Source organism: Pedobacter sp. N36a, assembly GCF_014472395.1.
In the GTDB taxonomy this organism is placed as follows: domain Bacteria; phylum Bacteroidota; class Bacteroidia; order Sphingobacteriales; family Sphingobacteriaceae; genus Pedobacter.
Map to the genome: position 1 here is coordinate 1 of NZ_JACSZW010000014.1, position 96,693 is coordinate 96,693.

Genomic DNA, 96,693 nt, shown 5'->3' on the forward strand with positions numbered 1-96,693 from the left:
ATCTGGGGCTATATTTTTCTCTTCAAGGTAGATGTTTAGCATCTTACCTTCTTTTTCTACCTGCGTTAATTCAAAATAATCCAGAATACCTTCCGGTAATAATAAACTGATCAGGGTTTGCTCGGCTTGACTCAAAATGAAAATTTTCGTTTGGTTTACGAATGCAAAAGAAAGAATTTATTTCCTTCCCCCCAAGAATTCCGCTTGATCCTAAATCACATATAAAATTGAGTGAGGCTACTTTTGTTTAACCTTTGTGCGAACAACACCGTAATACGATACCTTAAAAATTTCGGCAAGATCATGCGCATTTGTTTAAACCTGAAATGGATCGACAATGACGCGATTTTTGGCTATAAACTTAAATCAAAACCTGTTGAACGCCCATTTCTATCTGAAGATGAAATCCAACGCATTGCCCAAAAACAATTTAGTACCGTAAGGCTTTTACAGGTTAGAGATGTATTCTACTAAGATAGAAATATCGCTAACCTACTTGAGAAAATGCTAAGAGCCCAATTTAAGACAGAATAGGGATATATAACATTAGTAACAACTAATATCGCATCATACAAACTCTTCTAAAACACAATCCGGGATAGTTTTCTAGGTTTTTATTTTGCGTTATTATACGATATTACTTGTTTTTCGATACACAAAACACAATTAGCTAAAATTCAGAATCTAAAGAGAAAAACCCACAAGCTAGAAACCGGATTTTTTAAGCATTTTTGACCTATTTTTATCAGACTTTGTGTTGATAAAAATAGGTCAAAACTCTAAAGATAGATCTAACTGTTATCGTGTTTTCAGACTACTTTGATAATTTTCAATCAAGCGCAATATCACGGCTGCAGGAATAACAAGTGTGGTTGTTCTACTGGAACGTGCGATATTAATCCCACAAAAACGATTGTTAATATCAAAAACGGGACCGCCACATTCGTCAGGTTTGATTTTAGCGTCATGACTAAATACCTGGCTAAATCCGTCACGTCTTATGCTTTTACCTCCCGGGAATTGTTCTGCAGGATGATTTGACAAAGGAGCCTTAAATACGTCCAAAGTTAAGTTTTTTGAATAAAAACTATCCAAACGCTTTATTCTAAAGGTAAGATGGTCATATGGCCAAAACTTCACAAGCTCAGCTCCGTAATCTTCGGGCTTATTTATCGCTATACCATTGATACTTAAAATCCGATCACCCACCTCTATACCACTTACCCCTGCTGGAGAATTGGGTTGCACCGCGGTAATAACAATATTGCTCTCTTTGAATGTTGCCATTGCACCCAAATATCCAATGCTAAATCTTTTTGGAGATTTAAAATACAGACTGCCAACAATACTGATCTGATCATGGTGATCTGATTGTGGAGAAATCAGGAATTTACCCAGTTTCTGAAATGATAAACTATCCCTGTTAAACTGTTTTAATTGTACCCCACCCTTAATTATGGGCAGAGCCTGCAACAAAACAAGGTCATTTTCTGAATCACGGGAAATAACTTTAAGGACAAGAGATTTGTTTTCGGCTAATATAACTGGATGATCGCCGATCAATGAACTTTTACTGATCACAAGACTGCTATTGATATCGCTACCTGTAGACCTTGCAAACACGGATAATAAAGTTCCATTGACTTGTTGTTCTTTACCATTTAGCACACTACTGATACGTAAACAACTCTCCTTTAACTGAGTAGGCAGAGGCACAAAGCTAAGCTGTTTATCTTTAAGGCCAGGGCTATTCTTGATAGGTGATCGATGTGGATCATTGCCAATAGCATCCTCAATTGAAGGAAAGGAGCCATAGGTTTTAGGGATATTTAAGGCGGTCCAGTACTTCCGGTAAAGATCGACTGGGATTTCATAATTTTCATCTTCCACGATTCCAATTGCACTATGCAAAGCGATAACCCGTCCTAAATAATCAAACAATGGACCTCCGGAGTCTCCAGGTTCCATAATGCACGTCGACTGTACAAAGCCAAACTCATTTTTCTTATCCGTAATCCGGCCAAACCTAATGGTTGGCGATGGTTGATTTAATGTTTCCGGATAAGCTATACTTAAACAAAGTTCGTCCACCTTTAATGAAGATGACCAGCCCATTTCGGCCTGAGGCCAAATACCCTCTCCAATCATTTTCATGACAGCAACATCAGGGAAGTTTTTATTTTCGGCAAACTCAATTTCACCAAGCCCTTTTGCAATATGCGACTTCCCATTGGGGAAAGTGACTAAATAAGTATTACCCGGCTGATTCACATGTGCGGCTGTTAAGATATGACCTTCGGAGCTAACAACAACTCCACTAAACTGCGCACTTGTCTGAACCTTTTTTAAAGTATCAAAACCCCATATTCTTACACTGGCACCATAGGCTTTTTCTATAGCTTTGAGTAATGTTTGTTCTAATTTTTTGGGATGAAAACTTTGACCATAAGAATGGGAAGATAGCAGAAACAACAGCAAGAATACTGTTGTTTTAAATGTATTTTTAATAATGGTCATTTGCGATTTTTAAAAGATACCCTTTAATCATATGTTGTGCATTACTAACCCGGCAATATGATAAAGCTATTGTCCGGGCAGTATGCAGTGGCAGAAATTGTATCTATTTCATTAATTCAGCTAGTTTTTTATTGAGCACTTCACCCATTAAGTGACTGCCAATGATCTTACCGTCCGGCGCGATCAAGAAATTAGCCGGTACACCTGATATACCGTAGACCTTTCGTGCGTCGCTTTCCCAACCTTTGAGATCGGAAACCTGAGGCCAGGTTAAGCCATCTTTTTTAATAGCCTCAATCCATTTGCCCTTATCATGATCCACAGAAACACCAAGAATCTCAAATCCCTTATCTTTATATACGGCATATTGTTTCAACAAATTAGGGCTCTCAGCACGGCATGGAGAACACCAACTGGCCCAAAACTCAACCAATACATACTTCCCCTTAAAGTCTGATAGGGACACCGATTTACCATTTACATCCTTTTGTGTAAAATCGGGTGCTTTTGAGCCCAGAGCAGTTACTGTAGAGGAATTTAGAATTTTATACAGACCCTGGCCAGTATAAGATAACCTAAGCGGCTCACTTAGTTTATTAAATAAAGGCAATGCGATGTCTGACTTCACACCATATCCACTTACAGATTCGGATAAAGCTTGCAGCGCAAAGTAAGAACTTGGATTGTTTTTTGCAAACACCAACATCTTTTGTCCACGGGAAACCCTTAACGCCTTCACCTGTTTATCAAGAATTTTAAAATAAGCAGTATCTTTCTGCTGCTCAGGTGTAGCCATTTTCAGCTGCACATTGGCATTATGATGCACAGTCATAACTGTCGGTCCAACTTCCTTTTCGAATGCTTTCATTTCGTTATATACTTTTGATCCCGTCCACTTTGCATTGTATAATGAGTCCGGAGAACTGATGTGTATGTTTTCCTTGCCAAAGCTCATATAAATCACATCTCCGATACCGCTAGCATAAATTTCTTTATCTCTGATCCCTTCGCGTGAAAGTGTCATCCTGGAAGAAGCGATTCCCGATATACTTCCAGTAAATTTAAAAGTTCCATTTACAAAGGTTGCAGAGTCCGATTTCCCCTCTCCTTCTGAGCTATAGTCAATATAGATCTTTGCAGGTGCATTAAGGTTGCCAATTTTTCCGGTAATGGTAAAATTAGGTGTTTGTGCTACTGCAACAAAAGGTGCTAAGGCAGCAATTATCAATAGTTTTATTTTCATTGTGATCTATGTGTTTATAGTCTTTATCTTATTACTAAATCAACCGGTTCACCGGGAATGCCACTAATAGTTTTAGTGATGTTACCATTTTTACCCACGGTTACATCAAGCGTGTATACAAATCCATTTACGCCTGTTGTAAGGGTATTTCCATCTTCACTTATCTTTAACATTGTAATTTTCTTACCGCCAAAGCTGGCTTCAAGTTCCGTCAGACTTTCGTTTACAGGATTATACCTCCATATTTTATCATTCGATGAAAAATAGAATACATTCAGGTTGTTACGAACCCATTTTGAATCTGCATTTACCGATGATGCCCCCTTAAACAGACGCTTATGTTCAGGAATAATTTCCTTATCAGTTCCGGTAAGTTTGTAGCTGAATTTTAATTCGTAGGTATTCCCGTCGGCCTCCTTAAAATAAGCGTAAGAAGTACCCGACTCGCCTGCTTTCATAAAAATCAGATTTTGCAGGCCAATGGATTTAGGGTTAAATATACTGGTCTCTTTAACCAGATAGGTTGTATCAAGGTAGCTCCCATCTCCACCAAAAATGACAAATGCTTTTGCTTTGTTATCAAAACCGAAATAAAATGAGCTGCCATGCGTAAAAAAGCTGGACAATTGATAATCGCCATTCTGTTCATTCGCAAACTTCCCATAATCAGGTGCAAATGGTGCAGTACTCGAGACACCAATGTATAATTTATTGTTGATGATCCCATTTGATATAGTACCCATCACTGGCTCTATATATCCGGGAGAAACTACGGGAGGAGGTAAAAAAAACTGCGATTTGAAATTATCTTTTTGTAGTAAAGTATTCGCATCAACTACTGTACTTCCCTTTATGGCATCATTGCATAACACCCAGTATTCTTCCTTGCTTAGCAGCTGAAAAGGCAGCGGCTTTGAATAGTACAACTGAACCGGATTACCCGATAAAGACTGGTTATTAATGTTTTGATAAATATTTGGCAAAACGGTATTGTCTGGCTTCACGAATGACAATTTTGCGACGCCGCCGTCACTGCTCAATACGACCGTGCCTGTAGAAAATTGTGTTGTGCCTGTTACCTTAAACTTGAACTTATAAATAAGGCCATTTCTTTTATCGGTAACAACCAATGTACTGGGTCTTTCGCCCGGACCAAGTCCATAAAGCATTTTTAATGGATAACCAGTATAAACGATATCCTTAAGTTCCTCTAGTACAAATATTCGCCATTCAAAACTGAGATCTTTTAGCGGGTCCGCTCCGTCTAGACTGACTTTCGGTTGTATAACCAGTGTATCGCCGGTAAGAGCCGGAAAGTTAACGTCCTTAACCCCTTCTACAAGAGGCGCTGAAGGAGGTGAATAGGAATAGTTCCCCAGATCCTTTTTACAGGATGTATTAAATATGGCTGTGATCGCCAGTATATATATATATTTCGAATTCATGATCTTTTTTTTAATACGTGAACTACATGATGATCTGATTCCCAGCCTCATTGATAAAGAAATAGCCGTTTACCTGAGGGAAGAACTTTACATAAAATTTGATCTCCGGTGATGCAATATTGTAAAAATCATAGTCTTCAGTTCCATCCTTGCGCTTGGTAAGGACATATCCCAACTGTGGATTTCTACTTATCCAGGTAAAGGGATCCTTAACAAATAACCTTACATTTTCCAGATAGTACAATGTTCTGGGTATCTCCAGGTATGCATTTGGCAATGTTGGATTTACCAGATTTTTCCCACCCGAAATCAGGAACAACTGATGGGTTACTCTACTGTATTGTCCCAGCTGCCCTTGCCAGAACATCCACCATGAAGGCATTTCCAATCTATTGGAATAAACTATTTTTTTCGTCCGTAGCTTAACCGGCAAATCCTGTTTAAAATCAGCATTTCCGACAAGCATAAATGTTAAAGCAACAGACTTACTTGTTAAATTCTGGTCAATATTTTTGATGATCACCGGAACATTTATTTTCCCGGAATCTGCAGGCATCACATAAAAAGGCTTAAGTGGCTCGTAGTGCTTATCCCTTTCTGCAGTCGTTGAAGTATCAATAACAGTCAAATTAAACTGTCTGTCCTGCTTCTGACGTTTACCTGAAACCACAACCGGCACCCAAATAGTATCTTTTGCCAATCCCGGACTGGTAGAAAAGGAATAGGTAACAGCTGCTGTGTCAAAAACGCCTTTATTATCGTAATAATTTAAGTAAATATTATCTACTGATTCATAAGTTGATATATCGTTTTTTTTACAGGCAAGTAGCAATATGCCAAGCATAAAAACGTAAAATATGTTCATTTTCATAATCTCTGTATTTAGTTTCTGTAAGCTTGTTCGTCAACTGGAATTGGGGACACAAAAATGCTGTTGGAGGCGGGATAGATCAGTCCGTTGGTGTTAATGACGTCCCTATTTAGTCTTTTATGCATAAAGAAAATCTGGCTTTCTCCGTAAAGTTCCTTTCTTGCCTCTCCAACAAGCTTATTCATAAATTCAGTTCTTGTGATGTTTTTTGGCAACGGCGTACCAATTCCACGGTGTTTGCGTACCGTGTCCACTAAAGCAGTTGCGTTGTTCGGGTCGCTGTCAAAACTTGCTTCAGCAGCAATGTAATACACTTCAGATAGTCGTAAGCCAGGCGTTACCGTTGGGTGAAGGTTTTTTAAGGGACTAGAATTTGTCGTATACTTCTGTAAAAAAGCTTTACCACCATCATTGGATGATGGCACATCGCGGAACCATTGCGCCCTCCGCCAGTCATCCGCACCAACTGTTCCTTTTTCATAGATTAAGTCCTTCTGCGTAATTGAAGGTACATACATCGCATCATTCTTTGAAAATAGGGCTGCGAAATGATCTACCTGATTATTGTCTTGTGAAACAAACCACGCCGTAATCAGCTCCGGATAAAAAATTTTATCTCTCTGTTCTGGATTTGTATTGTTAAAATCTGCACTCTCGGTCCAGGGGAATTTTTTAGCATCTATGACCTCCCTGGCATTTTGCAAACTATTTGGCAGGTCATTCTTATACAGATAAACTCTTGCTAATTGACCACAGACCGTATAGTAGTTCATGCGGTGCCTTCTGTTCTGAAGAAACAGAGAAGAACTATTTATCTCAGTTGCTTTTTTGGCTTCTGGTGTGCCATCTGGATAAATCTTCCCCGGATAACCAACCACGTATCCTGAACTTAAAATAGGATCGGAAGTTCGTAGCAGTATTTTAGCTGCAGAAAGGTCGGCAATCGCTTTATCCAATACCTCACTTACAGTAGAGAAAGGGGTGCTTTTTATAGAAACGGCTGTTACATATGGGATTACAGGAACATTAGGATTGTTTTTATATGATGGCGCATAAATCCTTAACAAGTCAAAGTGCAGGTAAGCACGTAGTGTAAGCGTTTCTCCTTTGATCAACTCAAAGTTTTTATCCTGAAAAATGGATTTCTTCTGGTCGATCACTTCAAGTATCGCGTTACAATTACTGATAGCCTTGTAGCAAGCCGTCCAGATCTGATCATATTTGCCGATCAACGTCTGATCCGTGTATTTAAATGAGGCAATTTTCTGCAGGTTAAGATCTGTAAGCGTATAATTTTGCGCCATAATATCCAGATTAGACACAGTGAGATTACCTCCATATAAATCGCGGGTGGCACAATAGGTATAAACCCCATTCAATGCTTCTTTGAAACCTTCTTCGGTTGTAAATAATTGTTCCTTTGTTACATCAGACTCTGGCTGTACATCAAGAAATTTCTTGCATGAAGTACAAACCAGCAAGCTGATAATAAATATATAAGCTAATTTTAATGATTTCATGTGGCTGTTATTTAGAAGGTGGCCTGTAAAGAAAATGTAATGCTTCTGGCGAAAGGTGAATCTATACCCCGCTCTATTTCTACGGTCGATGCCCGGAATATATCATTCATGGTAATCGCTGTTCTTAAGGTCTGGAACCCAGCTTTACGTACGAAATCCTTTTTAAAATCATACGACATGTAAACCGACTGCAGGTCTATTAAGTTCTCTTTTTGAATAAACCTTGAACTTGCCCTCGTTAATGAAAGATCCTGTATGTTTTTGTATAAAGCAGGATCTCCCGGGTTAAGCCATCTTTGCGACAATGCTCTCCTATCAACATTAAACCGGGGATCAGCATTTTCGATTCTGTCTACCAGTGTCTGGTTATAGATTTGTCCGCCCATGCGGTAGTAAAAGCTAAAACTGACCATGAAATTCTTATAGCTGATATTACTACCAACACTACCCGCAACCTTAGGTGTGCTATCACCCACTGGCTGAGTGTCTTTAATGTCATAGTCGTAGGTTAAAGTCCCATCTCTTTTTACAAAAATCTCTTTACCATTTTCCGGATCAATTCCTAAAGATTTCACTGCATATATGGTATTGAGCGATTGACCTTCATTATAGCGCAGCAAAGGCATTGATTTTAAACCATTTGCAGCATTCTCATTGTAAGCAGGATCACTCTGAAGATCGTCGATCTTATTATTCAGAACTTTTAAGGAATTGGATAGTTTGACCAATGTATTGGTATTGTGGGCCAGGTTACCTGTTATGTTGACATTCCAACCCGAAGTATTAATCGCATTAGCGGTCAGATAGATCTCGTATCCTTTATTCGCCATATCGCCCAGGTTTTCTTTATAAGTAGTAAAACCTGTTGACGGGGCAAGGCTGATATCCGTAATTAGACCTTTGGTAAGTTTGTAGTAATAGCGTGGGGAAAGGACTATGCGATCTTTAAACAGTCCGAGATCAAGTCCGGCATCATAGGTATTGGTTTTCTGCCATTGCAAATTACTGTTACCATAGCCTAGCTGAGCTGCTCCGATACCGGTAGAATACCAGTTCTGCGAATAGTACCCATACATAGATCTTGACATATAAGGCTCAAACCCTACAGAGCCAAGTGTACCGGTACTTGCTTTTAGCCTCAATTGACTAATTACCGCTGATCCCTTAAGGAAATCTTCATTGTGTATATTCCATCCCGTCCCTACAGCCCAGAAAGGAGCAAAACGTTTATTCGATCCGAATGCAGAAGATCCTTCCATCCTAAAAGAACCATCGAACAGATATTTGTTCTTATAGGAATAGTTACCAGAAAAGAATGCTCCCGCTGTCCTGCTGATCAGCACATTGCCCCCAGGGCTAGAATTTTCTTTATAGATCCGGGCAAAACCGATATTGGTAAACCGATCATTAGAGAATCCCTGCGCTTCGACAGATTTAAAATCAGACTTGGCAGAAAGGACATTGGCCCCAAGTACAAGATTGAAAAAATTGTCTCCAACCTGCTTGTTATAATTGATGGTTAAATTTCCGTCAATAGCAGTTCTGTTTGTCGTTGCATATAGGTAAGTTCCTCTGTTATTTAACTTATCTGTAGCATACTCATAAAATTCGTTGCTTGAAGGTGAACGAAATATATCAGCTTTTGAATTGGTTTGATTTAAACTGATCAATCCTTTGATGCGCAGACTGGATGATAATTTATAATCAGCAGAAAAGGCATTTAATATTTCCAGGTAGGATTCCTTATTGAAATTGTTTAAACCGGCCTCAAACAAGGGATTAAATACATATACATTTTTATACTGATTGTCCTGGTTTCTGAATGTATTTACACGCCAGTTCGCCAGTTCCTGAATAATCCTGCCAGTACTGTCCGCTTTAGGAAAATAGGGGTTCATTAGGGCATAGGTAGAAAAACTGCCATAAGGAGAATTCACAGCATTTGTCTGGTTGATAGAAAGATCATTTCTCAATATCAGTTTGGGAGAAGGATTATAGGTGAAATTCATACCCCCACTATACCGATCTCTTGTGGCCCCTTTCATTACACTTGGCTGAGTCTGATACCTGACGTCAATTCCATAACGGAAATTCTGGTCCCCTCCCTGGGCATTAAGAGAGTGTTTCTGTGCATAGCTATTGCGAAGTGGCTGTGATAACCAATAGGTATCCACACCACTTGCGACATTTCTTAACCTAGAAAAGAGTTGCGCATCTAATACATCTTGTGGGGTATCACCACTTGATCCGCCTGTTTGGTACATCCCGGCAAGCTGCTCATAAGCTATTTTGTCTTTCGCATTGAGCACCTGATAGTCGGAAAGGTCCGGTCCGGAAAAAGTAAGTTCATAGTTATATCCCAGTTGCAGTTTACCCGCTACAGGAGCCTTCGTGCTAATAACCATAACGCCGTTGGCCGCTCTCGATCCGTAAACAGCCGTTGCGGCGGCATCCTTAAGCAAGGTAATGGAGGCAATGCGGTTAATATCAAGGTCAATTACTTTTTGGAGGGAAACTTCAAATCCATCCAATATAAAGGCCGGCAGGTTAAAAGAACTGGTCAAATTGTTCCGGTCCAATACATCGTCTCTATTAGCGGGAATGCCAGGTAATGCGGTAGCACCACGGACATTGATTCTTGGCAGGGCATTAGGATCTGATCCTGCAAGGTTATTATCTAACAATCTGAAGGATGGATCAAATGTCTGAATGGCTTTTAGTACATTTTGCGGATTGGTTCTTTTCAGGTCTTCGCCCTGAATAACGATGGCATTTCCGGTATAACTCTCCTTTTTTATCGTTTGGTAACCGGTAACAATTACATCGCTCATCAGGTTTACCTGATCTTCCATACTCACCGTTATAAACTTAGCTTCGCCTACTTTTACTTCCTTTACCTTAAACCCTATGTAAGTGAAGATGAGTATATCTCCCGGTTGTGCATCGATTTTAAACTCCCCTTTATTATTGGTCTGGACCCTAATATTTTTATTTCCTTTGATGGCAATATTTACACCTGGAATTCCAATATGGTTTTGAGGGTCAATCACTTTCCCTGTTATGTCGATCCAATTGCTGGCAGTTTCGATACTATTGTCAACAAGCTCATTTCGAACTACAATGGTCTTATCGACTATGTTAAAGGTTAAATTCTGATCAGTAAGACATGCTTTAAGCGCCTCTTCCAGAGGGACATTTTTCAATTCTACATTTAGCATTTGCCTGTTTAGGTTAACCTTCCCACTATAGAAAAACAGGTATCCGGTTTGTTTTTTAATATCCCTAAAAACGGTTTCAAGTGTGGTGTTTTTCCTGGAAACAGTAACACTTTGTGAATAGCTAGCAGCAGATATATGCATCGTGCCGATCAGTAATAAAATAGCAGTTAATTTCATCACTAATAGTAATTTGTACTTTACCCGCCGCATAAAAAATACGGGGTTGTAAAGAAAAGTTAATTTCATACTTTTGGAATAGAATTAAGTTAATAAATAGCAGTCTGGTCTCAACATTTGGCTGCTGACTTTTTTTGACCGGAAGTAGTGAGATACTTCCGGTTTTTTAGTCAAATCTTTTGTGGTTCTCGATTTATTGTAGCTTTCTTATCATCTATGGTTGGTTTAGGTGGTTAAAGGTTAGGTTCATTATTTTATTGATTTTGGAACTATTGCTGAGGAGGATCGTTGGTTATACGACACTTTAATGGTTTTCCCTACAACATCAAAATTTACATTATTGAGTTCCAGTATTTTAAATACTTCTGAAAGTTTACTGCTTCTGGAGATCTCTCCAAAATATTTTTCCTCACTTATCGGGCCTACATATATTACATTGACATCATACCATCTGGCAACCTGTCGCATTACAGATTTAAGATCATCACCTTCAAAAGAGAAAATACCATTGATCCAGGCGGTTTCTTTATTTATACTGACACGATGTTTAGCAATAGAATTTTCATCAGCCCTATCCAGCACCGCCTGCTCTCCTGGTTCTATTAATGCGGATTTTTTAGATGTAGAAACTTTTACAGCACCTTCCAGCAAAGTTGTTTTTATGGTTTGTTCATCTACATAAGCATTGACATTGAAATGGGTTCCCAACACCTCGACAGTCTGCACACCAGAAATTACCCTGAATCGCTTATTTTTATGTTTAGACACTTCAAAATACGCTTCACCGTTTAATTCAACCATACGATCTCCTGCTTTAAAAGAGGTAGGGAAGGTCACAGAGGAAGCCGAGTTCAGCATCACTTTAGTACCATCTGAAAGTATGATAGTATATTGCCCGCCTTTTGGCGTAGAAATTGTATTTTGTGTATTTTCGGTTAGTTCATCCTCTCCACTGTTAACAACGGTATAAATCAGTTCACCATCGTTGGATTTACTGACACTAATACCCGATTGCTTAGAAATTTCACCTTTGGCGGCATCATTTAACACAATTTTCTTTCCATTGGCCAGCGTAAGAATAGCTTTGTTACCTCCAGAGCTAACAGCACGATCCATTTGAGCTATAAGATCACTTTTCTGTTGATATGAAAAGAAATAAATGGAAACAGAAACAAACAACAGTGCTGCTGCTGCCGCTCCGTATTTGATCCAGCTATAGCTTAGCTTCTTAAGCTTTGGCCCGGCAATACGCTGGTCTATCTTTGCCTTGATGTCATCTTTTAGTTCAGAAAACAATGGTTCATTTTCATCATTAATAAGGTCTTCATTGACATCAAACATATTATAATAAGTTTCCAGGAACTTCGTTTCCTCCAAACTCGTCTTTTGTTGCCTGTATTTTGTAAGAATTTCTCTAAAATAATCTTTGTAAGCGCTTTTCATTCTCCGTGTTATACCTATATGAGTCACAAAACCCAAAATAGCCCACGCAGAATTAAGATTTTTTATTTTTTCTGCTTGAAACAGTAAAAAAACATTTTTTTATCGTATCTGATAATATAGAATAACTGCATAAAACAGCATTAGTGAGGCTCTAAGGCTATTTAATGCCTTACCTAATTGATTTCTTACCGTTTTTGGTGAAATCTGTAATCTATCAGCAATTTCCTGACTATTTAAATCTTCTTCAAAACGCATTTTAAAGATAATACGTTGTTGTGTAGGAAGTCCCTCAATTAGCTGATGAAAGGCTTGAAGAAACTCCTTATGCATTATTTTTGCATCGGCTTCACCGAGCGTACCTTCCAGTTCAGCTACGGTATCAGGAAGAGCTGCATATCTGCCTTCTTTCTCAAGATGTTTAAACACACCATTTCTAGCAGCCACATTTAAATAAGCTGGAAGATTTTCAATTGGCTTTGTTGTGCCCCTGGTCCAAAGTTGAACAAATACATCCTGAGCAATATCCTGAGACCGATCCATATCATTCAATCTTTTATAGGCAGTGTTAAAAACAAGCTTCCAGTATCTATTATACAAAATATCAAAAGCATGCTTGTTCCCCTCACTCAGTTGGAGCAAGAGCTCATTGTCCCCGACATTATTTAAACTTTCAGCGTACATCTTCCCCTTTAACAACCAAATCTATAAATATTTACAGCATTATCTATACTGCTCTACCATAAACACCAAATCTTATGTAAATTGAGGTAACTCATATTATTGTGTTTCATAATCTTACCCCTCTGACCTCCCCCCACAAAACTGCAACGATTTAAACTAGAGAAAAAGGGCAATTATTTATAACTTGAAACAAATAATTGCGATGAAAAGATCAAAATTTACCGAGGCACAAATAGCCTTTGCGCTGAAGCAGTCAGAGACGGGTACCCGTGTAGAAGAGATTTGCAGAAAAATGGGGATATCTCAGGCTACTTTCTTCAACTGGAAAAAGAAATATGGTGGTTTGGGTGTCAGTGAACTTAGTCGGCTGAGACAGTTGGAGGAGGAAAACAACCAACTGAAGATACGAGATATCGCACTTACTCGTGTTCGATATGGATTTTGGCGCATCTTTATTTTGCTTAAAAGACAGGGATTTACAGATAATCATAAGCGTGTTTACAGGATCTATAAGGAAGAAGGGTTAAACCTTAGGAGCAAGCGTCCCCGCAGAAGCCGTAGTGCTGCTCAAAGACTGGAAAGGCTTGATACTCCAGCGATAAAAAGTTTAGAGATGAATGTCTGTCCACAAATTGGTTCCTTGATATGGAAGATGCTAAGAACAAAATCGAAGACTGGAGATGGGAGTATAATCATTTCCGGCCCACAGCACCTTGGATGATTTATCTCCCCAAGAATTTATTAAATTGCATGAAAATACGCCTAAAACTTAACTTTAGAATGCTCGGTTTACAGGGAGGAGGTCAGATGAAGAATGACAGATATTCTTTGACAGTGTAATTATCAATAAGATATTTAGCATTAGTGTGGAAATAACTCAACTTTTTTCTAAGCTCTTCATCATATCGTTCAATTTTTTTATTATTAAAAAATAATCCCCCTGATGAAAACGGAGTAAGATTAGAGATGATATTTAAAAGTGTAGTTTTTCCACTACCGTTAATACCTGTAAGCTTGTAGGTTTTATTGAACTCAATAGTTAAATTGATGTTTTTAAATATCGTAAGCTTTGAATATTTCTTTGTAATATTTTTTAGTTCTATCATAGGAAGATCATTTAATCCAATTTTTTACAACCAGGATTCTAAGAAAAAAAAGTGAGAAATTAAAAGCGGCTAAACCGATATAAAGAATTGGCTTATAGACAATCCTGCTTATTTGGTCAAAATCATATAAATTAATGACTATGATAGTTACAAAGAGTATCGTTTGAAAGGCAATCCCAAAAGAAACAAATCCAAGATACGTCTTCAATAATGTAAGAATATTAACAAACGTAAGGAATAAGAGTAGATTCAGGAGTATGTTGAAGAATACAATACTTGGGTCCGATTTATCCATAAATATGACTCGTCCAATCATTGCAGAATAAGTAAGAATCATTATGGTTATTATCAGGGGGTTCTTTATTAATTCAACAAAATCAAATAATGATATTTTCAATTTTGAAAACTTGAAATGTATCATATTGTTTATGTCAGCAAGATGTCTCATAGACCCATATTTCAACTCACAACCATAGACCAATATGCAATACACAAGCAACAAAATATTGGAGGAAAACAATCTGGTTTCCAAAGTAAACCCTTCAACAAAAATTAATACGATAATATTTGACGCACACATTAATAATATGGCAATATTTAATAATATCCTTAACATGTATTTATGATTAAATTTGCGATAATCATTTGATTATTTCAAATGAATTTAATGACCTAAGCAACCCATTGCTGTTGCTCCCCATCCGGCATGCAATAAACCAAAGCCTACCCGAAACCTAACTCCACCTATTGCAAGTCCTAAGGCGAGCGTACCCGCTACTGCCAAACCAATTCCAACGCTACATGAAGCCGCTACTTTTTTACCCGCTTCAAAACAGTCCATTTGATTGAAATCCAAACTTTCCATAGCAATATATTTAAGTAAAAAATACCTAAATATACATTAAATCACCAAAGTAACTATTTATTAGAAAATATAATCATTTAAGGATACTACGAAATATAAAATATCACACCATTTAATAATTAAAACTCAATTTATCGTTGCTTTTTCCTATTAAAGTTGGCGCCAAATTCTAACATACTCTTCTCAGGCTTTTAAGTTCGGCAAATTGACCAGACCCTTTTTCTCCATATTTGAATTAATATTATGTTAATTGTTCAAAAAGGTTCAATGACTTAAAAACCGAATAAACGTGTTAAATGATTCCAACACTCGCCCACCGACCCGGCAGACAAATAGAAATTTGAAAATCTTGGAAAGAATTTTATTAGCGTAAAACCAAAACCCGATTTTACTGTTGAGTAGGTACAAACATTTTAACTAAGAGACTATGACTATTCAACTGAACACCGACAAAAACCTAACAATACATCAGGAATACGAAGAAAAAATTAAAAATCAAATCAATGAAGGCTTGGGGATATTCGATGATTTAATCTCCCGCCTAGAGGTACATTTATCAGACGAAAATGGAAGTAAAGAAGGCCTAGATGACAAACGTTGTTTATTGGAGGCAAGAATTTCAGGCAGAGAACCTTTTGCTGTTTCCAGCTTAGGAAACACTTATGATTTAGCTCTTCATGGCGCGATTACCAAGTTAAAAAGCAAGCTGGAGACAATAGCCGGCAAACTTAAAGCACACTAACCCGTTAGTCCCGACCTTCCGGTTGCGAGAAACAGGAAAATCCTCACATAACTGTGAGGATTTTCCTGTTTTAACTGCTAAATCATCAGAAATCCAGGCTAAAAACCACTGTTATCCAATGCAAATTTAGGCTGAGCATCCTTCCACTTTCCTTTGGTAAAATCAGGGAAATTTTGCGGCATATTGCCCTCTTTCAGAGATTGCTCAGAAAGCGGCGTAATGACACTCATGGTCAAGGAATCATAAATATCTATGGGAGTTTGTTTTTTCTGTTTCACCGACTCCACAAAAGCATTAAACACAAACCAGTCCATTCCACCATGACCGGCACCCTCAGCCAAATGTTCGTACTTTTTCCATAGCGGATGATCGTATTTATCCAGCCATGTTTTGGCTTTATCCCACTCGTCATAAGTTCCGGACTTCCCTTCTACATAAATGGAATCCGCAACATCCATCCACAAACCTTCAGTTCCCTGCACCCTGAATCCCAAAGAGTAAGGTCTTGGCAGATGCGTATCATGAGTTAAGGTTACCGTTTCTCCGTTTGCACAGTTTAACATAGTAGTAATCACATCTCCATTTTTGAAATTCACAGAAAGGTTCTTATTTCCTGGAGATACTTTCTCAATATAACGGTGCAAGCCCTTGGATTTTGAAGCAAAAGAAACCAGATTCGTAAACTGATTTCCACAATTGATATTGATGTAATTCATAATCGGACCAGCACCGTGGGTAGGATAAATATCTCCGTTCCGATCGGCATTCCATTGTGTCCGCCATTGTGCCTCACCAACGGTATTGGGACCAAATTCCCCGCCTTTACCATTAAAATTTACGCCATCATTAAACAATACAGGCCTTAGGTCATGCTGATACCCGCCCTCCAGGTGAACCAGTTCCCCGAAAACATTGTTCCGGACCATATTTAATACCGCAAGCACATCTCTGCGGTAAGACACGTTTTCGAGCGTCATGTAAGGGATGTTTGTTTCCTCATATACCTTTAGGATCTCCCAATGGTCTGCTACAGTAATACCGGCAATCACCTCACAACCTACGTATTTCCCAGCCCTCATGGCATCGATCGCCTGGTCCTTGTGGAACTCCCAAGGGGTAGCAATGATGACTGCATCGATGTCTTTACGGTCCAGTAGTTTTTTGTAAGCATCAATCCCTCCAGTATATTCGGCAGGAAGTTTCTTCCCTGCTTTGACAAACTGCGCGCGGCAATATTTCAAGGAGCTTTCCTGAGTATCGCAGATGGCCGTAATCTCCACATCGGAACGAAGGAGTCCTTCACTGATGTGATTCCGCCCCCTTAGTCCAACGCCGATATAACCTAAGCGAATCTTGTCTTTTGTATTCGCAAATAATGCCTCAGGCATTAAGGTAAGTCCTGCCAATCCTACTAATCCATTGGCACAAAAATGTCTTCTGTTCATCTTTTTAATCTTTAATTAACTGGTGTTTTCTGGCCTCTTTAAAAATACTGTCTTCCATAGATTCGGAATGTTCAAACAGCTCTTTCAGTAGTTTAAGCTGTGCTCTGGTACGCTGAAGGTTGTGATGTGTGGATTCTATTTTGTAATAGCGGTCTCCATTGATATAATCCGTCAGAAACCGGACTGCCTGCATGTAAGGCAGTAAAAGCACCCCCTTCATCAGAGAGCTCAGCTCCCACTCATTAATGAATAACCTGGCCTGCTCCAGGTACCCTTTCGTATAGGCATTAAACAATGGAATATTCAGTTTGATGTTGGACAATTCCTTATCATCCTCCGTCGTGCTATTGATGATCGTACGGATGGCGTCACCAAAGTCGTAGGCAACATAGCCTGGCATTACCGTGTCCAGATCGATCACGCATTGCGCCCTGTCCTCTAAATTTAACAGCACATTATTGAATTTGGTATCGTAATGGATGACGCGTCTGGGCAAAGTAAGCAGCTGTTCATCCTGTTGAAAATACGACATAGATCCTGAACTGGCATCTATGGTTCTCAGCTCCTCAGACACGAGCGCAACGCGGCCAAGCGGATCTTCAGCCCTTGCCTGCTCCAGCTGTTCCAGCCTTTTACCAATATGATGAAAATCAGGGATCACCTCATACATCAGGTCGGGCGAAAGGTCGCAAAGCATGTACTGGAACTTCCCGAAGGCTTTTCCACCTTCATAAGCCTGTTGTTCCGTTTCTACCACATCGTAGGTCTTGGTATCCTTTAGAAAATGGCACATTCGCCAATATTCCCCATTGCTGTCCTGATAAAAATATGGGCCTTCTTTTGTGGCAACGAGCGTCATCACCTCTTTTTCAGGGTTGCCCTCTCCAGAAATCAGCAATTCCTTTTTAAGATGCGCAATCACCCTGCACATGTTTTCTATCAGTTTGGGGACATTTTTAAATACTTGATGGTTGATCTTCTGAAGCAGGTAATCATACTCTTCAGTCGCAAGATTCTTCAGACGATAGGTATCATTAATATGTCCTGTGCCATAAGACTTCAGCGTAGAGATATCCACATGACATCTGAATTTAGAAGTAATTTCGAATAGATTTTCTATTGTGTTCAAAATGAAAAGGTTTTTGGTTTATCGTTTAATTTTAATAGGCAGATTCATCAGCTTTAACTAATCCTTCAGGGGAATAATTCGTTCAAACACGGGCAGCCGATCCAGGGCTACCTCAATTGTCAGGATTAATGGGCCCTTCAGCTTTTTACCTTGATCGTCCTTCCAGCTGCCTTTTGGCAGGTAAACGGTCTTTTCACCAGCACTTGCGAGCATCGGAGCCACCAAATATTTACTGCCCAGCATAAATTGTCCTTTTACCTCAGCAAAACCCTGATCAGGGAATTCGTACTCCATACTGCGGGCAATGGGTTCACCGGTTATAGCTGCCTTTTTTGCCGCTTCCATCAGGTATGGTGTATACTTTGCGCGGATATCAACCGCTTTTTTAACTGCCGCCAGGTTTGATTTGGAAAGCACACGCCAGGGTGCTGCAGAAAATTGCATCATTGGCATTAATGCCGAGCACTGTGCAGATCGCACTACGAGCTGTTCATCCAGTTTATCTTTACCAATAAACGAACCATACTCTCCGCCGCCGATCATATCCGGACAGGTAAACTGGTAACCTAATAAACCAGCCGTCATCAGGTGTGGTATGAGTTTTTGCAAGTCTTCCCAATTGTGTTTTTTATCGCGCAGGCGTTGTACCAGGGGCTCGCCCCCCATCTTCCACATCGCACGGTACTCATTCAGCGGATAGGATAAGCCGATTTCGCCCCAAAGTCTGCTGTGCTCATTCGGGCTTACGTTTTTAAAAGCCAAAGCATTCGGCGGATAAAATTCTGCATCCCCAGCATCAAACTTAAAGCCATCCAGGTGATAGGTACGGACCATATGTTCCAGTCGGCTGAGGAACCATACCTTAGCTTCAGGATTGGTAAAATCAAGGACCGAACTGTACCCATTCCACCAGGGAATGATAGCGGCTTTCTCTGCTTTAGCCCAGGTCATACTGGAGGCTCCTTCATTATCTAACAGCAGCAGTTTTTTGGCCATTAACTCCCTGAAAACTTCCGTATCCGGCGACACAAATGGGCTCACCCAAAGCATCACTTTGAAACCCAAATGGTGCAGCGTATCCACCATCGCCCCTGCGTCTGTAAACCGGTCTGCTCTGAAGTCGAACCGGCCATAGTAGTCTGCCCAATTGTCATCGATCATCAATACACCCGGCGGGAAACCGTTGTCAATGATCGCCCTGGCATAATTTAAGATATCCTGTTGGTTTTGGTTATAAACCAGCTCAATCCAGGTATTGTATTGAGGTCTGCTAAACAATAAGGTATCCGGCAGTTTGCTTTTGGAGGGAAAGAAACGCTTTGAGGCATTCCTAAACGCTTCTTTCAGATTTTTACCTGCGGAATCAATGGTGACCGTACTTTTCGCATGACTGATCAGCAACCTGTTTTTCTCGAAGCTGAACTTAAAGGGCTCCTCACTCCAAATGAACCTCCCTTTGGTAGATACCAGAAGTGGCACAGCCTGATTTCCGCGAGTATCGCCATTCATATCCAGGCTGTAGCCCGCCTTAAAGGGCATCAGATGGGCTTCATTTACCGCGCCGCCAAACCATTGCTCGCCGGACTTAATCGTCAGACTGGTTTGCGCGTAAAGTGGCAGCGTCAAAACGCAAAATATGGAGCTGAATAACAAATATATTTTATAGCCCTTGATCATTTAGTTGATTTTTACCGTATGGTTTAATTTATTGTAGCCTGTAGCCTCTTCCCAGACATTGGCATTTGCCAAACGGATGCTGAACTCTGGCCTATTCGCAATGCTGGCATAAGCATCTGGCAGCTGAAGCAGCATTTCATAATCACCTGCTGGGAAATCAGCAGGAATCGGAATACCTTCAGTAACCGTTACGGCTCCCGAATACCATTTCCTGACATCTGCGGAGAGCTCGAAGGATTTAACTTCGCCGCTTTTGGTATTGCGCAGTACCAGTTTCAGCGGACGTTTATTATATGGGGATGCATAGCCCACATTTTTAAGGTTCAGCGTCATGTTCATCACCGTACCTTTCACCGCATTATCAGGCAGTGCAGCAGTTTGTAATACAAAACGATAGCCCAGATTACGTTTGATATTGTCCATACAACCCCCATCCTGCCAATCGTTATTAACCGCATTGTTGTAATGGGCATTGATAAAACTGTAATGCAGCGATGCCAATTCTGCCTGTATTTTGCCGGCAGGTTCGCAATCATTAGCAGGGCTATAGTCGTCAGAACAGGTTTCGCCGCCAACAACTACAAATTTACTGTCGGCTTTAAAGTAATCCTTCAAAGTGTTAATGACCGCGCCGTCGGATGTGCGTGGTGATGAACTGTTGCCATAATCTTCGTAAGTGCCAAAATCATTAACGCTTGCCATAAAACAATCATTATGGAAACCCAAACGTGCGATATCACTTTGATTGAAAGCGTTGCTCTCTGTTAGCGCTGCTGAGCTGATCAGGGAGTTAATGCCATAAACATAACGTTGCTTAATCTGTGGGTAGCGCAGCTGAATCATCCTGTCGGCGGGCACAGCATCCAGCAAAGCTTTGATCACTTCGATCCGGTCTTTCCAATTGTTGTCTAGCAATTTGTTGCCCTGTCCCCCATTGCTGGAGGCATCGCCAAAGAAATCGCTGTAATATTGCTCCCCCCAGGTTCCGATAAAACCAAGCTGCACACAGGCAATCACATCCGAATTTTCGCGAAGAACCGGTTTTAGCTGTGTGATATGATTCAGAATAATGGCTTTGGGTGCATCACCATATACCGGACAGATGAAACCCTCCGGACAATTCCCCGGCTTAGCGGTTGCGGTATAAACAAAGCGAGGAATCAGCTTCACACCAGCTGTTCGCGCCGCTTCAAAATCCTTTTTAATATTCGAAATAAATGAGGATGATATGGCGGTACTGACCACATCGTCTAAGATATAATACCTGAAAACCAGCGTACTGGACACCTTGTAATTTGCACTTTGGATGGATTGAGGAGACCGATAGCCCTTCATTTCTTCTGCCGACAGCACCTCATAGTTACTGGATTTCACTTCAGAGTATCGGTAAAAGCCACGCTCCGGATTCGGAAAATCTTCCGAACTTTCCGTATAACTTACATTTACCTTCTCAATTTTAACCAGGCTATCTTCCTGATTTTTACAGGAGACAAATAGCACTATTACCGCCAGACAAATGCTAAGGGCGTACCATATATATTTTTTGATCATGATCGTATGTTTAATAGGGTTTCTATAGTTTAAAAAAGATTTTCCGCTGATACAGCCAGTAACACAGGAACCACTCGACAACCAGCACCGCTAGGGCCGAAACCACTGCAGCTATTTTTAGGGGGACATTTAAGAACAGGTGTAACAGGTCGCCTGAGAAAATCGCCACCTTGCCATTTAGCCACTGTACGCCTACCGTCTCAAAGAACAGGTAAATAAATATGGCGTTCATTCCCACTACGGTAAAGATCCAGGCATATTTCACATTGTTTTTGACATCTACCAACCAATACACTGCAGCCAAAATCAATAGCACCCAGCCTCCCGAGACCAATACGAATGAACTGGTGCTGATGCGTTTGATGATGGGAGTAATCCCCGATAAATCCAAAATGAAACCAAGCAGCAACGCAATGATTCCCATGAGTACCAGGGTCTTTATTTTGTAGCCGACAGCATTGCTGGAGATCAGCAGTTTACCTGCCAGGACCCCCCAAATGGTATGCGCCGCAGTTGGGATGCAATTGATCGTTACCCAGCCATCACTGTTAATTTTACCCATCAGCAAAGTATCTGCATAAGCACCAAAGTTCTTCCCTTCCACAAAAGGCTGGTCGAAACCAGGCATCAGCAGACCGCGGTACAAAACTTCGTTAAGCAGCAACAGGCCAATGGAAAAGAGCAGCTGCCAGGTATAAGACCTGTTGATGATCAGGTAAGCAACGATCATGGTGAACGACAATTGCGTCAGCACATTCCAAAGCTCCCAAACGGGCTTATCTGCATAAATGCAATGCAAGGCTACCCCGCAGATAAAAAGCTTTAAGCTGCGAATCAGGATATGCGACAGGTTATTGCCCCAGCTTTGTCCTTTTTCCAATTTACGGCTGTAAGAGATGTACATCGCGGCTCCTGCCATAAACATAAACGCCGGTTGAACCAAATCCCAAAATCGCAGTCCATGCCATGGGTGATGAAAAAACTGGGTGATCAAACCACCCATGGGTTGTGCGGGATCAATGTGCATGATCGCTTCATAAACCCTGCAGCTCTCTGCGCAAAGCAGGATCATAATCATCCCGCGCATCACATCTAAAGACACTAAACGTCCCTTAGCCGACTGATCAGCAGTTAAAATCTTTTCCATAAATCGTTTTGGTATAAAATTATTCGTTCATATCCAGGAAGAAACTTGAAGTTCCTTCATCCGGTGCATTGCCTAAGTTTACTGACCAGTCATTTTTAATGACCTGGATACCGATCCGCATCCCTGTACCCGTTAAACCTTTCAGCTTAGCACGTGCAATACGCGCCTCAAATTTGACAAGTCCAGCTTCCTCTTTCACGGTGCCAACCGTATAAGCCTCAGCAATTGACTGTGGTTTAAATCCGGAAAAGTCACTCTGGTTAGTCCCGGTATGGTAAAAAATATCAACCCCGGCAGTCAGCAGCTGACCTTCCATCAAAACGTCATAACCACCATCGGTAAAGGTACCGGTAAGCCAGCCCGTAGCCGGATTATTATCCGAATCAATAAAGAAATCAAAAATAACCGCATCCGCTTTTTTGCCGCTCATCTCGCCATACAAATACACATAGTTCCCATCGTAATCTAGTTTTACCAGATTAAAAATTCCCTTTTTTGAGCCTAAAGGGATCACATTTTTAGTGACCGAGGTCCAGTCGTCAAAGGAGTTGTCGTTAATTTTTACAGGAGATACTTTGGCAATTTGCAGCACTGTTGATGCTTCCACGGCCTTGCCATTTACCGAAGCCATTAATGTTGGAACATATTTTCCCTTACCTGGATAAGTATGACTTGGGTTGGCCTCTGTTGAAGTTTTGCCATCGCCAAAATCCCATTGATAATTGCTCACTCCTTCGGTTTTTATGCTGAAAGTTGCACTGGCCCCATCCACAGTTACTTCATATAATAAATCAGTTTTTATCTCGGTTTTATCCTTCTTACAGGAGCTGAATAAGGAACCTGCGATCATCACCGACAGCAGGAACACATAAGCTATTAAATTTTTCATATCCATCTATATATTACAAGGTGATCGTTAGATTATTGATTTTGTGTAGCCAGCGGATTGCTCAATACCTCGTCTACCGGCAAGTAGTAAATGATGCGCGGACTGGTATAAGGTACACTCAGGTTAGGGTAACCTGTCGGTGTTCTCGAAAGATCCACATCCGTCTCTTTTAAACCTGTCAGGTGATATCCCCAATACGCTTTATTCAGGGTTCTTTTATTGCGGAACACATCATAACTGCGATGTCCCTCAAATGCCATCTCTATGCGTTTCTCTGCTAAAACCACATCTAAAGCGGTTGAACCTACTGGTACTACTTTATTGTAAAGCGAGGCTTCCAAACCACGGTTCTTGCGGATCATGTCCACATCATCCAGCGCGGCTGCATTCGCGCCTGCTTTGGCATTCGCTTCCGCACGGATCAGGTACATTTCTGCGATCCTGAACATAATCGGTGAGCTTAAGTTGGGCAGGTTGTCCTGGAAAGAGAACTTGCTGATGTAATACATTTCGATCCCATTTTTCTTTTGTACCACTCCGGCATCGTCTTTTGAAGGAACAATATAAGACCAGCGAACATCCTCTGGATGCGCAGACATGGCCGCACGTAAGGAAGAAGAAGCATATTCCTCACCCCAGCCAGAGTTTCCATCCGAGTAGATCATGGACGCAATAGAGCCAAATTTGCCATAATCATCCACCACAGTAAAGGCAACGCAAAAAATAGTTTCAGAAGCACTCGTTGCATTGGCAAACAGCTTTGGGTACGTGTCTTTAGTGGCCAGTGTAAACTTACCTGAGTTGATCACTTTATCTGCATATTCGATTGCCTTTCCATTGTCTTCCTTGTAGAGGTTAACCCTTGCCAGTAAGGACCATGCCGCTTCCTGTGAGGCATATTGAACGCCACGGGAACGGGTCATTAAGCCCGCCGCTTTTTCAGCATCAGCAAGCACGGAATCGTAAACTTCTTTGACCGTTGACCTTGCTTTTTTTGAAGGATCGCTCAGGTTTGTACGCAGGATAATGCCCGGAGAATTAGGGTCAACAGTGTAGGGTTTACCAAATAATCGGACCAAGTTAAAGTGACAGAACGCACGCAAAAAGTAACACTCCCCCAATAACTGGTTGGTAGACTCATCATTTTTACCTGATTTCTCTACCGCATCGATAACGGTATTCACGCCGGTAATGATTTTATAAGAGATATACCAGTAGTAACGGCTGTTGGCCTGAGCAGGTGAATGGTCTAGACTAAAGCTATAATAAAATGGATCGGTGGTTACCTGTCCGCAAACAATGTCATCGCTGGCAAAGTCTGTTAAATGATAAAACTGGCGCAGGTACATGTTATTCATGTCTACCTGTCCGTTAAATTCAATATGGTCTTTAAACAAAGCGTAAGCTCCATTCAGCGCATTGGTTAAGCCTTCACTGGTGTTTACCAGTGTTTCCGTACTGATCGCATCGCTTGGGAGGGAACTCAACTTTTTACAGCTGCTAACCGCAACCATCAAAAATAGGAAAACGGTGAATATTATATTTTTCATATACTTAATTTAATAGGTTGAAACCTGCTTAAAAGCTGAAATTAACGTTTAATAAATACTGGCGATTGTTGGGATATTTAAAATCCGACACCCCTGGCGTTGCATACCGGGTTGGTGTAATGGTAGTTTGTGGATCCTGACCTAAAAAGTTCGAGAAGGTGGCCACATTATCCGCAGTGATACCAACAGTTACATCACTCATACTGATCTTCTTCGCCCATGATGAAGGCAAGGTATACGATAAGGCAATGTTCCTGATCGTAAAGTAACTGCCATCTTTTAAGTAACGGGTGGAGGTTTCGGTAGAGTTGGCCGAGTTTTGCGGGCTTGGCTCTGTCGCCTCTGTATCGCCTGGCTGAGTCCAGATTTTAGCACCCTTCGGTAATTTAATCTGGTTGTAATACGGCTCATGACCATCGTTCATCATAAACCTCAGGTTATTACTAAACACCTTGTTGCCGTAATTAAAATAGGTACTCACTCTTAAATTAAAGTTTTTATACCTGAAACTGTTGTTAAAGCCACCCTGGTATTTAGGCAGTGCCGAACCTACCTCCTGATTGGTTGCCTGTGAATAATCTGATGTGCTTTCCCTCGCTACAGCTTCGCCTTGCGTATTGTAGATGAGCTTTTCCCAAAGTGGAGCCCCCGTTTGTGCATCAACACCTAACCATTTTGGCATGTAAAACTCGAACAAATCTCCTCCATTACGATAGATTTGCGAGATGCTCCATGAACCTGTTTTAACGATGTCTGATGGAAAACCAGCCAATTTATTGTTGTTATAGTTAAAGGTGAAATCAGTGATCCACTCGAAGTCTTTTGTCCTGATATTGGTCGAATTAATGCCTAACTCAATCCCTTTGTTAATGACTGAGCCCGCATTCTCCCATTTGGTTTCAAAACCAACTGATAGTGGCTGCGATACCTGCAGCAATAAGTCTTTGGTATCGTTACGGTAAACATCAAGGGTTAAATTCACCCTGTTCAATAAACCAATGTCCATACCTGCATTGAGCTGGCGTTTACTCTCCCAGGTTAAGTTAGGACTTGGCAATTGGTAAGGCACTGCCGCCACTAATGAATTATATTTGGTAGTGAGGGAAAACAAGCCCAGAAAACGGGATGCGCCAATATCCTGAGTCCCCGTAATACCATAACTGGCACGTACTTTCAGGTTAGTCAAAATAGGATTGTCGGCCAGAAAAGCTTCATTGCTTACTGCCCATGCTCCCGATATAGATGGGAAACCACCATACTGCTTACTTGGAGCGAAGTTGGAAGAACCATCATACCTGAATGAACCCGATAGGAAATATCTATTTTTGTAGCTGTAATTTACCTGCGACAATAAGGATTGTAAGATGTACTTATTGTGCGCGCCGACAATCACCTGGCTGCTGGAGATTACTCCAGGTACTTTCAATCCTTCCGGCAAACCTTTACCCGAAGCACCAGAGGTTTCGATTTTACTGCTTTCAAAAGCTCCGCCTGCAAAACCACTTAAGCTGTGTTCACCCAATTTAAAATTGAATTTGAATAACTGGTTGCTCACGAGGCCATAGTTCAGCGTATTTAACTCATCAAGAAAGCCCATCCCACGATAGGTGCCCGCAGCCAGTGGGGATACGTAATTGGTACCTTTATCGAATGAGGCTGACAACCGGTTTGAACTGGCAAAGGTAAGCCAGTCGGTAATGCGGTAGTTGATCCCCAAATCGTAATTCACATTGAAACCTTTATAGCGATGCTCTGAATTCTGAACGGTATGAATCGGATTTATTTTATCCCTAGACCACCATTTAAAAGTAGAGTTACCATCTACATAAATTGGGTTTCCGCTGGCATCATAGGGATTATCCCAAGGCATATTCAGGAAAGAATAATAGGCATCCATGTAATCATAGCTCTTGCCCTGTGAGGCACCGAGGTTGATATTATTCGTTAAATCAAATTTTTTGGAGAAGTGATAGGTCGAATTTCCACGTAAATTAACTCTTTGAAAATCGGTATTAATGAAAGTCCCCTTCTCTTTATAGTAGGATGCACCTACATAATAATCGTTCTTCTCCGTTTTGCCACTTGCAGAAAGATAGAAATTATAAATCGGGGCTGTCTTAAAGGACTCCTTAGACCAGTCGTAATCCTGATAACGCAGTGATAATGGGCGTTCCGAATAGAATTTCACCAGGTCAATCTTATAAGAGTTGTTGGGGGCACCAACCACGTAGTCGCGGTAAAATTCTTTCTGATAATCATAAAGCTCATTGCTGTTCATCAGTTCCATTTTACCAAAATCAGGAGTTCGGAAACCAGTGGAAACTTTAGCCTCGAACCTGGTTTCGGCTTGTTTGGCCCTTTTGGTGGTGACAATAATTACCCCTGCATTTGCTTGTGAGCCGTACATGGCAGTCGCCCCTGCATCTTTCAGGATCGTGACACTTTCCACGTCGTTGGGATCGTAATTGCCACCGATAATTCCATCCACCACAAAAAGAGGACTTTGATTCGCATTAACTGACGACACGCCACGCAGCCTGATCTCCGCGTTGGCACCCGGTGCTCCAGAGCTGTTGACTACCTGAAGACCAGCCACTTTTCCTTGCAGCATGGCGCCAATAGAATTGGCTGTGACATCTTTTAATTTCTCGGAAGAAACCACGGAAACCGCACTGGTCAGCTCACTTTGCTTCCTGGTATCGTAACCGACTACCACCACATCGCCGAGCAGACTGACATCCTCATCGAGCACGATGTTGATCGCACTAGCGCCATTAACCGGCACCTCTTTTCTTAAATAGCCCACAAAAGAAACCACCAATATAGCCTGTTCCTCTACATTTTTCAGTGCAAAATTTCCATTTTCATCAGTGCTGACCACTTTGTTAGTGCCTTTTACACTGACAGATGCACCAGGTAAAGGCTTTCTATCTTTGTCGAGCACCTTTCCACTGATATTTAGCTCTTTAAGGACCGATTGGAACTGCTGGAAGGTAGCTGGCCGGATCTTAATCAGGATGTTCCTGCGTTCCATTTTGTAGGTCAGGTTTTGGTCTTTTAGTAACGTTTCCATCACCTGGCTCAATTCAGAATTTTTAAAATTGGCATTAATCTTCATCTGGCTGTTTAAATTCTGATCAGAATATAAAACGCGGAAACCGGTTTGCTTTTTGATCTCCTGAAAAACTTGATGAAGTGTGGTATTCTGTTTTACAAAATTGACTTTTTGAGCAAAACCTGCTGCACTGACTTGCAATAAGCAGGTTGTAATGATGGCGATGATCAAATTAACTCTCATTAGTAGTCTTCTTTTATTTGTTGCCAGCGTTTTCGCAACAACAAAGTTCATAGCTGATAAAAGTGTAGGCAGCAGCCATCGGCATAGCATACCTAGGTTAAAAGCATTTAATTTCATACTTTTGTTGGATTGGGTTAATACGTGAACGGATCTCAAATTTGTTTTTTGGGTTAACTCAGATAATGCCATGGAAGTGCTGATACACTTTCATGGCTTTTTTCTTAAAAACCTCCTGAAGTACTAACTTGCTTTGTGTTTGGTTCTTTTCATGTGGTTTGGTTAGTTGTTGACGGTTAGGTTGGTTAATCATCGGACTGGTTGGGTCCTTTTTATATCTTCTTATTTGATCGTTACCTGTATTTGTTTTCCAGCTATGGAAAAGCGGATATTACTGGTTTCTTCTAACATATTTAAAACGCTGGAAATATTTTCAGAGCGGGAAACAGAGCCTGAAAATGTAGGTGTTTTTATGAGGTCATTTGTATAGACAATCTCGACACCATACCAGCGGGAAACTTTCTTCAAAATACTGGTTAAAGGCTCATTCGTAAATACAAATTCTCCGTTTTTCCAGTCGGCAGCATCAATGGCATTCACTTCTTTCACATTGAATTTTCCATCATTCAGCACTGATTGTTCACCCGGCTTTAAAGTAAGCTGGCCATTTAATTTCACGGAGCCTTCTATCAGAGTGGTCTTGATGCTTTGCTCATCCGGATAGGCATTCACATTGAAGTGGGTTCCCAAAACTTCCACGTCCTGCCCCTTGCTTTTCACCACGAATGGCTTCGTTTTATCTTTTGCAACTTCAAAGTAGGCTTCCCCGATCAATTCTACACTGCGCTGTTTTAGTGCATAAAAAGAGGCGGGATATTTTAAGGAAGAGGCTGCATTTAGCCAAACCCTGGTGCCATCCGGCAATTGCAGTTCATATTGACCTCCAATGGGAGTTTCGATACTGTTGTATTTCCCGCTTGTTTTCTTTCCCTCATCCGCAATGGTGTAAACCAGCTGCCCATCCGAAGTTTTAGTAATCTTTATCCCTCCCTCCTCTGCCAGCATTCCATTAGCTGCCGTGGTCAGTAGAATTTTCTTTCCGTTGGTCAAGGTGAGGTAAGCTTTGTTGCTCCCTGCGGGAACATCATTTGAATATTGCTGAGGAGCTTTTAAAGGATTTGATGACTGGTAGTTATAAAAAAATAACGCCAAGCCTGCCACGAGCACTAGCGATGCTGCAGCCGAAATATAAGGCCATAACTTTCCGGTTCTGGGCGAGGATTGTTTTCTGTTTTTTTCCAGCGATGCCCACATCTCGTTGCTCAGTTCATTAAGTTCCGCTGCCGAAAGACCCGCTTCATCGTTTTGCTGAAGTTGATGCAGCCAGAGTCTGGCCATAGTTTCTTCTTCAGGACTGGCGTCACCTGAACTTACTTTATCCAATACTTTTTTGATGTCTTTCTTCATTGAATTCTTTGCGCTTGTGGCTCAACAATAAGTAAAGGCGATTCAGGATCATGGATTAGGTACATCCATGATGAAAAAAAAGAATAAACATTACAATCAACTGATATACAGAGAAATAATTTTCAGTAGAGCATCCATAAAATGAAAATCACAGTCCCAAGTTTCACCTTAAGGTGCTTAAGCGCGCGTTTGAGTTGGGTGGATACCGTATGGACAGAGAGCCCTAATTGCCCGGCAATTTCTTTGGTACTTAAAAATTCTCTTTTTTTTAACGTATAGATCTCCCTCATTTTAGGAGGCATGGCCGCAATTTCATTTGCTATTAAAGCAGCGATATCCTTTTCCCGAATCAAGTAATCTGCTTCCGGGGAACTGACCTCGATATAATGCTCCCCACTTTCTACGTATTTTTTAATGATGCCTTTGTGTTTAAAGATATCCAAAATTTGATGGAGGACCGTTTTATAAAGATATCCGGATAAACTAGAGTTGAGCTGAAGCTCATGACGGTGATTTAAAAGCCAGGTAAAAGAATCCTGTACCACATCTTTAGACTCCTCTCTGTTTCTGAGCTTTTTGTAAGCGTATAAGTATAGCAGCTTATCATATCGCAGATAAATTTCTCTAAAAACGGCATCATTACCTTCTTTCCACAAAGCAATCAACTCGTTATCAGTATAGGTGCTATAATTGGCCATAAAAAATACAAGTTATTGAATTTATCAGCAATAATAAAAATTAAATTGGAATGCTGTAAAAATGCCGGTATTCTTAATCCACTCCTCTGCGATATCAGGGCTTCAACCCGCTAAATTTGTTGGAATGGTTGTCCAAATTTAGATCACGACAGATATCAATGGAAATACGATGTATCCGTTTATGGAATTCATTTGCCCTTTACCAAATCTTTATAAATCGCAATACGGTGTGTGCGCAGCTGATAAGGTATCTTTTCTTTGCTGTTGCTCACCTGAAAGGCAATCGCATGAGATTCTTTAACGGGCATGTGACAATCGATACAGTTCTTTGCCAGCATCGCTTTATTTTTTTCTTTTAATGCATCATGCTTCACCTCCTGGTGACAGCTGATGCATTTAGCGGAATAAATTGCAGGATTAGGTTTATTATTATCATGTACATCATGGCAGGTAACGCATTCTGCCTTACCAATTTTATAACATAAACTCGCCTCCAGCAATTGCTTTTGCTTGCCATGTACATCCGGATCTTCACCTCGATAGGCACTATATTCAGGTAAGGTTTTTAACGTATCCCCAGGCTTAAAACTAAACATAGGACTCGGCGATTGAATACCCACACCTGAATGGCATACCCCGCAAGCATCTACCCTTTGTGTTAAGGCCAGCTTCTTGTAATTCACCATATAATTGGCCGTTTTCACCTCAGGATTTTCCTGATGAAAGGTAACATGCTGGGCCGAAGGACCATGACAGCGTTCACAATCTATACCAACGATGAGGGAATTTTTAACATATTCTTCCTGAACAGAGAACCCTGTATTCTGCACTGCCTTTTTCTCCGCGAAAGAGCCATGACACTCTAAACAACGCAGATCGATTGTTCTGCCAAAATAAATCTGCTCCGTAGGAAAACCCGGACTATTTACCCATTGATGTTCTTTCGTCAGGTAGTTTAAGGGCATTTGCATCAGTTGATTGCCGTACCAAAAGGCGAAGGTATACGCCTTGTGTCCTGCACCAAAAACCATATCCGTTCGTTCTGTTTTTCGATCAACCCCGTTGATCATTGCAGTCTGATATAATCCATCGGCACGGTTTTTCACCAGCATTTGAGTTTTTTCATTGAAAATAAATGTTCCATCAGGTATCTGCAGACTATCAGCAGAATTAGGCTTAGTCAGCATTTTTGAAGCGTTAAAATGGGAATTGTGGAGTGCAGATTTTGTAAGGTCTTTATGACAGCTGATGCAGGACGAACTTCCCGCATAGGCTGGCCCCCTACTGTCGGCACTTTTACCCTCTATCTGTGTGCATTGCACAGCTGCAAATACAAAAATTGCCAGAATACAAAAAATCAGGAAGAAGCGTTTCCGGCCCATAAATTAGCTTTGATTAGAATGTTAACTAAAATAACAAAAAATTTCAATCAACTGACAAAAAATACAAAGCATCTCAAACCCAACTATGGGGGTTATTTGGGCAGCTGCAGGAAAGTCCTTGTTATAAAAATTTTACGAACATAATTATACTTTTTCATCGCCTCGATAACTAGGGATAGGTTTTCTAAACGTCCTTTACATAGCCGCTTTTTGTTTTAACAATCAGGTTATGCGGACAAAATCCGGCTATCGAAAAACACAAAGCGCTAAATAGTACAAGGTGAAATACAATGGTAACATCATTGAAATCTTGTGGATCTTTGAGACTTTAGCATAGATAAAATAATAAAAGCGATCATTGGTGTAAAGAAAATCCCGAGCAAAACACCCCCACCAAAGCCTATACGAGTATTCCTGGCATAACGTCCTAATGCCCATAATATAGAGAACATTAATAGTATGACTACAATTTCAACACTACCCACAGCGATTAGAAACATATATTTAAGATTTAGGATAAACTTACATAAATATATTGATAACCAATAATTGGCTAGTACTTTTCACCATAATCTATGATTTTAGCCTTTAAAAGCAAGACTTGGTTTTTGCCGTTTTTTAAGGTGGCAGTTCCTGTTTTGGTTTTTTGATTGATATTAAATTCTATTTCAGCACTGCTGTTTTTTTCGCGGTCAAAAAAGTCACCAAACTGTCTAAAGATTTGCTCTTCATCAAATTCAAAATCCAGTGCGCATCTGTTCCCATTTTTATCATACCATTTAACGTATACATTTTTTGGAACACCACGTTTTTCCATCGTGTTCGTTAGCAAACTTTCATCAAAAAACACATAGCGTTCGGCATTGAAAAAGCTAAAATCAGCATCATGAACCTTTATTTCAGGAGAAATCACAAATGTAGGCTGCCAGTTGTAAGCTGTCCGCAGTTTATCCCAATATCCATAAGGAATGGGTTTATTTTTTATTAGCCGCTGTATCTTTAAAGGTATAATGGCACTATCAGTTAACACCTTATTTCTCCATTCCGGATTAAAAACATCATTATAAGCCAAGCGCTCATCTTTAGAAACAGGCTTAGCTATACTTACTTTTTGGGCCTGATAACGACCAATTTCTACCTGACGACGACCAGTGCTGCCCGCCCAAACCACCACTACCCCACCTGGTGCAAAGCCCATAATGATCGCGTCATACTTTTCCTCAAAATTGCGGCTAGCTCTCTTTTCCAGATAAGGCTTACTGAACAGTAGCTTTAGCTTTTCTTGATCTATAGGCGTATTTAGCCGATAAAAAGTATCTTCAGCAAAAGAATACCAGGTAAGATCCAGACCATTGGGCATTACTGCATTTTGCTTACTGGTTTCAGTTCCATCATTACCCCATCTTGCATCGTAATTAACCGGGTTACTCTCACCAAAAGTAAAATTATAGTGCTCCCCTTTTGGGAAAGAGAAAACCCCTTTATACAATTGAACAGGATAAGCAGCTGGGTTGCTCATCGCCGCATGCCACTCATATACCCCATTTTTAAGGCTATCAGCAATATCTTCTGCCTCTTGTTTCGACTTTTTAATATCCCGGCCAGTGGAAGCAATGCCGTCTATAATAGGCATCAAAACAATATATCCAATAAGAACCGGCACCAGTCTTTTGTATGATTTTATGGCCCATACAAAGATGATACTGCTAAAAACCGTCAGAAAAATACTCAAGATTAAAAGCAGGGGAAACATTTCAGCGATGGCATTGCCTAAATCGGCATACAGCCGATGTTCATACTCATCACCAATGGTCCCCACAAAAAGTATTACCGGGAAAAACATTAAGAAAGTAAGGTAGAATACAAAACCATAGGCAAGCTCAAATAGTATATTGGGCTCATGGAGCAAGTTTAGCTTTCTACGAATGGTATTAAAATGGAAATAGAGTAGCGCAATGATAATGACATACGGTGAACAGCAAAATGCTGCATAAGCCAGGTTTAAATCTGCTCTTTGCGTGCATAGCATACAGATTAAAGCAAATATGGCCACTAGAATAGCGGATAGGATAGTCTTGAAAGTCATCTGCTACAATGTAATGAGTTTCTGGTGTAATTAAAAAAAATGCCCCTGAATTATTGGAATTTCAGGGGCATTAATTGAATGATAATGATCCAGCTTAATATCCTGGATTTTGCTTTAATCCATTATTTCCTGAAATCGCCTTTGTGGGCACGGGAAACCGGTTTAAATGGTCGGAGCTTGAAGGCTGATGATCCCACCAGGTACCAGCGGTAAACATTTTCCACCTAATCAGGTCTGTACGTCTTCTACCCTCGCCTAAAAATTCAATACTCCACTCGTCCAACATTCTATTGGCGTCAAGATTCGCAACTGTTACCGGATTAGGATCTATCCCATTTGCGAAATCACGCTTCCTCACCTCATTAATTAAGGCGGCTGCAGCTCCCTTATCACCAGCCCGCATCTTACATTCTGCCAGCATATAATAGATCTCTGTAAGCCGGATTGCCGGATTATCAGCTGCCCATCTCAAACTCTTATCCTGATCACTTGGAATAGGAACTTTGACCAGCCTGAGACCAGTATTTTCTTCTCCTTGCGACATCATTGAAGGAAGTTCTGAGACGGAAGCATATTTTTTTCCGGGTCCAACCTCAGAAAAACGGCCAACCTGATCAACGAAATTCAATGGTTTATCTTTATATTCCTCCCCACCATTAATTACTCCGCCTGCAGGTGTCAGATGTGGTCCAACGATAAACATTCCTTCATACCTGCCGCTGCCAAGGTATTTATATCCTTTTTTACGAAGATCCCCTGCATCAAATTTCTCAAATGGAGCGCCTAGTTTAAAGTCTGTACTATACAAAGTACCATCAGGTTTTCTGGATGGTGTAAGGTGCCCACCATTATCTGCGCCCAGATCTACACCAAAATATTGCCTGCTGTTATAATGATAGAAATTGGAATAAAACCAATTGTATTCGAGCTTATTAAACTCCGATGGGATTGACCAGATTATTTCGGGCGATTTATCATTTGTAAAAGTATGCGGACCGCTCCAGGTAGGATCTAAGGTATATTGTCCATACTTATGGTTAACTATATCCTGGGAAATCTGCTGGCATTGCAGAAACATATCCCGCCCAATATAGGCTTCCGCATTAAAGTATAAGCTGGCCAGCATGGCTGCTGCTCCTGCCTTTCGGATGGCTCCCTCTTCTTTATCGCCTGCTTTTTTTGCAGGAAGCTTTTCAATGGCATTCTTTAACAGCTTTTCAATATGGGTAAAGGTTTCCTGGTCAGTACTCCTCAATACCCCTTGTTCATCCAATGAATCGAAGATCGGTAATCCGCCATAAAAATCCAGTCCCCGAAGGTAGAAATAGGCGATTAAAGTATTCAGCTGGTTCACATGGTCATCCTGATCAGCTTTGCTCAATGCGAATTTCGTATAATCCAATTTTTCAAGATCATTTCTTGCATCCAGTGTAAGGGCAATTCCCATCAGGGTTCCACGCCATGTTTCCCAGATCCATCCATCATCTGGTGTCCAGCGATGATAATGGTAGCGTTCATTTTCCCCGCCATTATACCAGTGACGGCCTTTCGTGGTAATGGCAAAATTATCCGCTGTAAATTCCTGTAATCTCCAACGGTCATCACCAAGATACCATCGGGCATGAGTGAATGGTCTATACAAAGCAGCCACGATGTCTTTTTTACTTTTGAAAAAAGTTTCTGGTGTTACCTTGTCATAAAACTGCTGATCAAGTTTCGTACATCCTCCGGAAATCAGCAGGAATAATACCAGTACTCCTATTTTTATATTGATGCTATTCTTCATTAGAATATATTTTTGATTGATGAAAATTTATGAATTCGTCATGGACTAAAGACCTACCTGTATGCCGAACATAAAAGTTCTGGTTTTAGGGTAAGCATTTCGCTCTTCAAAGCCGGGATCAAGGCCATTGATATTTACTTCCGGATCAAGGCCACTATATTTAGTAAGCACAAACAAATCTCTGCCCGTAGCATATATTCTCAGGTTTTTTAAGGGCTTAATCAGGTTTTGCTTAAAAGTATAGCCAAGACTAATGGCATCTACCTTCAGGAAATTCCCTTTTTCAAGCCAGTAATCACTCAATTCCTTTTCTCCTTTAATGTCTTTATGTTTATCAAATGCTGCTCGCAATACATTTTGCCCCCGCACATTTGGGAGGCTATAGTACATATTGATCATGTTAAACACATCATAGCCGAGCCAGCTTCTTAGGTAAATACTGGCATCAAAATTCTTGTAGGCGATCGCGTGGTTCCAGGAAAGGATAACTTTTGGAATCCCATTCCCTACAAAGGCCTTGTCGGCAATAGTCTTAGAACGTTTCGTCACATCAAATGCCTGTCCGTCTTTATCATAAAGCATCCAATTCCCTTCCGGGGTAAAACCAGCAGAACGCCAAAGGAAGAACTCGCCAATATCATGGCCTGGGAAAAGTCTGACTGCATTCCCTGGAGATCCTGGTGCGGGAAAACTTTTTCTATCTGCAAAAGTCTGACTGCCAGAAAGAGAAGTCAGGCTGCTTTTATTTCCCGACATCACAATTCCTGTCGTATACTTAAAATCTTCATGATCTACCGCATTCCAATTCAACTCCGCTTCAAAACCCTTGTTTTGCATGCTGCCAATATTCACCGTTGTCGTTTCGTAAATCGCAGGTGGCTGAGAAACATTAATATCATAAATGATATCATTTACTTTACGCTTATAAAGATCAAATCGTCCGGTGATTTTGTTGTTCAGCAAGGCAAAGTCCAGCCCAATACTATATTCCTTTTTAACTTCCCACTTCAGGTCCGAATTTTGGTTGTGACGAACGCCATAAGTACGCTGCCATTGGCCATTAACTAACCACCAGGCATCGGGAGCGTACATTCTATACGCAACATTCGCATTAAAATCAGCATTTCCGGTCTCGCCGTATCCTCCTCTAATTTTCAGGTCGTTGATAAACTTCAGGCTTTTCATAAAAGGTTCCTCGGAAAGACGCCATGCCATAGATATCCCTGGAAAAGTTCCCCAGCGCTTGCCTGGAGCAAACTTAGAGGAGCCCTCTCGTCTCAATGTTCCGGTAACGATATACTTGTTATCAAATGCATAATTTACGCGGCCAAAGAAAGCAATCAGCTTCACAGTAGGATCCTTAAAAGAGCTCATAGCTGCTCTTCCATCGGTTAAAAACGTGCCGTTGTTCAAATCATTTTCGCCAATACCGTCTACCGAAAAACCGGAATTCTCTGCCTTAAAGCCCTGTCCATTAAAATCCTGATAAGAATAACCTGCTACCGCATTGATGCTATGTTTATCAATCACCTTATTATAGTTTGCAGTCCACTCGAAGGTACGATCCGTGAAACGCTTGTACTCCTGTTTGGCATAGCCATCCACGCCATCAGTTCTGGAAATCCGATGCTGCGAAGAGCGATAAAAAATTGGGTTTTCACTGTCGTTTTTAATCGCGATCATCGCTGAAGTATACAGATCTTTCGTCAGATCCACCTTCAATACTGAACTTCCCAAAAGATACTTCAGCTGATTCTGGTCTTTACGCAGCTTAACTTCCGCTAAAGGGTTCCAATAATCATAACCACCCACCATCACGTTTAGACCAGTAATATCAGCTGCATTATACGGTGTTTGTGTGGGGTTAAGCACCAGGGCCATATTAAAAATGTTGTGATCTGTAAGGTTGGCATCTACATGGTTATAGCTGAAATTTGTACTCAGCTGTGCTCTTCCATCAAAAAACTTAAAAATCGTGTTCACTCTTCCACCAATTTCTTTTCTATCCGAACCTATCGCAATACCTTGAGCATTCCGATAAGTTAAGGTCGAATAAACCTGTGCATTTTCACTGCCGCCATTGGCATTTAACACATACCGCTGACTAAATGGTGATTTATTGGTCACCTCTTTATACCAGTCTGTGCGCGAACCAAAATCATTACCCAGTCCTTTTTCAACGAACTCATCTCCACTAAGGGACTCCGGACGTCGGCGGATACGCTCTGTAAAAAGCTCGGTGGTTAAAGAGATATTCGCTGGGCCAACTTTTGCTCTATTAGTCGTGATCAGAATGACACCTCCAGAGGCCCGCGTACCATAGATTGCCGCCGCAGAGGCATCTCTCAACACATTAATAGACGCTATATCTTCTCGTGCAACAGAATTTATATTTCCACCAGGCACCCCATCTATCACGATTAAAGGTCCCTGTCCGGCATTGATAGAATTGACCCCGCGCAGTTGTACAGATACGCTGGCATTGGGATCGCTGCCGTTGGAAGAGCTGATCGTTAGCCCCGGAACCTTACCTTGTATGGAAAGCAGCGGGTTTACGGAGCCGGAAATAAAATCTTTTGGTTTCACCGTCGATACAGCACTTGTCAGGTCTTTCTTTTCAATGGTTCCATAACCAACCACGACCACCTCATTCAGGTCATTTTTTTCTTCGGTGATGACAATCTCAAAAGTTTTCCGATTGTTTACTGGCACTTCCAGGGGGGTAAATCCCATTGCGGAGACCAGCAGCACAGCGTTTTCCGGTACACTCAGAGAAAATGTACCGTTAGCCCCTGTAGAAGTACCTCTTCCTTTAAGGCCTTTTACAATTACGGAGGCACCGGGAACAGGTTTTCCTAAGGCATCTTTAACCGTACCGGTGATCGTTAGGTCTACATTTTTCTTCTCATTTACGACAATTGTTGAAGTGGAGACCGTGTAGCCCAGGGGCTGCTCCAAAAAGCACTCTGCCAATATGTTCAGCAAGGGAGCATTTTTAGCATGTACAGTAACTGGTTTTGCTTTTTTTATCAGATTGGAATTAAAAATGATGTCGTAGTTACTCTGCTCTCCTATTTTTTCCAATACGGTTTCCAATGGAGCATTCTTTTCTGACAAGGTAATCTGTATCGGTTCTGCGGCATTTGCCCGTACAGCACAGCTCAAAATCAAGACAGCGAACAGCATGGTCTTGAGCGCAATTTTATCTTTTACACAGGAAATCCTGTGTAAGTTAAACTCGTAAAATTTCATACATTTGGTTTGTTAGGTTGTTTGACACTCAGCGCATTAAACAAGCAGACACGTGGTGTTTATTTGGTTAATTTTTGCAATTGTTGGTATCGGCAGACAGCATAATCAAATTCTATCCCGGAAATGTTAGCCCATTTTCGGGTTTATTTTAACTACCTGCTGATCGGATCACGGCATAACGGTCACCCTCCTTCCTTCAACTTTAAATTTAACATCGCCTGTCAGCGCCAACACTTTCAGCACTTCATTCAGGTTTTTCGTTCTGGAAATTTTACCGCTAAAATTCAGGTCATCTAGTTTTCCAACATATTCAAGATCGATATTGTACCAGCGTGATAGTTTCCGCATGATCTCATAGATTTTATCTTCTTTGAAAAGGAAGTAGCCGTTTTTCCAATCTATAATTCCCTTTAATTTCACGGTCTTAATCTGGAAAGCCCCATTTTCCATTCCACATTGCTGACCCGGTTTTAACAGGACAGAAGAGTTCCCATGATTAACTTTTACACTACCTTCCAGCAAAGTAGTTCGAGTTACCTTTTCATCTTCATAAGCATTTACATTAAAATGAGTTCCATACACCTCTACGACCTCTTTATCGGTTACCACTTTAAAAGGCCTACCTTTCATTTTTGACACCTCGAAATAAGCTTCCCCGCTGAGCATCACCTTACGTTCTGTACCAGTAAATTGCGCTGGATATTTCAACGAAGAAGAAGCATTGAGCCAAACCACTGTTCCATCAGGTAAACGGACCTGATATTGCCCACCCATGGGTGTCTCTATACTGTTGTAATGAATCTGTCCATTCTTGGGCTGCTGATTACCGGCAACCACCGTATAAATCAGCTGGCCATCCCTGTCTTTTTTTATAGTTAATCCCGCTTGTTTGGCTACAATACCATCAGCAATATGATCCAGGTCTACAATAGATCCATCACTCAAGGTCAATCTGGCCTTGTTCCCACCAGGTGTGATCACTTTCGAACAAGCGACTTCCGGAATATTCAGTTGATTTTTAGTCGGATTTGGCGTATGAATTATAAAGCGGGCGATCCCGATAATTACCAGAATGGAAGCCGCAGCACCAAGCCATAACCTAGTATAACTTACCTTTGGATTGCGCTCATTTGCAGGCTCCTGTTTTATGCTTTGCATAATTGCAGCTTTTACCCCAATGCCATCAGGCTCCTGAAAGCTAATTTCAGCACCCTTACGGTCCATCCTTTCATAATATTCTTCCAGCAGACGAATTTCTGCAGGACTCGATTCATTGGCTAAATAGCGGTCTATCAGTATTAAAAAATTGTGCTTGTCCATAGGCTATATCTATAGGTACCAAAACTTACTTCCTACCCTACGGCTTTTTCATTTTTATTTTACCAAGAAAAAGAAAGGGTTTAGCAAGAATAGTTATCGATGAAATTCATACCATAGGAGAATGGTGATACAGGTTTCTATATTCAGGCTTGCACGAATCATTTTTAGGGACTTAGAAATCCTTTTCTCGACCGTCTTTTCTGATATATTTAAAAGATTGGCAATCTGCTTATAGGTCATTTCCTGCTCTCTACTTAAGAGAAACGCCTGTTTACAGTCTTCCGGAAGGTTATCGATTAAGTTTTGGATGAGCTGCTGCTGCTCTTTAAAGAGTAAAGGATTCTCCGCAATAATTTCCGTAGTCACCTCCATCAATCTTTCATAAAATTGACGGTCTGTTTTAAGCTTCCGAATTGCTTTCAGCACACTAAACCTCAAAGCTTGGTGGAGGTAGGGTTTTAAAGCCAGGATATCTACTTGCGCACGTCGTTGCCAAAGGCTTAAAAAAACATCCTGCAGTACATCTACCGAAGCATCTGGATCTTGAAGTATGTTATTTGCCTTTCGATAAAGCTCCTTCCAGTACCGCTCATAAATTTCACCAAATGCCTGCTCTTCTCCTTCTTTTAAAGCAGCTATTAATTCGGCATCGGAAAGAAGGTCACAGCTCATCATTTAGTTTAGGCAAAACCGAATCTAATAAAAAAAGATGTAACTCTGGTTTTTTCTAAAAAAACGACTTAAAACTAACCATAGGCGCTAGCCTGGTTGCGATTTGTTCTACGTTTTCCTGATCATTGCTTTTTTCTTAATCAGTTTTCCACTGCGATTCGGATCTGAAACATAGTAATAGATAGTCCCCTTTTCCAGGAACACCCGTTGCTGTAAATCCTGATCCCTGATCATTTCACAGCCGGTTGGAATTAAAAAAGTTGCAACTACCTTGTTCCAGGATCCATTTTTATAGGAATAGGTGGTCATCGAATAAGTACATCCATTCATTGGTGCCTGGAATACGGATATTTCATCTGCTTTATCATGATTTAGGTCGCCCTCATTAATTAAACGGACCTTACAACAGCCTACCATGATTGATTTGATACGGCTATCCGAAAATCTGATTTCATATTGATCAGCCGTTCCACCTTCAACAGGATTGCCCTGCCTTTCCGCAATTTTAACGGCTGCGGCATAACCTCTTCTACCATTCCCAATAAAATCACCCTGAATCCTTTCCTCCATTTTGTGTAAAACAGCAGACTCATTACTCGTTTTTATTTGCCCGGAAGTATTGTGTTTTTCGCTTTGCAGCCACTGTGGGAAAGAGATAACTCCCCAGCTGAGCAAAATCAATAGTTGTTTCATAGGATGGTCAATTAACATTTTTAAAACTAGTAAATTGGCAAAAATAATGGTTAAACCTGGCATTAACACCATCCCCAAAACTATGACCTATATTTCTAAATAGGGTATTTTCAACTAAATCTTATTCATTAGTCTATAAATTCTAAATTTGACAGCTACCATGAGAATTTTAGTTACAGGAGCGTCCGGACGTCTAGGTTCAGTGACCGTCAATCATTTAAGAAGATTCAATCAGCATGTAGTGGGCATAGACTTAATCAAACATCCGGCTACAGATCAATTGATAGATATTCAAAATCCGCAGGAGCTGGAAGAAATTTTACAAGGCATGGATGCCATCGTGCATACCGCAGCCCTTCATGGGAGACATTACGACCTCAACTATTCGCGCGAGGCATTTATAGATGTAAATATCAAGGGAACGCTTCATCTACTAAACGCTGCTGTAAAGAATGGATTGAAAAAATTCATCTATATCAGCACTACTTCAATTTATGGAACGGCAATGACAGCTGAAGACCAAGCTGTTTGGGTTGATGAAACCTTAATTGAAGAACCTAGAGATATTTATGACATCACTAAACAATGCGCTGAACAATTGTGTAAAGACTTTTTTTATAAAGAAGGATTAGAAACCACTGTTTATCGGGTAGCAAGATTTTTACCAGAAACAGAGAACTTAACGATCAATCACCGGCTGTATCGGGGGCTAGATGAAAGAGATGGTGCAGAGGCAAAAGAAATTTATAAAAAAAATGGATGGGTATTTCCGGAAACGATAGACAGAGTTTACGTAACTGAGAAAGCCAAAGACATTTTAGGATACGTCCCTAAATATACATATGACTTTCTTTTAGGGGACTCTTTTTTAAGGTCTTTTTCGTCATGATATCCGTTTGTTCATCCCTACCTAACCTAAAAAGGTGCTGATCGAACGCCACAAACCCATTTTTTTCATAAATTTCTTTTATCCCGGTGTTATTTTCCCATACCTCCCGCTGAGTTATCTATATCCTCCGTTTAATAAATTACCAAAGAATATCGAGTTCAGGAACAGGCGTCCTGTACCTAACCAGTACCCCCTGTAAGTAGGATCATCGGCAAATAGAATCACCTCTCCTCTACCAATCCCTGTGGCGATAATCGCTGCAGAATTAGCTACTTTTTCAATGTTCGATTTAGAAGAGTAACCGTTCACGAAAGGCTTTGAAAGATACTGTGCAACAGTTGCATATTTATTTTCACTTGGCAGCAATAATGTAGCGCCATTTTTATTGATAAACAGCTTGCGCGAAGTTAGCCCAAAAGCTACCGGATGGGTAATATCAAGGTCGGCTACAAAGATCGCCCCATTGATTCTTTTCGAACCTTCTACATCTTCCTGATTCGCATAATCCAGTCTGTCTTTAGATTTAGGCGCTTCCACAGCTTTTGGAGCCGCAGCTGCCGGTGCTGCTGGTACCTCAGCTCTTCTGGAGAAATTATCAGTTTCGGAAAGCTTTTCCCTGACAATGCCCTGGTTTACTGCCCAGGCTGTTGCCGTTTGGAAGGTGATCAGTGTACCACCATCAGTCACCCAGTTTTTAATCTTGTCGATGATTGCCTTGTCCCAATCGCCATAATTACCGCCTGGCAATACCAGCACGTTATAACGATTCAATGGTGCTCTGGCAAAATTTTGCAGGTCCAGCTTGGTGACCGGCAAGTCTAACTGCTGGTTCAATAAAAACCAAACCTGACCTGCTTCAGAAGAAGAGACCCCCTGACCAAAAGCCAGCGCCACTTCAGGCTTACGCACAGATTTGATATTGCTGCTGCCTAAATCTATCCCTTCGGCACTAAAACCAGTTGCAGCCGAGTTCATCTCAATATTAGCAGAACGAGCCACATTTTTCAACACCGCATAAAGCGCATCCGGGGAAAGCGTTTGCCCTACTACCGGAATCACCAGAGATCCGGGCAGGTATACTTTTTTTCCTGAGCTAACCGTTGTTGCAAAAGATTTAAACGCCGTCTTCACCAGCACATTTTGTAACTGCAGCTGATACAATGCTTTTGTAAAGTTATAATCGGAAGAATTGATCAGGTAGGCATAAGCAGAACGATCTCCATTCAAGCTACCGGTTTCCGCAGCCACATTTTTCACTGCTGCACCTTTAGAAAAAGCACCATTGACTTTTGCATATTTCAGTCCGTAAGCCTGAATAATACTCCATCCGGTATTGTCATAAAAGATACTGTCTTTCAATGTATTCTCCTCAAAGATCGAGTGAACAATTAAGAAATTCGGTTGGGCTGAAGGAACAATATAGCTTTTTCCTTTCTCAAAGGTTTTACCCTCCTGACTGATTTTATCACCCAGTTCATACACCTCTACGTGGTGTTGTAATAGCAATCCCAGAAATTTCTGCGTCAGGTTCACATCATTTTGATCACCAAACACAAATGCTTTGGCAGGATGCTTTTGTCCTTGGTTCAATGCGTATTTGAAGAAGTCTTTCTGTACTTTAAAAAGCCCGGATTTCTCAGCTACAGCACCCCTGATGGTAGAGAAACTCGTGGCCAGGTGGTTGCGGATGGTGAAGGCAAAGGTCAATGGCCCGTTGGATGATTCCTGCAGAATCCCTCTGGAACTCGCCTGCTCAAAAGTGGCCGCTACCGAACCAAAAAACTTAGGGTAAGTAGAGCCATATATCGGCGATAAGTTATCATAATTCTCTTTGGTAAAATAAAGCGATCCAATATCGTCCAGCGCTTTTGCATGGTATTTTGCCAGGTTCACCTGAAATTCATACAAAAATTGTGGAATCACCGGGCTCTCATGGCGCTTCGGTGAAGGCTCAAAATAATACGTCGCATTCGTTCCCTGTTCATGAAAATCGATCTGCACATTCGGATACCATTTATGGAAGAAAGCCAGGCGGTTACGGCTTTCTACCTGCACCAGGTTCAGCCAGTCACGATTCAGGTCGGTAAAATAATGGTTGCTCCTTCCATTCGGCCATGCCTCCTGGTGCGCCTTGTCCAGCGGATCACCTACAGCTGGAAAAGAATGGTAAGAATTATGCCAGTTCGCCGCCCGGTCTCTGCCGTCCGGATTAAGCGCAGGATCAATAAAGACCACAGCTTCCCTCAGCCATTTCTGCGTCTCCGCATCATTACTGGCGGCCAGATAGTAAGCCGTAAGTAAGCTGGTTTCTGTGCTGGAGGTTTCATTGCCATGCACCCCATATCCCAGGTGGATAATCACCGGTGCATTATTGCTCAGCACAGGTTTCGAAGGATCTACCTGAGCCAGGTGTTCCTGCCTGATCTGCTCCAATTTCGCATAGTTTGCAGGAGCAGTGATGGTCACCACCACTTGCTCACGCTGCTCATAAGTCTTCCCAAGACTTTCGATGTGTACCCGTTCAGATAGCTTTTCCAGTTGACGTAAATAAGCCAGCACCTGGTCATAACGCGTGTAGTAAGTCCCAATGGGATAACCTAAAAACTGTTCAGGTGTCGGGATTTTGGCATCCAATCCGGTAGCCTTAGGAAAGAAGTAAGCATTTTGAGCCGATGAAGGCTGGATCCAGATCAAACTGAGCAGGACCAATATTTTAGTAGTATGGAAGAAAAATTTCATGTCTTTATGCTATCAATTAATACCCTGGGTTTTGTGTCACATCCGGATCTGACTGGATGTCTGAATAAGGAATCGGAAAAAGCCAGTAGTTTTTATTGGTGATACCAAGTACGGTTCCTGCACGCTCAGTTCTTACCAGATCAAACCATCGGTGTGCCTCAAAGGCAAACTCAATCCCATTCTCGTCTTCGATTGCTTGTATCAGGCCTGCTTGTGTAGTGGCTGTAGTTGCGGCCACATCTGCCCTTCCTCTTACTGCATTCAAATCTGCTGCTGCCTCAGGCAGTTTGTTCAGCTGTGCCCTCGCTTCCGCACGAATCAGGTAAAGCTCTGCAATGCGGATCAGGTAAGCAGGATCTGTACTGAGGCCAACGGTGTTGTAAAGCACACCGTAAACGGTAGCTCCAGTACCGGCAATTAGTGCTTTTCTCGCACCTCCAATGGCAGGATTGTTCAATTTCGCAATCAGCCCATCTGAAGGTTTCAGTGTAAACTGTCCGCCAGACGAACTCGGATACCAAAGGTTCCAGTAGCTATTTCTGTCATTTGACGAGAAAGCCAGTTCCAAAACAGACTCTGCTGTTTGGAAAGGTGCGGTGAAAAAAGATTTATAAGGTTTAACCAGCGTATATTTCGTGTTGCTGATCACCTGAGTCGCATACGTTTCTGCATCTGCCCATTGTTTTCTATACAGGTGCAATCTGGCGCGCAAAGCTCTTGCCGCACTTTTCTGTGCACGATTTCTGGTAGTCGCATCCTCTGGCAGGAGCTGCTCCGCCTGTATCAGATCCGCCAGTACCTGATCATAAGTCTGGTCGAGTGTACTGCGTTTAATGCCTTTCAGCACAGTCAGGTCGGTAGTAGGTTTCAGCTGAAGCTGCACCCCTCCCCATCCTCTGCCTAGATCAAAGTAAGAAAGGGCCCGGATGAAATAGGCTTCTCCTAAGATTTTGTTTTTCTCAGTATCCGTCAGCAAAGGATCATTCACCAATGGTATATAAGCGATCACACTGTTGGCAGAATTGATCGTTCTATAGAGACTCTGATAAGCCGAAACTGTGATCACGTTATCCGTAGGTATCGCATTCTGATCCAGCTGCAAGTATTCACTTAGCGTTCCGTTGAAGATGACATGATCTGCGGTGATCGTTCCCAATGTTGGATAAGAAGAGGAGTAATAGTTCTGCACCCGGTCGTAAGTACCAACAATTGCTGCTCTGGCTGTACTGACATCCGTGATGGAGCTGCTGCTGGGGAGTGCATAATCCGGCACTTCCTCCAGGAATTTTTTGCAGGAACCGGAGAGCAAGACAAAGGCCACAAGCACTGTATTTCTAAGATATGATGTGTTCATTTTTTTCTATTTTAAGGTCATTAAAAGGTTACGTTTGCGCCAATCTGAATGGTCCTTGGCTGAGGCACAGTGGCCCAGTCATAGCCCACCGTATTCTGGTTGCTGGACTGTGAGCTGACTTCAGGATCAAGACCTCCGTATTTGGTGAAGGTCAGCAGGTTGGTTCCCTGAACATAAACTCTAAGTTTACTGATACCCACTCTGGTCAGGATATCCTTAGGAAGCGTATAACCCAGGGTCACTGTTTTCAGTCTGATGAAAGATCCATCTTCCAGGTATCGGGAAGAAAGACTGGCTACATTTCCACCATAATTGTTTGCCGCAGCACCATTTTCAGTTGGGTTTCCGCTATAGGTCGTCAGTCGGGGAATATCGGTGATGTCGCCCGGTTTCTGCCACCTGTCCAACTGCCTTGGCAGGAAACCAATGTTAGCCTGCGTTCCGCCATGCACCATAAAGAAATCATTCATGTTCATGATTTTGTTGCCCTGCTGAAAGTAAAAGAAGAAACTGAAATCGAATCCTTTATAGCTCAGGTTATTCGTTAATCCACCTGTATATTTCGGCAATGCATTGCCCACAATCTGGCGGTCTGCCGAGGTAATTTTTCCATCACCATTCAGGTCTTCATAGACCGCATTTCCGGTTTGCTGATCTACATACAGTTGTTTATACAACTGGAAGGAATTCACTGAATAGCCTTCTCTTAAGATGGAAATATTTCTTCCTGAAGCACCCAGACTGATGTCCGAGGCCAGTTTCTCAATCTTATTGTTGTTGAAAGAGATGTTGAAATTTGTGGTCCATTGAAAAGCATTCGTCTGGATATTAGTAGAATTAATTCCCAATTCAAATCCTTTGTTTCTAACCGCTCCATAGTTCTGCAAATAAGAGGAGAATCCCGAACGATAAGGTACCGGAACGTTCAGCAGCAGGTCGTAGGTATATTTATTGTAATAATCAGCCACAATTTCCAGGCGTTTGTTCAGAATCGTAAATTCTGTTCCTACATTAAACTGTCTGGTCGTTTCCCAGGTCAGGTTAGGATTGATCAGCTGTGTAGGCGCAATCCCTGGCAGTTCAAGATAATTCGCCCCTGATGACCATAATCCCTGTGCGGCATAAGCACCTATCCCATTCTGATTACCTGAAAGCCCTAGACTGGCCCTTAGTTTCAGCTCATTAAAAACATTCAGTTCTTTGATAAAGTCTTCCTGACTCAATCGCCAGGCTACCCCTCCTGAAGGAAAATATCCCCAGCGCTTATTTGCTCCGAATTTGGAAGAAGCATCGGCGCGGATACTTCCGTCAATGGTATACTTTCCATCATAGGTATAACTGGCCTTACTAAAGAAAGAAAGCAGGTTGGCTGCTGAACGTGATGCCGAACCAGAGCGTGTAGCCGCTACTGATATCGATTTAAGACTATTTGCGGCAAAGCCTGATCCTGAAGCAGAGGTAGATTGGTTTAATATGGTATTGATGGTATTACCGATTAAGGCATTGATGTTATGCTTCTTGTCTGCGCCTAAATTCCTCACAAAACTCAATACCTGCTCATTGGTCAGCACCTGTATCTTCGTCTCACTGGAGGAAGCCGAACCGCTGCTGGCGATACCGGCACTGATGAGGGTGTTGGAATAACTATTGTCGTACTCGCTGGTGTTGTCAACGCTCCAGCTGCTACGCAATTTTAAACCCGGGAGGAAGACGTATTCAGCAAAGATATTCCCAACTGATCGCCATCCTACGGCCTTACTATCCAGGTTGTTAATGAGTGCCAAATGGTTATCAAAACTTCCATAACGGGCATAAGTACCATCAGCATTGAAAATTGGCAGATAAGACCTTGGGAAAAGTGCAGAATTAATCACTCCTGTCGGATTGTTATCACTGCCGCTCAATTTTCTAGCAGAACGTGTAAAATTGATACTGGTCCCTACTTTCAGTTTATCACTCAAATAGTTATCATAGTTAAACCTACCAGAATAACGGGTGTAATTAGAGGGTTTCACAATAGATTCCTGGTTGAGGTAACCTAAGCCAATATAATAGGTGCTTTTATCCGTTCCTCCCAAAGTAGAAAGCTCATAATTTGTAGTTCTTGCGGTACGAAACAGCCCGCTAATCCGATCGTAAGTAGGCATATTTGAAGGATCAGGAAAAGGGAGGATGATCGATGAAGGGTCCAGGCCATTATCAGCCGCAGTATTCAGCCTGGATTCATTGGTCAATAAGGCCACTTCCGGCCCCGTAGCTACTTTAAATTTATTCACAGCAGTAGACCATCCCTGGAAAGTACTCAGGTTAATGGCTGCTTTGGTATTTCTCTTTCCTCGTTTGGTGGTGACGATCACCACTCCATTTGCACCCAGAGATCCATAAATTGCCGTTGCATTGGCATCTTTCAGGATCTGGATGTCCTCGATATCAGCAGGATTTAAATCAGCCATCGGATTAGAGGCGGCCTGATTTCCCAATCCAGCATTAATCGGGTCATTGTTGTTTACGAATACACCGTCGATGATATACAATGGCTCCACGGAAGCATTGATGGAGTTATTTCCACGTACGCGGAAAGTAATCCCACCTCCTGGAACACCAGAATTGGTGGTCACCTGTACACCGGCAGTTTTTCCCTGCAGCAGCTGATTGAAACCACCTGAGGGTTGGTGCTGTACCACCGATCCGCTCACACTGCTAATCGCCCCAGCAATGTATTTACGTTCTTGAGTACTATAACCGGTCACCACCAATTCGTTCAATTGATTCAGTGTTTCCTCCAGCTTGATCGTCACCGGGCTGCCATTAACTGTCAATACTTTTTGGTCGTAGCCGATAAAACTGACTACCAATATATAGGGAAAACTCTGGCCGGTTACGAAGCTGAATTTACCGTCGGAATCAGTGGATACACTGTGCGTTGTTCCTCTGATTTTGACTACTGCGCCTGGCAACGGCTGATTGGTTCCAGCATCCAGTACAATACCGTTGAGATGAGATTTGATCGTCGGGTTTACCTGTTGTGCGCTGGCCATGGCAGTCCAGAAAACACACAAAACGAGGTAGAACCCTTTTCTGTAAAGATTTTTCATTGTTGTTGTTTAAGAAATTTTAGACAAAGGATTTCCATTAGCCCCCCATTGGTGGCTTCAGAAAATATGAATTGATGATGGTACTAAATCCGCAAAGGATTTTAAAGAATGTTAATAGCCCATGCTATTACAAAAAAGACAGCAACATACAGGAGGAAGCGATGCGCCGTAAAGGTGTCTGAAATGATCAGAATGAAGGTGCGTTTTTTGTAAAAAAATGCCTGCTGGTAAAAAGTGTTTCATGCTTGAATTTAATAAAGTCTACTAATTTAATAGGATAAATCTAAAGCTATATTTTTACTTCTCCAAATAAACTACCAAATTAATAGACTTTATTTTACCTAGCGCTCCTGGTCCATGTGACTTTCTTAAAAGCCTTCGATAATACAGCCGTACCCCTCATCCTTGACAGGTTTATTCGGGTCGCGCTCGGGAGAGATAGACTGTTATTAAATATTTAATGAATACTCAGATCATAAAGAGATAAACCAGATTAATTGAGCATATTAGCTGAAAACCACTAATCGCCCCATGGACAACAAATATCTTATCGCTTTAGGTGCATCCGCTGGCGGACTTGCTGCTTTAGCTGAATTTTTCGACCATACACTTCCTGATGCCGTTTCTTATGTGATTACTACGCATTTGTATCCCCATCAAAAAAGTATGCTGACCGAAATCATACAAAGACAAAGCAGGCTTGAGGTTTGTGAAGTAGAAGACGACATGCAAATACAGCCCAACATCATCTATGTGATGCCCGAAAACAAAGTCATGTCTATCAATAATGGTAGTCTGATTTTAACTAAACGCGACCTTTCACTAAAGGTAAACATGGCCATTGATATATTTTTCAATTCATTGGCAACAGATACCATATTTAAGAAAATTGCGGTGATTTTATCAGGAATGGGTGAAGATGGCACGAAAGGGGTAAAAATGATCGCCGAAGCAGGCGGCTATGTGATTGCCCAGATCCCTGAATCGGCCGCTGAAGACAGCATGCCCATTAGTGTTATTATTTCCGGATGTGCGGATGAAATCCTATCCCCTAAACAAATGCCCCAAGCCATTATTGACTACGTGAAGCGATCATCTTAAATATAGATTAACAAATTAATTTATAGCCAACTCCCCGGATATTTAGAATTACAACCGAGGGATCCATACTGCGGGTGTTATAAAAGTTGTCCTCCCCCCATAAAGTGGATGCAATCGACCATTCAAGAAGTACAAGTCCTTAAGATCAGCAATCCGATAAAATTTAACGCGATAAAAAGAAACCATAGCGGTCAGCGTACTTATTATTCAAGACATGGAGAAATTAATCAGGAATCGATATCAATGACTGACTTCACCCCGTTTCTGGAGAATTATGAATACAGCAGTGATGCATTCCCCGGAAAACCTTAAATTTTTGCTGGACTTTTTTGCTGGAGCGGCCATTGGAAAGACTAATGGTTAAAATCATCCCCATCTATATTCATTAAAAAGCTCAACAACACACTCCGTCCGGCTGGAGGCAAAATTGCGGTCCTCCGGCTCCCATCATAGGCATACCGATATCCATACACATTCTTAAATCCGAATACATTATTCAGGTTAAGGTTAAATGCAGAAAAACCTTTAAGCCAGGTCGGAAGATGGTTAATACCAATACTAAAGTTGTGGTTATACTGTGTTCTATCGCTCATAAAAACCGGGTTTAAAGGATTATAATAACTCCTGCCACTGCTAAAAGTATAGGTTCCCGAAAACTGCCAGCGTGCATTTGAGGTACTTCTCATGGCCACAAGATTAAACGTATGCTTAGGTGCAAAAGAAGGCCTGGCAGAAGCCTCAAAATCAATATAATCTCTTTTAGTATCCAGGTAGGAATAAGACACATAATACTCTATAAAATCCAGACTCTGCTTGTCCTTCCAAAAGACATCCACACCTTTCGCATAACCGCTTCCGTTGTTGTTAAACTCCTCTATTTTTATTGGCGGGCCATAAGCCTGGAAACCAGAAAACACAGGCGTTTTAATCTTCACGAGCTGCTGATAATCTTTCTGATAAACGGACAGCCTAAATATCCTAGAAAATAGCTTAAACTCATACTCCAACGCATATTGAATAGACTTTTCGTAGTCTAGAGCAGCAGTCTGTGCCAGGAAACTATCGTCTGGTTTCTGGTAATACCAGCCATAGGAAGCCACCACTTTATGAGCAGGATCAGGCTGATAATATAATGCGGTACGAGGTGCCAGATTCAGTTGACGCAGGTAATCGGATGACTCCAGTCTCAAGCCTGATTTTAAGTTGAGTTGATCTGTAAAATAGAGTTCTGATTCTCCAAAACCCGCAACGAGTACATCGCTGTATTTCCTCGACATTTCAGCATAGCCCTCCCTCCTGGAATTCTCAAATAATTCAGCGCCAAAATTAATCAGCGAACTTCCCCTAAACTTCCTGCTAAGGGAAAATTTTTGATGCCAAACTTCATCGTTCTGAAAATAATCAGCTGTGCTTAGCTGGCTGGACCCCTGGCTGGTTAACGATCCTGATGCTTCTGTACTGACCTTTCCTGACTCCAGCGTTTTGTTATAAGATGCTCCGGCAAACAACTTCCAGTCCGAGCTTACAAAATCCTGGTAATTTACGTTGACGTACAAATTTTTATTCCTGTTGTAAAGCAGGTCTTTCCTCGGATAGTTTAGGTTATCCATATAGAACGACAGCTGTGTATCGCTGTAATCGGTAAACACTTTGAATATACCATTTTCCGAAGTTTTGTGTTTATAATGCAGTGACAATTGCTTTTGCTCAGGATCCTTTTTCCATTGCGTATTTTGCGGTATGATTTTATGGTAGGGAGAAAAGTTGTAATAATTCCCACCCAGCATTAAAGAACTGTTTTTAAAACGATGGGTATGCGCGGCACCAAGCCCTAGGTCGATCAGAGAGAATTCTGTAGAAGATTTAACTGCTACTCCTCTGGTGTCCATCGTTAAAACAGAAGACATCGCTTGTCCGGCAGCTGCACTATAACCATTGGTACTGAAAGTCGTTTTATCAAACAGGAAAGCCGAAAATCTACTCCTATTGGCCAAGTCCGGCAGCCGACTCCCAAATGCATTTTTCACCAGCATGCCATCAAATAACACGATCGTTTCTGCAGCTGTACCACCACGCACAAAGAAACCAGTCTCATTTCCTGCAGGAGCTGCCCCGGGATAGGTTTGCAGTGCAGCAGTCACATCTGCCGCAGCACCGGCAGTCAGCACCATCGCAATTGGGCCAAGCGTATAATCCCGGTTAACCTCGGTCAGGTTCCGCTTGTTCAAAATCTGAATTCCCTCCAGGTGATGTTTAGTCTCCTGAAGTGTAAAATTGGCTTTTAGACTGTCTCCTTTAATCAAAACTTCCAGGCTGTCGGCCAGATAACCAACCGCAGAAACCCGCAGCAGGTAATGACCAGAAACATTAACCTTCAGCTGAAATATACCGCTTACATCAGTAGAGGTACCCAAACCCGGAACTTGAGCTGGCTTTGGACTCGCCGCCAAATTCAGCAGCCGCACACTCACCCCCGGCATTGGCAAGCCCTCCGGCGACTGGACTTTTCCCGACAATACCGCTTGTCCGAAACTAAAAAAAACAGACCATACCAAGCCTGCAAGCAGCAACATCTTCTTGTAAAACATGAGAAAGGAAAAAGAAATGGAAAGAAAAAAAGCAGCCTCCGGTTAACTCCCGGAGACTGCACTTATAGAATTTATGACTTAGCTTTTTGCATTCAGCACTTTAGAGATTCTGTTCTCCAAATCTGATAAATGGGATTTATTCAAGCGGTCATGAGTTTTAGGAATCGCCTGTTTAATATTGGATTGCAGTCCTTTTAATTCTGTTTTCACCAGCGAATAAACATCTGTTTCTGTAGTCCCAGATGTTTTAGAAACCACCAGATCAAGTAAAGCACCTACATAACTTTTCTGTAAATTTCTACGATAGCTATCCATTTTTACGGATGGAGATTTTAGCTCTTTCCAAATGCTGTTGTGTACGCCGTTTAAGTGTTCCGTTACCGTATAAGTTCCCTTTCCAAAACGGATGTTATTGGCCAGAATCTGGTGTAATACAGTCATGTCCAACAGTGTATTCAGCGTTTTAATCTGCATATCTTCCACGAAGTTTGCTCCGGTAGGATTCTGCTTCGGATCGAATGTAGGATCCATATCACTGTCCTGAATATTCGCATTCATGATCCAGGTAGGTGTAGTAAACAGCTCTTTATCAAAAAAACGAATGGCTTCTATCTGCAATTTTCTTGGTGTAGCCGTATAAACCGGCAGGCTTTCATCTTCAGTCCTATAGGTTCTATAAATGCCGCCCACATTGTTCAATACATGGTTCAGGTAACGGTAATACTGCTCTAATACAGCAGTATGTGTTCTGGCCATATTGCCATATAAACCACCTTTTTCATAAGTCCATGTTTTTAAGTTGGGTAAGATACGTTTCAGGTTTTTAATCCCGAAGCTGCTTGCTTTCATGGAATTATCACCCAAATCTTCTGTTTGTACGCGTGGATCTCCACGTTTAGTCTCTCCATCGCCAAACCATAACCTTGGGTTTTTACCCACACGGTCTACGATCCATTGCTTTACAATTTTCTGATCTTCTTCCGCAGTTGCAGCATGACTGCTTTTATAGCCCCATTCGATTGCCCATTGATCATAATCCCCGATTCTAGGGAACAAATACTGCTGAGGAATATGATCTTCCGGCTGAGCCACATAATTAAAACGAGCATAGTCCATAATACTGGCCGTATGCCCATTCTTTTTCAGGTAGTTCAGGTTTCTTAAACTATCTACTGGTGTTTTACTGCTGGAACCAAAATTATGGCGTAAACCTAAAGTATGGCCTACCTCATGACTAGATACAAAACGGATCAGTTGTCCCATCAGTTTCTCATCAAACTTTCCTTTTCTCGCTTCCGGATCTGTTGCACCCGCCTGAATCAAATACCATCTGTTTAACAAGTCCATTACGTTATGATACCATCCGATATGTGTTTGAATGATCTCTCCACTCCTTGGATCGGCAATATGCGGCCCGTAAGCATTGGCGACTTCCGATGGGAAGTAATTGATCATAGAATACCTAATGTCGTCCATGTGCATGGTCGTATCATTTTCCGGCCATGGCTTTCCGATGATCGCATTTTTAAAACCTGCTTTTTCAAAAGCCACCTGCCAGTCAGAAACACCATTAATCAACGGCTGCACCCATTGTTTTGGCGTGGCCGGATCAATATAAATGACGATTTGCTTTTTCGGCTCTACCAGCTCACCTTTCTTCCATTTTTCTATATCCGCATCTTTAGGTTCCAGTCTCCAGCGGGAAATGAACTTTTTAACTTCTGCACGCTGCTGGTTATCGCCAAATTCATTGTAATCATAGCCGAAGTAACCTACCCTTTTATCAAAAAACCTTCTTTGCATAGGTACTTTAGGGAGCAATACAAAAGAGGTATTGGTCTCCAGACTCACAGGTGAAGATAGCGAATTATTAGGCTGAGGCTTAGACATCATCGTTTTGCTGATGGCAATTTCCACATTGATCGGATAAGCGCGAATAGACTCAATCGTCACATTCTTCAGAAAAGAGGAGGTCAGACTTTTGTCCAGACTCACACCAGGATCAATGCTGTTGATAAAATTGGCATCCATCAAAAACTTGGACACATCAATAATACAGCTGCTCGAATCCTTGGAATAAGCAACAATTGGAAAACTGGCTACTAATGGATTTAAATTAGAGCGCAAAACGGCCTTATTGATCGCACTATTTGGGTCAGCTTCATTGATCAGGAGGCTATAGCGAATGCGGATGGAGGAATCTGCTCCTTTTTCAAATTGAATGGTTTTTTCGTCCAGCTGCTCACCAGCATACATTCCATACCCCCCTGGTGCTTTAGACAAGCGGTTGATCACCATCACATCTCTCTTCAGCAGGCTATCTGCAATTTCAAAATAAACGGTATCTCTGTAACGGTGTACTCCAAACAAACCCTTCTGCGTTTTGAAGTTTTTGTTAATGATCGACTCGTAAGGTTTGATTTTCTTATTGGGATCGATTTTCGGCTTGGCGGCTACTTTTTTTGTGGTATCAGCAGCTGCATTTTTGGCTTGTTTTGAACGTCCGCTCCTTTGACCAAGGGTCGCCAGAGAACTGCTCAGGAAAAAGCCAAGCAATAGGTATTTACTGTATTTATTAATTTTCATGGTTTGGTATCAAATTTTAGTCGGTGGTGAATTGATGAGTCGTTTTTATGCTGGTTACACCTGGCAGATTACCCATCAGCTGTGTAAAGCCTTTTGCTCTTATGGCAGATTTTGCATCTGATAGAATGACTACAGGAATAGAGAAGGAATGGTCCTTTTTCAGCTGATAATCGGCTCTATGTCCCTGCTGCTGGCGATCAGTCCGCAAGTCGATCATCACTCCTTTGCTGTTCATTTTTGCCCATTCAGACATATAAATCGAAGCAAAGGGTTTAAACATGTTGATCAGGGTAAAGGCAGCCGCATCGGCTTCCGCATCAGCGAGTGGAATACAAATGTATTGACTGCTATTGGCCGGATCTCCGAGTGTGATGAGCTCCGTTTCAAAAGTCATCCCGCAGGAAGTATAAGATTTCCTACCGGCAAACTCTTCTTCCAGGTTGAACCCTGAATTGCTAAAGCGGGGCATTTTTTTTCGTTCTACAGGCACATCTCCAGCGCCTTCACAGGAAGACAGCAGGCAAATGCTCAGTGCGAGCAGGGCATAGTTCTTCCAGCCCTTGTTAAATAAATAAGGTTTCATGTTTTTATATGTTATTTGATTTTGTTAGTAGCCTGGGTTTTGTGTAAGGTTAGAATTCGCAAGAATTTCGTTTGGAGGAATAGGAAACAATAGGCCATCAGCCGTAACCCCTTGTTTTTCGGGCATAGCAGATAAGACCAGAATGGCTTTCCCTGTTCTTTTAAGGTCAAAGAAACGATGGCCCCATTCTGCAAACAATTCTATTTTCCGCTCCTGGGCTACGGCAGCTAACATACTTTCCTGAGTTGAAGCCACTGTATTCCCCAACCCAGCTCTGTTCCGGATCAGATTGACATCTGCTGCCGCCAGATCAATTTTACTGAGCATCACCCTGGCCTCTGCCCTGATCAGGTGCATTTCAGCTAACCTGATCAGCACAAAATTGGTCCTATCGGACTCAGATCTTGGATATTTATTTGCGAAATACGTTTTCTTGCCAAAATAAGGAGCTGCATCTGGACTTGCGTTATAATCTAACCAGGCACTTTTTCTTTTGTCATTAAGCTCGAAAGCATTTGCCAATTGTTCCAATACGATTAGTCTTGGCGTCAAGGCAGGCAAAAAAGACTCATAATTATCTAGATCTAAAAAAAGTGCCTGATCGGCCACCGGTAAAAGTGACAAAGGAAAAAGCGGTAACAAATGCTTCATTTCAGCAGTAGTCCCCACATCTATACTTGGATTTATGCTGAACTGGAGCACCGTTTCCTGGCTATTCGGTTCAAATGTATTTTTCAAAGATTCCAATTTGTAGGCCGGATTATCAATCACCTGGTCTGCATAATTTTCAGCATTATCCCAATCCTGAATGTACAAATAGGCTCGGGCAAGTAAGGCTTGTGCAGCCACTTTGTTGGCCCTGGTTTTACCCATTACAGCTGCTTCTGGAGCAGAAAAAAGCGAGATCGATTCCTTTAAATCTGCAATAATCTGTTCGTACACTTCCGACCGATTGGCTCTTTTTAGCCTGATCGTCTTTCGGTAATCGCTGCTCAATGGCAAAGGAATATCTCCAAAGAAATTGGTCAGGTAGAAAAAGCTAAAGGCCCTAAAAAACCTGGCAGAAGCTTTAAGCTCAATCCGCTTCGTTCTGGTCAGCGAAGCAGCTGTTGAAGCGGCTTCGCCATCCAGGATGGCATTGGCCGTATATATTGTTTTGTAAGTCGACATCCATAATATATGCTGCGTAACCGAGTTGTTCACCAGTATTTTATTGCTGTTGATTTCCTGCTCTTCTGCAAATTGCACCCCATTACTGAGACCCAATTCATCTGCAGCCAGTCCTCCATATATAGTGGCTCCTCCATTTAACATCTCCAGTACTCCATCGGTTGAAACTATTTGGCTATACATACCTGCCAAAGTTTGGTCGGCCTGCTCATCAGAAGAAAAAATCTTAGCACTGGTTACTGTATCTATGGGTTCATCTATATCCACTAGTTTCTTACAGCCTGTCAATAAAAGCGCAATACTAATGACTGCGCAGCTCAAATATCTATAGGTCATTTTTATAATCATCTCGCATTATATTTAAAAAGTACAGTTTAAACCGATGGTAATTGTTCGTGTTAATGGCTGTCCACCAAATTGTCTGACCTCAGGATCCAGGCCCTTATAATGAGTAAGGACAAAAATATTATCTCCGGTTACATTCACAGACAGATTGCTGATTCCTATCGAACGCAGCTTGTTCACAGGCAGAACATAACCTAACTGAATACTTTGCAATCGAATAAAAGACGCATCTACATAAGCGGCATCAGACGTCGCATAATTATTATTGCTGGTTTTGTTCAGCGTGGTCAATTTAGGAAAGAGGGCCTGATCACCTGGGTTCTTCCAGGTATTTTCATACTCATACAGACTCCTGTTTTTATTACCCGATGGTCCGATCCTTTCTATGCCCCTTTGTTTAAAATAAGTGAATCCGGCCGTTAAGGAAACATTTTTATACCTAAAACTTTGAGACATCCCTCCAAAAAAATCCGGGGAAGTATTGATGGCTACTAAACGATCATCTGTTCCAGTACCACTTGGAATATTAGCCACATATAAAATCTTCCCGTCGCCATTCACATCCTGAAAAGTATTTTCTCCCGTTTGAGGATCTACCCCCGTAAAATGAAAGACATAGGTATTATTCAGGGATTGCCCGATTTTATAGGCCGAATAATAAGGAGATTCCTCAAACTGAGGATAGCCAACCAATAGGTTTTTATTTATCGAAAAATTAAAACCTGCTTGCCAGGAGAAGTTTTTAGTATCCAGTATTCTTGCAGAAAAACTCAGCTCAATTCCACTGTTCTCCACTTCTGCAGGTGAGTTTAAAACCACACTGGTAAAACCAGTATAGCCAGGTGTTGGGAAAGACAAGAGCTGATTATTAGAATAATCACGGTATAGGGAAATGTCCAGATTCATCATATCCTTAAAAAAGGCCAGCCCTAAAGCAACTTCCGACTTTTTATTTTGCTGCCAATGAAAATCATCATTTGGCTGAATCTGAGGAACAACTGGATTAGCCCCTTCGTAAGGCAACAGTTTTGAGCCAGAACCATTAGATCCCCACTGTGTTAAATACTGGTAATCTCCAATTCCATCACTTCCTGTTACCCCATAACTTCCCCTGAACTTAAGCAAACTGATAAATTGAGGAAGGTTATTTTTTACCCAGGGTTCTTCAGATGCAATCCATGCCGCGCCAATAGAACCAAAGTTTCCGAAACGATTGGCCGGCCCAAAACGGCTGCTGCCATCACGTCTTCCATTTAGATTGAGGATATATTTATCTTCCCAATTGTAGTTTAATCTTGCAAATACTCCGAGATATTTATGAAACAATGCGCTTTCTGTATTGTCGAAAGTGGTCGCGGAATTGATACTTTGCAATTGTTCATCAGAAGCAAATCCTCTGGCCGACACTCGCATTAATTTTGTGGAGGTAGATTGATAGGTAGCACCAAGCAATGCATTTAATTTCCCTTTTCCAATAAAATTATTGTACTCCATCTGAGGTTCTATCAGGAAATTTTTAATGTTGGTATTTGCGGAAGAAATACTGGACTGTGCATTTGGATTCGCTGCCAGGTTATAAGAAGAAAGTGGGATCGTGAAACGTTGATCTGACAACATGGAATTGTAACCTAAATTCACCTTTACAGAAAGGTTCTTCAATAAGGAGTACCCTAAATTTAAACTCGAGGTCAAACTGGTTCCACTACCCTTACTTCCAGACTGCGACTGGCTAAATTCAAACATATTATCTTGCCATTCACTAAAATTCAACTTTCCTTTTTCATCATAGGCTTCCGGTCCATTTGGTGGTAATATGGCTATATTACCTAAACTGCTTGCATTGTTCAGAAAACTGGCAAAGGAATTGGAGAAATTCATGCTGAATCGATTATCCAGACTTTTATGTGATAGGTTCGAAGAAGCAGAAACTCTTTGGTTTGCCCCAGCCATCACCGCAACGTCCTTTACTCGGTTCACAGCAGAGGAAATTCTGAAACTTGTTTGTCGATCACCGCCAGACAAGCCCACCTGGAAATCAGTGTACTGACCTGAGTAGCCATAAAGGTAATCCTGCCAATCCGTGTACCTGTTTGGATCGTATCTGAACAGTTCAGGTGCATTAATCGTTGTAGGTGTTAAGCCATCATTTGCAAATGCCTGTCTCCTCATGTCTAAATACTGTGCTGTATTTAATAAATCCCATCTTTGAACTACTCGTTTCAAGCCTTGCTTCCCGCTCACACTGAAATCTGTTTTTCCTGGCTTTCCCTTTTTTGTGGTGATCAGGATCACCCCATTTCCACCACGACTCCCATAGATTGCCGTAGCATCGGCGTCTTTTAAGACTTCTATAGATTCTATATCTGCTGGATTTATACTATAAAGTGGACTAATCCCACCAGCGTTAGACAAACTACCCTGATCCATTCCCGGAGAAATATAACTTTGGGTTTCTCTGCCAGAACCATTATTATTGCTTCCAAGAACCGTTAAAGGCACACCATCAACAATATACAATGGCGCGCCACTGAAATTAGAATTGATCGAGCTCCTTCCACGTAATTCCACTTTTGGTACACTCATGTCATTGCCATTAGAGCGCGTAATCTCCAATCCAGGAACCAAACCCTGAAGGGCAAGTAATGGATTCACCGCCAACTGCTTGCTGATATCCGAGGCAGTCACCCGCACGATATTACCTGTGGTTAAGCGCTGTGTGGTTCTTCCATAAGCCTGTACCACTACTGCATCCAAAACATTGGTGGTCTCTTCCAGCGTAATCATAAACTCAGTTTGTTTTCCAACCGGAACATCCTGAGTCACGTATCCAATATAACTGCAGACCAAAGTGTCTGATGGGCGGGTGTCACTAATGGTAAAACGTCCATAGGTATCCGCATACACTGCTTTTTTAGTTCGTTTGACCATAATTGTTGCACCAGCCAGACTGATGTTATTTTTCTTTGTCCAGACTGTCCCACGGATCACATTTACCTGGAACTGGTGGCTAATGAGCTCCAGCACCTCTTCCACATAGGTTTTTTCTTTGATAAGGATGGTATTTTCTTCAATGCGGTAAGTAAAACCAGTGCCGGTTAAACACTGCTTTAAAGCATCAACCACAGTTCCATTCTTCACATTGAGCACCACAGTTGTCGGTTTTTTAATCACCTTGGAATCATATAAGACATCGTAGCCGCTTTGTTCACGAATTAGTTTTAAAGCTTTTTCTAAGCTGATATTGGTTTGGTTGATGTTAATTTTCTGAGCAAAACCACTGGCGCTAACTTGCAGCATAGCAGTAAATGCAATTAAAAATATAAGTTGAATACGCATAATGATCTTTCGCCTTAAGGATGGACTGAGTTGGTTAGGCTTCAAATCCGGGCATATACTCAACTTCTGCCCACAGGATTTTATCCTGTAGGAGAAATCACTACTAAATTTCATACATTTGAGTTGTTGGGTTATTGGTTTAGTTGTTTGTTCGCATAAATAAGTATTCAAGGATAATCCAATACATTTCAGGAGTGTTAGCGCACTCCTGAATCTTTAGATCGCCCTGAAGAAAGTAGAGTTACTTCATCACGGTTATCCTCCTTCCATCGATTTTAATTTTTACACCTGCAATTGGTTCAATGATTTTTATCACTGCGGAAATATTTTTTGAACGGGATACCCAGCCACCCAGTTGGATGGTTTTTGGATCAATGTCTTCGAAAACGACCTCCACATCATACCAGCGCTCCACTTTTTTCATGACACTGGCCAGGTCTTCATCCTTAAAAATAAAGTCTCCATTTTTCCAGGCCATGACGGTTTCCAGATCTGCTGCTTTCATTTTTAAGCGGTCGTTATGTAGGTTCAATACCGATTGCTGGCCAGGTTTCAGTAAAAGGGACTGTGATTTACTGGTTGTTTTCACCAGGCCTTCCAATAATGTGATCACCTGCTGGTCTTCATCCGAATAGGCATTTACATTAAAATGTGTGCCCAGTACTTCTACCGATTGCTGCGGAGTATGCACCACAAAAGGCTGGTTTTCCCGGTGCGCTACTTCAAAGTAAGCCTCTCCATTCAAAGTCACTTCTCTCTTTTTCCCGTTAAAGGCGTTTGAATATTTCAGCGAAGAAGCTGCGTTCAGCCAAACTTCAGTCCCATCTGGAAGCTGTACCTCATACTGCCCTCCCTTTGGCGTTTCGATGGTGTTGATGGATTGCGCATCGCCATTACCCGTTCCTTTGATCCGATAAATCAGTTGTCCGTCTTTTGTTTTCGTCAGCTCAACTCCATTCTCCAATGTCAGACCTCCGTTTTTCAAGGTGTCCAACAGGATCACTTTTCCATTGCTCAATACCAGGCGTGCTTTATTGGAACCCGGACCAATCAGATTGGCCGCAAATTCCTGTTCTTTTTTATAAGTATAATTCTCGTAAGCAAAGAAGCCTGTCCCCAGACAAATTGCAACCGAAGCGGCAATCGCGATCCATGCCCAGCGCTTCCTGCCAGAGCGTATTTTTAAAGTTGTTGCTGGTACTAACGTGGTTGGAGTTAATATGGATGAAGCTAATATTTCTGATGTTAATGCTTCTGATTTTGTGTTCAGAACTGCATTTAAAATCTGATTTTCCTGCGCTGCAGATAGCGGACTTTGACTCGGTATAAAGTTTTCGTAATACTGATCAACCAGCACCTTTAGCTGCCCATCAAAATCACCGGAATGGATCAGCTGCATTAGTTCTTCCACTTCAGCCTTGCTGCCTTGTCTTTTGAAATACTGCTCAAATAAATAGGAAAATCTCTGTTCTTGCATAAATTCATTAAATGCGGCTTTAAATTCAGCCTCATTTATACTAAAGAGTTAAAATCTGAGAAAAGGGGGTAATGGAAATGAAAGATTTTTTTTAACTGCTGAAATAAGCAGTGGTCAGCACCAAAATGATGCTCATGTCCATGCGACCATTCACATCTTTCCGAATAAACTGGACGGCCAGCTGGATGTGTTTTTTGACGGTTTCCGGAGATAGCTGAAGTGCTTTCGCAATTTCCTCATGCTTTAACCTGTCGTAACGGCTCATCTTATACACTTTTTGCTGCTGCTCCGGCAATTTATCAACGGCCATTTCAATCAGCCTGCGATAATCATCCGCTGGGTTATCCAATTCGTCAAGGGCCAGTTCATGGCGCACATCCTTTTCAAATACCGCATGAGAAACACTTTTAGCCGCCTTCTTTTTGAGCACTAAAAAGGTTTCATTTCTGCATAAAATGTACAGGTAGCCACTAAAATTTTGAATATCCGGGAGCATCTCCCGCTTCAGCCAGATCTTGATGAAGGAATCCTGAATGATCTCTTCTGTGACTTCAACGGAATCCGTAAGCTTAAATACAAATTCGGCAAGGGGTTTTGAATACCAATGGAATAATTCCGCAAACGATCGTTCGTCACCATGCGCTATTTTTTTTAGCACATGCGCTTCATTGTCCAGTGGTGTTACTGCCATTGTTGATTTTCCCCTTTTTGTTGAATTATTATAAACCAATATTATAAATAATTTGGGATAAATCAGCTATTTTTTAAATCACAAGCCAAAATTTGGATTCTAAGCCCGCTCTAATACTCAACTTATCCTCCTCACATCCGATCATTATATAATTGTAATATGCAAAAGACACCTTACCATTGTATATTCTCCCTGCTGATATTGGCTTTATTTTTCAGCTCCTGTCGGCCTAAACCAGTCGACAAAAATCAGACATTTTATCCCATAATCGCCGTTGACGCAATGGGTGATACCATCCGCCTTAGCAAACCTGCGCAAAGGGTAATTTCCCTGGTACCTGCTGCCCTTGATGCACTTTACATGCTGCAGGCAGATAGCGCCATCGTTGGGATTCCGAATCGCATTTATACGGATCCGAATGTATTTCCTTATTTCTCAAAACTTGACCCTCGGATCAAAGCAAAGCTGTTCGCCACGCCTACGTTAACAGAAAGCGGAATGAGTATGGAAACCATCATCAAATTAAATCCGGATCTGGTGATCATCCAGTCCAACCAAACTGATGCGATTCAAATGCTGAAAGAACTGGGCATTCCGGCATTTGGAATCACTTCTCAAAACTTCGGACAACTCAACCAGGAAGTTCTTAGCCTAGGTATCCTACTTGGAAAAGCAGCAAGAGCAAAGGACTTGATCGCTTTTACGGAAAGCAAAATCCAGGTCCTTAAACAGAAAAACAAAGGCATCAGCAATAAGAAAACCATTTACTACTCCTGGTCTGGCGGACGAATTTATTCGACTACCGGCAGAAAAGGATTGATCAACGATTGCTTTGAAATGGCCGGATTGGAGAATGCCTGTCCTTACGAAATTGATGCACCAAACATCAGTCCGGAAACCCTCATCGGCTGGAATCCAGACATCATGCTACTTTGGAATACGGAAGAAAGTGTGTTATATCAGCAAAAAGAATTGTCTTCTTTAACCGCTTTAAAACAGAAAAAGGTATTCAATCTTAGTCCGCCATTCCTATACGACCCGCATACGCTTAAAATTGTCCTGGCTTCCATTGCCATTCACCATTATAGTTATCCAGGCGCTGCAGCAAACACGCTTAGCGCAGCACAGCAGGAAATTCTTTCCGCATTATATGGTACCGAAAAGGCTAAAATAATCCTTGAATGATGATGCGTCGTATATTGATCAATACCATTATTTATGGCCTGCCGATCCCTGTGCTGATCATTTCCTTACTGATTGGCACCTCAGACAACATCGGGATTACCGCTTTCTGGGACTGGATCAGGAGCCTGATAGATCCCAGTCATGCCAGTCCTTTAGTCGTTGAAAATGTCATTTTTAACATCCGCCTACCCAGGGCATTGATGACTTTCCTAGTGGGTGCAGCACTTGCTACTGCCGGGGGAGTGTTACAAGCTGTTTTTAGAAATCCATTGGTGGATCCCTTTATTTTGGGCATTTCCTCTGGTGCAGCTTTTGGCGCTTCCTTAGCCATCCTGATTCCTTTATTATCGATCCATATCTCCGCCTTTATTTTCGGAGCCGCAGCGGTGTCACTGACCTATATTTTTGGTTACACTAAAAACTCTTCTTCGATCACGATTATCCTGGCAGGGATGATTGTATCCGGTATGTTTTCCGCCAGTCTGGCCTTAGTGCAATACCTGAGCGATCCCTTCAAATTACAGGCGATCATTCAATGGACAATGGGCAGTTTACACCTGAGTTCCTGGCATAAAGTGCAGCAAGCAGTTTTACCCATCAGCCTTGGGCTGCTCGGTTTATATTTAATCCGCTGGAAGCTGAATCTTTTATCTCTTGGAGATGATGAAGCCAGAGCAGTAGGTGTAAATCCAACCTATATCAAAGTCATTGCGGTTTTACTGACCACTATGGTGACTGCCGTTGCGGTAGCCAGCGCCGGTATCATTAGCCTTTATGGTTTATTTGTGCCGCACATTGTGCGCATGCTGGTGGGTGCAAGCAACACCAAAACCACACCTGCAAACATCTTTTTTGGCGGTACTTTTCTCCTGATCATCGACAATTTCTGCAGAACGGTATTCCCTTACGAAATCCCGATCGGCATCTTCACGATGATCATCGGCGCACCCTTTTTTATCTTCCTCATTAAGAAACGAAAAATCAATTGGTCATGAGTGTAGCTGCGATAAAAATAGAAAACCTGTCTTACGCTATAAAAGGCAGACAAATACTGGACGACATCTCCCTTTCTTTAGCTGCAAACCAGTTTAGCGTGATCCTGGGCAGAAATGGCTGTGGAAAATCAACTTTATTCAACCTGATTACGGGTAAGTATCCTAAACCTGCTGGAATCATCAATCTGATGGGTGCTGAAAGATCCGGTATCCCTCAAAAAAAATTGGCGAAAACCATTGGCTTTCTTCCCCAGTTTCATCAAAGTGTTTTCCCATTTTCGGTATATGATGTGGTGCTTACCGGAAGAGCTGCTTTTTACAGATTTGGCCCTTCCCGGGAAGACCATAAAATTGTGGAGCAAACCCTGCTCAATATGGGAATCTCCGCGCTTAAAGACAAAGCCTACACCGACTTGTCTGGAGGGGAACGCCAATTGGTATTGATCAGTCGCGTGATGGCACAGGGCCCGCAAATCCTGGTCCTGGATGAACCGACCAATCATTTAGACCTTCATTTCCAGACCTTAGTTTTAAAGAAATTAAAAGCTTATTCCCGCAGCGGTCACACAGTGATCTGCATCATGCACGACCCAAATATGGCCAATATTTATGCGGATCATATTTACTTCATCACGGGAAAGAAAGCTTACCACAGCCAGTTACTGGAGGCAGAAAACCTTTCGGCAAACATCTATGAAGAGCTGTACGATACGCCATTGATGAAGGTTCAGGTAAAAGACAAAACAATCATTATTCCACAATTCTAATATGGCTGATTCTCTAATTACTGATTACACCGCTACTTACATTTCTACTCCAAAAGGAGCACAAATAGAAAGCGCCAGAAGTTTTTCTGCCCGCTCCAGAAAGGAGTTATTCCCCATGCTTTGTCATGAGCATCTGCCTAAAGATCTACAAGCTTTTGAGGAGACTTACAACAATGGAAATCCAGGGGTATTTTTAATGGCGGGCACTAAAGCCGGTCAAATAATAGGCTGTATTGCAGCCATTCCTTATGACCATAGATTTGGACAATTGCAGCTGGCTTCAAATGCGCTGACTTATGAAGTTTGCCGTTTGTACGTACTCCCCTCTTTCCGTCATCAAAACATTGGTCGGAGCTTGTTTGCAGCGCTCCATATCCAACTCCAAAATAAAAGTGTAAAACAGCTGTATTTACACACGCATCCCTTTCTGGATGGCGCGCAATCATTCTGGGAAAAGATGGGTTTCCAGCTCTTAATTCAAGATCCGGACAAACCATTCTACACCATTCACATGCAACAACTCACACCATAACATGAAGCACCTCTATTTAATTCCATTTCTTTGCTTTTTGAGCAGCTTATCTCTTATAAATCAAGTACAAGCTCAGGAAAGAGGCCACATCAAAGGTCTAATTCAGGATGAGCAGGGCATTCCTGCTTCAAACATCAATATTCGCCTCTCCGGCGACCCAATGGTACCCGGCGAGCCCATTACCCCAGGTATTCCCAGCATTTCTGGTCCAAGAAAGAGTGATCATCGGGGCGCATTCAGCTTCCGAAACCTTCCTTTTGGTGAGTATCAGCTGATCTTTACCGGAGTTGGATTTCAGCCTTATACCCGCTCCGTTTCCATCAATAAAGCACAAAAAGAAATTGAGATGAAACTGAATTTAAAAAGTACTGACGATCAATTACAGGAAGTCGTAGTAATGGGCAGAAAGAAACAATCTTATGTCAACACGAAAAGTTTCATCGGCTCAAAAATAGAATCCAAAATCACTGAAATTCCACAAACGATTTCTGTGGTCACGAAGGAGCTGATGGAAGACAAACAGGCCTTTTTAATTACCGATGTAGTAGCCGATTTACCTGGCGTGACTCAATTCTCTGCTTACGACGATTTGACCATCCGGGGATTTAGAAATGGCAATGAAAGCGGTTTTAGACTGGTCAATGGTTTGCGTTCCGGATATGGCTATGGCACCAGTTATTTCAGGGTTCCTTTAACACTCAATCTGGAAAGCGTGGAAATTCTGAAAGGTCCCGGTGCTGCATTATTTGGGGATATCAGTCCGGGGGGAACTGTAAACATGAACACGAAAAAGCCATTGGAAGAACGCAGGCACAGCATTGCTGTTGCTGCCGGGTCGTTTAACACCATCCGTACCATGATGGATCTCACCGGCCCGCTAGACGAGGAAAAAAAGATCCTTTACCGGTTAAATCTCGGTCATGAAACCACCAATACTTTCCGGGATATCAATGCTCGTAAATCCTTTATGATCGCGCCTACTTTCACCTTCAGGCCTACCGAAAACACCACCATCAACGCGGAAATAAATTACAGCAATTTTGATGGTTATCTGGACAGAGGAATGGGCATCAGAGGCGGAGATTTCTATGCCTTGAAGCGCAGCTTTACCCTGAGTCAGCCGAGTGATTATTTTAAGGTGAATGACATTTCCTTAAATGCTTCCTTAAACCACCGCATTAACGATCAACTCTCTTTCAATGCCAACTACATGAAATTCATTTATTCGGAAAACCTTTCGGAACACCGTACCCTGAATACCTTTGCGGATGCGCCTTTGAATACCATCATGAACATGCGTTACATTCAAAAGCAAACCAAAGAATATACCGATAATGTATCGGCATACCTGCATTACAAAGGCGGTGTAAAAGATTTCAAATATGATGTGGTGGCTGGTCTGGATGATGTGGGTTATGAAACCGATAAAGGAGGTCACCAATGGGAAGCCAGAAGCCAGACGATAGATGGAAAAGTTGTTCCTTTAAGGTTTGACCTTAGTAATCCGACTTATGAGCTGAGAAATCCGGCTTTGTACAACCGACTGCCTTTAGCACAATTCTTTGTGGACTACCTGAATTCTTCTTACCAGACCACCGGTATTTTTATACAAAACAGAATCCGCTGGAGAGAAAAACTGAACATCTTATTCGGGTTGAGGTATGAAAACTATGGCGACCAGCGGAAATTTGAAGGGGCCAGTTATGAAAAGGTAAAGCAATCCGTGTTCTTACCAAGGATTGGATTGACCTATGCCATCAACCAACAGTTCAATTATTTCGTCAGCTACAGCCAGGGCTTCATCCCCATCCACCCTCAATTCGTCCGCAACCCAGAGAATTATGGCCGTACAGAACCTTTCAAAAGTCAGACGAGTTATCAAGTAGAAACCGGTCTGAAAACGGAGTTTTTTAACCAGCGCCTCTTCTCTTCTGTATCGTTCTACCACATTGAACGTCAGAATATGCTGGTCAACACCGGACAAATTGCCGAAAATGGCAACCCGATCTACAGACAAAATGGTAGAGTAAAATCTCAAGGTGTGGAGTTTGACCTGAAAGGTAACTTGTTCCCATTCTTAAATATCAGCGCCAATTACGCTTTCAACCTGACAGAAGTTATGGAAAGCGACCTTAAATTGGAAAAAGGCATGATGAATGCCAATGCGCCGAAACACCTGGCTGCAGTTTGGGCAAAATACACCCAGCGCAATGGTGCCTTACAAGGCTTAGGAATTGGCCTTGGTGGACAATATGTAGGCAAAAAAAGAATGGAAAATACGGTGCAAAATATCCAGTCTGGGGAATTAGAATGGAACTTCTGGCCTTCTTATTTTGTAGCGAATGCCGCCGTATATTACAAATTGGACAAGATGAGTTTCTCCATCAATGCCAACAATCTGTTCGACAAATACTATTTTGTTGGTGGATTTGACTATACCAGAGCATTTCCCGGAAGTCCGAGAAACTTTATGACTGCCATAAAATATACGTTCTAGAAATCTATTGGCCTGAAGGGATTTTTTCCCGAAGGGCCATTTTTTCGCTCCGGAAGGCCTTAGACGATTAAAATTTGCTTTACATTAATATTATTCTTAAGAATTTAGCCGTATAGTTATTATCTTCCTAAACTATTTAAAGCATAACCATCAAATGACGAGCCCCCCCATCCTGTTCCAGCACCTTAGTCCTATCAAATCTAAAATCGCACTGTTACTTTTTATCACCGTTTTATCCCTCAAAACCCAAAGCTCAATCGCTCAGCAAATTTATTCAAAAGCCTACGGTCAAAAAGGAAACCCAGCATTAATATACGTACACGGGGGCCCTCGGGGTAATTCTACATTATTCGAAGGAACCACTGCAGCAGCGCTGGCAAAAAAAGGCTATTACGTCATCGTATATGATCGAAGAGGCGAAGGCCGCTCTGCTGATCCTGGCGCCAAAATGACTTTTGAGGAGGCCGCAATAGACCTGAACGGGCTATTACAACAATATGGCTTAACAAAAGTGAATATCTTAGGTCACAGTTTCGGTGGCCTGGTTTCCACTTTGTTTGCGAACACCTATCCTGAAAAAGTTGAACGCCTAATTTTAGTTGGGGCGTTATTTTCGCAGCAGGAATCTTATGACCATATCCTGAACACCAGTCTAAAATTAGCAGTGCAAAAGAAAGACACTGCCATGCTAAAAAAGATTTCCAATATTAAATCCTTCGACAAGAAAAGTGAACAATATCGGAAACAGACTTATGAGGTCGCCTCCTACCATGGCTTCTTCAAAATGCCAAGGCCGACCGAAGCATCAAAAAGAGTAAATGAGCAATACGAGAATAGCTTCTCCAAATCCAATATTCGAAATGATAAAGCTCCGACACTTTTTTATGAAAACGAATCGCGTGTCAACATTGACACAAAATCCATTCTAAAAAACCTCAGCCATAAAAAGATAAAGCTCTCTGCCATTTACGGACTTCAAGATGGCGTTTTCTCTAGCAAGCAATTATCAGATTTAAAAAAGATCACAGGCGCCTCGACTTTTTACGGTATAGAAAATTGCTCCCACTATCCTTTTGTAGATCAACAGGAAAAGTTTGTGAATAGTGTAATAGACATCATGAACAAATAACCAGTTAAATGAAAAAATTTTTAACCTTTATGGTCTCCATATTGATGACCAGCTGCTACACTTTTGGTCAAAATATTGATTATTCCAGTCAAATAGATCGCTTAATTGAAATCAAAAATCCAAGAAGCTTCAATGGTGTGGTCCTCCTGCAGGATTAACTCCTATTCTTGAGCGTCTGCTCATAAATATTCCCATAACAATTCACCATTTGTGAAGGATCCAATCTGAAATTGGCCAGGCTTACCGAAGCGCCATATTTTTGCTGCAATGCCGGAAACAACCGCCCGTCATAGGCAATGGCGATCTTATGGTCGTCGATCATGTAAATCGGCAGGTGTCGATTTCCTACATCAAAGCAAAACAGTCCTACCACTTCCAGATCATTGGAATGCAAGACCATGCAGGTACAGGGTTTAATGAAAATCCGGATCACTACCTCATCATCCTGAAAGATCAGCGTTCCTTGCTTCAGCACGATGTTACCTGGTTTATCCAGATGAATCATCCTGCCCGACAACGTTTCTCTTTTGATCAGCGTCCGGTTGACTTCATACCATTCCAGAATCAAACTGTCCTCTTCCTGCTGACCTAAAGGCTGTAAAAGAGGCAGTTTGCTGATCCTGATGATTTCTTTATTTAACATGTTTGGCTTTCTTCTCTGCTACTTTGGCTTTCAACCAGTTACACCATTCGTCCATCCCGGTATCCTGCAGACTGCTGATCGAAATCACGTCCAGATTAGGATTTACTTCTCTGGCATCTTTTGTTGCCGCTTCTACCGAAAAAGGGACATAAGGCAATAAATCTGCTTTAGACACTAACATTAACTCGCTGGTTAAGAACATACGAGGGTATTTTTTAGGTTTATCGTCTCCTTCGGTGGAAGCCAATACCGTTACCCTGTAATCCTCACCAAGGTCGAATGCTGCCGGGCAAACCAGGTTACCTACGTTTTCAATGAACAATAAATCGCAATCGGTCAGGTCGATATGGTCTAGTGCCTGTAAAATCATCTGTGCTTCGATATGACACATGCCGCCAGTTACGATTTGCAATGCATTGATCCCTACTTCGCGCATGCGGATCGCATCTCTTTCGGTTTCAGGATCACCCACCAATACGGCGATTTTCAGGTCATTCCCTAAACGCTTACCCGTTTCCTGCATCAAAGTTGTCTTTCCAGAACCTGGAGAAGAGCAGATATTGATGACACAGATTCCAGGGATTTTATCGCGCACTGCCTTAGCTACGTAGTCATTAGCTTTCAACAAGTTCAGTGTGGTATTGTCACATTGTACCGATCCTACCGGCATTTGATTACTTTTCGGTGTTGTTGTCATTTTATATGTTGATTTGAAGGTTAAATTATATGATGATTTGATCGTTAAAAATTACTTGACTGATACGAAGTTCTTCCCCCTGCACAATCTGATCTGAAGGCTGCCCACAGCTGCATACAAACTTGTGAAACCGTACCTCAAACTCGGTAGTACAGCTTTTGCAGTACGCAATAATTGGCAGCAGCTCAATCTCTACTTCCGTTTCCCTGAACCTCGTTTCTTCCAAAACAAATGCTTCAAAGGCGTTTTGAATGAGAATCGGCTGGACATTACAGAGTAAGCCAGCCTGTATTTTTATCTTGCTGATATGAGGATAGGTTTCTGGATAGGCTTGCTCCAGCGTTTTAAAAATATCCTTGACTATTGCTATTTCGTGCATAATAATTAGTTTTCAATCAGTTCCGCTGCTTGTTTTTTATGCGCCATAAAATCCATGCAGATATTAGCTACCGTTCTCATGAAATTATAAAGCAGATCCCCGTTGTTTCCCAATGCACGGAATAAAATCATTTGATCCGCCGCCATGGTAAAGCCAAAGGTGATGTCTTCATAAGCTCCGCTGAAGATCTCATCCAGTTCCTTTTTAAATTCTACCGCATATGCTGAGGCGATAATCAAGGTGCTCTGATGGGTATATCCCTCATGAAAGAGCATTTTATCGATCGGCTGTGCGGCAGGAATGAGCACCTGATTGTCTATGTACACAATTTTGCCTGACCTATAGATTTTAGTAGTACTGTGCAGCTTTTGGAATTCAAAAATTTCCTCTCGCTGTACACGCCCGGCACAAATGATATCTCCCCAGATTAAACTAGCCCCTTCTTCCAGGTATACCTCATTTAGGGTATGGAAAATAGCGTCTTTAAAGGGAGTGATCGGATACGGGATGAATTGAAAAAACGCATCCTTTCCTACCTTCACCAATGTTTGCTGCGTAGCTCCGATTTTCATGGGATGCAGCTTATTATACGATTGGGAATAGAGATGAAGAATGGCCTCCTCCGCGATATCAATATCAATTTTCAAATGGTCTTCGTCCATAATTCCCGGTGAAGAACTCATGATGATCAACTCCAGGTGCTGATGTTCCCGCTGAGATCCATAAGGCACTACTTTGTAAGGCATATTAAAAAAACTGTCTTTCATGACCGTCTTTTGCTCCTCTACACAAACGCTGATCTTAATTGCACTATCCATGGTTTTTCCCCCTTAATCTTCTAGCAAAGCATATTTCTTAATCCAATCCTGCACCTGATCTAAACCTTGTAAGGTCATCATATTGGTCAGGATAAAAGGACGTTCTCCACGCATGCGTTTGGCATCGCTCTGCATGATGGACAGATCGGCACCCACATAAGGCGCTAGATCAATCTTATTGATCAGCAATAGATCTGACCTGGTGATGCCAGGGCCGCCTTTTCTTGGAATCTTCTCTCCTTCCGCCACATCAATCACGAAAATGGTCACATCGGCCAGATCCGGACTAAAAGTAGCGGTCAGGTTATCTCCTCCACTTTCTACAAAAATGATCTCCACATCAGGAAATTTCTCGGCAAGTTCTTCCACAGCCTCTAGGTTCATGGAACAATCTTCCCGGATTGCCGTATGTGGACATCCGCCCGTTTCTACTCCAGCAATTCTTTCTGCTGGCAGGGAGGAGTTTTTCTGAAGAAACTCCGCATCCTCACGGGTATAAATATCATTGGTCACCACGCAAATGCTATAATCATTGCACATGGTTCTAGTCAATCTTTCGATTAATGCGGTCTTTCCCGACCCTACTGGTCCTGCGACCCCTATTTTCACATATTTTCTCTTTGCCATTTTATGTCATTATGAAATATAAATCCTTGTATATAATTTTTCATGCTGCATACACCTGATGTCCTGAGCGATACAGCAGCTGCCTAATAGTTCTACGGGCATATTTTCCTGTGCTTCCACCAATTCATCTATCAGCCCATGCAGGTTGTACAAAATCTTTTGTGCATCCATCTGGCTGATGGGTACCAGCTTGGCGCAATTGGTCACCATTCCGTTAAGGGTGTTGTAGTAAAATGCATGTAATGCGTCTTTCATGGGTATTTTAGCCGCATGCGCATACATGGCAAAAGCCATCGCATAATGTCCGTGTACCTCTCCGCCTTTGATCGCCTGCAGGTATTTTGTACAGCGCGGGATCGGCTTCAGGTTTTCCGTCACTTTCAGAAAACGGATGCCTAATTTCTTGCTCGCCTCTCTGATTTCAAAAGGTGCTTTATAGGCGGTGATCAGATCGTCCAGTTCCTGAACTCTGGCTTTTGTGGCATGACTGTCGCACATCTTCCAGGTTTTCATGAAAAAGGCGGCATCGTTATAATAAAAATTGTGCTTCAGCATCGTTTCCGCATATATCTTAACGGCTTTGCTATCTTTCACAATTCCTTTAGTCACATAGCTTTCCAGTCCATAAGACTGGGTGAAACTACCGATCGGAAATGCGGAATCATTAATCTGTAATAAGGTCAGTAATGCGTTCATGTTACTTGCTTGCTAAAGAAATTACCTGCCCTGATGAACTCCATTTGTGGATCATCAGGGTAGAGGTTCTTTCAATTATTCTATCTTCTTTGCGCGGTTTGAATCCCCCTCTTTTCAAAAATTGATACAGCGGTTCTTCGAATGCGATGATGACTTCTTTGTCTTTATTGATAAAAACCGGGATGTGCTTATTGCCAATTTCAAAACAGACAATGGCCATATCTTTAAAGCTGACTGGCTGAAACACGATACAAGGGCCAGGGATGATCTGCACCACAATGATGTTTTTCCCTTCATGGTGCAAAATATCGCCATGAAAAAGCTGCTCCTGTGCCAGATGTTGGATCGCAATTTCACGTCCCCCATCTGTTAGCATGCGCAGGATTCTCTTTGTCGTATCATACCATTCCAATTGCAAAACATCGATTTTACAGTTGGAGTAGCGTTTCGCATCGTCGTATAGGTTGGCAATAACCCGATCTACTTTTATCATTTTAGAAAAGGAAATAACGTTGTGCCATAGGAAGTACGGCCAAAGGCTCGCAGGTAGCAATTACGCCATCTACACGTACGTCATAAGTTTCCGGATCTACCGTAATATTTGGCATCGCATCGTTGTGCACCATGTCTTTTTTCATGACCGTTCTACAGCCTTTTACCGGTAAACTGGTACGGGCAAGGCCATAATTAGCGATCGCTCCATTTTCTAAAGAAGCTTTAGAAACAAAGTTGAAACAGATGTTAGACAATGCTTTACCGTGGTTACCGAACATCATTCTATAGATGATGGGCTGAGGTGTTGGAATAGAAGCATTGGCATCTCCCATTTTGGCACCCAGGATCATTCCTCCTTTAATCACCAGCTCAGGTTTTACGCCAAACATTTCTGCTTTCCATAAAATCAGATCGGCAATTTTACCAGGTTCAATAGAACCTACATAGGTATCAATTCCATGTGCTTTTGCCGGATTGATGGTATATTTAGAAATGTAACGCTTCACCCTGAAGTTGTCATTACCTTTTCCTTCATCTTCTTTTAAGGGACCTCTTTGAATCCTCATTTTATGAGCAGTCTGGAAAGTACGGGAAATCACTTCACCTACTCTACCCATGGCCTGACTATCAGAACTCATGATGCTGAACACGCCCATATCTTGTAGAATATCTTCTGCAGCGATGGTTTGAGGACGGATTCTTGAATCCGCAAAAGCCACATCTTCTTTCACATTTTTATCCAGGTGATGGCATACCATCAGCATGTCTAAATGCTCTTCCGCAGTATTGATCGTGTAAGGTTTTGTTGGGTTGGTAGATGCGGGCAAAATGTTAGGGTACATCGCGATCTTCATAATGTCCGGAGCGTGTCCTCCTCCCGCACCTTCGGTGTGGAAAGTATGGATCACACGGCCATCAATCGCACGTACAGTATCTTCTAAGAAACCAGCCTCATTTAGTGTATCCGAGTGGATGGCCACCTGAACATCGTATTTATCTGCTACTTTCAAGGCCATATCGATGGTCACTGGATTCGCACCCCAATCTTCATGGATCTTCACACCCAATGCACCTGCTTCTACCATTTCTTCGATAGGCGCCATAGTCGATACGTTTCCTTTACCGAATAAACCAACGTTGATGGGCAGGTTTTCAAATGCCTGCAGCATTTTTTCAATGTACCATTTACCAGAAGTTACGGTAGTCGCGTGGGTACCATCTGCTGGTCCTGTACCGCCACCGATAAAGGTGGTTACCCCGCTGTACAATGCCGTTTCTACTTGCTGTGGACTGATAAAGTGAATGTGGGTATCAATACCACCGGCAGTAAGGATCATCCCAACACCACTGTGTACTTCCGTAGAAGCACCGATGATCATGTGCTCCGTTACCCCATCCTGAACATCAGGGTTTCCTGCCTTTCCAACTCCAACAATCTTTCCATTTTTGATCCCCACATCACCTTTCACGATCCCCCAATGGTCAATCACCATCACGTTTGTGATACAGAAATCCAGTACACCTTCGTCTGCCAACGCACGTGCCGACTGGCCCATACCATCACGGATGGTTTTACCACCACCAAACTTGTTTTCTTCTCCGTATACGGCAAAATCTTTCTCGATTTCAATAAATAAATCCGTATCGGCCAACCTCACTTTATCACCTGTGGTAGGGCCAAAAAGCGCCACATATTTTGCTCTGGGAATGTAAAGGTCCCCATCTATATATTTAACGGAACCTGCGTCAAGGCCAAGTTTATCCAGTCCTAAAGACCTTAAACCAACTACACTGCCCATGGCAGTCATCCCAACTACCTTAATCCATTCTCTTCTATTCCAATCTGCCATAATATCTTATCTTAATTTTACGGTTTTATACTTTTCTGCATTCATTTTTGCGATCGCCGCTTCCTTTACTTTCTCATCCGTGTACTTACCACTGGTTAAGCCATTAAATCCGTGGATTTCTTTGTTGCCGCCAATCTCTACGAGGATGATGTCTTTGCTTTCTCCGGGTTCAAAACGGATCGCGGTACTGGCAGGAATGTTTAATCTTTTCCCATATGCACGTTCTCTGTCGAACTGCAGGTGTCTGTTCACCTCAAAAAAATGATAATGGGAACCTATTTGTATCGGTCTATCTCCTGTATTGGTCACAGACAAGGGCGATGTTTCGTAACCGACATTGGCCTTGATGTCTTCTTTTTTTATAATGTATTCTCCTGGTATCATTTTTTATAATTTTAAAGATTAGCGAATAGGATTGTGAATGGTAACTAGCTTTGTTCCATCTGGAAATGTCACTTCAATCTGCACATCATGGATCATCTCTGGAACGCCTTCCATCACCTGTTTTCTACTCAACAACTTGGTTCCGTAGTCCATTAGCGCGGATACAGTTCTTCCATCTCTTGCTTTCTCCATGATCTCTGCACTGATGTAGGCGATACATTCCGGATAGTTCAGCTTCAGGCCTCTTTTGAGACGTTTGCTGGCAAGCTCACCTGCAAGATGCAGCATCAATTTTTCGGTTTCTCTGGGTGTTAAACGCATAAAATATTATAGTATTAAATTTATTATCTGTTGGATTCTGATAGGATTGGATGTGAGTTTTTACTAGATCGCTTTCAGGTTAAAATAGGTCCCCAGAATGAAGCGGTTGTTTTTTTCCGAAGGCATTCCAAGGCGGTTTTTATAACTGATCTTATGGTCGATGTATCCGGCAAAAAGTTTCCAGTCCTGATTGGCAATTGGCTTGTATTCCAGGGCTGCATAGCCGGTCCAGTTTCTCCTGAAATCGGCACCTATTGCTTTGTCTTTAGAGGCGCTTGCGGTTTCATAAGCTCCTTTTACAGAGATGCCCCAATGTGTGCTCATCTGCTGATCAAACCTCAGCACTGCAGATTTATACACGATATCCCTGCGCATGATTCTATCTGCAGCATTAGTTCCTAAGAAAGCATGAATTGGATTGGAGGCCAACATAGTATGATCGACTCCATAATCAGAATACTGCAGATCTAAATAGACTTTTGTGTTTTTAGACTGGTACATATTTGCCAGGGAAAGGGAATGATTATCTGCTCCGGCAATCAGCTGGTTATAGTTATAAGACCATTTGGTATGGAATGCTTTATCGAAGAACTTCCCCTGCCAGGTGAAATAAGCACCCATTGGGCGTTCCGATTGCTTGAACTCCCCTGCTCGGTAACCAGCAGTTTTAATCAGCTGATCGAAAGTTTCAGTGGAAGTATTGTAGAGTTGTACTTGAAAATTATGGTTTGGGCTTGCGGTGTAGGAAAAGGTAGCCCCGACCACGAATAGGTTCAGGATACGGTCTACATAATCTGTAAAAATGTATTCATAAACCGGGTTGTTCACAAACTCGTAACTGCCCACTGCAGCGGCTTGCTTACCTAAAATAACTTCCCAGTCTTTCTGTTTACCGAAGCGGTAATTCACCTGAGCAAAGTCCAGCGCCCTCGACCCATTGTCTTGAGTAGTGGTAGTGAAAGCTTTGTTTAATCGGAAGCGAACTTTATAAGACAGGTCTGGATTCACATTACCGCTCAGTAATAACCTGGTTTCATCCATTCTGAAACCTGCGTTTAAAGCGCGTTCTTTATTCTGGCCAATATTTAAAGAGGTACGGCCAAGTATGTGGAGGTTAAAAATGGAAGGACTCGCCTGCTTTTCAGTAGCAAGGGAAGTCTTTTTTGTGGTATCAACTGGCGTTTGTGCCGAGGCTATTGCCGGACAAACTGCACATAAAGCTATACCTACACTGGTTCTGATTTTCATATCGCTATACTTAATGATACAAGTATAGGCGACAGACCTAATAACGCGCTAAAGCGAAGATTAACGCGGTATTAGCGAAAAATAAGAGCCAGATTAGAGAACCGCTATAGGACAGGTAATCGTCACGACTGTGCCTTTTCCTTCCGTAGAATCGATCGTCAGACTCGCGTCATGAAGTTCAAAGATATTTTTGGCAAGTACCAGTCCGAGGCCATTTCCGTAAATACTGCCCACATTGGAGGCCCGAAAAAAGGATTCAAAAATATGGGGTTTATCCTGATCAGGAATACCTATCCCCTGATCCACTACCCGGATAATGATCTTCAAATGGTCTACTTCAATACTGACTTTCACTTCCTTTTCATTACCATATTTACAAGCGTTAGAAATAATATTGGAAAGTCCGATGAAAAACAAATCCTGATTGACCTGAACAGTTAAAAGATTGCTATCCTCCGGAATGTTGGAGAAATCCAGGAAAATCCGATGGTTATCGTTCAGGTAGCCTTCAGATTCTTTTACACTATACAGCAATTCATCAATCCTGACATAGTTCATGTTCTGCACCTTGCCATCATAGCCTGTTCTGGAAAGCAGCAGCAGGTTGTTCACGATCAGGTTCATCCGATCCACTTCCCTGGACACCATTTCTAACGAGTAATGGGCAGGATGTTTGGGATCCAGGCTCTGCAATGCGAGTTCAGTCTCACCGCTGATGATGGTCATAGGAGTCCTCAAAGAATGCGAGGCATTGCTGATAAAGCTTCGCTGAGACTTCACGGCAATCTCCAATCGGCTGAGCATGTCGTTGATATTGGTGATCAGGACTTCAATCTCATCCTTTTCTTTAGTTTGATCTTTAGTTTTCCTGCTGGTTAACCGCAGGTTCAGGTTACTGATATTGATCAATCCAATACGCTTATTAATGGAAGCGATCGGATTTAACAGCTTATCGGCAAAATAAAAAGAGATCAGGAAGATGAGGAATAAGAAAATCACGATGCCTGAAATCAGTGCGCTATTGAGGTCGTTGTGTTCTGCAATCCCAAAATCGTCTACTGCCGAAGAAACCACTACCAGATTCTTATCGTGGTCTTTATCTTCAAAAAAAAGCGCAACATAAGCAGTATCACCCATCATGAGTTCGGCTTTTCCTTTTTCAATTGCTTCTTCAAAAAAAGCATTGCTCATCGGCAAAAGCGGTTCATATCGTGGCTGCTTCCTGTTTTTATCTACCCGCACCAGAAAATTCCTGCCAAGAGAAAACTGATTGATGAATTGATTACTCAGCTCATAATAACCTTTGTCTTTATAACTTTTTGAATTGAAGACATGCGTGCCTAACATTCTTGCGTTTTCTTCTAGCCTGATGTAGAATTTACTCTCCAGCGTCTTCGCCGTGAAATACGAAACATAGACTGCAAAAGACACCAGGATTAGACTCCCTATTGCCGAGGAAAGCAGAATAATTTTGGTTCTAATCTTCATGGTTCTCCTGGACTCTGAGTACATAACCCATCCCAATTACGGTATGAATCAATTTAGGACTAAAGTTTTTATCGATCTTTTTGCGGAGGTAGTTCAGGTATACATCCACCACATTGGTGCTGAGGTTAAAATTCATTCCCCAGACTTCTTCCAGGATATCCACACGGGTAATGATCCTGTTCATATGCTGCATCAGATATTCGAGGAGTCGATGCTCTGTTGCCGTCAGCACAATCACTTTTCCAGCCCTGGTGACCGACTTGCTGTCTTTATCAAGCACTAAATCAGATATGGTTAAGAGATTTGCAGGCGTAGTACGTACCGTTCCCGATTTACGCGATTTGCGAAAAACACGGGCTTTTAATTCGTCGATTTTGAAAGGCTTCGTAAGGTATTCATCAGCATCCAGATTAAAGGCTGCCACAATATCCTCCGTTTGATTTAAGGCTGAAAGAATGATAATCGGTACATCGGGGTCTGTTAATCTGATATTTCGGCAAACCTCCAGACCATCCATACCAGGCAGCATAATATCCAGAATAATCAGGTCAAACCGGTTCATTCCAGCCATTTTCAACCCGGTGAGCCCGTCCATTGCTACACTAATGTCTAAATCAATGTTTTCATCCATTAAGCTTCTTTTGATCAAAGAAACTACCGCTATCTCATCCTCTATTAACAGTATCTTCATCTTAAAACCCCTATCGTTATCATTATTCCCTATGCTGCAAATTTACTGAAAAATGATCGAGGCAAATTTGTATCGGAGAAAAAAAGACATTGAAACAATAAACTTCAAGACGAGAAACAACGCACAAGTCAATTTAATTTCCACTAAAGATCAATTGATTACACGACTTTAGTAAAAATAAAGTTAAGCTAAAGAGGTGTTTAATCCTATCTCTATTTCCAAGGCAGTCATCAAGTAAATGCCTTGGAAATGAGAATTTATGGTAAGGAATGGACTAGGCAAATCGCGATTTTAAGTCATACGCTATAATAGCTTTTTTATTTCTTAAAAACCAAGAGGCCTTTATCTCTAATGATATCGACTTTGTTGAATTTAACATTTTCCATCTCATAGGGGTTGCAATGATTTACAGGTTTTTTAACCGTGTAAAACAAGGAATCTATTGGCGTATCTGCGATTTTAATCAGCAAGGTATCAATAGGTTTGTGATAATCAAAGGCAAGTGAAAACGCAGCTATGTCGCCGCCAACAGGAATTAAACGCAATGGCTCCTTAAATGTCTTATCTTTTGTTCTGTAGACGTTAATTTCATTGATTTTATACTTTGGACTCTCGCCGAAAAACAGGTCTGCTCCGGAAGTTTTATCTACGACTTGAAAAAATGTATTCGATGAAGGTGGATCACAGCCAGGATTTCGGTCATCATCCATGGTTTCTTTGAGACAAGCGGACAGGAAGATAACACCTGCAATCATTAAGAAATAAGCAGCGGGTCTTTTCATCATAATTTAGTTGGTTTAAAACTTGGTGAATACCTATTAAACGTAAACCAATTACTTTTCGCTACAGACATCATGCTTTTAGCAGATGCTTCTTAGTATATAGATGACCATACAAGGGGCTAACCATTCCTGATTTCGCAAGTTAATGTCAATAAAAATAGCCGGTGATTTGAAATACAAATTGCTAATTTACACGGGAATCCAACACTTTCCTGATTACTGCGGCCTCTTTCTTAGATAACAACTGAGGTGTGAATGTAATTGGCGTTAGTGGTAAATCATGCTGATCCGTTTGGGCTGAATTGATGGCATCCGCTACATCCATCCCTTCTACAATTTCTCCGAATATCGTATAATCCAGATCCAGGCGAGGGATTCCTCCGATCTTTTTGTAAGCTGCCCTTTCTAGGGCAGAAAACCGATGCCCTTTCTTATTTTCCATGGCATTCAGTTCTTCGTCGGTTTGAGGTTTGCCTGCAACCAGGTAAATTTGCGTAAAGTAAGAACTGTGTTCCGGATTGTCGTTTCTACCGGCTCCCAATGCGCCTTTCTTGTGAAAAAGACCAGGAACAATCTCTGCAGGTATGCGCGCTAAAGGCTTTTCTGGCTGCTGTTTTTCTCTATCCAGAATGGTTTCATCCAACTCTCCCCCCTGACTCACAAAACCTTTAATCACCCGGTTAAAAGCCGCGTGGTCATACAAACCTTGTTTTATGGTTTTCAAAAAGGCATCCCTGTGCTTAGGCGTTTGGTCGTACAGCATCAAGGTGATGTCACCTTTGGTGGTCATTAAACGTACAAATTTTGATTGTCCATAAGACATCAGGGTAAATAATGCTAACGCAGCAGTGGTAAAAAGAAACTTCATATTTTAGATTTTTGGCAAGTTATAACCATTATGGTAAGGCGCCATTAAATATTTGCTATTGATTTGTTTGTCGGTAAATTGGTTTTTCTGGGCATCCCAGGTTAGTTTTTCTCCGGTTTTGTAAGCGATATTACCCATTTGGGCGATACTGGCCACGTGTGCTGCAGCTTGTATGTCACAATTTAAACCTTCTTTCTTTCTTGACCTCACAGCAGCAAAGAAGTTCAGCATGTGGTTGTTAAGACCATTATCCGAGGCTTTCAGAAAGGGTTTGCTCACTTTATGACCGCTTTGTCTTTCTTCGATCACTTCCCATCCTCCTCTATTCAGAATCAGCGTTCCATTGTTGCCAATGTAGGCGATGCCATGATCCCTGTTGTAAGAACCGTTATCAATGCCCATGGCAGAATCCCATACCATGTTAAATTTTTCAAACTCATAAAGTGTAGTCAATGTATCAGGAGTCTCCTCATATAAATCAGGATAAGCAAAGCGGCCACCTAATGCAGAGATACTTTTTGGAATCGGCGATCCCATCCCCAGTAAACCGTAGTCGATCAAATGTACACCCCAATCTGTCATTAATCCACCTGCATAATCCCAAAACCATCGGAAATTAAAATGATACCTACTGGAATTAAAAGCGCGTTTTTTTGCTGGCCCTAACCATAAATCATAGTCTACACCAGCGGGAACTGCCGTATCCGGAACTACAGGCCCAGGCTTCATCCAACCTTGATAACACCAGACCTTAACCGTTCTGATGTTCCCGAGCTGTCCGCCTTTCACAAAATCTACCGCATCTTTAAAATGCTGCTGACTCCGCTGCCATTGCCCTGCCTGTACCACTTTGTTGTATTTTTGCTGCGCCGCAACCATTGTACGGCATTCCAAAATTGAATTCCCAACCGGTTTTTCTATATACACATCTTTACCTGCCTGACAAGCATGGATCATCATCAAAGCATGCCAATGATCCGGACTTCCTATAATCACCGCATCAATGTCTTTATTGTCTAATAAGGCACGATAGTCTTTATACGCCTTCACCTTTGAAGCAGCTATGTTTAAACCCTTCAGCTCCCCCATCCTTTTGTCTAACACGTTTTGATCCGAATCACACAGCGCGACTAAAGTTACTCCTGGAACATTTAGTGCGGCTCTCAAATCTGACCAGCCCATTCCGTTGATCCCAATTACTCCGATATTGATCTGGTCATTCGCCCCAATTGTCCGCTCATAAAGCGCATAAGCAGGATTATCGAGTGCAGAAAGCAGAACTGTACTACCTAAAGCGCCAGTACTATTTCGGATAAAGTTTCTTCGGTTGAGCATCTTTTTATTTCTTTAAAGGTTCATAAGGACTGTAAAATACAAATAAATCGTTAGGTAAAGGAATAAAATAAGCCTTCCCCATCAAAAAAACAAAAACCGATTATGGCTTTAAAGACCACTTAAAGGCAGTTTTAATAAAAAATGTAAGTATTCTTATTATTTATGATAGTAATACTATTACATTTGCAATAAACACAGCTATTATGGATCAGCTATTGGCAAATATAAAAATACAGGTGAACGAAAAGATCTATGTGAAAGATCCGGAAAGCACCACGCTTGGCAGAAAGATCATCAAGCACAGTCTGATCATCATGGATGAAATCGGCTTTGACAACTTTACCTTTAAAAAGCTTGGGGAGCGCATTGGTTCCAATGAGAGTTCCATCTACCGATATTTTGAAAACAAGCATAAATTACTGGTTTACTTCTCTTCCTGGTACTGGAGCTGGATAGAGTATAAAATGGTCTTTGCTACCGCCAACATCGCGGCTCCTTTAGACCAGCTGCTCAAAGCCCTGGAACTGGTGACAGAGAAAATTGAGGACGACCTGAACACCCCTTACCTCAATGAAGCCTTACTGAATAAGATCATCATTGCGGAATTTACCAAGACATTTTTAACCAAAGAGGTGGATGAAGAAAACAAAGAGGGCTTCTTTTTGATTTACAAAAGAGTGATCAGCAGAATGGTAGGAATGGTGGTCATGATTGATCCGGAATACCCTTTCCCGAAAAGCTTAATTTCGAGCATCGTGGAAGGCGCATTACACCAGCATTTCCTGAAAGATCATTTCAAAACGATTACCGACTGCAATGAAAACACCAGTCCGACTGCCTATTATACAGACCTTATCCAGCGCATATTAAGCCCAAAATCATGACCCCGGCAAAAAGATTCTTCAGTCTGCTAAAGCTTGACAAAAAAGACGTAACTCAAATATTTTTATACGCCATCATAGCCGGACTCATCAGTCTGTCGCTGCCCTTAGGCATTCAGGCGATTGTAAATTTCCTGCAAAGCGGCAGGGTCAGCGTTTCCTGGATCATCCTCGTGATCGGCGTAGTTACCGGCGTTGCTTTTGTAGGGATTTTATCGCTCATGCAATTGCGGATCACAGAAAACCTGCAGCAAAAGATCTTTGTACGTTCTTCTTTTGAATTTGCCTACCGACTTCCGAAAATCAAGTTCGACGAACTCTACCATGAGCTTTATCCCCCGGAAATTGCCAACCGCTTCTTTGACACGTTAACCATTCAAAAAGGCGTTTCCAAGCTCATGCTGGATTATTCTTCCGCCTTGCTGCAAATCGGTTTTGGGATCATTCTGCTGTCTTTATACCATCCTTCCTTTATCCTGTTTGGCGTATTATTAGTGGCCATGCTGTACCTGATCTTTAAGTTTTCTTATACCAAGGGATTGGATACCAGTTTGAGTGAATCGAAGTATAAATATCGCGCTGCAGAGTGGCTGCAGGAGATTGCAAGGAATAAACATAGCTTTAAAAAATCACTGAACTTTGACTTTGCCCTTCAAAAAAACAACAGCTTAACCAACAACTACCTGGATTACCGGGAAAAACACTTTAACGTCATCAAGCGGCAATATGGACAGCTGATCATCTTTAAAGTGATCATCACTGCTGGCCTGCTCCTGATTGGAGGTTACCTGGTGCTGAATCAGCAAATGAACATCGGACAGTTTGTCGCCTCAGAGATTATCATTTTATTGGTGATCAATTCGGTAGAAAAAATCGTACTGGGTCTGGAGACCTTTTATGATGTATTGACTGCTGTAGAAAAGATTGGAAAAGTAACAGATATGGAAATAGAAACCTTGTCGGAAGCCGAAGGCAAGCCACTTTACGACCGTATTACCCTGGAGGCAGATCAAGTATCTCTCCGATTCCCAGGCGCCGAAACCGATATGTTAAAAGACATCTCCCTGAAAATTGAACCGGGCGAAAAAATCATCCTGAATGGCGCAAATGGCTCCGGAAAAACCACTTTAATCCGTACCCTTTCCGGCTTATTAAAACCCACTTCCGGTGCATTATTTATCAATGACGATACTTTCCGTCAGATCGACATCAATCAATACCGCGCGCAGATTGGGGTGATCATTCAAGGACAAAGCCCATTTGAAGGCAGCATCCTGGAGAACATCACCTTCAATGACCCCGCCGTTACAGCGCAAGATCTAAGATGGGCATTGGATGCGGTACAGCTGAGTGACTATATCAAAACCCTTCCTCATGGACTGGATACTAAAATATTTCCGGAAGGTAAACAGCTGTCTTCTTCTAATGCACAGAAAATCATGCTGGCCAGAAGCATCATTCATAAACCAGCAATTTTGCTTTATGAAGACCCGACAGACCGCCTGGATCAAGATACGGCAGATGCCATCATCGCCTTCATTTGCGCTGAAAGCCAGCAATGGACGGTTATTGTCTCCTCTGCAAACCCAACCTGGAAGTTGAAATCCAACAGGTCAATTACTATGAAAAACGGAAAAATCATCAACGACCTAAAGAAATAAGAAAATGCTAAATTTATCTGATCAGAAAAATACGCAGCAGCATATATTAGACCGCTATAGTGCGGTTAAAAACCTAGGAAACCGACCGCATTATAAAATATTGAACAGGTTGATTTTAGCGATATGCATTATTGGGATCATCGTCCTGTTTCTACCCTGGACACAAAACATTTCCGGATCTGGTGCTGTAACTGCCTTAAAACCCAATCAACGACCGCAAACCATCAATACCGTCATCGCCGGAAGGATTGAAAAGTGGTATGTACAAGAAGGGGATTATGTAAAAAAGGGCGACACCATCATCTTTCTTTCTGAAGTAAAAGAAGAATATTTTGACCCAAACCTGTTAGAAAACACGAAGGATCAGGTGAATGCCAAGAAAATGGCACTGGAATCTTATCATGGAAAAGTAGCTGCACTAAACGCACAGGTGAGCGCATTGGAAGGCGAAAAAAGCCTAAAACATCAGCAGGCAAGGAATAAAATTAAACAGTCTCTTTTGAAAATAGAGAGCGACAGTATGGATTTTGAAGCGGTCAAAATACAGCTTAAAATTGCCCTTACACAAGCAGAACGTTCCATTCAACTTCAAAAGGAAGGATTAAAGCCAGTTACCGATGTGGAAGAGAAACGGTTAAAACTACAGGATGTACAGGCAAAAGTAACGACTCAGGAAAACAAACTATTGACTTCCAGAAATGAGCTGATCAATGCCAGATTAGAGGTAGAGCGCCTTTCCGCAGAATATGCAGAGAAAATATCTAAAGCCAAAGGCGATAAATTTACCACACTCAGCAATCAGGCCGATGCTTCCGGCCAACTGAGTAAACTGGAAAATCAATATGCAAATTATAGCATCAGAAATGGCATGTATTACATCAAAGCGCCGCAAGATGGGTATGTAAACCGCGCCCTGCAATCGGGATTGGGCGAGACTGTAAAAGAAGGCGTCCCAATTGTGAGCATCATGCCGGCAAAATATGAGTTTGCGGTAGAAACATTTGTCAGCCCTATAGACATGATCCTTTTGAAAAAAGGTGAAAAGATCCGCGTATGGTTTGATGGTTGGCCAACGATTGTATTCTCCGGCTGGCCAGATATGTCTTATGGTACATTTGGTGGAAAAATTGTAGCCATAGAGAATTTTATCAGTCCAAATGGCAAGTACAGGGTATTGATCGCACCAGACCCCGAGGAAGATCAATGGCCAAAGCAATTGAGCATGGGCTCAGGTGCAGAAACCATTGCACTGCTGGAAACGGTACCCGTATGGTTTGAAATCTGGAGAACACTGAATGGCTTCCCTCCCAACTATTATCAATCGGAAAAACCTGCTACAGCTAAAAAGTAAGCGCATGAAAATCAAAAAATTAATACTGTTCAGCTGTCTTTTCTGCACTTTACCCGGCTTTGCACAGGAGCTTAAACCAGAAGTACTGACTTTTCCGGAGTTTCTGGGCTACGTCAAAAAGTACCATCCTGCGGTGAAACAGGCAGACCTCTTGCTGAGTAAAGCCGAAACTGCCCTGATGATGGCTCGTGGTGGTTTCGACCCGAAACTGGAAGTCGATTTCAGGAATAAACAATTTAAAGGAACCGAGTACTATTCTTTGTTTAACAGCAGTTTCAAAGTTCCCACCTGGTATGGTATAGAAGTGAAAGCGGGTTTCGACAGCAATGACGGCAATTACCTGAACCCACAAAACAGAACGCCAGACAATGGCTTGACTGCCTTAGGCATCACAGTTCCTTTGGCTCAGGGACTATTGATCAACCAGCGAATGGCAGATCTTCGGATTGCTAAAATCCAGCTCCAGCTAAGTAAATCAGAGCGCCAGTTACAAGCGGTAAATATCCTTTACGATGCTTCTACCGCTTATATCAACTGGAAAAGGACATATGATGAGGCCAAGCTCTACCAGGAATACCTGACTTTTGCCGAGAAACGGGCAGAAGGGATAAGAAAACTCATCAAAGCTGGAGATAAAGCTGCTGTTGACAGTATCGAGGCGAGAATTGTCATTAAAAACAGGCAATTGAACCTAACAGAGGCCGAACTGAAACTGGCCAAGGCGAAGTTGGAGCTTTCCAATTACTTATGGATTGAGAACATTCCGATGGAATTAAAGGAAACCATGATACCGGAAGCGGAGCTGGAAAACGACCTGAAAGTGGCGCTCAATTTCGATGCGCTGGTATCTGCTAATGACGTTTTAGCCAAGCATCCTAAGCTGATGGCCATGCAGCAGAAAATAGAAATCCTGACGATAGAACAGAAATTGAAGCGCAATATGCTGCTGCCCAAATTAGATGTGGGTTACAGTTATTTATCTGATCCCTACTATTTTAATGACTTTGAATTGGGCAATTATAAATTTGAATTGAAGTTTAGTGTACCGCTGTTCCTGAGAAAAGAAAGGGGTGCTTTGAAATTGGCTCAGCTAAAGATCAACGACAGTCAGCTGGACCTTAATCTGGAGCGTTTACAGTTGAAGAACAAAATTACTGCACAACAGGCGGAGATCAAATCTATACAGCAGCAAATGGCCATTACCAACTCACTGGTCGGTGATTATGACAAGATGCTGCAATCTGAAGAAAGGTTGTTTTTAATGGGAGAAAGCTCGGTATTTTTGCTCAATTCCAGGGAAAATAGTCTGGTGAGCACAAAACTGGCTAGAATTGCCCTGCAAAATAAGTTCTTAGTTTCTAATGTAGACCTGTTTAGAATAAAGGCAAACACTGAATAGTGACTCATGTGTCATTGCAGCAAGCAATTATAATGGCTAACTCTTTTGAACTTCCACTAGTAATGCATTTTGATCACCATATTGGTACCCTGCTCCTGTTTAAACTTGGTGTCTTCAAACTTTGGGGCAGACAATTTAGGGATGAAATTCTTGGAGAAAGCATAACCTTCTTTAGGAATCCCGAGCATATTGGTATTACATTTTCCATCACCATTTTCATCATGATAAAGGGCCACCGCATATTCTCCGGCAGGCAAATCATTAAAAGTAAAAATCTCTGTTCCTGCTTTCACCTCCCTGACCATGGTTTTATATTCCTTCCCCGGTTTAATAAACGAAGCTTTACTGTTGTATAAACTCACCTGAATATTTCCTTCCAGATGATTGATATTGGTGACCGTTATTTTTAAGGGCCCCTTTTGTGCGTAGCCGAATTGAACGGCAAAAAGCAATGCGATTGCTATGATATTTTTCATATATGTTTTCATTTTTAGATCATTCATTTAATTGATATCCTGCTCCATTCTATATTTAGAGGGGCATCCTTTTTGTAAACAGCAATTTTTTGCTGCGATTAGCTAAAGCTCATTGAAGAACCGCGCAGACATTTCCTTATCTTTATGTAGTAAAGCATGAAAAGGTTCTGATTTTTTCAGCAGCTGGCGCTTAATAGAGCCCCTGAATACGGAGGCCATCGTTTTCTTGATCGGCGATACCGATTGATTTAATTTTGCAAAATAATGCTCCAGGGTATCCCTTCTGAAATGAAGGAGTTCTTCCAATTCATCACCATCCGCATAATATCCGCAGTGAAAATTCTTCTCCGCAAAAGCGTTTGAGGGAAAATCCAGTTCCCCTAAACCGAAGGCTTTAAAGGAGCGGGAAAGGAAATCCTGATAACTGATACGGCAAAGGGCTCCTCCACCAAGATTATAAGTTTCCCTAGATAATTCGCTGCGTTTTGACAGTCCATTTACAAAAGCCCTGGCGGTGTCTTCTGGTGTTAAAATCTCCATAGCCGTAGCCAGAGGCATGTGGAACATGATCCCAGAAGGTTTGTGATTATTGGTACCCATGATTGCAGCCAGTCTAAAAATACAGAAATCGAGACCGCTGTTACGGATGTGCTGTTCCGATTCTATTTTGGTGACCGCATAATGATCCTCCGGACTCGGTGATAAAGGATCTGAAGTTCTAATCCAAGGGGTATTTAAACGATCTCCATAAACGGAGATGGAGGAACTGTACATGAAAAAAGCATCCGGAGAATACTGCTTCAAGGCCTGGATCAGGTATCTGGTCCCATTCACATTTACATGATAAGCCAGTTCTGGTTTTTCATCTGCCAATGGTGGTATAATCGCCGCCAAATGAATCAAGAAATCCTTTTCCATACAAACTTCTGCCACCTCTTCTGCATTGCTTAGATTGCCATAAACTACCTTTATCTGTTTTTCATAAGGAGACAATAGTTTAGTCGAGTTTTTTGTCTTTTGATCGAAAACGGTGATCTCATATTTATCAGCTTGCAGAACCAGTTGTCTCAATACTTCAAAACCTACTGTTCCTGATGCTCCTGTCAATAAAATTTTCTTTTTCACTTTCATAACCGCTAATTAATTTTGTAGACAAGAATTTATTTTTTATTCCTGATCATATATTAGTAAGCATTTATTATTCCAAAAAAATTAAAGCAACCGGATAAAAGTGTATTTTTACCTCAGGAAGCTTACATTAATTCACTCATAAACAAACAGATAACAAACAGAAATACTGGCTAATAAATAATATGGCCATCATGCAGCAGGCCAAAGATTAAGCTCATTCCAATAATGATCAGCTGATTTACCTTATAACAAAAGCAACACTACCTGAAGCCCAACGCATTGCCACTGCTACTCCCTTTCCTTATGAGGCATCTGTTTAGACTATACACTCTGACTCCGTTTAAGCTTGTATAAGTAAAAAAATAAAGGAATTATATAATCTTCCACAAAACTGGTATATTCGTGGCAATTATGGGTTACGCAAAAGAAAGAGGAAAGCTGGAGAAGCTATCAGGAAAAATTGTTGGTCTGGATATTTATAATGAGAAAAACTTCGCTATTCTCGTTGACAGCCATGAAAAATACTCACATACCATCAGGATTCTGAAAAATAAAGAACCTGAATTGTTTATGGATTTATATACCAATGAGCTTCAGCAGATCAAAGAAAGCAGAAAAGCAGTAAAAGAAAGTGAAACAGACGAAGCTCGTCAGTCGACCTTCATTCTATATAGAGATACACTTGTAGCGGTGATGGAGAAAACCATTAACATTACAAAAGAGACCAATTAATTGGTTTAAAATACAGCAAAAAGCCTCAGAGAAATCTGAGGCTTTCGTGTTTATAACACCTGATGTTTTTTTCGAAAATGCGGGGTATTTTTCCAGGATAAGCTGGTAAAAAAATCTCCTGGGCTTCGACGGGTATTAACGGAAGCTGTTCTTTTTAAAGCTGCGCTTTAAAGTATTATTTTGCTTTCGCTTTTAATACATTCAATTCTTTCTTTAAAAGTTCAATTTCTGCCTGCTGTTCTTTGATCGCGGCTACCAGTACAGGGATTAGATTTTCTGTCTGCACCTCATTGTATTTTACAACTTTGGAATCATTTTTTCCGGCATTATATTGTTTGGACACTTCGGTTACCATTTGCGGAAATTCAGGGAGTACATTACTTACTAAGAAACCGTATTGGCCACCTGTTGGCAATTGTAGGTAATTGAACTTTTTGGTATCATAATTAAAAGTAACTGGCTCCAGATTCTTCAGCTGCTGTGTGGCAGTGGAGATCTTATCTACATTTACTTTCAGTTCTTTTTCATTGATTTTTTGTGCGCTTACGCTCATTGCACTTGCGATTAAAACAAATCCGAAGGCAACAGTTTTCACTAAGATTTTACATTTCATGATATTAAAATTTTGGTAAAACAAGATGTTAATTCTCCAGTCCTACTCCCTCCTTTTTCCATTTGGACAAAAGTAGGATATTTATTCTTCAGACCAATTTCTTGATCTTTCTACTGCTTTTTTCCAGTAGTGAAGGTAGTTTTTAGCCTGGTCTTTTCCCATCGTTGGCTCAAATTTCTTTTCTATATTCCATTGTTTCTTGATTTCTTCTACACTGCTCCAGTAACCCACAGCAAGACCTGCCAGATAAGCAGCTCCTAAAGCAGTCGTTTCGAGCGTCTTTGGTCGGACTACATCACTGCCAAAAATATCTGCCTGAAATTGCATTAAAGCATTGTTTTCGACTGCTCCACCATCTACCCTTAATTCTTTAGATTTCTTTCCGGAGTCGGACTCCATACTTTTCAAAAGATCATTTACCTGGAAAGCGATCCCCTCCAAAGCCGCACGGGCGATGTGGGCAGCAGTGGTTCCTCGGGTAATTCCGAATATCGCACCGCGTGCATATTGATCCCAATAAGGGGCACCTAATCCGGTGAGGGCTGGCACGAAATAAACACCACCATTGTCTTTGACCGAGGCCGATAAAGTTTCACTTTCTGCAGAGGTCCTGATGATTCCAAGACCATCACGCAGCCATTGAATCGCTGCTCCGCCGACAAAAACACTGCCTTCTAAAGCATAAGTAACTTTACCATTGATCTTCCAGCCTACGGTAGTCAGCAAGTTATTTTTTGAGAATACAGGTTTATGACCCGTGTTCATCAGCATAAAACAACCGGTACCATAGGTATTTTTCGTCATTCCTTCATCTACGCACATCTGACCGAATAATGCAGCCTGCTGATCTCCTGCAATTCCAGCAATAGGAATTTTGGAAGCGAAAAGTGTAGTGACCGTATTTCCATATACTTCAGAACTTTGTCTGACTTCTGGCAGCATACTTTCCGGAATCGTCAGCAATTCCAATAGTTCTTTATCCCATTCCATCGTATTGATGTTGAACATCAAAGTTCTGCTGGCATTGGAAACATCGGTGATGTGCATTGCCCCGCGGGTAAATTTCCAGACCAACCAGCTATCTACGGTACCAAAGCACAAATCTCCATGCTCTGCTCTTTCCCTTGCGCCTTTCACATTGTCGAGAATCCATTTCACCTTAGTTCCTGAGAAATAAGCATCAATGACGAGTCCCGTTTTTTCTTTTATTTTCTCTGTCCAGCCTTTTTCTTTCAGCTCGTCACAGTATTTTGAGGTACGTCTGTCTTGCCAAACGATGGCATTGTATACCGGAATTCCGGTTTCTCTATCCCAAACAATCGTCGTTTCCCTTTGATTAGTGATACCGATTGCAGCGATATTTAATCCGTTTAAATCAGATTTGGCAATCACTTCAGCTGCGACAGAAGATTGCGAATACCAGATTTCATTTGCATCATGCTCTACCCAACCTGGTTTCGGAAAGAATTGCTCAAATGGTTTCTGCGCTACGGCAACGACCTCACCATCATGGTTAAAAATAATGGCACGAGAACTTGTTGTTCCCTGATCGAGGGCTAGAATAAATTTTTGATCTGGCTCCATTTTATAGGTGTTATTGGAATTAATAAGTTTAAAATTATCTCTGGTTTTGATTTAAAATATGGTGTAGGTCTTAGCGAGCTTCTTAAAATCCTCCACTTCATTCTCTACCCATGCCTGATCGCGGTTCAGCTCTTCAGCAATGATTCTGGCCACTTCAGGTGCTGCTGCAAGGGCTGCTTTTACATCCAGGAACAGCAGTCTAAAACGGCGTCCCAGCACATCTTCTACCCTACGCGCATATTCGTTTCTTACGGCCCATACCACCATTGCTTTTGTATAGGGATATGCTGGAACCAGTCTTTCCCCAAGTGAAGGGTTTTCCTGAATCAGCTTTTGTATTCCTAGAAGATCAGTTCCATAAAAATGAAGCGGATCTGATTGGTCTGGCGATGCCACATACCCATGAATATGAAGCTGTTCCGTTTTACAAGATTTTGCTGGCAGGTAGCCTTTTTCAATCGCTTTATCTACCGTATCCTGAGCCATTCTTCTAAAAGTAGTCCATTTACCACCGGTAATCGTGATCATTGCAGAATCTGACACGATGATCTTATGGCTTCTGGAAATTTCTTTCGTTTTTGAGCCTTCCTGTTTTGGGGCTGCCAATGGACGTAAACCTGCAAAAACAGCAAGCACATCTGCACGGCTTGGCTTTTTCCTGAAATATTTTGCTGCTGTAGAAAGGATAAATTCGATTTCCTCATCCAAGGCCTGAGGCTCCAGTTCCGGATCATCTCTTAAGGTATCCGTAGTTCCTACAATGAGTTTATCATGCCATGGCACAGCAAATAGTACCCTTCCATCGTCAGTTTCAGGAATCATCAGCGCATTATCACCTTCCATAAAGGAACGATCTAGCGTTATGTGTACCCCCTGACTCGGGCGTACCAGGTGCGGTGCTTCCGGTCTGTCCATTTGTAGGATATTGTCTACATATACACCGGTTGCATTGATCACCACTTTTCCAAGAACATCATAAGTATTTCCGGTTTCAATATCTTTCACTTTCACACCGTTTACTTTCTTAGTGCTGTCTTTTAGCAAACCTTCCACCTTCATGTAGTTGAGTACCGTTGCACCATTTTCTATAGCAGTTTGTGCGATATTTAAAGCAAGCCTGGTATCGTCAAACTGACCATCATGGTAAACTACTCCACCTTTTAATCCTTCTCTTTTAATAGAAGGCAATGCGGCAATCGTCTTTTCTTTATTGATATATTTTGAGCTACCTAGACTGAGTTTACCTGCTAACAGATCGTAAAACTTCAATCCTATAGTATATTTGATATTGTCGAACCAAGTGTAGTTAGGAATGACGAATGATTCATTTTTAGTCAGATGAGGGGCATTTTTCAATAATAAACCTCTTTCGTGACAAGCTTCACGTACCAGGCCAAGATCACCCTGAGCCATATAACGCACGCCGCCATGTACTAATTTGGTTGCTTTACTAGAGGTCCCTTTGGCGAAATCTGCCTGCTCCACTAATAACGTTTTATAACCACGGGTAGCCGCATCCATTGCAATTCCCAAACCTGTAGCTCCCCCGCCAATGATGACCACGTCCCATTTTTCGCCGGTTGCAAGATTCTGTATCAATTTAAGTCTGTCCATAGTAGCGCTTTTAACAAAATGAAACTTTCAATTAGTTTCGTTTTCTTTCACAAAATTGTCTTTTTATAGTTTCATATCCAAATTAATATCACGTTATTTTCTGGCAGAATGCGTTAAATCATCTGTAATTGAACAAAATGCGGGAAAAATTACCTGAGCTTTACATTCTGATCAGCTCTGGGCACGTATAATCTTAACATTGGTTAAGAAGATAATGAAGAAGCGTGGCAATTTGTTTGCTGTATTGGCTTATTTCCAGTCAATTATTTTTTAACAATTGTGATTTGAGCGCTGATATAGGCTGGAAAGCAATAATTGATAGTTTAAATCGAATTTTCTACTGCTGTATAATCACCGCTTGCAGTAAATACACGCAGTATTCCGCTCCTATCAGAAACAATTAGGTTATTTCCTGTAAAAATATTTCGACTGTACCTCAGTACATTACGAAATTTCTTTAATTATTATTCACTTTTTTAAGTGCTGAGTATACTGATTAAGGAAATTTTTCTATCTTTGCACTCCCGAAACAAGGGAACATAAATGATTCCGTAGCTCAGCTGGTAGAGCATTACACTTTTAATGTAGTGGTCCTGGGTTCGAATCCCAGCGGGATCACAAGAAATAGTAACAAAACGTTTAAAAGCCTGAAAATCAATTGATTGCAGGCTTTTTGTTTTTACCCAAAACTACAGTTTATTCAATAAATCACATATAAAATTGAGTGATTCGGTGAGTAAATTGAAGTTCCCCCGACTCACCGAATAAACGCATTAACATTCTGATATTCAGGGATCAAGCGGAATTCTTGGGGGGAAGGAAATAAATTCTTTCTTTTGCATTCGTAAACCAAACGAAAATTTTCATTTTGAGTCAAGCCGAGCAAACCCTGATCAGTTTATTATTACCGGAAGGTATTCTGGATTATTTTGAATTAACGCAGGTAGAAAAAGAAGGTAAGATGCTAAACATCTACCTTGAAGAGAAAAATATAGCCCCAGAT

Annotated in this window: 74 protein-coding genes, 1 tRNA gene and 2 pseudogenes; 19 read left to right on the top strand and 58 right to left on the bottom strand. The window is 41.7% G+C overall.

Annotated elements, in window-relative coordinates:
* Positions 1 to 303: 303 nt before the first annotated feature.
* Positions 304 to 474, top strand: a complete 171-nt coding sequence (locus tag H9X96_RS20710) for a hypothetical protein (RefSeq protein WP_187668119.1) — start codon at positions 304 to 306, stop codon at positions 472 to 474.
* Between the two features lie 324 nt (positions 475 to 798).
* Here the strand turns inward: H9X96_RS20710 and H9X96_RS20715 are convergent, their stop codons facing one another.
* The 8 genes from H9X96_RS20715 to H9X96_RS20750 all read right to left on the bottom strand — a co-directional run bounded on the left by H9X96_RS20715 (position 799) and on the right by H9X96_RS20750 (position 13,115).
* The gene (locus H9X96_RS20715) at positions 799 to 2,517 is read right to left on the bottom strand and encodes a trypsin-like peptidase domain-containing protein (RefSeq protein ID WP_187668120.1); all 1,719 of its coding nucleotides are present in this window, start codon (positions 2,515 to 2,517) and stop codon (positions 799 to 801) included.
* A gap of 103 nt (positions 2,518 to 2,620) precedes the next feature.
* Positions 2,621 to 3,760: a TlpA disulfide reductase family protein gene (locus H9X96_RS20720; protein WP_187668121.1), complete on the bottom strand. Its 1,140-nt coding sequence runs from the start codon at positions 3,758 to 3,760 to the stop codon at positions 2,621 to 2,623.
* A gap of 23 nt (positions 3,761 to 3,783) precedes the next feature.
* Positions 3,784 to 5,205, bottom strand: coding sequence for a PKD-like family lipoprotein (locus tag H9X96_RS20725; protein ID WP_187668122.1), 1,422 nt, complete (start codon positions 5,203 to 5,205; stop codon positions 3,784 to 3,786).
* Positions 5,206 to 5,227: 22 nt separating this feature from the next.
* Positions 5,228 to 6,076, bottom strand: coding sequence for a DUF4843 domain-containing protein (locus H9X96_RS20730; RefSeq protein ID WP_187668123.1), 849 nt, complete (start codon positions 6,074 to 6,076; stop codon positions 5,228 to 5,230).
* A gap of 11 nt (positions 6,077 to 6,087) precedes the next feature.
* Positions 6,088 to 7,596, bottom strand: a complete 1,509-nt coding sequence (locus tag H9X96_RS20735) for a RagB/SusD family nutrient uptake outer membrane protein (protein WP_187668124.1) — start codon at positions 7,594 to 7,596, stop codon at positions 6,088 to 6,090.
* 11 nt (positions 7,597 to 7,607) lie between these two features.
* Positions 7,608 to 10,991 carry a SusC/RagA family TonB-linked outer membrane protein gene (locus H9X96_RS20740; RefSeq protein ID WP_255431194.1) on the bottom strand — a complete coding sequence of 1,128 codons (3,384 nt, stop codon included), beginning with the start codon at positions 10,989 to 10,991 and terminating at the stop codon, positions 7,608 to 7,610.
* Positions 10,992 to 11,240: 249 nt separating this feature from the next.
* Complete coding sequence (locus H9X96_RS20745) at positions 11,241 to 12,434, bottom strand: FecR family protein (protein WP_187668126.1); 1,194 nt, start codon at positions 12,432 to 12,434, stop codon at positions 11,241 to 11,243.
* 99 nt (positions 12,435 to 12,533) lie between these two features.
* Entirely contained in the window at positions 12,534 to 13,115 is a 582-nt protein-coding gene (locus tag H9X96_RS20750; RefSeq protein WP_187668127.1) for an RNA polymerase sigma factor, read from the bottom strand.
* A gap of 202 nt (positions 13,116 to 13,317) precedes the next feature.
* Between H9X96_RS20750 and H9X96_RS20755 the strand changes: the two are divergent.
* Positions 13,318 to 13,888: pseudogene (locus H9X96_RS20755) on the top strand (transposase).
* Between the two features lie 30 nt (positions 13,889 to 13,918).
* On the opposite strand, the gene H9X96_RS20760 reads toward H9X96_RS20755, so the two are convergent.
* Together H9X96_RS20760 and H9X96_RS20765 are read right to left on the bottom strand one after the other, a co-directional pair.
* Positions 13,919 to 14,221, bottom strand: coding sequence for an ATP-binding cassette domain-containing protein (locus H9X96_RS20760; RefSeq protein WP_187668128.1), 303 nt, complete (start codon positions 14,219 to 14,221; stop codon positions 13,919 to 13,921).
* Positions 14,222 to 14,885: 664 nt separating this feature from the next.
* Positions 14,886 to 15,086, bottom strand: a complete 201-nt coding sequence (locus tag H9X96_RS20765; RefSeq protein ID WP_187668129.1) for a hypothetical protein — start codon at positions 15,084 to 15,086, stop codon at positions 14,886 to 14,888.
* 427 nt (positions 15,087 to 15,513) lie between these two features.
* Between H9X96_RS20765 and H9X96_RS20770 the strand changes: the two genes are divergently transcribed.
* Positions 15,514 to 15,828, top strand: a complete 315-nt coding sequence (locus H9X96_RS20770; protein WP_187668130.1) for an HPF/RaiA family ribosome-associated protein — start codon at positions 15,514 to 15,516, stop codon at positions 15,826 to 15,828.
* A gap of 98 nt (positions 15,829 to 15,926) precedes the next feature.
* On the opposite strand, the gene H9X96_RS20775 is transcribed toward H9X96_RS20770, so the two are convergent.
* The 17 genes from H9X96_RS20775 to H9X96_RS20855 all read right to left on the bottom strand — a co-directional run bounded on the left by H9X96_RS20775 (position 15,927) and on the right by H9X96_RS20855 (position 41,867).
* The gene (locus H9X96_RS20775) at positions 15,927 to 17,273 is read right to left on the bottom strand and encodes a Gfo/Idh/MocA family protein (protein ID WP_187668131.1); all 1,347 of its coding nucleotides are present in this window, start codon (positions 17,271 to 17,273) and stop codon (positions 15,927 to 15,929) included.
* Between the two features lie 4 nt (positions 17,274 to 17,277).
* On the bottom strand, positions 17,278 to 18,402 hold the full coding sequence (locus H9X96_RS20780; protein WP_187668132.1) for a phosphotransferase enzyme family protein: 1,125 nt from the start codon (positions 18,400 to 18,402) through the stop codon (positions 17,278 to 17,280).
* 57 nt (positions 18,403 to 18,459) lie between these two features.
* Complete coding sequence (locus tag H9X96_RS20785; RefSeq protein WP_187668133.1) at positions 18,460 to 20,079, bottom strand: glycoside hydrolase family 31 protein; 1,620 nt, start codon at positions 20,077 to 20,079, stop codon at positions 18,460 to 18,462.
* Positions 20,080 to 21,630, bottom strand: coding sequence for a DUF4832 domain-containing protein (locus H9X96_RS20790; RefSeq protein WP_187668134.1), 1,551 nt, complete (start codon positions 21,628 to 21,630; stop codon positions 20,080 to 20,082).
* Positions 21,631 to 21,652: 22 nt separating this feature from the next.
* Positions 21,653 to 22,777: an acyltransferase family protein gene (locus H9X96_RS20795; protein WP_187668135.1), complete on the bottom strand. Its 1,125-nt coding sequence runs from the start codon at positions 22,775 to 22,777 to the stop codon at positions 21,653 to 21,655.
* 19 nt (positions 22,778 to 22,796) lie between these two features.
* Entirely contained in the window at positions 22,797 to 23,666 is an 870-nt protein-coding gene (locus H9X96_RS20800) for a PKD domain-containing protein (protein ID WP_187668136.1), read from the bottom strand.
* A 32-nt stretch (positions 23,667 to 23,698) separates the two neighbouring features.
* Complete coding sequence (locus H9X96_RS20805) at positions 23,699 to 25,216, bottom strand: RagB/SusD family nutrient uptake outer membrane protein (protein WP_187668137.1); 1,518 nt, start codon at positions 25,214 to 25,216, stop codon at positions 23,699 to 23,701.
* Between the two features lie 28 nt (positions 25,217 to 25,244).
* Positions 25,245 to 28,514 carry a SusC/RagA family TonB-linked outer membrane protein gene (locus H9X96_RS20810; protein ID WP_187668138.1) on the bottom strand — a complete coding sequence of 1,090 codons (3,270 nt, stop codon included), beginning with the start codon at positions 28,512 to 28,514 and terminating at the stop codon, positions 25,245 to 25,247.
* Between the two features lie 339 nt (positions 28,515 to 28,853).
* On the bottom strand, positions 28,854 to 29,978 hold the full coding sequence (locus H9X96_RS20815) for a FecR family protein (RefSeq protein ID WP_187668139.1): 1,125 nt from the start codon (positions 29,976 to 29,978) through the stop codon (positions 28,854 to 28,856).
* Positions 29,979 to 30,100: 122 nt separating this feature from the next.
* On the bottom strand, positions 30,101 to 30,676 hold the full coding sequence (locus H9X96_RS20820) for an RNA polymerase sigma factor (protein WP_187668140.1): 576 nt from the start codon (positions 30,674 to 30,676) through the stop codon (positions 30,101 to 30,103).
* Positions 30,677 to 30,864: 188 nt separating this feature from the next.
* Entirely contained in the window at positions 30,865 to 32,058 is a 1,194-nt protein-coding gene (locus H9X96_RS20825; RefSeq protein ID WP_187668141.1) for a cytochrome c3 family protein, read from the bottom strand.
* 553 nt (positions 32,059 to 32,611) lie between these two features.
* On the bottom strand, positions 32,612 to 34,144 hold the full coding sequence (locus H9X96_RS20830; RefSeq protein ID WP_187668142.1) for a DUF2931 family protein: 1,533 nt from the start codon (positions 34,142 to 34,144) through the stop codon (positions 32,612 to 32,614).
* Positions 34,145 to 34,238: 94 nt separating this feature from the next.
* Positions 34,239 to 35,930 (bottom strand): RagB/SusD family nutrient uptake outer membrane protein, encoded by a 1,692-nt coding sequence (locus H9X96_RS20835; RefSeq protein WP_187668143.1) that lies wholly within the window; start codon positions 35,928 to 35,930, stop codon positions 34,239 to 34,241.
* A gap of 45 nt (positions 35,931 to 35,975) precedes the next feature.
* Positions 35,976 to 39,182 carry a SusC/RagA family TonB-linked outer membrane protein gene (locus H9X96_RS20840; RefSeq protein ID WP_255431191.1) on the bottom strand — a complete coding sequence of 1,069 codons (3,207 nt, stop codon included), beginning with the start codon at positions 39,180 to 39,182 and terminating at the stop codon, positions 35,976 to 35,978.
* Between the two features lie 168 nt (positions 39,183 to 39,350).
* Complete coding sequence (locus H9X96_RS20845; RefSeq protein ID WP_187668144.1) at positions 39,351 to 40,502, bottom strand: FecR family protein; 1,152 nt, start codon at positions 40,500 to 40,502, stop codon at positions 39,351 to 39,353.
* A gap of 93 nt (positions 40,503 to 40,595) precedes the next feature.
* Positions 40,596 to 41,177 carry an RNA polymerase sigma factor gene (locus H9X96_RS20850; protein ID WP_187668145.1) on the bottom strand — a complete coding sequence of 194 codons (582 nt, stop codon included), beginning with the start codon at positions 41,175 to 41,177 and terminating at the stop codon, positions 40,596 to 40,598.
* Between the two features lie 105 nt (positions 41,178 to 41,282).
* Complete coding sequence (locus H9X96_RS20855; protein WP_187668146.1) at positions 41,283 to 41,867, bottom strand: hypothetical protein; 585 nt, start codon at positions 41,865 to 41,867, stop codon at positions 41,283 to 41,285.
* Positions 41,868 to 42,027: 160 nt separating this feature from the next.
* On the opposite strand from H9X96_RS20855, the gene H9X96_RS20860 reads away from it, so the two are divergent.
* Entirely contained in the window at positions 42,028 to 42,756 is a 729-nt protein-coding gene (locus tag H9X96_RS20860; RefSeq protein WP_187668147.1) for an NAD(P)-dependent oxidoreductase, read from the top strand.
* A gap of 114 nt (positions 42,757 to 42,870) precedes the next feature.
* On the opposite strand, the gene H9X96_RS20865 is transcribed toward H9X96_RS20860, so the two are convergent.
* The 3 genes from H9X96_RS20865 to H9X96_RS20875 are packed head-to-tail and all read right to left on the bottom strand — an operon-like array spanning position 42,871 to position 49,944.
* On the bottom strand, positions 42,871 to 45,495 hold the full coding sequence (locus H9X96_RS20865; RefSeq protein WP_187668148.1) for a M14 family zinc carboxypeptidase: 2,625 nt from the start codon (positions 45,493 to 45,495) through the stop codon (positions 42,871 to 42,873).
* 16 nt (positions 45,496 to 45,511) lie between these two features.
* On the bottom strand, positions 45,512 to 46,849 hold the full coding sequence (locus tag H9X96_RS20870) for a RagB/SusD family nutrient uptake outer membrane protein (RefSeq protein WP_187668149.1): 1,338 nt from the start codon (positions 46,847 to 46,849) through the stop codon (positions 45,512 to 45,514).
* Positions 46,850 to 46,869: 20 nt separating this feature from the next.
* Positions 46,870 to 49,944, bottom strand: coding sequence for a TonB-dependent receptor (locus tag H9X96_RS20875; protein ID WP_187668150.1), 3,075 nt, complete (start codon positions 49,942 to 49,944; stop codon positions 46,870 to 46,872).
* A 531-nt stretch (positions 49,945 to 50,475) separates the two neighbouring features.
* On the opposite strand from H9X96_RS20875, the gene H9X96_RS20880 reads away from it, so the two are divergent.
* Both H9X96_RS20880 and H9X96_RS20885 read left to right on the top strand, forming a co-directional pair.
* Entirely contained in the window at positions 50,476 to 51,045 is a 570-nt protein-coding gene (locus tag H9X96_RS20880) for a chemotaxis protein CheB (RefSeq protein WP_187668151.1), read from the top strand.
* Between the two features lie 108 nt (positions 51,046 to 51,153).
* Positions 51,154 to 51,357, top strand: coding sequence for a hypothetical protein (locus tag H9X96_RS20885; protein ID WP_187668152.1), 204 nt, complete (start codon positions 51,154 to 51,156; stop codon positions 51,355 to 51,357).
* A 41-nt stretch (positions 51,358 to 51,398) separates the two neighbouring features.
* Here the strand turns inward: H9X96_RS20885 and H9X96_RS20890 are convergent, their stop codons facing one another.
* The 7 genes from H9X96_RS20890 to H9X96_RS20920 form a co-directional block, all read right to left on the bottom strand.
* Complete coding sequence (locus H9X96_RS20890; RefSeq protein ID WP_187668153.1) at positions 51,399 to 53,633, bottom strand: carboxypeptidase regulatory-like domain-containing protein; 2,235 nt, start codon at positions 53,631 to 53,633, stop codon at positions 51,399 to 51,401.
* A gap of 78 nt (positions 53,634 to 53,711) precedes the next feature.
* The gene (locus H9X96_RS20895) at positions 53,712 to 56,219 is read right to left on the bottom strand and encodes a zinc-dependent metalloprotease (RefSeq protein ID WP_187668154.1); all 2,508 of its coding nucleotides are present in this window, start codon (positions 56,217 to 56,219) and stop codon (positions 53,712 to 53,714) included.
* A gap of 16 nt (positions 56,220 to 56,235) precedes the next feature.
* The gene (locus H9X96_RS20900; protein WP_187668155.1) at positions 56,236 to 56,802 is read right to left on the bottom strand and encodes a hypothetical protein; all 567 of its coding nucleotides are present in this window, start codon (positions 56,800 to 56,802) and stop codon (positions 56,236 to 56,238) included.
* Between the two features lie 24 nt (positions 56,803 to 56,826).
* The gene (locus H9X96_RS20905) at positions 56,827 to 58,308 is read right to left on the bottom strand and encodes a RagB/SusD family nutrient uptake outer membrane protein (protein WP_187668156.1); all 1,482 of its coding nucleotides are present in this window, start codon (positions 58,306 to 58,308) and stop codon (positions 56,827 to 56,829) included.
* Between the two features lie 24 nt (positions 58,309 to 58,332).
* Positions 58,333 to 61,767: a SusC/RagA family TonB-linked outer membrane protein gene (locus H9X96_RS20910; protein ID WP_187668157.1), complete on the bottom strand. Its 3,435-nt coding sequence runs from the start codon at positions 61,765 to 61,767 to the stop codon at positions 58,333 to 58,335.
* Positions 61,768 to 61,894: 127 nt separating this feature from the next.
* Positions 61,895 to 63,130 carry a FecR family protein gene (locus H9X96_RS20915; protein ID WP_187668158.1) on the bottom strand — a complete coding sequence of 412 codons (1,236 nt, stop codon included), beginning with the start codon at positions 63,128 to 63,130 and terminating at the stop codon, positions 61,895 to 61,897.
* Positions 63,131 to 63,221: 91 nt separating this feature from the next.
* Positions 63,222 to 63,821, bottom strand: a complete 600-nt coding sequence (locus tag H9X96_RS20920) for an RNA polymerase sigma-70 factor (protein WP_187668159.1) — start codon at positions 63,819 to 63,821, stop codon at positions 63,222 to 63,224.
* Between the two features lie 159 nt (positions 63,822 to 63,980).
* On the opposite strand from H9X96_RS20920, the gene H9X96_RS20925 reads away from it, so the two are divergent.
* The 7 genes from H9X96_RS20925 to H9X96_RS20955 all read left to right on the top strand — a co-directional run bounded on the left by H9X96_RS20925 (position 63,981) and on the right by H9X96_RS20955 (position 71,084).
* Positions 63,981 to 65,006, top strand: a complete 1,026-nt coding sequence (locus H9X96_RS20925; RefSeq protein ID WP_187668160.1) for an ABC transporter substrate-binding protein — start codon at positions 63,981 to 63,983, stop codon at positions 65,004 to 65,006.
* Positions 65,003 to 66,001, top strand: coding sequence for an iron ABC transporter permease (locus H9X96_RS20930; RefSeq protein WP_255431192.1), 999 nt, complete (start codon positions 65,003 to 65,005; stop codon positions 65,999 to 66,001). Before H9X96_RS20925 ends, H9X96_RS20930 begins: the two co-directional genes overlap by 4 nt.
* Positions 65,998 to 66,768 carry an ABC transporter ATP-binding protein gene (locus H9X96_RS20935; protein ID WP_187668161.1) on the top strand — a complete coding sequence of 257 codons (771 nt, stop codon included), beginning with the start codon at positions 65,998 to 66,000 and terminating at the stop codon, positions 66,766 to 66,768. Before H9X96_RS20930 ends, H9X96_RS20935 begins: the two co-directional genes overlap by 4 nt.
* Position 66,769: 1 nt before the next feature.
* Positions 66,770 to 67,300, top strand: coding sequence for a GNAT family N-acetyltransferase (locus tag H9X96_RS20940; protein ID WP_187668162.1), 531 nt, complete (start codon positions 66,770 to 66,772; stop codon positions 67,298 to 67,300).
* 1 nt (position 67,301) lies between these two features.
* A complete protein-coding gene (locus tag H9X96_RS20945; protein ID WP_187668163.1) occupies positions 67,302 to 69,797 on the top strand; it encodes a TonB-dependent receptor in 2,496 nt (831 codons plus the stop codon).
* Positions 69,798 to 69,951: 154 nt separating this feature from the next.
* Positions 69,952 to 70,926 (top strand): alpha/beta fold hydrolase, encoded by a 975-nt coding sequence (locus H9X96_RS20950; protein WP_187668164.1) that lies wholly within the window; start codon positions 69,952 to 69,954, stop codon positions 70,924 to 70,926.
* A gap of 8 nt (positions 70,927 to 70,934) precedes the next feature.
* The gene (locus tag H9X96_RS20955; protein WP_187668165.1) at positions 70,935 to 71,084 is read left to right on the top strand and encodes a hypothetical protein; all 150 of its coding nucleotides are present in this window, start codon (positions 70,935 to 70,937) and stop codon (positions 71,082 to 71,084) included.
* Here the strand turns inward: H9X96_RS20955 and H9X96_RS20960 are convergent.
* The 16 genes and pseudogenes from H9X96_RS20960 to H9X96_RS21035 all read right to left on the bottom strand — a co-directional run bounded on the left by H9X96_RS20960 (position 71,081) and on the right by H9X96_RS21035 (position 84,248).
* The gene (locus tag H9X96_RS20960) at positions 71,081 to 71,569 is read right to left on the bottom strand and encodes an urease accessory protein UreE (RefSeq protein ID WP_187668166.1); all 489 of its coding nucleotides are present in this window, start codon (positions 71,567 to 71,569) and stop codon (positions 71,081 to 71,083) included. The genes H9X96_RS20955 and H9X96_RS20960 overlap by 4 nt on opposite strands.
* The gene (hypB, locus tag H9X96_RS20965) at positions 71,559 to 72,266 is read right to left on the bottom strand and encodes a hydrogenase nickel incorporation protein HypB (protein WP_187668167.1); all 708 of its coding nucleotides are present in this window, start codon (positions 72,264 to 72,266) and stop codon (positions 71,559 to 71,561) included. The genes H9X96_RS20960 and hypB overlap by 11 nt, the downstream gene beginning before the upstream one ends.
* A 25-nt stretch (positions 72,267 to 72,291) precedes the next feature.
* A complete protein-coding gene (locus H9X96_RS20970; RefSeq protein ID WP_187668168.1) occupies positions 72,292 to 72,645 on the bottom strand; it encodes a hydrogenase maturation nickel metallochaperone HypA in 354 nt (117 codons plus the stop codon).
* A 5-nt stretch (positions 72,646 to 72,650) separates the two neighbouring features.
* On the bottom strand, positions 72,651 to 73,463 hold the full coding sequence (locus tag H9X96_RS20975; RefSeq protein ID WP_187668169.1) for an urease accessory protein UreD: 813 nt from the start codon (positions 73,461 to 73,463) through the stop codon (positions 72,651 to 72,653).
* Between the two features lie 12 nt (positions 73,464 to 73,475).
* A complete protein-coding gene (ureG, locus tag H9X96_RS20980) occupies positions 73,476 to 74,090 on the bottom strand; it encodes an urease accessory protein UreG (RefSeq protein WP_187668170.1) in 615 nt (204 codons plus the stop codon).
* Positions 74,091 to 74,099: 9 nt separating this feature from the next.
* Positions 74,100 to 74,786 carry an urease accessory protein UreF gene (locus H9X96_RS20985; protein ID WP_187668171.1) on the bottom strand — a complete coding sequence of 229 codons (687 nt, stop codon included), beginning with the start codon at positions 74,784 to 74,786 and terminating at the stop codon, positions 74,100 to 74,102.
* A 1-nt stretch (position 74,787) separates the two neighbouring features.
* Positions 74,788 to 75,279 carry an urease accessory protein UreE gene (locus tag H9X96_RS20990; RefSeq protein ID WP_187668172.1) on the bottom strand — a complete coding sequence of 164 codons (492 nt, stop codon included), beginning with the start codon at positions 75,277 to 75,279 and terminating at the stop codon, positions 74,788 to 74,790.
* A 1-nt stretch (position 75,280) separates the two neighbouring features.
* A complete protein-coding gene (gene ureC / locus H9X96_RS20995; RefSeq protein ID WP_187668173.1) occupies positions 75,281 to 77,131 on the bottom strand; it encodes an urease subunit alpha in 1,851 nt (616 codons plus the stop codon).
* 87 nt (positions 77,132 to 77,218) lie between these two features.
* Positions 77,219 to 77,515: pseudogene (gene ureB, locus H9X96_RS21000) on the bottom strand (urease subunit beta); the annotation flags it as partial.
* Between the two features lie 18 nt (positions 77,516 to 77,533).
* Entirely contained in the window at positions 77,534 to 77,836 is a 303-nt protein-coding gene (gene ureA, locus H9X96_RS21005) for an urease subunit gamma (protein ID WP_187668175.1), read from the bottom strand.
* 63 nt (positions 77,837 to 77,899) lie between these two features.
* Positions 77,900 to 79,084 (bottom strand): porin, encoded by a 1,185-nt coding sequence (locus H9X96_RS21010; protein WP_187668176.1) that lies wholly within the window; start codon positions 79,082 to 79,084, stop codon positions 77,900 to 77,902.
* A gap of 93 nt (positions 79,085 to 79,177) precedes the next feature.
* The gene (locus H9X96_RS21015) at positions 79,178 to 80,572 is read right to left on the bottom strand and encodes a HAMP domain-containing sensor histidine kinase (protein ID WP_187668177.1); all 1,395 of its coding nucleotides are present in this window, start codon (positions 80,570 to 80,572) and stop codon (positions 79,178 to 79,180) included.
* Complete coding sequence (locus H9X96_RS21020) at positions 80,562 to 81,263, bottom strand: response regulator transcription factor (protein WP_187668178.1); 702 nt, start codon at positions 81,261 to 81,263, stop codon at positions 80,562 to 80,564. Before H9X96_RS21020 ends, H9X96_RS21015 begins: the two co-directional genes overlap by 11 nt.
* 317 nt (positions 81,264 to 81,580) lie before the next feature.
* On the bottom strand, positions 81,581 to 82,048 hold the full coding sequence (locus tag H9X96_RS21025; protein ID WP_187668179.1) for a hypothetical protein: 468 nt from the start codon (positions 82,046 to 82,048) through the stop codon (positions 81,581 to 81,583).
* Positions 82,049 to 82,229: 181 nt separating this feature from the next.
* Positions 82,230 to 82,913 (bottom strand): peptidylprolyl isomerase, encoded by a 684-nt coding sequence (locus H9X96_RS21030; RefSeq protein WP_187668180.1) that lies wholly within the window; start codon positions 82,911 to 82,913, stop codon positions 82,230 to 82,232.
* A gap of 3 nt (positions 82,914 to 82,916) precedes the next feature.
* Positions 82,917 to 84,248 carry a Gfo/Idh/MocA family protein gene (locus H9X96_RS21035; RefSeq protein WP_187668181.1) on the bottom strand — a complete coding sequence of 444 codons (1,332 nt, stop codon included), beginning with the start codon at positions 84,246 to 84,248 and terminating at the stop codon, positions 82,917 to 82,919.
* A gap of 203 nt (positions 84,249 to 84,451) precedes the next feature.
* Here H9X96_RS21035 and H9X96_RS21040 point away from each other — a divergent pair, with 203 nt between their 5' ends.
* From H9X96_RS21040 to H9X96_RS21055, 4 genes are read left to right on the top strand one after another with little or no spacing between them, the layout of a single operon-like run.
* Positions 84,452 to 85,132 (top strand): TetR/AcrR family transcriptional regulator, encoded by a 681-nt coding sequence (locus H9X96_RS21040; protein WP_187668182.1) that lies wholly within the window; start codon positions 84,452 to 84,454, stop codon positions 85,130 to 85,132.
* The gene (locus tag H9X96_RS21045; RefSeq protein WP_187668183.1) at positions 85,129 to 86,790 is read left to right on the top strand and encodes a peptidase domain-containing ABC transporter; all 1,662 of its coding nucleotides are present in this window, start codon (positions 85,129 to 85,131) and stop codon (positions 86,788 to 86,790) included. The genes H9X96_RS21040 and H9X96_RS21045 overlap by 4 nt, the downstream gene beginning before the upstream one ends.
* Positions 86,791 to 86,794: 4 nt before the next feature.
* Positions 86,795 to 88,141, top strand: coding sequence for an HlyD family secretion protein (locus tag H9X96_RS21050; RefSeq protein ID WP_187668184.1), 1,347 nt, complete (start codon positions 86,795 to 86,797; stop codon positions 88,139 to 88,141).
* Positions 88,142 to 88,145: 4 nt separating this feature from the next.
* On the top strand, positions 88,146 to 89,540 hold the full coding sequence (locus H9X96_RS21055; RefSeq protein WP_187668185.1) for a TolC family protein: 1,395 nt from the start codon (positions 88,146 to 88,148) through the stop codon (positions 89,538 to 89,540).
* 56 nt (positions 89,541 to 89,596) lie between these two features.
* On the opposite strand, the gene H9X96_RS21060 is transcribed toward H9X96_RS21055, so the two are convergent.
* Together H9X96_RS21060 and H9X96_RS21065 are read right to left on the bottom strand one after the other, a co-directional pair.
* Positions 89,597 to 90,016, bottom strand: coding sequence for a DUF2141 domain-containing protein (locus H9X96_RS21060; protein ID WP_187668186.1), 420 nt, complete (start codon positions 90,014 to 90,016; stop codon positions 89,597 to 89,599).
* 102 nt (positions 90,017 to 90,118) lie between these two features.
* Positions 90,119 to 91,147: an NAD(P)-dependent oxidoreductase gene (locus tag H9X96_RS21065; protein ID WP_187668187.1), complete on the bottom strand. Its 1,029-nt coding sequence runs from the start codon at positions 91,145 to 91,147 to the stop codon at positions 90,119 to 90,121.
* A 411-nt stretch (positions 91,148 to 91,558) separates the two neighbouring features.
* Between H9X96_RS21065 and H9X96_RS21070 the strand changes: the two genes are divergently transcribed.
* Positions 91,559 to 91,879, top strand: coding sequence for a hypothetical protein (locus tag H9X96_RS21070; protein WP_187668188.1), 321 nt, complete (start codon positions 91,559 to 91,561; stop codon positions 91,877 to 91,879).
* Between the two features lie 175 nt (positions 91,880 to 92,054).
* Here H9X96_RS21070 and H9X96_RS21075 read toward each other — a convergent pair whose 3' ends face one another.
* The 3 genes from H9X96_RS21075 to H9X96_RS21085 all read right to left on the bottom strand — a co-directional run bounded on the left by H9X96_RS21075 (position 92,055) and on the right by H9X96_RS21085 (position 95,690).
* Positions 92,055 to 92,492, bottom strand: coding sequence for a tail fiber domain-containing protein (locus tag H9X96_RS21075; RefSeq protein ID WP_187668189.1), 438 nt, complete (start codon positions 92,490 to 92,492; stop codon positions 92,055 to 92,057).
* An 81-nt stretch (positions 92,493 to 92,573) separates the two neighbouring features.
* Positions 92,574 to 94,076 (bottom strand): glycerol kinase GlpK, encoded by a 1,503-nt coding sequence (glpK, locus tag H9X96_RS21080; RefSeq protein ID WP_187668190.1) that lies wholly within the window; start codon positions 94,074 to 94,076, stop codon positions 92,574 to 92,576.
* A 51-nt stretch (positions 94,077 to 94,127) separates the two neighbouring features.
* Positions 94,128 to 95,690: a glycerol-3-phosphate dehydrogenase/oxidase gene (locus H9X96_RS21085; RefSeq protein ID WP_187668191.1), complete on the bottom strand. Its 1,563-nt coding sequence runs from the start codon at positions 95,688 to 95,690 to the stop codon at positions 94,128 to 94,130.
* 545 nt (positions 95,691 to 96,235) lie between these two features.
* On the opposite strand from H9X96_RS21085, the gene H9X96_RS21090 reads away from it, so the two are divergent.
* Positions 96,236 to 96,308, top strand: a tRNA-Lys gene (locus tag H9X96_RS21090).
* Positions 96,309 to 96,693: the final 385 nt, after the last annotated feature.

Coding starts and splice junctions, on each gene's coding strand:
- H9X96_RS20710 (WP_187668119.1), top strand. CDS start 304: ATGCGCATTTGTTTAAACCTGAAATGGATCGACAATGACGCGATTTTT.
- H9X96_RS20715 (WP_187668120.1), bottom strand. CDS start 2,517: ATGACCATTATTAAAAATACATTTAAAACAACAGTATTCTTGCTGTTG.
- H9X96_RS20720 (WP_187668121.1), bottom strand. CDS start 3,760: ATGAAAATAAAACTATTGATAATTGCTGCCTTAGCACCTTTTGTTGCA.
- H9X96_RS20725 (WP_187668122.1), bottom strand. CDS start 5,205: ATGAATTCGAAATATATATATATACTGGCGATCACAGCCATATTTAAT.
- H9X96_RS20730 (WP_187668123.1), bottom strand. CDS start 6,076: ATGAAAATGAACATATTTTACGTTTTTATGCTTGGCATATTGCTACTT.
- H9X96_RS20735 (WP_187668124.1), bottom strand. CDS start 7,596: ATGAAATCATTAAAATTAGCTTATATATTTATTATCAGCTTGCTGGTT.
- H9X96_RS20740 (WP_255431194.1), bottom strand. CDS start 10,991: ATGAAATTAACTGCTATTTTATTACTGATCGGCACGATGCATATATCT.
- H9X96_RS20745 (WP_187668126.1), bottom strand. CDS start 12,434: ATGAAAAGCGCTTACAAAGATTATTTTAGAGAAATTCTTACAAAATAC.
- H9X96_RS20750 (WP_187668127.1), bottom strand. CDS start 13,115: ATGTACGCTGAAAGTTTAAATAATGTCGGGGACAATGAGCTCTTGCTC.
- H9X96_RS20760 (WP_187668128.1), bottom strand. CDS start 14,221: ATGATAGAACTAAAAAATATTACAAAGAAATATTCAAAGCTTACGATA.
- H9X96_RS20765 (WP_187668129.1), bottom strand. CDS start 15,086: ATGGAAAGTTTGGATTTCAATCAAATGGACTGTTTTGAAGCGGGTAAA.
- H9X96_RS20770 (WP_187668130.1), top strand. CDS start 15,514: ATGACTATTCAACTGAACACCGACAAAAACCTAACAATACATCAGGAA.
- H9X96_RS20775 (WP_187668131.1), bottom strand. CDS start 17,273: ATGAACAGAAGACATTTTTGTGCCAATGGATTAGTAGGATTGGCAGGA.
- H9X96_RS20785 (WP_187668133.1), bottom strand. CDS start 20,079: ATGATCAAGGGCTATAAAATATATTTGTTATTCAGCTCCATATTTTGC.
- H9X96_RS20790 (WP_187668134.1), bottom strand. CDS start 21,630: ATGATCAAAAAATATATATGGTACGCCCTTAGCATTTGTCTGGCGGTA.
- H9X96_RS20795 (WP_187668135.1), bottom strand. CDS start 22,777: ATGGAAAAGATTTTAACTGCTGATCAGTCGGCTAAGGGACGTTTAGTG.
- H9X96_RS20800 (WP_187668136.1), bottom strand. CDS start 23,666: ATGAAAAATTTAATAGCTTATGTGTTCCTGCTGTCGGTGATGATCGCA.
- H9X96_RS20805 (WP_187668137.1), bottom strand. CDS start 25,216: ATGAAAAATATAATATTCACCGTTTTCCTATTTTTGATGGTTGCGGTT.
- H9X96_RS20810 (WP_187668138.1), bottom strand. CDS start 28,514: ATGAGAGTTAATTTGATCATCGCCATCATTACAACCTGCTTATTGCAA.
- H9X96_RS20815 (WP_187668139.1), bottom strand. CDS start 29,978: ATGAAGAAAGACATCAAAAAAGTATTGGATAAAGTAAGTTCAGGTGAC.
- H9X96_RS20820 (WP_187668140.1), bottom strand. CDS start 30,676: ATGGCCAATTATAGCACCTATACTGATAACGAGTTGATTGCTTTGTGG.
- H9X96_RS20825 (WP_187668141.1), bottom strand. CDS start 32,058: ATGGGCCGGAAACGCTTCTTCCTGATTTTTTGTATTCTGGCAATTTTT.
- H9X96_RS20830 (WP_187668142.1), bottom strand. CDS start 34,144: ATGACTTTCAAGACTATCCTATCCGCTATTCTAGTGGCCATATTTGCT.
- H9X96_RS20835 (WP_187668143.1), bottom strand. CDS start 35,930: ATGAAGAATAGCATCAATATAAAAATAGGAGTACTGGTATTATTCCTG.
- H9X96_RS20840 (WP_255431191.1), bottom strand. CDS start 39,182: ATGAAATTTTACGAGTTTAACTTACACAGGATTTCCTGTGTAAAAGAT.
- H9X96_RS20845 (WP_187668144.1), bottom strand. CDS start 40,502: ATGGACAAGCACAATTTTTTAATACTGATAGACCGCTATTTAGCCAAT.
- H9X96_RS20850 (WP_187668145.1), bottom strand. CDS start 41,177: ATGATGAGCTGTGACCTTCTTTCCGATGCCGAATTAATAGCTGCTTTA.
- H9X96_RS20855 (WP_187668146.1), bottom strand. CDS start 41,867: ATGAAACAACTATTGATTTTGCTCAGCTGGGGAGTTATCTCTTTCCCA.
- H9X96_RS20860 (WP_187668147.1), top strand. CDS start 42,028: ATGAGAATTTTAGTTACAGGAGCGTCCGGACGTCTAGGTTCAGTGACC.
- H9X96_RS20865 (WP_187668148.1), bottom strand. CDS start 45,495: ATGAAATTTTTCTTCCATACTACTAAAATATTGGTCCTGCTCAGTTTG.
- H9X96_RS20870 (WP_187668149.1), bottom strand. CDS start 46,849: ATGAACACATCATATCTTAGAAATACAGTGCTTGTGGCCTTTGTCTTG.
- H9X96_RS20875 (WP_187668150.1), bottom strand. CDS start 49,944: ATGAAAAATCTTTACAGAAAAGGGTTCTACCTCGTTTTGTGTGTTTTC.
- H9X96_RS20880 (WP_187668151.1), top strand. CDS start 50,476: ATGGACAACAAATATCTTATCGCTTTAGGTGCATCCGCTGGCGGACTT.
- H9X96_RS20885 (WP_187668152.1), top strand. CDS start 51,154: ATGCAATCGACCATTCAAGAAGTACAAGTCCTTAAGATCAGCAATCCG.
- H9X96_RS20890 (WP_187668153.1), bottom strand. CDS start 53,633: ATGTTTTACAAGAAGATGTTGCTGCTTGCAGGCTTGGTATGGTCTGTT.
- H9X96_RS20895 (WP_187668154.1), bottom strand. CDS start 56,219: ATGAAAATTAATAAATACAGTAAATACCTATTGCTTGGCTTTTTCCTG.
- H9X96_RS20900 (WP_187668155.1), bottom strand. CDS start 56,802: ATGAAACCTTATTTATTTAACAAGGGCTGGAAGAACTATGCCCTGCTC.
- H9X96_RS20905 (WP_187668156.1), bottom strand. CDS start 58,308: ATGACCTATAGATATTTGAGCTGCGCAGTCATTAGTATTGCGCTTTTA.
- H9X96_RS20910 (WP_187668157.1), bottom strand. CDS start 61,767: ATGAAATTTAGTAGTGATTTCTCCTACAGGATAAAATCCTGTGGGCAG.
- H9X96_RS20915 (WP_187668158.1), bottom strand. CDS start 63,130: ATGCAAGAACAGAGATTTTCCTATTTATTTGAGCAGTATTTCAAAAGA.
- H9X96_RS20920 (WP_187668159.1), bottom strand. CDS start 63,821: ATGGCAGTAACACCACTGGACAATGAAGCGCATGTGCTAAAAAAAATA.
- H9X96_RS20925 (WP_187668160.1), top strand. CDS start 63,981: ATGCAAAAGACACCTTACCATTGTATATTCTCCCTGCTGATATTGGCT.
- H9X96_RS20930 (WP_255431192.1), top strand. CDS start 65,003: ATGATGATGCGTCGTATATTGATCAATACCATTATTTATGGCCTGCCG.
- H9X96_RS20935 (WP_187668161.1), top strand. CDS start 65,998: ATGAGTGTAGCTGCGATAAAAATAGAAAACCTGTCTTACGCTATAAAA.
- H9X96_RS20940 (WP_187668162.1), top strand. CDS start 66,770: ATGGCTGATTCTCTAATTACTGATTACACCGCTACTTACATTTCTACT.
- H9X96_RS20945 (WP_187668163.1), top strand. CDS start 67,302: ATGAAGCACCTCTATTTAATTCCATTTCTTTGCTTTTTGAGCAGCTTA.
- H9X96_RS20950 (WP_187668164.1), top strand. CDS start 69,952: ATGACGAGCCCCCCCATCCTGTTCCAGCACCTTAGTCCTATCAAATCT.
- H9X96_RS20955 (WP_187668165.1), top strand. CDS start 70,935: ATGAAAAAATTTTTAACCTTTATGGTCTCCATATTGATGACCAGCTGC.
- H9X96_RS20960 (WP_187668166.1), bottom strand. CDS start 71,569: ATGTTAAATAAAGAAATCATCAGGATCAGCAAACTGCCTCTTTTACAG.
- hypB (WP_187668167.1), bottom strand. CDS start 72,266: ATGACAACAACACCGAAAAGTAATCAAATGCCGGTAGGATCGGTACAA.
- H9X96_RS20970 (WP_187668168.1), bottom strand. CDS start 72,645: ATGCACGAAATAGCAATAGTCAAGGATATTTTTAAAACGCTGGAGCAA.
- H9X96_RS20975 (WP_187668169.1), bottom strand. CDS start 73,463: ATGGATAGTGCAATTAAGATCAGCGTTTGTGTAGAGGAGCAAAAGACG.
- ureG (WP_187668170.1), bottom strand. CDS start 74,090: ATGGCAAAGAGAAAATATGTGAAAATAGGGGTCGCAGGACCAGTAGGG.
- H9X96_RS20985 (WP_187668171.1), bottom strand. CDS start 74,786: ATGAACGCATTACTGACCTTATTACAGATTAATGATTCCGCATTTCCG.
- H9X96_RS20990 (WP_187668172.1), bottom strand. CDS start 75,279: ATGATAAAAGTAGATCGGGTTATTGCCAACCTATACGACGATGCGAAA.
- ureC (WP_187668173.1), bottom strand. CDS start 77,131: ATGGCAGATTGGAATAGAAGAGAATGGATTAAGGTAGTTGGGATGACT.
- ureA (WP_187668175.1), bottom strand. CDS start 77,836: ATGCGTTTAACACCCAGAGAAACCGAAAAATTGATGCTGCATCTTGCA.
- H9X96_RS21010 (WP_187668176.1), bottom strand. CDS start 79,084: ATGAAAATCAGAACCAGTGTAGGTATAGCTTTATGTGCAGTTTGTCCG.
- H9X96_RS21015 (WP_187668177.1), bottom strand. CDS start 80,572: ATGAAGATTAGAACCAAAATTATTCTGCTTTCCTCGGCAATAGGGAGT.
- H9X96_RS21020 (WP_187668178.1), bottom strand. CDS start 81,263: ATGAAGATACTGTTAATAGAGGATGAGATAGCGGTAGTTTCTTTGATC.
- H9X96_RS21025 (WP_187668179.1), bottom strand. CDS start 82,048: ATGATGAAAAGACCCGCTGCTTATTTCTTAATGATTGCAGGTGTTATC.
- H9X96_RS21030 (WP_187668180.1), bottom strand. CDS start 82,913: ATGAAGTTTCTTTTTACCACTGCTGCGTTAGCATTATTTACCCTGATG.
- H9X96_RS21035 (WP_187668181.1), bottom strand. CDS start 84,248: ATGCTCAACCGAAGAAACTTTATCCGAAATAGTACTGGCGCTTTAGGT.
- H9X96_RS21040 (WP_187668182.1), top strand. CDS start 84,452: ATGGATCAGCTATTGGCAAATATAAAAATACAGGTGAACGAAAAGATC.
- H9X96_RS21045 (WP_187668183.1), top strand. CDS start 85,129: ATGACCCCGGCAAAAAGATTCTTCAGTCTGCTAAAGCTTGACAAAAAA.
- H9X96_RS21050 (WP_187668184.1), top strand. CDS start 86,795: ATGCTAAATTTATCTGATCAGAAAAATACGCAGCAGCATATATTAGAC.
- H9X96_RS21055 (WP_187668185.1), top strand. CDS start 88,146: ATGAAAATCAAAAAATTAATACTGTTCAGCTGTCTTTTCTGCACTTTA.
- H9X96_RS21060 (WP_187668186.1), bottom strand. CDS start 90,016: ATGAAAAATATCATAGCAATCGCATTGCTTTTTGCCGTTCAATTCGGC.
- H9X96_RS21065 (WP_187668187.1), bottom strand. CDS start 91,147: ATGAAAGTGAAAAAGAAAATTTTATTGACAGGAGCATCAGGAACAGTA.
- H9X96_RS21070 (WP_187668188.1), top strand. CDS start 91,559: ATGGGTTACGCAAAAGAAAGAGGAAAGCTGGAGAAGCTATCAGGAAAA.
- H9X96_RS21075 (WP_187668189.1), bottom strand. CDS start 92,492: ATGAAATGTAAAATCTTAGTGAAAACTGTTGCCTTCGGATTTGTTTTA.
- glpK (WP_187668190.1), bottom strand. CDS start 94,076: ATGGAGCCAGATCAAAAATTTATTCTAGCCCTCGATCAGGGAACAACA.
- H9X96_RS21085 (WP_187668191.1), bottom strand. CDS start 95,690: ATGGACAGACTTAAATTGATACAGAATCTTGCAACCGGCGAAAAATGG.